Genomic DNA, 115,343 nt, shown 5'->3' with positions numbered 1-115,343 from the left:
TTGCTTTATTAAAAGAATTGTTTGGATTACCGGACGAGTTCCTCGGCTGCTTTGTTACCGGCGCCACCATGTCCAACTTTACAGGACTTGCTGTGGGGCGGCAATGGCTGGGACAGCAGCTGGGTGTGGATATTGCAGCTGATGGCATGGCGGCATTATCCGGATTGAAAGTATTGTCAGGTACTCCGCATTCCAGTATCAGCAAGGCCATGTCTATGCTGGGATTAGGCCGGAATAACCTGGTACGTATAGCCGTGCCCGAGCATCGTGAATGTGTGGACATACCGGCATTAAAAAAGTATTTGCAGGAAAATAAAGGCCCTTTTATTTATGTAGCCAATGCAGGCACCGTGAATACGGTAGATTTTGATGACATCGCCGAGTTGGTGAAACTGCGTGATGAGTATGGCTTCTGGCTGCATGTGGATGCTGCTTTTGGTGGCTTTGCTGCTTGCAGTGATCAATGGAAACATTTGTTGAATGGATGGGAGCAGGCAGACAGCATCACCATTGATGCACATAAATGGTTGAATGTTCCCTATGATGCTGCGATGATTTTTTGCAGACACCCGCAATTGCAAACGATGGTATTTCAGAATGCCGGTGCTGCCTATCTCGGTGACCCGTCGGCACAATTCAACTTCATTAATCACATCCCTGAAAACTCGCGGAGGCAGCGTGCCTTGCCTGCATGGTTTTCATTGATGGCCTACGGCAAAGAAGGCTATCGCTGGATGGTAGAAAATAATATTACGCTGGCCAAACAATTGGGCAGTTTGCTCGCAGACGATCCGAATTTTGTGTTACTGGCGCCGGTAAGACTCTGCGTAGTTTGTTTTACCCTGAATGTAGCAGCAACAGAAGAAGCAGCGGCAGTGGAAGAATACCTGGAGATCCTGAATGCCTCCGGGGTAGTATGTATGACGGCTACGGTATACGATGGGCGGCAAGCCATCCGGGCGGCGCTGGTGAACTGGAGAACCAGCGGGAAAGATGTGACCATGGTGTATGACGCCATGAAAGTGCTCGCAGAAAAAATAGTGAATAAATATACTTATGCGTAAACAAAACAAAAATGCTTACATCGCACTTGCCATTGTAAGTATTTTCTGGGGGACCACTTACCTGGCTTCCAGTGTAGGGGTGAGGCATATGCACGGCGTAATGCTGGCAGGCATAAGACAGGGAGTAGCCGGATTTTTGATTACAGGCTTCTTTTTACTGAAGGGATATAAGTTACCGGAGAAGATGGTGTTGTCGAAGTTGTTTATCATAGGCACGCTGATGCTTTGTGGTGGTAATGGCTTACTTACCTGGGCCATGAAATATATTCCCAGTGGATTAGGGGCGATCATTGCAGCCACCATTCCTATCTGGATCACCATTGCCAGCTATTTCCTGGTGCAGCGTACGCGGCTCAGCTTACAGCTGATCATTGGAATGATCCTCGGCTTTGGCGGCGTGGCGGGCATCTTCTATAATTATTTGTCCAGCCTGATGAATCCGGATTTCCAGTTTGGTATCCTCATCGCGTTTGGCTCCTGTATTTTCTGGGCACTGGGTTCTGTACTTACTGCCAAATGGGCACTGGGCGTAAATTACCTGTATGGTGCCGGCTTCCAGATGTTTTTTAGCGGCATCATTATGTTGATAGTAGCTACTTTCTTCCTGGGGCAGCATATAGAAGTAAGTACATTCACAACAGAGCTATGGGAAAGCCTGCTGTACCTGGTATTGGTAGGATCAGTATTTTCCTATTCTGCCTATGTATTTGCACTGAACAATCTGCCACCGGCACAGGTATCTATTTATGCTTACATCAATCCGGTGGTAGCAGTGCTGCTGGGCTGGTTGATTTTACATGAGCAACTTACGTGGCTGACAGGGATTTGTTCACTGATTACTATCGGCGGTGTATACCTGGTAAATAATGCCATCAATAAGAATAAGAAAAGTCTTGCCATGACTACAAAATAGTAATAGCTATATTTTTTAAGGTAGAAGTTAATAGTCAGATGTTCACCCCGGTTTTCACCGGACAGAGCATCTTTTCTTTTGTTGGGGAAATGCGTTAAATTGAGCAGGCATTCAATAAAATATTATCTTATGGAAGTTATTCAGGCAACGGAGTTACATACCAATGAAGTGGCGGTATTGTTTGATGCTTACCGCGGTTATTATGATCAGGCCCCGGATTTCAAAGGAGCGCTCGCTTTTATTACTGAGAGAATTGAAAAAAAAGACAGTGAAATATTTGTGGTGCTGGAAGGAGACGAAATTGTGGGCTTCACACAACTGTACCCGATATTTACTTCTTTGGGTATGAAAAGAGGTTGGTTATTGAATGATTTATATGTGCTGGAAGAACATCGTGGTAAAGGTGCTGGCAAAGCCCTGATAAATGCTGCTACCGCACACGGCAAAAAAACGAACGCCGCCTGGCTGATGTTGCAGACCTATATTGCCAACACAACTGCACAGGCACTTTATGAAAAAGTAGGGTTCATAAAGGATACAAATTCTTATTACTATTATAAATCACTCTAAAAGAATTACGAATTAAGAATTACGAATTACGGATTTGGGAGTTGATAACAGCAGATGATCAACATTTGACTATCTACCCACAAATCCGTCATTCGTAATGCTTAATTCGTAATTTTATTCTACATGGACACAACGAAGAACCCCTGGACGATTCATTCCAGGGAAACGAGATACGATAATAACTGGATCAGCGTATGGCATCATGAAGGACTGAATCCTGCGGGCGGTGCTGGCATTTATGGCGTGGTACATTTTAAAAACCAGGCCATAGGCGTGGTGGCGCTGGATGAGGAGATGAATATTTACCTGGTAGGGCAGTATCGTTTCCCATTAGAGCGGTTTAGCTGGGAAATCCCGGAAGGCGGCGGCCCATTGGGGGAAGATCCACTGGACAGTGCCAAAAGGGAATTGCTGGAGGAAACCGGGCTGGTGGCCACGCATTGGGAAGTGATTACGAGGATGGACCTGTCCAACTCCGTTTCTGACGAAGAAGGAGTGGTATTTCTGGCCAGAGGGCTGGAACAGCGGGAGGCGGAACCGGAAGATACGGAGCAGTTATTTGTTAAAAAAGTGCCTTTTGAAGAAGCCTATCGTATGGTAAAAGACTTTGAAATCACTGATTCCTTATCGGTAGCGGCTATACAAAAAGTGAAGCTCATGGGCTATGAAGGCTTATTAAACAAATAAACCCGTTACCTTTGCAGCACATGGAAAGGAAATTTAACGCTTTCAAAGGTGAAAGAAGAGAAGGGCAAAGCGGCCCTAAAAAATATGCAACGCAGCGGCCAAAGCAATCTACCATGATTATTGGCCGGCAGCCGATGCTGGAGGCTTTGAGCTCCGGCAAGTCCATTGAGCGCATTTTTATGCTGCGCACTGCCACGGGCGAAATCATCCCGCAAATACGGGAAATGGCCCTGGCGAATAATATTCCGGTCAATTATGTACCGGTAGAAAAGCTCAACGGGCTTACCCAGGCCAACCACCAGGGAGTGGTAGGCATTGCAGGGAATGTTACCTACCTGGATTTACAGGATGTAATATCTCATGTGATAGACCAGGGAGAAACACCCCTGTTCCTGATCCTGGATGGTATTACAGATGTACGTAATATAGGCGCCATTGCCCGCAGCGCAGTGTGTTGCGGCGCGCAGGCCATCATTATTCCCGATAAAGGCATCGCCGCACTGAATGAAGAAGCCGTAAAATCCTCCGCAGGCGCCCTGGAAAAGATTTCCGTTTGCCGCGTTAACAGCCTGAATAAAGCCATTGATACCCTGCACCTCAACGGTATTAAAGTACTGGCGAGTGAAATGGAAACCGACATCAAATTGTACGACTGTGATCTGAAAGAGCCGGTAGCCGTTATTATGGGATCGGAAGATAAAGGCGTATACCCCGCACTGATTAAAGCTTCCGATGTACTGTTTCGTATACCCATGGCCGGTAACTTTGAATCATTCAACGTATCGGTGGCCGCAGGAATTATTCTTTACGAAGCACTGAAACAAAGAACAGTAAATATATAGGGACTATGCGGAGTGTGTCTTTCCCAGGATTATACTGATTATACTGATTTCCATTTTTTATGATTTTTAAAGATGATCTGATCCTTAAAAATCTTACAAGACAAAATCAGTATAATCAGTATAATCCTGGGAAAGACAAACTCCGCATACCACAAATGGTTTGTTATGCTAAAATTAATTGAATGCCCGCGTGATGCGATGCAGGGATGGCACCGGATGATCAGCACTGATGAGAAGGTGAAGTACCTGGATGCTTTGTTAAAAGTTGGTTTTGATACGATTGATTTTGGAAGTTTTGTATCTCCCAAAGCCATTCCGCAAATGGCTGATACGAAAGACGTATTACCCCGGCTGCAGTTATCCGGCACTAAAAGCAAGTTGCTGGCAATTGTAGCAAATATGCGCGGTGCGGAAGAAGCCGTGGTATTTGATGAAATCAATTACCTGGGTTTTCCTTTCTCGATTTCAGAAACATTTCAGTTAAGAAATACGAATAAAACTATTGCAGAGTCACTGGAACAGGTACACTCCATGCAGGAACTCTGTATCAAAAACAGGAAAGAACTGGTAGTATACATTTCCATGGGCTTCGGTAATCCTTACGGAGACCCGTACAGCCATGAAATTGTATTGCAATGGGTAGAAGAAATGGTGAAGATGGAAATAGGCATTATCTCCCTCGCTGATACAGTAGGCGTAGCGGAACCCGCCACCATTACCGGTTTGTTTAAACACCTGATTCCCGCTTATCCGGATGTGGAATTTGGCGCACATTTTCACGCAGCGCCCTACAACTGGGAAGAAAAAGTACGGGCAGCCTACGAACAGGGTTGCAAACGCTTTGATAGCTCCATTAAAGGTATTGGCGGTTGTCCGATGGCGAAAGATGAACTGGTAGGTAACCTGGCTACTGAAAACCTGATTGCTTTCTGTCATCAGCGGAAAGAGCCGCTCACACTGGATATGACAGCATTACGCGGTGCACAGCGACTGGCAGATGCCGTTTTTAAAGATTAACTGTAATACATGCAATTTCATTTGAGTTTTCCGGTAGCTCCACTCTCTACTGCTATTCAATATAAGCAGGAGTTGTTGCTGATGGGTTCCTGTTTTGCGGAAGAAATAGGCGAAAAGTTGCAGGAACACCGGTTTAATACCCTTATTAATCCACACGGTATTTTATATAATCCACTGAGTATTACAGGTGCATTAACCAGTTACCTGGATGGGAAAGTATATACCCGGGAAGACTTATTTCAACATAACGATTCCTGGAACAGCTGGGATCATCATAGTCGTTTTTCTGGCCTTACGCCCGAAGCTGCCCTCGAAAACATCAATCGTATGCAGGCGGCAGCCGTGCAATCCATCGATCAGGCCGACTGGCTTATACTAACGCTGGGATCTGCACATGCCTATGTATTAAAAGAAAACAGCCGCCTGGTGGGTAACTGCCATAAAGTGCCGGCCGGAAATTTTTACAAACGCCTGCTGACGGTAGATGAAGTAGTGACGGCGCTGGACAACGTGATGCACCGTTTATTTTTCCGTAATAAGAAAATTAATATACTCTTCACCGTTAGCCCGGTACGATATATCCGGGATGGGGTAGTGGAAAATAATCTCAGCAAAGCGGTATTACTGCAGGCAGTGCACCATCTCGTTAATAAATTTAACCGCCTCTTTTATTTCCCGGCCTATGAGCTGGTGATAGATGATTTGCGCGATTATCGCTTTTATAAAGAAGACCTGGTACATCCGAATGAACTGGCCATCAATTATGTATGGCAACAGGTGATCAAAGCCTGTATCAGTGAAGGTAGTCAGGGGTTGCTGCACCAGATCGCAGACATTAACCGCGCCGCGCATCACCGGCCTTTTAACCCGGAAAGCAGTCAGCATAAACAGTTTTTGCATACGTATGCCGGAAGGGTGAAACAGTTGATGGCGGAGCATCCGGAGCTGAAGCTCGATGACTTACACGCGTGCTTTCTTGCGTAGGGTGGGATGAGTGCGATTTTTTGTCTTGGAGCAGGATTATACTGATTTTGATGATTTTCCTGAGTTTATTTTCTTGATTTTTACAGGAATTAAAAAAGATTAGCGAAGACAGATGCGATATTCGCTTCTATCTTCGCTAATCTTTTTTAATCATAAAAAACTCAGGAAAATCATCAAAATCAGTATAATCCTGCTCCAAGACAAAAAATCGCTTACAGCGGAATACCTCTTTTATCTTTCAGATAAATAATACCTACAATAAAGCAGATCACTGCGATACTGATCGGGTAGATCAGTCCTGCCAGGTGGTTACCGGTTTGGGTAACCAGGATGGTGGAAATGGTGGGCAACAAGCCACCAAATACGCCATTACCAATATGATAGGGGAGTGACATCGAAGTATACCGGATGCGTGTTGGAAACAGTTCCACCAGGAAAGCTGCGATAGGTGCATATACCATGGTTACAAAAAGTACCTGTATAAAGATGAGTAACACCAGGTAAGTGATGTTAAGCCGGCTTACGGTCAGTTCTTTTTTATCGCCGGTTTCTTTCAGGGTGCTGCCATCGGTGTAGCTGTGTACACGGGTGGTTTTGCTGACCATTTGTCCAGCATCGTTTTTAGCGAAGTTGCTTTCAATTTTGAACAGATCTGTTTGTTCCTGTTTCAGTTTAATATTGCCGATGTTATCCATCACCTGGTAGATCGGGTAGTAGGCCAGTGCCGCCAGCAGCATGCCGGTAAGCATGATTTTTTTACGCCCGATGCGATCAGACAGGGAGCCGAAGTAAATAAAGAAGGGCGTACCCAGGAGCAGTGCAATGGCAATGATAATATTGGATTGCACAAATTCTATGTTCATGGTTTTCTGCAGAAAGGAAAGCGCATAGAACTGACCGGTGTACCATACTACACCCTGTCCCATGGCGGCGCCAAACAATGCAATCAGCACGAGTTTCAGGTTTTCTTTATTGGCAAAGCTTTCTTTTATGGGATTGGTGGACGTTTTCCCTTCTTTCTTCATTTGTGCAAAGAGGGGTGATTCGTGCAGGCGTATCCGTATATAATACGACATGATCACCAACAGCACAGAGAGCAGGAAAGGAATACGCCAGCCGTAGTTGTTGAAATCTTCCGGTGTCATGAGCATGCGGGTAAGCAGGATCACACCCAGAGATACAAAGAGTCCCAGTGTAGCCGTTGTTTGTATAAAGCTGGTATAATAGCCACGGCGGTTGTCCGGCGAGTGTTCTGCCACATAGGTAGCCGCGCCGCCGTATTCACCACCGAGGGCAAGGCCCTGGGCCAACCGGAGTATCAGTACTAATATGGGGGCCAGTATACCAATAGTATGATAGCTGGGAATAAGGCCAATAGCAAAGGTGGATCCGCCCATAATGAGGAGTGTGAGGAGGAACGTGTATTTACGTCCTACCATATCTCCCAGGCGACCAAATACAATGGCGCCAAAGGGGCGTACAATAAATCCCACTGCAAAGGTGGCCAGCGTAGCAATGTAGGCCAGTTGCGGGTTGCTGGGAGGAAAGAACTTTTCCGCAATGATGGCGGATAAACTGCCAAAGATGTAGAAATCGTACCATTCAATGAGCGTGCCTGCTGACGAGGCCATGATTACCTGCCAGATGTTTTGCGAGGGGAGCGAGTTTTTCATAAATGTAGCGTTATAGCTGTTAGCTTTAAGCTGTTAGCTTTTAGACTGCGTTTTGTTTTTAAAGATTTTGGCTTTCGGCACGGAGCCTTGGCGCATTGATAATAACGTGTTTTTTATAGCTGTTAGCTTTAAGCTGTTAGCTTTTAGACTGCGTTTTGATTTTGGCTTTCGGCACTGAGCCTTAGCACATTGACAATAACATGTTTTTAGCTGTTTGCTTGTAGCCGGTAGGGTTTAGCCCGACGGATGCACCCCGCTTTTTGCGTTCTGCTTTCCGCCTTCCGCTTTTTAAGGGGAATAAGATAGCAAATATTTACAATGAGAACAAATGTCTGTCTAAAAATCTCCGGTGCCCCTAATCCTTTAATGTCGATAAAGCCTTATCTTTAATAAGGGCCAATTATTTAAAATGAAGCAGGGACTATCCGTATACATCAGCAGGGTTATAGGTTTATTGTTGTTAGCTACTATCATTTGCCACTATACAGTGGAGGCTCAGCAAACCATCAGTAACAGACCGAAAATAGGCGTGACGCTCAGCGGCGGCGGTGCACGCGGATTGGCGCATATTGGTATCCTGGAAGCTATTGATAGTGCGGGGCTCAAAGTAGACCTGGTTACCGGCACCAGTATGGGCAGCATTGTAGGCGGCCTGTATGCCATGGGGTATTCCGGTAAACAAATTGAAACCGCTGCCCGCAAACTCAACTGGAATAGTTTGTTTTCCAACCAGCCGGTGCTCACCGACATCTCCTACGAAGAAAAAAGAGAGTACAACAAATACATCATTGAAATTCCTTTCGAATACGGCAAGCCGAAACTGGCTTCCGGCGTTATTTCCGGCGAAGCGCTGTGGCTGGAGCTGGCCAATCTTTGCTGGCCGGTAAAGGATGTGAAAAACTTCCAGGACTTTAATATCCCTTTCAAATGTATTGCCACCGATGTGGCTACCGGCGAAATTGTAACGCTCGACAGCGGGGAGATTGTGACCAGTCTCCGCGCCAGTATGGCCATTCCATCTGTTTTTACGGCTGTAAAGATCGGTGACCGCAAACTGGTAGACGGTGGCGTAGTGCGTAACTTTCCCATAATCACGGCCAAAGATATGGGCGCCGACATTGTAATTGGCGCCAATGTGAGTGGTGGCCTGCGCAAGGCAGATCAGCTGCTGACGCCTTTCGATATTCTTTATCAGCTTGGCTTCTATAAGGATGCAGACGACTTTAAAAAAGCGATCAAACACTGTGATATTTATATACCGATGAATAAGGAGCTGGAAAACTATTCCGCTGCGAGCTTCGGAAGTGTGGATTCAATTATTGAAGCCGGACGGAGCAAGGGCAGGGAGTTGTATCCTGTTTTTAAACACCTGGCTGATTCACTGAACGCATTGTATCCTGAGGGCCCATTTGTGGTTAACCGATTACCATTTCCTACAGACATAGAACTTAGCAGCATACACGTAAGTGGGTTGGTGCATTCTGATCAGAAATTTTTTTTACAGCGATTACACTTGAAACCCAATGGATGCTATACACCTGCACAGTTAAGAAATGCTATCCTGAAGGTTTATGGTACCCGATTTTATAAACTGATTACTTACGACCTGGTGCCGGAAGGATATGGTAAAAGCAGGATGGATATTACGGTAGAAGAAAATCCGCTCACCTATGTGAAGGTGGCGCTGAACTATAACACTTTCACGGGCGCGAATGCGATTGTGAATTTGATGCAGCGGAATTTCATTGTTCCCAATTCCCGTTCGTTTGTAACAGTAGCCATCAGCGAAAACCCCCGCCTGGAAGCAGAATACTTCAAGTACCTGGGACGCAGCCGTAATTTCGGATTTGGATTAAGTACCTATTATGAAAATAACGGACTTACTTTTTATGACGATGATTTCAACAGACTGCAGCCCTATCGGAGCAAATATGCCAATGCGAATATGGATATGCAGTACACGATTAGCCGGAATATGTCTATTGGTGCGGGTACGCGCTGGGAGTATATCAAATTCAAACCGCAGTTTTCCAATTTCCAGGACGTACGCGGCAGTACCAATCAGTTGAATACTTATTTGTCTTACGGCATTAACTCCCTGAATCAGAAAATATATCCTACCAAGGGGTTGTTGCTGGATTTTGAGGCCGGATTAATTTACAACCAGCATTCAGGTATTAAAGTAAGTTTTGGCGGAGTAGAACAGAACCTGGATAGTTTAGGTGTTCGCTTCAATAACTATCAGCGGTTTATTCTGAACATGAAATATTATATCCCGATGGGGCGCAAATCGGCTTTGGAACTGGATGGTAATGTTGGCTACAATCTGCATTATAATGAGTCGGTTGTGAATGGTTATGTAGTTGGCGGTATGAGTAATGTGGCACGCAACCAGGTGCCTTTTGTGGGGTTGTATGAAGGAGAGGTGATCACGCCGAAAATAGGAGCGGTGCAGGTGGCGTGGCAATATGAGTTTATCAGGAATTTATTTGCGGTACCGCGAATAGGTGCTGCGATTTACGATGGTGAATTAACCGGGGGAAACCGTTACAAATACCTCAGCGGTTATGGTCTGGGAGCGGGTTACAGCAGCCGTTTAGGTCCTATTGAAGCTACCGTGATGTATAGTGATCAGTCGGGACAACTTAAGTTCTATGTAAATATGGGATTCAACTTTTAGCTTTTAGCTGTTAGCAGTTAGCTTTTAGCAAATGCAGCGAAGATTGATGTATGATGATCTTCGCTGCATTTGCTAAAAGCTAACTGCTAACTGCTAACAGCTGTATCAATGCATTCTGTCTCCGCGTACATCAATATTTTGTAGTATTTCCGCTTCCATCTTCAGCCATTCCTGCCAGCGGTTTCTTACTTTATCTTCCGGAAAATATTCGTTGGCGAGATCAATAAACAGTCGATAGTGACCTGCTTCCGAGATCATGAATTTGCGGTAGAATTCGCGCATGTATTCATCTTCCAAACCTTCACTCAACAGGCGAAAGCGTTCGCAGCTGCGGGCTTCAATCAATGCGAAAATGAGGAGCGCATCGAGGAAGCTATCATCTGCATGGCCACCTTTTACGCGGTTATCCATCAGGGCGTTTACGTATTCATCTTTTCGTTGCCGGCCGAGTGACAAGCCTCGCTTTTTCATTTCAGCAAGTACTTGCCGGAAGTGGCCCCATTCTTCCGTAACAATGGGTGCCAGTTCTTCTACCATTCTTGTTCTTTCCGGGTTGCGCTGAATCAGCGAAATGGCAGAAGATGCCGCCTTTTGCTCGCAATAGGCGTGGTCCGTGAGAATGTCCTGCAATGAAATAGCTGCCAGGTTAACCCATCGGGGGTCAGTAGGCAATTTTAGTCCGAGTATTGATACTTTGCTCATTTGAAAATAACAGTTAGCTGGTAGCTTTTTTGCGAAGATAACGGCAAAGTTTAAATTGTGCATCGCTAAAGACAGATCTATGATGCAGGACAGTACCTCTTTTTTAACGCGTTTGTTGGATGAACGCAGGGAGCAGCAGGCTTTCCGGGAATTACGTTTGCCGGGAGACAAAGTGGATTTTTGTTCCAACGACTACCTGGGACTCGCCAGGAATGCGGAAGTACGTGCCTATATTCATACCCTCATGGAAGAAAGGCATCCTGCCCATGGCAGCACCGGATCGAGGTTGCTGGCGGGTAACTATGAGTGGGTAATGTCTGTGGAAAAAGATCTGGCCAACTTCCACCAGGCAGATGCAGGGCTGATATATAATTCCGGCTATGATGCCAATCTCGGTGTATTTTCCTGTCTGGGCCGGAAAGGGGATACCATCATCTACGATCAGCTGATACATGCTTCTATCCGTGATGGGGTGCGGTTATCCGCGGCACAGTCTTTTTCTTTTCTGCACAGCGATATCACTGACCTGGAGAAAAAACTAAAAAATGCCACCGGGAATATATTTGTTGCCGTAGAATCAGTGTACTCTATGGATGGAGACCTGGCGCCGCTGGCGGCCATTGCAGCACTTTGTGGGCAATATGGCGCACACCTGATAGTAGATGAGGCCCATGCTACCGGTATCATCGGAAACAGGGGAGAAGGACTGGTACAGCAGCTGCAGTTGACCGGCGCATGCTTTGCGCGCATACATACTTTCGGAAAAGCAGTTGGTTGTCATGGTGCCGTGGTACTTGGATCGGAGACATTGCGCGACTACCTGATCAACTTCTCCCGATCCTTTATATACACAACAGCACTGCCGCCGGCGGCACTGGCAGCCATAGAGGCCGGCTATGCCGCATTTCCCTATATGCAGGCAGAAAGAGAAAAACTATCGGCACTGATCCGGCAATTCCAGACCGGCCTGCATCATGTTGAATTACTGGCAGGAAATACACCTATACAGGCCGTGCTCACGAGAGGGAATGACCATACCCGGAAAATAGCCGGCGCATTGCAGTCGGCAGGGCTGGATGTGCGGCCTATACTGCATCCTACGGTGCCTAAAGGATCGGAGCGGCTGCGTATTGTACTGCATAGTTTTAATACCGCAACAGAAGTAGACCGGCTGATAAAAGTATTGCAGGCATAGGCGGTTTTGAATCAAATTTGATGTATTTTACATATTACATCCGATACGTAATATGAGAATCATTCCCGCAATTGTTACCGCCGCAGTTACCTTATCACTTTCTTACGCTTTCAGCCATAAGCTGGGCCAAATACCACCACTGGGAAACCTGTTAAGCCCGCAGACGGGCTTCTGGCAGAATGCAGAGCCAATAGGTGAATTTCCCAAGGAGAAACTGGTATTGCCAGGATTAAGCGGCAAAACGGAAGTATGGTATGATGACCGCATGGTGCCGCATATTTTCGCGGAGAATGAGGCAGACGCATATTACGTACAGGGATATGTAACCGCCCGTGACCGGCTATGGCAGATGGAATTACAGACCTATGCCGCCGCTGGCCGTTTATCTGAAATACTGGGACCTAAACTGGTGCAGTATGACCGCAGACAACGCCGCCTGGGAATGGTATATGCCGCAGAAGGCACCGTTAAACAAATGATGGCCGACCCGGATACCAAAACAGCCGTAACTGCCTATGCTGCGGGCATCAACGCCTACATCGCCACACTTACGCCTGCCACCTACCCGGTAGAATATAAGATCCTGGACTATAAGCCAGAACGTTGGGATGTTATCAAATCCGCGCTGTTGCTGAAATACATGGCGCATGACCTGGCAGGATTCTGTGATGACCTGGAATATACCAATGCACGTCGCCTGTTTTCTATGGCCGACTTCAACCTGCTCTATCCTGACTTTCATGACGCTACCGACCCAATCATACCCAAAGGCACTGCCTTTGCCGCTGCTTCTGCAAAGGCCACCGCGCCGCCAGACAGTATAGTGGCTGCAGATGCTGCTTTCATGAAATTTAAAATGGATAAACCTGATCCGGCTAACGGCAGCAATAACTGGGCGGTAGCCGGCAGCAAAACCCGCTCAGGCGCTCCCATCCTATGCAGCGATCCACACCTGGGACTCTCACTGCCCTCTCTCTGGTATGAAGTACAGATACATACACCTGCCATGAATGTATACGGGGCCTCACTCCCCGGCGCTCCCGGCGTCATCATTGGTTTCAACGACCACATTGCCTGGGGTGTTACCAACGGAGAAGAAGATGTAAAAGATTTCTACCGTATGCAGTTCCGCAACGGCATCTCAGAATATTTGTATAACGGCAGCTATCGCAAGGCCGATCTGCGTGTGGAAGACATCAAAGTAAGAGGCGGTGCTACGATACATGATACCGTTGCCTACACCGTTTTTGGCCCGGTACTCTTTGACAACACTTTCCCCGATAAAACTGTGGGGCAAACGTTTCTGGCCATGCGCTGGAAAGCACTGGACCCTTCCAATGAACTGGCTGCCTTTAACAGGCTAAATAAGGCCAGTAATTACGAAGATTACCTGGCGGCCCTCTCTACGTATACCTGCCCGGCCCAGAACTTCGTATTTGCCGATAAAGCCGGCGATATCGCTATCTGGCATAACGGGCAATATCCACTCCGTTGGAAAAATCAGGGTAAATGGATCATGCCCGGTACAGACAGCACCTATGCCTGGCAGGGATTTATTCCTCATGAAGAGTTGCCGCATATCAAGAATCCGGCACGGGGCTTTGTCAGCTCCGCCAATCAACGGCCTACAGACAGCACTTATCCTTATGCGCTATATGGTGAATACGATCTTTACCGCGGTGCCCGCATCAACGAACGACTGGCGGCCATGAACGCCATTACCGCAGTGGATATGCAGCAGTTGCAGAATGATGATAAGAACCTGTTTGCCGCCGCGGCAATGCCTATGATCAGGCAACATATTGACACCGCATCGCTGACCGCAGAGCAACAACCCTACTGGCAACTGCTTTCTTCCTGGGACTTTATGGCTACGCCAGATAGTAAAGCTGCCACCATTTTCAATCAGCTGTGGAGTCACCTGGAAGATACGATCTGGCAAGATGAACTCCGTCCGAAAGACACGACCATTCTTACTTATCCGCAATCCATCACCACCCTGCAACTTTTACTACGCGACACTGCCTTTCATTTTATTGATAATATCAATACACCACAAAAAGAAACTTTGTCGCAGTTGCTGCAAGGCGTATTTACCGCTACTGTAAAAGAAATGTCAGAGCTTAATAAAGCTGGCAGACTGGAACTGGGCAAAGCGCGTGGCACAGATATTAACCACCTTTCCCGTGGTATTCCTGCATTCAGTGCATTGCACCTGAATACCGGCGGCGGACAACATATTGTCAATGCTACAAAGCAAACGCATGGCCCTTCCTGGCGTATGATCGTACAGCTTTCTGATAAAACAGAAGCGATCGGTATTTATCCCGGTGGACAGAGCGGAAATCCGGGTAGTCCGTTTTATGATAACAGCGTAAATGATTGGGCAGTGGGTAAGTATTACCAGCTGCATGTTTTCAATAAGGAAGAAAAAGATGACGCTGTAATCCGCTACAAGCTTGTGTTTACAGGGAAGTGATAAAAATAGTTTCAACAAAATTTGGCTGGAATTAAATAATTCCTATCTTTGCACTCCGTTACAGAAAACGGGGTATACGATTCCCTAGCTCAGTTGGTAGAGCAATACACTTTTAATGTATGGGTCTTGGGTTCGAGTCCCAAGGGGATCACTGGAAATGAAGAAGCCTTCAAGTCGCAAGATTTGAAGGCTTTTTTGTGTTCGAGATTTTTATAGAAAAGGTAGCTCTCATTTAAATTGTTTGTTTTCAATTGAGAAGGAGTTCGGGTGCCATAGGGCCAATTTCTTAGTCGTTAGGTCATACAGTTTCTCAGTTTAATATTCTTTTAATGGTTTACCTACCATTGATTTGTTAATACCACGCAATTATCAAACGATAAAGTATACAGTTTATGCTAACGACGATTTTTGCTCCACGAAAATCTATAGAAGAGTTTGAGAATTGGAGGACGCAATTTGCGTCCTCTAAAGAGGAGTTTGAGGGACTGCGCTATGTACCTTTTTGTTTTAGTGAGCAAGGTGTGACTATGCTTTCCTGTGTTTTGAACAATGAGAGGGCTATAGCTGTAAATATCCAGATAATACGGATATTTTATCGGATGCGGGAGATGATTTCAACTCACAAGGACATATTATTGAAGCTGGAGTAACTTGAGAATAAAGTTAGTAACCATGACGAAGATATAAGACTGATCTTCGATTATCTTAAACAGTTGCTTAGCCCTGTATCTGCCCTCGCGACATGATAGGATTTAAGGTGCATAAGGGTAGTATTCAATGAAGTATCAGCTTATTATATAAGTTTTTGAAGCCAATGAGCAGGAAGTTCGATTTCTGCCCCAAGGGGATCACAGCAAAAAAACAAACAGTATCAAAGGTTTATTATTCAAAACGAAGGTGAATGGTAACATAAAAGGTTACACGGGCAATACTTAAATTTAGTGTAACCTTTTCGCCGAGATGCTGCGAGAACTARGGGATCTATCTCTGGCAGCCATGCAAATGCCTACGTAACATTAAACAAGGACAAACTAAAAAACGCATCCTTAAAGTTTCTTTGCGCAACCATGATGCACAAATTTGTTCATGGTTACCTACTTTCCCATCCGCCCGATCCCACTGCGGTTGATAAAAATGGACGTGATCACAATCAGATGACCAAGGATTGGGTTAATATCATGGCAGGCGCATTAATGGAACTCTTTCCGGACCTTTCAACTACAGATGCAGCAGCATTAAGTTGGGGTGGCTTGGAAAATACGGATGCATATAAGGCCATGTCACAAGGCGCTAAAGACAGTATAGAAAACATTAATCTTTACAATCAAATGGGACTCAATGGTACAAAATGTAATCACTAAATCGATCTTACTACTTTTAATAATCCTTTTTACCTGCAAAATAGGATTTAGTCAAAAAGTAAAGACTGTAGATAATGCAACTACAGATAAATTTCTTTCCCAGGTAGAGAAAGAATACGTCTCACATGGAATTCCTGATAGTGATATTTGCAGTGACTATACCACTATTATTTTTCATGTAAGAGGAAATAAATTTGTTGATCCGATTGAATATACTAGAAGTCCTAAGGTTCTTAAAACTTCGTTTGCAGGCGCAGTCAAGTTTTACAAAAAAGCAAATTGGAAGAAGATTATCCCCGGATCAGGGGCAAATTTTGACCTGGTGCAACCAATGGTTTACGAATACGATCACCACAAACTCTGCCCTGATAGTATACCATTTGTTAAGATAAAAGATATGACGAATGAGGATTTAAATACTAGAAAGGATACGACAGTCTGTACTTTTGTATTAAAAGTTTTAAAGGCAAAGAAATTTGAAGAAGTTCATTAGATGATATCAGTTAGATTTATAACACCGGAGATAATCTAATAAGTAAAAACATAGGGACAGATGGAAGATTAGCTAATGGGAGTGTATTGAGTATTGTATAATATTCAAGGATAGTGCAGTGGGGATTTGACAATGGCAAACACGAGTGTATTGGCATTTAGAGAGTATTGAAAAAAGGTATTCACCAGGTTTTTAACTTGATCCCAAATAAGTGTTTTATTTTCATGTAGATAAAAGATTCGAGCCCCATAAGGTTGTAGTGTTTGTTAATACAAATTATTTATAAGTGAGCAGAATATAGGGTTTGGGCATCCTATTAATTTACAGCATATGATTCTTTGTGTTGTTCGGTAATAACCTAAGAACATTGGAAGTGTCTTCTTCAATATTTGTTACTTATGTAATGTGACGGTTTCTGAAGATTAGCTTCTTTATAGTGCAGTGTAGTGTAGTGAGAAGGGCTAATTCGGCAGTATCTGTATTTTTATTAGGCTCTTTAATAACAACTTTTGTTCACTGGTGCGGAGTTTTTTCATTTAAACGGGATTTGGGTAATAATCCCGATCCCCGCGGGCGGAAAGATCATTGATGCGGTCCGCCCGCAGGCATAAGGTTCTGTGGGTTAACAAAAAGAAAATTAAAACCCTTTGTCGAGGCACTTGTAAACTGTGAGTACCTCTTTATATCAAATACAAAAGGCAACTACGGGTATAAATCGGCGAACTATTTGAGATGATTAGTATTGATTTTTTCTTTAAAATCATCTAAGATAGATTGCCATTGCTCTTGATCACTCTCGTTTACGTAATAAAACATACCATCTAGTGCGCATAGGAAATAGCCATATCCACTTACTATAAATTTTTCTTTTTTGCCACTTTTAAACTCTACTACCAGTAGATATTGGTCCATCCATGTAGTAAGTGTTCTATTCTTACAAGTTGATCTTTGCAAAATAGAAGCGGCATTATTTAGTCTGACATGCTTAAGATGTTCAATCTCAGTCCACTGCATTCTTTCTGGAACTTTGCCTCTTGGTATTTCATAGAAATCAAAGTTTTTCGCAGTCGTCCAGTTGACACATGGTTTACTTTGAAGGGTACTAGAGAGCGCAAATAGTAGTGCAACAATAATATTCATAAGATTTGTTTTTGCTTATTTACAAGGGGCAGTATTGGGCGATGATTTGCCACCGGTTACGTTTTTATTCTTTATATCGTTTGACTTAAAAAGCCTTAAGTCCTGGCCTAAGTCGGCGGGGTCAGCTCCTTTCCCTAAGGGCCACTCCCCAATTGTTTTTGGAATATTTTTTCCGGCGGCATTTAGCGCATTAATGGCAATGGACGAACAATTATTCCAATTGAGGTTATAGTTAGACTTTGCCTGGCCGACAAAACTATCCATAATGGTTTTGAACTGAGCAGCAGTAACCTTCAATGTTACTGAAACATCATAATCATTATTTGAGTTATCAACTACAACACCTTTTGTATCGGGATTAATCGGAGTAACATTCGTGGAAGGATAAAACCCAATCGTCCTGCTAACAGGATTAACACCACCTCCATATTGACTAAAGCCGAGAAAAGTATGACCTACAGTTAATCGGGTGCTGAGGTCTAAAGAATTTGGGATGTAATTTCCATATTGATCAGATACCAGTATCCTCGTATCCGGAATTGGCTGTTTAACATATAAAGTAACTTCATAAGTTGAAGTTGTATTGATTGAAAAACAGCCCAAATATTTAGTGACATCGGTGATTGTTTTACCTATAGGTGGAGCGTAAACAAAGGGCACATACTTCAATTTATTGATAGCACCATAATTGAATCCAGATGATCCACCAGGATCATCACCCGATGAATTAGCAAGCGTACCTGATTCATCACCTGGTAGGATTAGGCATTGCACTGTTGTATAGTTATAAGTGCATCCTAAGTCAATTCCCGCATATCGACCACAGGTATACCAATCTGTTTCAGTACAATTAACAGCAAATCTTCTACTGGCAGGGGTCATAGTTTTAAAAAAGTCAACTTTCGCAAAATAAGTTTTTCTTCCATCAGATAGGTAACTGTTATTTAGGCGGCCACTTTCATCAAAAACAAATAATGAAAGGCCATTGTTAGGGTTGCCGTTTCCCCATATCGTTACCAGCTCAAAGTAAATTAAGCCGTGTTTATCTCTTCTGAAAATTAAATGCTGATCAATTCCAGGAGGGTATTTGTGGTCATAGATCTGAACCATTTTTCTTTCGCAAATGCCAAGGTTTACTATCAGGCATGATTCACCACTTATAGTCATTTCATAACTTTTTCCCCAATCAATGACCCCTGGTAAAGAGTCAACCAAATCATAGCTATTGTTGTTCTTAAATTCACTATACTTTTTTAAGTATAACTTTTTAGCTTCTGAAGGGGAGATTTTGTTGTCATAATCTGAACCAAATTTTTTGCATCCAAAAACGACGAGGACCAGAATAAGGTATGTAGTAATAGTTTTCATGAGGGAAATGATTTTATGGAATTAAATTAGATTTTTTCCCTGAGAAGAATATTCATATATGTTAAATATGTATATTCGCTTAACTATCAATGTGTTTAGAGCCTAATTTAGTAAGGAAACAAAACTGTCCTCAAAATGTCCAATCCACTGTTTCAAATTATAGCCGGGCTTGGTCCTATTTCACCGGAATTGGAATTGCATCTTAATAAAAAGCTTTTGTATAAAAGTTTTCCTAAAAAGCATATCATACTCAGTCAGGGGCAGGTTTGTAACTATCTTTATTTCGTGGCAAAAGGATTACTTAGAGCTTACTACGAAAGGAATGGTGAGGATACCTCCAATTGGTTTATGATGGAGAACGATTTCGTTATCTCAGTGAATTCTTTTTATAAACGGACTCCGAGTGCTGAGTCAATAGAAGTGTTGGAGGATTGCGAGCTTATTTGTATTCACTATGATGATTTAATGGAAATTTACGAGCTACATAAGGAGTTTAATATTATTGGTCGTAAGTTAACGGAGATTTACTATTGTAAAAGTGAGGAGCGGATACAGTCACTTCGAGGGCATCAGGCTGCTGAAAAATATGAGTTTCTATTGGTGAATTATCCGGAAATTGTTCATAGAGTCAACGTTGGATATCTTGCTTCCTATCTTGGTATAACATTACAAACGCTATCCAGGATTAGAGGAATAATGAGATAGGTCAGGAGCTTTTTGAAAACAGGTACTCCGTTTCTGTCGCAATAAGGTCTGCTACAGGGCTTCTATGGCATTGTTTACGACATTGTATACCTGCAGCCCTTTTATACATGAGTACCTGTCAGCGCCCGACAGATAGTTCATATTCCCCTGTTTGTCCCTGCTTTCCCTGAAATGCGACATTACATAGCCCTCTTCAGCACTGACGGCTTTCAGGGCTCCCAGGCTTTCTTTTTTAACGAAGTAAGCATTGTTGCCATAGGAATTTGAACCTACAAAATAATAACCTTTTTCTTTTGCCAGCATGCATAGTGCCTTTAGTGAAGCGCCAAAATAAAGATGACTGTAGTGCTCTCTTTCTCTTACAAAATCGGCCTTATAAGGCACCGTTAATGCCCGCTCTTTTCCCATAACGCTGTTGTATTCAACAATCACAATAACGGGTTGTACTACCTGGATGGCTTTCCAGATCCAGTAGTCATTGCCATCTATATCAATTGATAACAAACCAATCTCTCCCGACAATCCACCCCTGGTGATCAGCTCGTTGATATTTTCCGCTGTAATAAACGAGTGTACCACTTCCAGTTTTTGCTGATAGTAGATGTCATCGGCTTTGATGTAGTCAATACTTTTCTGGCCCCCATCAATCAGCAGACCGCTCCAGTTGTCATTTTTGAGCAGGAACCTGGTATTCGATTCCACATAATTTTCTACGCCAAATTCTATAAATGTTTTATTGGGGATCTCTACTTTATGAATCAGGTACTGAATAATACCATCATCTCCTGATTGGGAAAATACCTTAAACTCTGCGTCCGCAAGATTATCCAGGACAGGTAGTTGTTTGTTCTGCCTGGCAAGCAGTTTTCCCAGGAGCAGGATGTCCGTTTGTTGAGTTTTCCGGGTAGCGTATAAAGAATGGTATAAAACACTTAATAGTTTCCTTATTCGTTTCATCAGGACTGGTATGAATTAGTAGGTACTCGTTTTAATATTACCGGTTCTTTCTCACAACATAATAATATAAATATTGTTCATTTTTAGGCAATTTATAATATGTTGTTTATATTTAAGTATCCGATAAAATTCATCTTGAATTCTTTTCTGCTCTACTGTTAGTTCGGATACGACAAATATATGAGACCTGTTTGCTTGAGATATCCTAATAATCCGACCAATGAGCATATAAATATCAGATACGACTCATTTTTAATGCGGTGTGAAAATCAAATATAATATTTTGTTAACGCCGCGTTAATATTTGGTAAATACTGCTTAGATAACTTCGCTGCCTGAATTTAAACCATCTAAATCGATGAAGCGCTCCATCTGTCTCCTTTTTATTACGTTAGGTATGCTAATGTGTTCCGAGGTATTTGCACAATCCACCCTGGCTGATCTGAAGGGTCAGATCAAAGGGAAGGATGGCACAATGATTCCCGGTGCATCCATTACAGTGAGAAATGAATCGACTGGTTTTACCAACAGGACCCAGTCAAATACCAAAGGTTTATACACCTTTAAACAATTGCCACTCGGCGGCCCTTACACTATTACTGTATCGGCAATAGGTTTTGGTTCTCAGAAAAAGCAGGACTATAATCTTAACCAGGGGGATGCTCTCCAGGTAAACTTTGATCTGGAACAATCTGTTTCAAATCTTGATGCCGTTACCATCGTATCTACTTCCAACAAGAAAGCGATTGTGAATGCAGGTGCTGCTACCACCATTACCCCCACTGACATGAACAGGTTGCCTGTCAATGGAAGAAACTTCTCTAACCTGGCAGCGCTGTCGCCGCTTACCGGTAATGGTAACAGTATCAGTGGGCAGCTGGGATCTGGTACCAACTATACCATCGATGGTATGACTGCAAAGAACCCTACTTCTGCCGGTCCTACCACCTCCAGAAGCGGTGCTCCTTATTCTATCTCTATTGAAGCTGTTCGTGAGTTTAAAGTTGTTACAAACCAGTACGACGTTACACTCGGCAGATCAGGCGGTGGTACCGTGAGCGCTGTTACCAAATCAGGTACCAATACGGTTTCCGGTTCTGTATTCGGCTTTGGTCGTGCTAACTGGTTATCCAGCCCTTATGATATCCGTGGTAACAAAAGAAATAACGACTATTCCACCTATCAGTTTGGCGGGTCTATCGGCGGCCCCATCATCAAAGATAAGCTTCACTACTTCTTTGCATGGGATCACCAGACAGATAACCGCTCCCTGGTAATTGCAGACATACAATCTCCTTCCGATGAGCTGGTATATAACATCACCAGGAAAGTACTGGATACATTTGTAGATGTTGCCAGATCAAAGTACGGTGTTTCCAACCATGCGCAATATGGCTCTTTTGGGAAAACCCGTCAGTCGGATGCCGGCTTCCTGCGCTTAGATTGGCAGATTAACGATAAGAACCTGTTGACCATCAGAGATAACTATACCAATGATGTTAACAAACTGGGTTTGATTGATAATACGGCCATTGACCTGTATGAATCAACCGGTAATGACTTCAACAAGGATAACAGCCTGTTGGTGACACTGAGATCTACCATCAGTACTAAAGTTACCAACGAATTGAAGGTGCAGCATTTGTATACCTGGCAGGCCAGCAGACAAAATGATGAGTTACCCGGTGCGCTGCCCAGAGCGATTGTTGAAAACGTAACATCTGTAGTGTCCGACGGATCTACGAAGTCTACCAATGTTCAGATCGGTGGTCACCGTTTTGGTCAGGAAGGATTTACCAACAATGTAATTCAGTTGACAGATAACCTGTATTACAACACTGAAAAAGTTAACTATACCTTTGGTATTGACCTGATGTACACACATGCTAAATCACTGTATGGTAGTGAGGTAAACGGTAGATATGTGTACAGAGGTCTCGATGCTTTCCGTAATAATACGCCCTATGCATTCTATCGTGAAGTGCCATTGGTGGCTGATCCAAGCGTAACCTCCAGTATTTTCAATGGTGGTATCTATGGCCAGTTGCAAACAGACCTGGGTAGCGGAGTAAGTCTTACTGCCGGTATACGTTTCGATATGGCTACTTATCCTAAAGCGCCATTTAACCAGGATCTGCATAATGCACTGGGCTTAAACACCAACAACAGCATTAAGTCTTTTGTACCACAACCAAGAGTTCAACTGACATGGGATGTGAACCAAAAACATACAGATTATATCAAAGTGGGTGCAGGTGTGTTTAGCTCCGATATTAATAACTATATGCTCATCAACAACCTTACATTTGATGGCAAACATTTCGGAACCGCTAACCTGAACACCAGTTCTGTAAGTATACCTTCTCCTGATTTCGCCGCATACAGGAAAGACCTTTCTACAGTGCCTGCTTTTGCACAGTACCAGCTGCCGCTCATCAATTACACAGGTCCTGATGCTAAAATACCTGTCGTTTACAAGGCTAATATCAATTATACCAAATACATTACCAGCCGCCTGAGAATGGGTGTTTCTGCCTACCTGACCTACGGCCGTAATAACTACTTCTATATAGACAAAAACATGGTGGAAACTCCTTACTTCACTTTGTCTAATGAGGCTAACAGGGGAGTATACATTCCTTTAGATAAGATGAATACCAGCGGCGGTAGTGGTAACTACCTGGATGGTAGAATCAGTAAGGCGTTCGGCAGGGTATTGGAACTGACCAGCAAGGGTAAAAACAATACCTATACTTTTGTATATGACGTCAATTACCGTTATTATAAAGATGGTAGCGTCACCGCGAGCTATACCTGGAACGATTCCAAAGATAATACCTCCTACAATGGTAACGTTGCCAACAGTGCTACTTTAGGTTTACCAGTGGCATATGATCCACGTGATTTGAGTAAAATGACTTACTCTGATTTACAGTTCCGTCATAAGGTAGTATTCTATGGTACATCGCCCTCTTTTGCAGGATTTGTCTTCGGTGTACGCTTTTCTGGTATTGGTGGCACCCGTTACAGCCTGTTGTCTGGTGTAAACAGCAACCAGGATTTTGTAAGCGGTACCAACGACCTGGCTTATGTATTTAATCCAAGTGATCCGGCTACATCTGCAGCAGTTAGAGACGGTTTGAATAAGCTTTTGAATTCAGCAGCAGGTAGCAGTTTCAAAAAATATGTGGAGAAATCAGAAGGTAAGATTGCTGAAAGAAATGGAGGCATCAATGGTTTTTATGGTACAATAGATTTAAGACTGGCTAAATCATTCAAGGTTTCCAAAAAGAGCGGTTTTGAGCTTTCTGTAGATGTTTTCAACTTCGCGAATATGCTCAATAAGAAATGGGGTGCAAGCCATAACTTTGGTAATACTTCCCTGTACCGTGCTTCTGCATTCAGTAAAGAAACCAGTACGTATAACTATTCCGTTAACACCAGCGGAATTGCTAATCCAGGTGGAGATCCGTACCAGGTACAGATAGGAGCAAGATTCTTCTTCTAATATCTGGTAAGCAGGATGAACAGTTTATTGAAATCATCCGCGAAATATATATCGTCTGTCGCCAGGCTGAAGTTGAACTTCGGTCTGGCGACAGTCATTTAAAGGTTTTCTTCGTTCATCACTTTATTTCCGGCGGATAAATCATTTCCGCATCCTTCGGTAACTGCTGTACATGCACCATATAGGAGGTTACATTTTTATCCCAACTTTCCGGATACTCATAGCCTAACTGCGTTGCAACAAACCTGGCTGAATTTCTGAAGAGGTCCATCGTAACATACACTGCCTGCCATATATGTTGCAGGTTAGCATCTGAATAAGTGGCCAGCATTTTTTCGTACATCTCCGGCTCTAAGTAACGTTGGTAAAACTTTCCAAACTTACCCGGGTTTACTGTAAATCCATGACGGCAGCCGATGTACCAATCCATCATTTGTATCAATGCTCCACGGATAACCTGGTTTATTAATTCCTTGGCCAGTATCACTTCTTCACGCCATAATCCTTTTGCCAGGCCGGCATTAGTATACCAGAATTCGTTGCAGCAATCATTGAACGAACGTTGCGATGGCTTTTGTACAATATAACTTGCGTCACTGGCAGGAGGAAGAGGATTGGCATTTAATACCCCACTTTTATCCCATATAATTTTGCAAAGGCTATCACCGGTGAAGTGATCCAGTTTTTCCAATGGCACCATCACCAGATCAATACGGTTTCCATCCTTAAACTGCAACAGGTAGGAGAATGCTCCTGCCAGTTCCGGCGAGGGGGGATACAGTTCCATGTCTTCCGGCATCTGCAGTATCATTCTTTCGCCAAAAACGTCTACCCAACTATGGTCCTGCAGGAACGGATCGAGGTTTTCTACCACAAAGATGATATCGTAATCCTGGAATATATCTTTTGTTACATTAGGATTGGATCGCGATCCATCCTGCAATACAGCCAGTACCAGTGGCTCTCTCTCTGCCACTTCCAGTATTAACTGCATCATTTCTGTTTCACTCCTGCTAACCATATTACATGCTATAGTTTACCGTAATTTAATGATATAAGAGTTTGCCTGATCTTTTACAATCAATTTATTCGCTCTTCAGAACCGCCACCGGATTGCTCCTCGCTGCCTTTAACGTTTGCGACCCGATCATAATGAACGCAATCAGCAATACCGCCAGTAAGCCAGCAAATAGCTCGGTGATTTGCACCGGTGCATGATAAGGGAAATTGGGCAGCACAACGGTTTGGAAGAAGACGTAAGTTGCCGGCAGCGCAATGAGCGCTGATACTGACAGGAGGAATAGGAAACCGCGGCTTAGTAAGTATATAAGGTTGCCGGCGCTGGCGCCCATTACCTTCCGGATGCCGATCTCCTTTAGTCTTGTTTCGGTGGTGAATACCACCATTCCGAACAATCCCATGGATGCGATGGAAATGGCCAAAAAGGAAAGGAAGCCGATGATCTTGATCATGGTGGAAAATTCGCTGTATGCATCTTCTATTGCTTTGTCATAGAATTCAGCCATAAACGGATGTACACGATCGATCTTTTTCCATATGGACTCGATTTTGGCTACTGTGGCCGGTATGTCGGCGCTTTGTATTTTGGCACTGATGATAGCCCTGTCTTCGGGTGTCCAGAAGGTGAATGCTACCGGTCCGATGAGGTTCTCCACCTTGCCATAGTGAAAGTCCTGCATTACGCCAACAATGGTCATTTTACGTCCATTCAATGTGATCTGTTCCCCGATTGCTTTCTGGGGGTTGTTGGCACCTATGTTGAATCGTTTTAAAACCTGCTGGTTGACGATCACCTCTCCAACGGCCTGGGCTGTGGCAGGTCGGGCAATAAAGTTTCCGCCGGCAACAAGTTTATAGTCATGCAGCGGCAAATAGTTTTCGTCAATGTGATTGGTCATGACCAGCACAGAATCCCGCGAATCTTTGTATTTCATATTGCCGCCCCAGGCGTTTCCTACACCGGTGGTAATCAGCGACCGGGAAAGTGCAGTTACTTCCGGCATCTCACTGAGTTCCTTGAGCAGTACATCGGGTTTATTATCCTGCATATTAATGTTCAGGATGTTTGTTGTGCTGAACCCCAGGTCGAATGCAAGTATGTTTTTATACTGCACATAACCAACGGCGGTTGTTGTAATAAAAATCAGTGTAACCGTGTATTGAATCACCACCAGCGTACGCCTGAGTGTCAGGTGTTTGAACATTTTCACCGATGGAACATTTCCGAACGCATTGATGGGGCTGATTTTTGAAAAGTATATAGCGGGTATGAAGCCGGCAATAACACCTACGGTGACTGAAAAGATGATGAAGGCTGCCACCGTGGATGGCGTAAGATCGAGCTTCACCGTGCGCTGCATCTCCGGAGCCATGTTGATCAGCATTGGCCGCAATACGAGAAACAGGAGGAATGAAAGAAGAAGCGCTGCCAGGGAGATCATGACCGCCTCGGCCAGGAACTGTAACCGTACCTGGCTCTTTTCAGCGCCGATAGCTTTGCGAAGACCTATTTCCTTAATGCGGCGCATAGCGCGTGCTATCGAGAGATTGGTATAATTGAAACACGCAGACAATATCACAACTAATGCCAGCCCGCAGAGTATCCAAAGCACAATAGGGGGGATGTGAGGGCCAACGAAGCCGGGGCCGCCTTCGGATTGACGGAGGCTTTCTCCAACCACGATGTTGTATAAAGGAAGCAGTTCGAGTTGGATCTTAGTATTTTCGTCCGCGAGGTTTTCTTCCCTTGCAAGCGCATTGAGCTGCGACCGGATTGCCGCCATGTCCGCATTTTTCGAGGGCAGGAGATATACGGCGTTGGACCACATGTTTGTCCATGCCGCATAATTTTTATCGCCTTTATTGATTTGTTCAGCGGTAGACAATGATACCAGCGCTTCAAAGCTGATGTGTGAAAAGAAGGGAACGTCCTTCATGATACCGGTCACCTGGTAAACGAGTGTATCGATCTTGATTGCCTTGCCGAGTGCCGCCTGGTTACCGAACAGTTTCTTTGCTGCCGTTTCCGTGAGAACAACCGAATAAGGATCTTTCAGCGCTGTTTCGGGATTGCCTTCCACCATTGGAAATGTAAAGACCCTGAACAGCGATGGCTCTGCCCAGAAGCCTTTAATAGGGAGAGTATTGTCGCCCACCTTCGCGTCGCCCGAAAAGTTGTTGCGCATAGTAGTCACTTCTTCAATGCCGCTTACCTTCTCGCGGATAAGCTTTCCCGTCTTTACAGATGTAGACGCAAACTTGCCACTTTCTTCGCTGTTGGAGGCCATTATGTTGGTGATGCGATATATCCGCTCGCCATTTTTGTTGAACCTGTCGTAAGAACGGAGATCGAGTACAAACGCGATCAACAGTAACCCAACGGACATACTGATGGCAAGGCCAAGAATATTGATGAATGAGAACAGCTTGTTGCGCATGATGTTGCGCCCCGATGTTTTGACGTAGCTTCCAATCATGATCCGGTTCATAAAAAGGTTGACAAATATTGAACTTCGTACCGTATAACTTCTGAAGAATTTGAAGGCATCAATTATGTAGACCAGCTTTGCACGGCGGGGCCCGAGGGATTGTACATTCCGCTCGAAGCATTCGTTAAGATCCCCTGTAAGGTCCTCTACGAGTCCGGGTTTACAATACCATTCTACAAATCGCTGCGCCCAGGCGGGCGGATGGTGTTGGCGTTGTTCTTTCATGCTACATTTTTTGCCAGACAAGCGACGGTATCCTGGCCCACAGTTCATCACGCATTGACTTGGCGTTGACCAATGCCGACTTTCCCTGCATAGTGAGTTGATAGAACCTTTTGCGTTTACCGCCACGAGCCTTCGTTGCTTCACCCAGCTCACTTTTCACAAGTCCCTTTTCTTCGAGACGGTTGAGCACTGCATGCACCACGCCGAGTTTCGCCGAACGGCCGGTATGGTTCGAGAGTTCGTCGCATATCGCTACGCTATATGCTTCGTTCATCAACGCTGCAACGGTGAGTAGCACCAGTTCTTCGAATTCTCCGAGGTTTGTACCTTTCATTTCTGCTATTAATTACGTAAATGTATGTAAAAAGACTTTATTATACATACAAAAGGTGAATAATTAATTTGTTCAATTATTCGGGTTCGGGCAGGTGCGTCATTTGCGCATTAAAAAAGCCGCTATTATAGCGGCTTTTATTGTATAGCTTGTTAAAACACCCGAACTTTTTTGCTGAGTAATTGCTTTATTGGTAACCGGCTTCGCGCTATTTATTTAATCCTATAGCCATTTTGTAGGCGGACGCAGCTTCGGGAAGCGGTGTCATTGCATCTAATAAAATATTGGAGGTTCCCTGTTCAGATAATTCGTCGGCCACTTTTTTAATTAAGGCTAAAGTAGCTTTCATCAAACTGGAACCCAGGCTTAAACGGGCAACGCCTAAATCCTGTAATTCACGGACAGAGGGCGATAGTCCCGCCGCAATTGTAGGATTGGAAAGGATATTAATCGGAGCATTAATTTCTTTAACTAATGTCGCAATAGTTTCTTTTTCCCATACGGGCTGAATAAATATGCAGTCTGCACCGGCTTCACGGTATTTATTCCCTCGCTTTATTGATTCCGATAATTTCTCCTGTGATGAGCCTGATGAAGTATAAAATGAATCGGTTCTTGCATTAATTACTAAATGAAAACCCAGTGAATCTGACAAAGCGCGAATAGCTGATATTCTTTCACAAAATTCCATCTCGTCAATTAATACCGGATTTAAATCAATGCTGTCTTCAATATTTATTCCTGCAATTCCTGTAGCAATTATCTTTTTAACCGAATCGATTATTTCATTTAGATTGTTTCCATAGCCGGCTTCTATGTCCACCGTTACGGGAACTTGAACGCTCTTTACAATCCTCGTAATAACTTCAATCATCTCCGGCAATTGTATTACCTGGCAGTCAGGATAACCTAAAGAGGCGGCTATTCCCATACTTGTTGTGGCGATCGCTTTATAGCCACATGCTTCTATTAATTTGGAGCTTCCGCTATCCCACGAATTTAACAGCACCAAAATTTCTTCGTCATGGTGATATTTTAGAAACATTTCGGCTTTTTCTTTTTGAGTATTTGAAACCATAATGGGAGCGTTTTATAAGAAATGTAGTCTCTTATTGAATTGCTATTAATGTGTGGGTATAGTAAGTTAAATATATTTTACTGGTATTTAAAAACTATTACCGGTACAGATGTACTTACCCGTGGGATGTTTTTTTGATGAGGTTGTCCTTTTGGCTTTGAACGATTGAAATTAACTTTTGAGGAAGAGCCATCGTTTGGCACACAAATGCGGGGAGCAGCACGGCTATTGGTTGATTAATATTATTTACTAAATGAATAATATAGTGGAAGCTTAGTCGTAGTGTTAGTAGTAACTTGCCTCGGTTTACAATAAATAATAGCATTAGTGCTAAAATTCCACAAGATCAATTACAGTATAATGAATCATCTTTCGTTGTAATCTGTGTAGCTGCCTGCTTAATTAGGGGCAATCAGGTGCTACTATGCGGCGAAAGATGATTTTTTTACCTGCACAGGTCTGTGCCCGGAATGATAATATTTACATCTCCTGAATTGCAGTTGCCGGCTTGGTTATACCAATACCCCGTTAATCCCCGTTTGCGTCTTACTTCAGGCAATACTGGTGGTGCGGTTAATTTGCTGGACTGCACTGTTACTGTCAGCAGCCATGGAGAACTTTTTCCTGTATTGAGAGGGTGTTGTTCCGGTAACGATTAAAAACCGGTTGTTGAAATTAGCCAAGGTACTGAAACCACTTTCGTAACAAATAGCCGCCACATGTTGATGTGTGTCTTTAAGCAGTTTGCAGGCATGCCCGATCCGTATTTCATTCAGATAACCAACATAGGTCTTTTTTGTACTCCGCCGGAAATAGCTACAGAAGGCGGGGACGCTCATGTTGACCAGTTTTGCTACATCAGTTAACTGGATGGGAGCATGGAAATTTTGATGGGTGAAGTGAAAGATCGCATCAAGGCGTTCTTTACTTTTAATGTCCTGTTCTTTTATTTCCTGTGTGGATAGTATTTCATATTCCTCTCTTTGTGCGATTAGTTCAAGGCATTCACAGAGGCGTATGATACGGGAAAATCCAGTGAGATATTCCAGCTCCCTGATAAGCGGGGCAAGACGCTCCCGACATTCGGACCGGATTTTCAGCCCACCGGCTGATAGCTGAAGCAGTCGATAGATGTCCCGGCATTCGGGAAGAAGCAGAAATGCGGGTCCCCAGAAGTCTTCCTTGAACTGTACTACTACTGCACTCGTAATAAGATTGCTTTGGGCTTTTTGAAAGGTGTGCGGAAGATTACTGCCAAGAAGAAAAACGTCATCGGTCTGAAATTCACCGATATAATTACCAATAAAGCTTTTTCCTTCTCCCTCTGTAAACAGGATTAATTCATACTCGATATGCTGGTGCCAGGGAACTTCAAACAAAGGTGTACGATAGGTTCTGGCTACAAAAGAGTTGTTTTCAGCCAGCGTTAGTTTCTCTATAAGTGGCTTCATACGGGTGTTTTTCTAATTTTCCTGATCAAAGGTATTGAATTTATTAAGATAGTTGAACCATTCCCGAACAAAGAGATGGCTAGTCATGGCACAATGAAAACAGACAACAATTTATGGGTGGCTGGATATAACGGCTTCAGGAGGTTGGGCGTGGAAATGGCCGATCAGAATAGGTTTATACATGGGGGGATGAGGTCGCACCAATATTTTCAGCAGATTACCACTCCTTTATCATTAAAACAAACAGGGTGATGTGGTGTGTAAATTCGTATGGTGAGTTTGGGGATAGGAGATGAAGCACAAATCAACTCGCTTTACAAAATACCCCCAAACTATTATAGCTATTTCTGCGCTATATAGTGTTAGCTTTTCTGTTTATCTTCGTAGGTGGGGCCATACAAACCAGGCACTTTATTTCCTGTAGCACGAAGGTAAACGATCAATTCACCGCGGTGGTGATAAATATGATTAAAAAGAAGTCCACGCGATACAATGCCTCTCGGCATGGGCCCAAGGATAACTTTTTCACCCACTTTCATTGTCCAGTTGTCTTTCAGTTTTTCCTCTGTGAGCGATTTTAATGCAGCTCTGGCTTTTTCGACATTGTTTTCAAAAAGGGCCAGGGTAGCCTTGATATCATTGGTATCTCCCCTTTCAAGATGATCAGCGGCAAGGTCGTACACATCTTTGGTAAGCGCACCCACATACCAATAGTAAATGGTAGCAATATGCTGTGCAAGTTCCCCCATTGTCCACGAAATCTCTGAAGGTTTATAACGGAGATCTTTTTCAGGTATCGCCTGTAATAATTTACGCGTGTTCTCTACTTCATGTTCGAATTCTCCTGTCAGGTATTGAAGTATCATAGAATAGTTTTGAATGAAGTTAAATAATTTAATAACAAAAATTGGCTACGTCAGATTGATTATTGTTAAGGTTTGATCTTACAGTTTAAGCCATAAAGCGGGTCGAATACCGCCGCCGTCTTTGGGTCTGCCATAGACGCCGTTGCCACGGACGTAAACATAGCCGTTGTAGCTCACGCTTGCGCCTGTGCGGCCATAATAGCCGGGCGAACGAAGCCGCCACCAGTGATAATCATTGCCATATTTTGCTTGTCTTTTTGCATTGTTTTCGTCATCTGTAAACCATGTCTGACTGCCTTTATGCTGCAATTTTTCTTTGCTGTCGCCGAAGTACTCGCAAACCTCCTCAAGACTTAGCAAAAATATGCTGTCAACAGTATCTTTACCGCCTTTTGTTTTAAACCATTGGTTGTCGGTATTTTTGTTTGTAACGGTACTGATTTTTTCCTTTTCATCCTGGCTGAATTCATTATAAAATTCATTGTTAAGATATTTTCTTAAATCACAATCCGCCCAGGTGATGTCTGTAAACTTTGTGTGATACCAACGCAGCGCTATGATATGTTCTGTAATAATCAGCGCCCTGTTGTCTTTAACACTAAGCACCTGCCAGTTATATTTGCCGAAAGCTATTATGTCGTCTTTGATCATTTTTATATAATCTTTCTACGATTTAAAGATGCTGGCTTCCAATTTATCCGCTTTGAGGTTTTGTCAGCAGCAGTTAAATCCAGTATCTGAATAAATATAGGCTATTTAGTCATCTGCCTTACGCCAATTGTATATACCTGAAAACAGGTATATTTGCTTCCCTTTATTCGGGTATATACTGAGCCTGTTGAATTACCTATTTTTGTATTGTCAGATAAACTATCAGAACCATGTTTTCTCAATTTCGTAAATCGATCCTGATCTCTTCCGCTTCAGTTCTCCTGGCCGCCATTGGAGGCGAGAGCCAGGCCCAGGAAAAATTCGACAGCAAACTGCTGAAGAACGGTAAATATACCCTTGCCTGTTATGCCGTGAATGGCAGTGACGAATCGGCGATCGGCACCTTTACCATTGGTATTAATGCCTCCAATGATAAACTGGCATTAACTACTATCACTGCTCTTGCCGGACTGGAAGAGTGGAAAGATACTTCCATATCTAACCTGAGCAACTTCAAGCCTATTTACCGCGCATCGCACAGCACCCTGAAAGATATGGTGCTGCACTTCGGGAATAATGTTACAGGGTATCATATTGATAAGAAAACAGGTAAAAAGACCCTGATCAAGGAAGCAGGCGATAAGTATTTCATAGACAGTTATACCTATCCGTTTATCCTGTCGCTGCTGCCATTGACTTCCGGCTACAGCACTGATTTACCCGTATATGAATACAAACCCGCAAATGGTGATAACCTGAAAAAAGCCGTTGTGGAAGAAGTGAAGAACAGCACCTGGGTTAGTAAATACACCGGTAAACACGATGTATGGGAAGTAACGGTGGTGGAACCATCTACTGATGAAAAATCTATTTCTTACATCGATAAGAAGACCCGTCGGCTGTGGCAGATAGACAGCTGGGCCAATGGCCAACAGATCAGGATGGTGGATATAGAAACAGATTTCAACTCTGTGAAGGCCCCTTTCGATAAAGATGAAACTATGAAAATGGTGAAAGGCGGCAACTCCATTATAAGCGGACAGGTGTTTGCCCGCGATTTCAATGACAACGGTACTATCTTCGCCAAAATGCAGGTGATGAATATCCAGGCCAAGCAGGTGGCGCCCCGTGGTACAAAGGTGGTCCTCATCCCTTACAACGATTATTTCAAAGAATGGATCAAAACAAACGAATCCCAGCGTAAAAAAGGCCGGGAAGGTATTGCACTGCTGGACGAAGCAGCCCAGTGTATCAAAACTACCCAGGTGTATGATGATCAAGGGCATTTCGAATTTGTAAACCTCATGCCCGGAGAGTATCTGTTATATACGGAGTTCGGATACGACCATTCTTACAGTGTGGCAGAAGTGGTAGGTTATACCGACCACTATATCAATGGCATGTTCCAGAGTACCAGCACAAATACGGTTAACAGGGACTACAGTACCGGCGCTGGTGCTGTAGTGAAAAAGGTGGTAAGGGTAAGCAAACCCGGTGAAAAAGTGGAAGTAAAACTCAAGAAAACCCGCGCCTGAGTATAAATAATTAAATGAGGCCGCATACAGGAATGTATGCGGCTTTTTTTATAGATTCTTCTCCATACATAACTACTATATGCTATGAGCATAAAAAACCTGCGCACTGCGCAGGTTTTTTATTGGAGTCTATTGTAAGATGGATGTTATGTTAGTTAAATATATAATATTTACCAGCCGTATGCTACCTGTAGTTGTTGAATACAACTACAAGTTGTGGAATTACAACTAAGAGTGCTGGCTTCTTTGCTGATTCCAGGAATGAATGTGAATATCTTTGTAGTGTCAAAAAAAAACAGTGACTTATGTTAAATACGAAGACGATCGGTAACAAAATAGCCGAAGCACGAAAGAAAATAGATATTTCCCAGGCCCAGCTCGCCCAGCGTTTATTTATTAGTTCCCAGGCAGTCGGAAAGTGGGAGCGGGGAGAATCAATGCCAGACATCACTACTTTTAACCGTCTCGCGGAAATTCTGGGTGTTGATCTTAATTATTTTTCAGAAAGCTTCCCATCAGAGACCACTGAAGTGGCATCTGTTGAGCCTTTGGTTAAACAATCCGTGGAATTGCCATCCGGAAAGCCGGAGAAAAAGCTTAACTGGAATATGTCAGGCGGAAGCTGGGTAGACGCAGACTTTTCAGGTTTGAAAAATCTCCATGAAAAGTTCAGCGGCGCCAATATGCAGCGTTGCCTGTTTGTTGGTTCAGATATGTCAGGGCTTCTTCTAAAAGGTAATAATGTAGAAAACTGTGACTTCTCCGGTTCTGACATCAGCGGCAGCCACATGCAGAATTCCCACTTAATTAATAATATGTACAAGGACTGTTCCCTGCAGGAAACCGAATTTTCAGGGAGCTACTTTAAAGGTTGTGATTTCTCCGGGGCAGATTTTTCCGGCGCGGTGTTTAAAACCTGTGCGCTCATGAAAGGCAGCATGGTAAATGCCGTGTTGAGTCGCACTTCTTTTAATGACACGTCGATTGATGATATGGTTTTCGATGGCACATTGGAGGACTGCTCATTTGAAAATTGTGCATTTACCAGGGTAACATTTCAGCATGTAACACTTACGAATACATTCTTCAAGGGTAGGAGTAAAAGTCTGAAGGGACTTCGGTTTATTGACTGCAAGGCAGATAATCTGACCTATGCTTTTTTGAAAAACGGAAAAGCGGATTTAACTGGTATCACATTATTAACATCATGAAGGAGGAAATAGAAATGACACATCATGATATCGCCATCTCGGTGCAGGGACTCGAAAAATCCTATAAAAACATACCGGTGCTGACAGGAGTAGATTTTCAGGTAGAGGCAGGTAGCATTTTCGCCCTGCTCGGCTCCAATGGTGCAGGTAAGACAACGATTGTTAAAATCCTCAGTACGCTGCTGAAACAAGACAGCGGAACGGTTTCCGTAAACGGATTCGATGTGGCATCAAAGCCAGGCAATGTGCGGGCATCGATCAGTCTGACCGGGCAGTTTGCCGCGGTGGACGAGATTTTAACCGGGCGTGAAAATCTTATCATGATTGCTAAGCTGCGACACCTGAAAGATTCGCACACAGTTGCGGACGATTTACTGAAACGCTTCGGTTTAACCGATGCCGCCGATCGCAGGGCATCTACTTACTCGGGAGGTATGCGCCGCAGGCTCGACATCGCCATGAGTCTTGTTGGAAACCCACAGCTCATTTTCCTGGACGAACCGACCACCGGGCTTGACCCGGAGGCACGGATCGAGGTGTGGAATATTGTCAGGGAACTTGCTGATAACGGCACAACGGTTTTTCTGACTACGCAGTATCTGGATGAGGCGGAACAGCTGGCCGACAGAATAGCTATTCTTCATAAGGGTAGAATTATAGTAAGTGGCACGCTGGCAGAGCTGAAAGAACTGTTCCCGCCCGCGAAAGTGGAATATATTGAAAAACAGCCGACGTTGGAAGAGATATTTCTTGCCATCATCGGCGAAAAAATGGAAAAATAAATGGAAACGATAAAACACTATTTTTTCAGGGATATGGGTGTTATGCTTGGACGTTCCATGCGCCATATTCTTCGCAGCATGGATACCATCATTACGGTAACAATTATGCCAATAGCAATGCTGTTGTTGTTCGTATATGTGTTTGGCGGCGCCATTCAAACCGGCACAGATAAATACGTGAATTACCTGCTACCGGGCATTCTGCTGATTACCATTGGAAGTGGTATATCCTATACGGCTTACCGCCTGTTTCTTGATCTGCAACGGGGGATATTAGAGCGATTCCACTCTATGCCGATTGCACGTTCAACTGTGCTGTGGGGGCATGTGCTGACTTCACTGGTATCCAACGCCATTTCTGTTGTGGTAATTATTCTCGTAGCGCTGCTCATGGGCTTTCGTTCATCGGCGGGAGTGCTGTCATGGCTTGCCGTTGCCGGTGTACTGGCATTGTTTACGCTGGCTTTAACCTGGATTGCGGTGATTGCCGGACTATCCGCCAAATCAGTGGACGGTGTAAGCGCCTTTTCCTATCCCATCATCTTCCTGCCATTTATCAGTTCGGCGTTTGTGCCTACGAAGTCCATGCCGGGGCCCGTTCGCGCCTTTGCAGAGAATCAACCCGTAACCTCTATCGTGGAAACCCTCCGCGCGCTACTTTCCAATCAGCCCGTAGGCAATGAAATATGGGTTGCGCTTGCCTGGTGCATTGGAATTATGCTCGTGGCTTATATGCTTGCGATGAGCGTGTATAAAAAACGGGTGTAAGCAATTGTCTTTGCTGCATTGGTATAAAATGTCAGCAAGCTTCCCCGGTATAATCAACACAGAATTTAAGGAATTTAACTACAAAAGATGAAAACAGCTATCCTACTGCTGTTACTGGCTATCTATGCCCGTACAGCAGGCGGGCAATCTATGCCCGGAAATAACAATAGCCAGCCGTGGACAATCGGGAAGTGCCTGGAATATACTACCACGCATAATCACGATCTACTGTCAAAGAACCAGTTGCTGCAGGCAGCCACACAAAGCAGCAAAGCAGCGGCTTCCAGCCTGGCGCCCTCCTTCACTGTGAAAGCGGAAATAAATCATTACTGGAAAATTCCGGTGCAGATCTTTCCCGGACAACTACTGAACCCATCTTCCAGTGGCTCTGTTCCGATAAGAATGGGTACTCCCTGGATGGGCAACTATGGCGTGGATGCCGATCTTCCTCTTATTGATGTACAAACCTGGCAACAGATTAAACTGGCGCGGCTACAACAACAGGCGGAAAAAAATGAATACAACTCCCTCTTGCAAACATTACTGAAAAATACGCGCATCGCTTATTACAGCGTACAGCAACAGCAGGAATACGTGGCCGTTACTGCCAAACTATACGGGAACTACGAGCATATCCATCAGCTCATTATGCTTCAGTACGAAAAAGGGCTCACCGATAAAATAACACTCAACCAATCGGCTACCCTGCTGAAAAACCGCGAAACAGACGCAATCAAAGCGGCTACCGATTTGCAACAGGGTTACCTGGACCTGAAGTTCTGGATGGGGTATCCGTTGGAGGATTCCCTGCCACTGGCGCCCAGCGGGGAATTGCCTGCACTGGTTGTCACCGGTTTCAATAACGCCCTTCTCCCTGGCTACGAGGCGGAACAATCAAAAGTGACTCTCGCCAAACAGGAGTACCAGCTTTCCCGGGCAGAAGGGAATCCCAGCCTGCATTTGAAAAGTAGCTGGGAACAACTGGGCTTTGGAGAAAAAAGTGATTTCATCACCCGCTCGCCCTGGTTCAGCGTAGGTTTCGTGGGTATACAACTTTCCATGCCGCTATCACTAAGCAGGATCGCATATAAGCCCCGTGCACAGAAAGCCCGCTGGCAGGCCGCTGATCAACAGTTCAAAAGCTACACTGCTGAACAGGAGAAAAAATACCAGCAGGAAAAAGCAGCACTGGAACAGTCAGCTCAAAACATTCGTCTGCAACAGGATAATATCCGGCTCTCAGAAGAAAACGAGATACTCAGCACAAAAAAAATCGATAAGGGCATCATTGATATGATCCAGCTGAAAGACGTGCAGAAAGACCTGTATGAAGCACAGGAAAAGCTGAATGAAGCCAGGATGGACTTCTTCAGACATTATACGGAAATAAATTACTTACAAAATAAATAGCCTGCATGAAAAAGCTTTTAATCATAGCAACAATAGCTTCTCTGGCTATTGCCTGTAAGAAAAAAAATATCACCTGGACTGTACAGTCACGTAATATGAACGAGGCCGTATATGCCTCCGGTGCAGTGATGCCACAAGCTTACTATTTCCTGAAATCCAACAGCACAGACCTTCTCCTGCAACTGAAAGTAAAAGAAGGAGATACCGTCAGCAAAAATCAAGTACTGGCCGTTCTCGGTACACCTGGTCAGCTAACGGAGCTGGATATACGCCACAGCCAGGTGGCACTCGCCGGCAGCAATGCGGCCGATGGATCGGCCACGCTGAATGAACTGAAGGAAAAGATTGCACAGGCACAACAGCAATATGAACAGGATGCCGTAAATGCAGCGCGGTATACCGACCTCGCCAAAGACAAAGCCGTGTCTGAAAAAGATGCCGAGCAAAAAAGACTGGATGCTGCTAATAGTCTTCGTAACTACCAATCCTTGCAACAACGATACCTCGCACAAAAAAATGAACTGACAGATAAGCTCCTGCAAAGCCGCCAGCAGTTTGCTGCCAGTCAGCAGGTCAGAGAAGGGAAAGTACTAAAAAGTCCCGTGGATGGCAGCGTGTTTAAAGTGTATCCAAAAGAAGGGGAACTGGTCGAGCTCAATAGTCCTGTTCTCCTGGTAGGTCTCCCTGGAAAATTTAAACTGGAATTACTGGTAGATGAACGCGATATCAGTAAAATCAATATCGGGCAGAAGGTATACTTTGAAACAGATGTATATGCCGGCAAACAATTCACCGCTACGATCAACAAAATTGTACCGCTACTACAGAAAGAAAGCAGAAGCTTCCAGGTAGAAGCCGCCGTCACCGACAACCATACCTTTTATCCACAGTCTTCCGTGGAAGCCAATATCATTATCCGGGAAAATGTAAGCGCCCTGATGATCCCTTCTGACTTCCTGCTGAAAGGCGATAGTGTGTACCTGCAGCAAGGCAGGGAGTTGCAGAAGACAGGCATTGTTAGCGGCGCTAAAAATGGCAACTGGATTGAAGTAAAATCCGGTTTACATGCCGGAGATATCATCGCTAAAAAAGAATAAGCCATGAAAATATTCACCAACATACAGCTGGCGGCATCCATTGCGTTAACGCATATGCGCACCCGCCTCAAACAAACCATTATTGCTACAGTAGGGGTTACCTTCGGCATTACCATGTTTGTATTTATGGTGAGCATGATCCAGGGCATCAACGATTTCCTGAGAAATATTGCCTTCGAACAATCGCCACACCTGCGATTGTACAACGAAATGCAGGCCGCCTCCGGGACCATACTGGATAAAGTACAATCCAGGGCCGTTAACATGGTGGACCACACCAAGCCTAAAGATGTTTCACTCAACCTGAAAGACGGCAAAGAGGTGATTCAGTTGCTGCAGGACGATCCACGCGTGCTGGCCGTATCAGGCTCCATCAAATCCCAGGTATTTTACCGGCTGGGATCGAGTACTATCAACGGCACTATTAACGGGATTGTATTTGAAAATGAAAATGCCCTGTTTAATCTTCAGGCCAAACTGTTGGAAGGCAGTTTTCAGGAACTCGCCACTACGCCCAATAGTATTGTAATGGGTGTTAATCTTGCTAAAAGACTAAACGTCAAAACAGGGGATCAACTATTACTCACCACCGAAAAAGGCAACAACTTTTATGTCACCGTTGCGGGCATTTTCAAAACCGGTATGTCGGACATCGACAAACAGGAAAGCTATGCCAGTATCAATACCGTACAGCGTTTCATGGAAGTACCCGCCGCGTATATCACAGACATCAAAATTAAACTGCATGATATGGAGCTGGCGCCAGCCTTCTGCCAGGAGCTGCAAACGAAATACGGATTTCAGGGGTCCGACTGGAGGCAGGATAACGCGGCAATTGTTGACGGAGAAGGGTTCCGCAACTTTATGGTATATGGTGTTTCCATCACCATATTGCTGGTCGCCGGGTTTGGCATCTTCAATATCCTCACCATGATGATCTATGAGAAGATGAAAGATATTGCCATCCTCAAAGCTATGGGTTTTTCCAACGGAGATATCCGCCGGGTTTTCCTGATCCAGGCAGTCATTATTGGCACTATTGGTGCATTGCTGGGACTTGTATGCGGCTTTCTGGCAACGTATGCCATCTCGCAAATGCCTTATAAGAGTGATGTGATGATCACGATGGATCATTTCCCGGTGAACTATTCTATCGTTTACTACATTAGCGGTTTTTCTTTCGGGATCATCACCACTACACTCGCCGGCTACCTGCCCTCCCGCAAGGCATCCCGCCTGGATCCTATCACCATTTTAAGAGGCTAAACCATGAACCTGATAGAAGTAAGAAATATTAATAAATACTTTCAGCAACCGGCAAAAATGCAGGTACTGGACGATGTAAGTTTTGATATTGAAAAAGGAAAACTTATTACCATCACCGGCAAATCGGGCAGTGGGAAATCTACCTTACTATACCTGTTATCTACTATGGATACAGATTTTGAAGGAAGTATCCGGATTAACCAGGATGAGATGCGTGGAAAAAGTAATCCCTGGCTTGCCGATTTCAGGAACCACCATATCGGCTTTGTATTCCAGTTTCATTACCTGTTGCCTGAGTTTACCGTACTAAAGAATGTGATGCTTCCGGCGCTTAAACTCGCTAAATACAGCCGGGAGGAAGCCGCACATCATGCCAATGATTTGCTGAAGCTGTTGGGTGTAGCAGATCAGGCAAACAAACGGGCATCGCTGCTCTCTGGCGGCCAGCAGCAAAGGGTAGCCATTGCCCGGGCGCTCATCAATGAACCGCTGATCATTATGGGTGATGAGCCTACCGGGAACCTTGACAGCTATAATTCGGCCGTGGTATTTGACTTATTTAAAAAACTGTCGGCAGAGAAAGGACAAACCGTCCTGATGGTAACACACGATGAAGATATTGCCGGCAGATCTGACCAGATCATTCACCTGGTGGATGGGAAGATAGATCATGTGGACTAGGTGGCGCTATCAAACCAATTTTCGGGATGTTGGTAAATAGTATTGGGAGAGATGATCACGATAAATAATATTCAGGAAAACAAAAAACATCCCGTGGTGGCTGATATGCCTGCCGCGGGATGTTTTTTGGCTATCGTTCACATGGGGTGTGCAAAAGCGATTGCAGGAAATTTTTTAGTTTTCCACTTTCTCATATTCAAGTGTACCTGTTTTGTCGTGGCTGATGATTCTTCTTTTGGCATCAAAATAATCTACTTTAAAAGTTAAAGAGATAATACTGATCTTGATCGTAAGCTCTTTGTTATCATCAGAGAGTTTCCATTTTCCATTGCGCGACTTATCACCATTAACTCCTTTAAACACGCCATCTTCCATGAATATTTGATAAGTATCTTTTGGTGTTTTTTCAACACCATCTTTTGTTTCTTTGATCAGTTTCCATTTTCCGATCAGTTCTTTTGAGGTTTGAGCACTGCTCGCCAAACTAATCAAACAAAAGGAAAGCAAAATTAATAGTCTCATATTTTAAGGTTTATGTACAAGTGAATATTTCTAAAAAAAACATCGGCACTACACCTTTAGCCAGCCACGGAAGCCTCTGGCAGCATAGTAAGATTCTGCACCGTTGTGATACACAAAAACGTGATCATAGCGGCGATCTGAGAACAGGGCGCCGCCGAGTTTTCTAATGGCAGGAGGGGTTATTATCCAGCTGGACGTTTTTGTATCGAATTTCCCTAATTGCTGCAATTCCTGGTATTGTGCTTCAGTTAAAAGTTCAATGCCCATATCAGCAGCCATCTGAATGGCACTATTTTCCGGTTTATGCTCTTTTCTTGACTCCAGCGCTTCATGGTCGTAACAAACACTTCTGCGGCCTTTAGGACTTTCGGCGGAACAATCATAAAAAATGTATTCATCCGTCTTTTTATCATAACCCACTACATCCGGTTCACCACCGGTTATTTCCATTTCATCGAGTGACCATAGTTTTTCAGGATGTGCTTCCAGCTTAGCCTGTACTTTAGACCAGTCAATACCTTTATGACGATTGGTGTTTTTCTCAAAGCGGGTCTTCAACACGTTGAGTAGTCCTTGACTTTGTTCAGGTGACAACTTCTTTTTATTGCTTTTCATGTTGTTGATACTTTTATATTGAATCTGGTTAAATTTTTTACAAAAGAAAGGAATAAAAGGGACTTATTTACCTGGGGATTATACAAAAATGAAGCAGCCTTCAGATCGAAGACCTGAAGGCTGTTCTAAATTTACATTATTTTATGGAAGGCCATAAGATGCAGCTCCGTACCGGATAAATCATCATTCCGTTCTCAGGCTCTTTATAGGATTAACAATCGCTGCTTTTACAGATTCATAACTAACAGTAAGCCACGCAATACTCAAAGCCGCCAGGGATGCCACGAAGAATACGAGCCAGCTAACCTGTATATGATAGGCAAAGTTAGCCAGCCAACTGTTCACCGCGTACCAGGAAAGCGGTACGGCAATCGCTATGGCAATGAGGATGAGCCACGTAATATTAATGGACAATAAATAAACCAGGTTAAGAACGGATGCTCCCAATACTTTGCGTACACCAATTTCTTTGGTACGTTGCTCCGCCATGAAAGCTGATAAGCCATATAGTCCCAGGCAGGAAATAAAGAGGCCCAGGATAGCAAAAAGATTGAAAATGTTGCCCATCTGTTGTTCTCCTTTATAGAGGTTGGCTATATCCTGATCAAGAAATTCAAATTTGAAAGGATAGGCAGGGTTGAGCTCTTTGCTTATTGTTGCCAATGCCTGTATGGTTGCGTTGGTTTTACCGGGTAGTGTTCTTATCACCACATACCCACCAAACTTATTATAGAACAGTACCAATGGTTCTATGGCCTGATGAATCGTTTTAAAGTTAAAATCTTTTACAACACCAATAATTGTTCCTTTGCTATCCCATAGCGTTAATGGCTTACCTACGGCTGTACTGGCATTTAAGCCCATTAAACTCAGCATTTTTTCGTTCACTATATAGTTGCTGGAATCAGTTTTAAATGCCCTTGAGAAACTTCGGCCTGCCAATAGTGGCATCCTGAATGTATGGATAAAATCTTCATTGACAGCCATTACCGGGATAGCCATTTGTGAGTGAGGATCTTTGCCCTGCCACTCTACGTCAAGTGTCCAGCCCCCCGGGTTGGCAGGCAGGTCAGAGGTAATGGCAAAATCGCTGGTAAGCGGGTTTTGTTTTAATTCATTTTTAAAGGCCTCCTGCTTGCTCCATATATCCCCTTTCATCTGCACATATAAGAGATTGGCCTTCTCGAAGCCGGGGTTCCGGTCTTTGATGAATTTAAGCTGATTATAAATGACGACAGTACCTACCAGCAAAACGATAGAAACGGTGAATTGAGTTACTACCAAAGCATTGCGGAATAACAGATTGCTGCCCATTGATTTTACATTTCCCTTGAGTACTTTAATAGGATTAAAGCCGGAAAGAAATAAAGCAGGATAGCTGCCGGAGATTAATCCGGTCAACAATGCGATGCCAAAAAGGCTTAACCAGAATTTAGTACTCACCGCCGCAATGGCCAGTTTTCTATCGGCTATTTCATTAAATACCGGCAGGAATAAGAAGACGATCCCGAGTGCAATAGCCAGTGAAATAAGCGAGATTAAGACAGACTCACTTAAGAACTGAAGGATCAGTTGTCCACGTACGGCGCCTGCCACTTTGCGTAAACCAATTTCTTTGGCCCTCCGGGCAGAACGTGCGGTAGCCAGATTCATAAAATTGATACAGGCTACCACCAATATTAAAATAGCGATAATGAAGAATATGTTTACATATTGCGCATTACCGTGTCCGGGCAAATCCCCCAGTCGTTCGGGGGCCAAATGGATGGCGGTGAAGGGTTGTAGCTGAAAAGAGGCTTTTACGTCGGGACTATGCTGCAACGCAATTTGATCAATTTGTTTTTCCAGTCTTAATAAATTGGCAGCAGAAGGGTCGAAACTTTTATCTAATTGAACATAGTCGTAAAAGCTGTAGTTGTTCCAGGTATTATTTTTTAAATCATCATTTGTTCTGGCTAAAGCTGCCATTGGAAAAATAAAATCAAACTGTAGGTCCGAGTTAGCAGGAATATTAGCCAGCACGCCCGTTACTACTACGTTTTCTTTATTATCTTTTCGTATTACTTTACCAACGGGATCTTCGTTTCCAAAGTATTTGGTTGCCATTTCCTGCGTGATTAAAACGCCATCTACCTGATTTAACGCTGTGGTACGATCGCCTTGCACCAGTGGAAAGGAAAATATATCCATGAAACTGGGGTCGGCGTAAAACACACGTTTTTCTTCAAATTTTTTGTCTTTTGTTTCCAATAAGGTAGCAGAGATGGTAGGGGCTAAGCGAACCGTATTTTTAACGACCGGCATTACTGCTTTCAATCCGGCGGGCATGGCTGCCGAACTTGCCGCACTTTTGGAACCATCAAAATCACAGGTGATGCGATATGTCTGGTTGACATTTTTATGGAACCGGTCATAGCTTAATTCATTTTGTACCCAAAGTAAAATGAGGATACTTGATGCCAGGCCAATCGCTAAACCTGTTATGTTAATAGCAGAATAGGCTTTATCCTTTATTATATTTCTGTAAGCCAGTTTAAAATATGTTTTTAACACGTTTTGCTATTTTTATTGAAGATGCTAGCATATGATTTAAAAGTCATGCCATATAAATTAGTTACTGATAATTAATGTATTATGGTTTTATTATTTATATATACTGTACGGAAACGTTACAACCGGTGTGCGATTTTATGATGCCTGTGGGAAATGAAGCAGCCTTCAAATCCTGCGATTGGAAGGCTACTTCATTGATATATCTATTGATCTATTTCCAGGTTAACTCAGTTAAACGACTGCCGGAATTCCAACGGAGATTGGCTGGTTTTTATTTTAAATAATTTACTGAAAGATTGCGGATGCTCAAAGCCCAGCTCATAAGCGATCTGACTTACAGGTAAACTAGTTGTGGAAAGCATTTCCTTCGCTTTTTCAATTAGTTTTTCATGGATGTGTTGCTGCGCATTCTGACCTGTAAGTGAGCGGAGCATATCACTTAAGTAACGGGGAGAAAGATGCAGTTGTTCCGCAAGATATTCCACTGTGGGAAGCCCTTTTTTTAACGCATGGGCTGTTTCAAAATAATTATTCAGCAAATCTTCCATTTTTGCCAGCAAATCGCTGTTCACGGCTTTCCTGGTAATAAATTGTCGCTTGTAAAAACGATTGCTGTAATTGAGCAACACCTCAATATAAGATATGATGACGTCCTGGCTAAAATCATCAATCGGATTTTCGAGTTCCGCGGAGATATGCTCAAGTATAGCAAGGATGGAGGCTTTCTCCTTTTCAGAAAGGTGAAGGGCTTCGTTGGCTTCGTAGGAAAAGAAGCCATAGTTTTTGATATTCTTTCCTAATGGATAATTACGGATAAAGTCGGGATGGATGAGCAGCGTAGCACCATAAAATTCGGTGTCATTTATAATAGAAATAACCTGGTGAGGGGCGGTGAACACCAGACCGCCCTCATCATAGTCATAATAACCTTGTCCATACCCGATTCTGCCCTTCAGTAATTTTTTAAATGATATTTTGAAAAAGCTGAGTAAAAATGTTTCCGGCAGCTGTTGTTTCTCCACGGCTATTTTTGTATTGTCAACGATACTAATCAACGGATGCAGCGGGCCGGGTAAACCCAGCATCCGGTGTAGTGTGCTGATAGCATCAATTTTGAATGGGGGAGGTGTGGCTTTTTTCATCTTCCGGATTTATCTGTTTACAAACCTAATACATTTTGACCCATCTCTATTCTGAAGGCTTCACTTCCTACTTCGAGTCGTCTTGCATACAAGGATTTAGCGTCTTCACCGGCTACATAGCGCACCTGGTTTTTACCATCAGTGGCGGCTTCGTACACTACGGCTGCTATTTGTGCTGCGGATGAAAATTCCTCTGGTTTGAAAACTGCCCAAAGCTTCTTATTTGCATCTTCATACGCTGGATGGGAAGGCGCATCAATAGATCTGCTCATGAAATCGGTCGCAATGCCTCCTGGCGCAACCGTTTTTACCGCAACATTAAACAGTCCCATTTCATAGGAGAGGCTTTCACTCCAGCCTTCCAGCGCAAACTTTGTGGCGTGATATACTGAACCGAGCGGGAAGGTAAATAAGCCGCCCATGGATGTGGTGGTAATAAACATACCGCTTTTTCTTTGTCTGAAATAAGGGATGAACGCCTGGGTTACCCGAAGTACTCCCAGTAGGTTAGTATTTAATTGCTTTACAAGTTGTTCATCATTAATGGCTTCCATAGCTCCCACCAAACCATAACCGGCATTATTGAAAACTACATCCACGCCCTGCTGTATAGCTTGCTGCACGGTGGTGCTGATCTGCTCGGGATTGGTAACATCCAATGGTAACAGAGTGACGTTCTTCAGTTGCGAGAGTTCCGTTTCTTTTTCAGGATTACGCATAGTGGCAATGACTGCCCAACCTTTTTCCTGGAATAATTTAGCGGTGGCTTTGCCTAAACCGGTAGAGGCACCGGTAATAAAAATTGTCTTCATATTGTTTCTTGTTTTACAATACAAAAGTCGGCTGGATATAACTATGCCACGTTGCCATAATGCAGATAGTTGTAGCCAAAATGACGGAGACAATTCTCCCGGCTAAATACTAGCTCTTTTGTAAGATTTTATCGAATGATATCATTGACTACCTGTTTGCAGGTATAAAAAATAACCTGTTTCAGGGTATTGATACAATGGGGAACAATTCATTATTTTGTAATCAGTGTAACCCGGCAGTGTATTGGTCAGTTTGAAAGTGTTTCCTGGTCGTTAGATGTTTACTGATGTGGTGCTGATGTATGGCAGTAGCATAAGTTAATTTCATCATCCACGTCAATGAAACAGGGGCAGGTACTGCTCTTTTGATAACCCAATATTACTATTTATGAAAAAGAGAGTTCCCAAAAAATTAAACCTTTCCGCCATTAGAATTGCCACCCTGCAACAGCCAGCACAACTGGAGGTGAAAGGAGCGATGGCTACTTTGTTGTGTACAAAACAAATTACGGCTTGTAACATCAGCGGGTGCTGTTAGCCTACCTGTTTTTTAAAATGAAAACGTTATAATCTGTATCTCATCTAAAACTCCTCATTATGAAAAGAAAAAAAATCAATTTAGACAAAAAGCTCTTCCTTCAAAAATCTTCTATCGTTGAGTTAAATGGAATGGAGCAACACCAATTAAGAGGTGGTGCCGGCGGTGCTACCGGAACAAATTGCCCCGGAGGAACACGGCTGATCACAGACTGCCTGGCCACCAGCCCGTCTCCACGCCAGCCTTGCAATATTTGCGGTTAAATCGATTCTGTACATCAGAGATATGCTTTATGTTCTCACAGGCAAGCACATACGCCGCACACTTCAGTGCAGCGTATGTGCTTGTTTTTATATTATTGAGCCAGTGAGAAAGATTCATACAACACGATAGGCTTCTGCATAGGCCTTAAATGTATTCGCGTTCTCTTACCAATCTTCCATAATTTGCTGCAACAACAGTTGCCACTGCTTTAAACCTTCTTTCGGTCATTGCTGCACTTACTGCGTAACCACCACCGCCACAAATACCTAACGCGCTTATTTTTTCTTCGTCAACATAAGGCAGTGTAGTCAGATAATCTGCAGCGCAACGGAAGTCCTCTACTCGCAGATGGGTCTTCCCGGAATCTGTGGTCACCTCCGCTTTCTCCTGGTGGGATGCGTCGAATGCTAAGGTTATGAAACCAACTGCTGCAAGTGCCTGACCGTAAACATTTCCATCTGTTTGATCTTTGCAGCTATTGATAGTATGTGCACAGAAAATGGCGGATTATTCCAGATTCAGGCCAAGCCAGACTATCGAAAGTCATGTGTTCAGAGCTCTCCAATAGTATTTAATATTATAAAACAATATAATTTAACAGAGAATTTATTTTCTGTTAAGGAAATATTATTTCTTTTAAATACCTTTAAATTTCCTATAAAGAAATATTAGTTTCGTTTAAGGAAATTTAATAGCCATATTTATGGAAGGAAAACGAATAGATACGGATATCAAAGGAGAAGTACTTAAAGGGCAACTGGCTTTATTTAACGGCCCGGGCCAGGCATTCGAGCTGAGGGAGTTTAGGGTGAGGCCATTGCAACCCGGAGAGTTGTTGGTAAAGAATGTGTATACCACTATTTGTGGTAGCGACCTGCATACCTTTTGCGGTTTAAGAAAGGAGCCTTCTCCTACTGTACTCGGACATGAAATAGTGGGGGAGGTAATAGCACTGCATCCGACGCATGCCGGCTTTGACCTGTGTGGTCAACAAATACAGCAGGGCGATCGTATTACCTGGACTGTTTTCTCAAGTAATCCTCAATCTACCAACTCGTTACGGGGGATCCCGCAAAAAGGGGATGATCTTTTCAAATACGGACATGTACTGGTGGAAGAACCGGAAGTATTCCATGGAGGATTAGGAACCTACTGTATCATCAAGGCCAATACCGGTATTATTAAGTTACCGGAGAATATTCCGTTGTCAATTGCCGCCACATTGAATTGTTCTGTGTCTACAGTGGCTGGCGCATTGAGAATGGCCGGCGATATCAAGGATAAACATGTACTGATTACCGGCATGGGGCATCTGGGTATTACCTGCGCTGCCATGTGTCGTGAGGCAGGAGCAGAATGGATTGGCGCTGCCGATATTGATCCAAGACGACTGGATGAAGCATTGGGTTTTGGCGCCGATGAAGTGTTTAATATGAACGGCGATAATTCAAAGCTGTTGTCAGTATTGCAGGAAAGAACAAACGGGAAAGGTATTGATGTGGTATTCGACATGAGTGGCTCTCCGGATGCCATGGAGTTTGGTATTAAGAGTCTTGGAATAGGCGGGTTTGCCATATTAATAGGCGCGGTATTTAATACCAGGTCTTTACTCATTGATCCGGAAAGAGTGATCCGGAATCTGCTCACGATTAGAGGACTGCATAATTATAACTTTGCCGATTTCAAATACGCTTTTGATTTTATGAAATGTAACTGGGAAAAATATCCTTTCAGTACAGTCGTGGAAAAAGAGTTTTCCCTTGAACAGGTGGAAGAGGCATTTGAATATGCGATTGTACAAAAGCCCTTAAGGGTAGGTATTAAATTATAGTATAGTGGTAATTACAAAAAGCTTCTCCGGATTATATTATTCATCATCTGAAAGAAGGAATGCCTGTCATCAACTCTCAATCTATTCCATGAAAAAAGCCGCTGGCCTGTAAACAGGCCACGCGGCTTATACCTGAATCGTCATTATTTAAAAATCTCCGTAACAGGTTTGCCGATCCATACCTGCGGAATAGCGAGTCCGAATAAACGTGCAATAGTGGCTGCTGTATCGAATGTCATAATGCTGCTCTTTACTTCATGGTTTTGCCGGATGCCCGGGCCTTTCACGATCCAGGGGATCTCCATTTCATTCATCGATATGGAGCCGTGCCCTTTATTAATGCCTCCATGGTCAGCAGTAAAGATCACTATGGTGTTCTTTTCCATACCTGCTTCCCGGATGCTTTCCAGGATTTCTGCCACATGTGCATCTGTACGTTCTATAGCTGCGTAATAGGCGGGTGTGCCATGCCCCACGGTATGGCCTACACTGTCTACGTCATGAAGGTGGATAAACAAAAAGTTGGGTTTTGCCTGTTTGATATAGGAAGTGGCAGCAGCGCTTACGGCGGAATCTCCATCGCAGTTTTGATCTTTGTTTACCGCTGCTTTAGGAAAAAGGTAGCCGATACCCTCCCATTCGTAGATCACGCCTATTTCACTTTGAGGTTGGGCTTTTCTTAAAAGGCTGTAAACACTGGGAAACATATTGTATTCATCGAGTACGCGTGCGGGCAAGTCGGGTTTTTTACTACCCCAGGTGGTGTAACCATGTAATTCAGGTCCCGCGCCCATCACCATAGAGGCCCAGTTAGGCGCGCTGGAGGATGGTAATACGGTTCGGGCATGTAAACTCCAGGATCCTTGCTGCATCAGGGCCCTGAGTGTTGGTACTTTAGCTTGTTGAAAGGCATAGGCGCCAAATCCGTCTGTGCCGATCAAAATGATGTGCTGCGGCTTTTTCTGTGCCTGTGCATACTGGATAAAGAGTAAAGCACATAAAAGCATCATTGTTTTACTGATACGAAGAAGAGACATCTGTAGAATTTTTTCAAATATATTTACTTTAAGGAAATTATTTTTCCTTAAAGTAAATATATTTGAAATTATTTCCGGAGTTCTCCAAAGAAGTACATCACCAGCAATCTGCAGGTAATATTTTGCTGATTGATGGGAACGTGTGCTATACTACCGTCAAAAAACAGGGCATCTCCTTCGGAAAGGTCAAACATTTTATCTTCCAGCTGGTACTGCAGCGGCCCGTTGAGTACATATACAAACTCGTAGGCTGCGGTAGTTACCTGGCCGCGCTGGGAGCCTGGACTTAAAGTGAGCAATGAAATTTGAAAAGCACCACCTTCAAAGGTCGATTCCAATACCGACTGGTACTGAAATCCAATGGCGCCTTCCTCTTTTTCATAAGAAGAGAAACCATCCTTCGGCAGGTATAGGTATCCGGGAAAATCACTCTCTGCACTCAGCTCGGAAAAGAATATTTCCGGGGTAATGCCGAGCTTCTGGATGATCGTAAACAGGGTAGGGATGGTTGGCAGCATACGGCCATTCTCGATTTTGGACAACAATGCCGATTTTATGCCAGTAACACCGGAAAGGTCCAGTAATTTCAAGCCTTTTTCCTTGCGATACTTTCTGATAAGGCCTCCGATTCTGTGGTAAACCAACTGGCCGCCACTAACTGGTTCCTGGTTCATGAACTTAACGATTTATTAAAACGAAATACTGTAAATTAACTAATAAGAAATTTAATTTCGTTTAAGGAAATAAATCATTCCCTACACAAACGAAAAACGAAAGTTAGATAATTCCTCATTAAGCCCGCTTAAATTGTAGGGGGTGTTTTAAATCTACTTAGATAATGATTACAGGTGTTGCTCAGGAAATAAAAAGACAGCGTTGGAAGATGTTGCTGGTTACCATGTTCTGCTACCTTTTCTTTTATACTGGCCGGCACAATTTCGGCTGGGCAGCCCACCAGCTCGCGGATACCCTCCATATTTCCTATGAAAGGGTAGGTTGGATCAGTTTCGCCATGTTGGTCAGCTATGCGCTGGGCCAACTAATAAACGGCAACCTGGCCGACCGGTTTAGTCCAAAACATATGATTACTGCCGGAGGATTATTGTCTGTAGCCGCCAATGTAATGATCAGCTGGTCGAACTCTTTTGTGATGATCCTGATTTTATGGAGCCTGAACGGATATTTTCAGTCTATGGCCTGGGCTTCCGGCAGCAGGATTATTTCAAACTGGTGGAATAGTGGTAACAGGGGCCTCGCGTTTGGTCTTTACACCATGGCAGCAGGACTATCTTCCGTGCTCACTTATTTGATGTCCATTTTACTGGTACACGAAAGTTGGCGTAACCTGTTCCGTATCCCGGTACTTTTTCTGGCAGTAGCCGTGGTCATATTTTTTCTGATAGTAAAAAATGGACCTGATACCGTAAGTTCTCCCGGAAACGCATCAACGCAAAAGCCCGGCTGGAAAGAAGCTTACCGCAAAGTATTGAGTAACCGGCGATTCCTGGTAGTATGTCTGGCGCTCGGATTTCAAAGCATGGCCAGGTATGCACTTATTTTCTGGTTACCGCTTTACTTCCTGGGCACCGGAGTTGAAACTGCAAATTCCCAGGTTTGGATAAGCCTGTTATTGCCTATTGGCATGGCCACCGGTGCTATTTCATTTGGCTTCCTGTCTGATTGGTTGTTCCGGTCCAACCGTGTTGTTTCCATCAGTTTTGGTATGGCCATCTGCAGTGTGTTGTCTGCCGCTATTTATTTCATCAATGTAAAAAGTGGCATCACAATGGCGCTGCTGGTGTTTCTGGCAGGCTTTTTTGCATATGGTCCGCAGGCTAATTTCTGGCCGCTTGCGCCGGAGTTGCTGGGCCAGGCATATGTAGGCACCGGTACAGGTATCATGAATATGGTAGCATATGTATTTGCTGCAGTCGGAGAGCCTCTTATGGGGAAATTTATTGACGCAACAGGTAACAAAGCAGTGATTTTTATCATCGTCACCATTATTGCTTTGCTGAGTGCATTAACGATATTATTTACCGCCGCCTTTGCACCAACAAAGGTGGAAGAAGACCAAGTGGCAATTTAGCCTTCATTTAATACTTCTTTTAATTCCACATCTTCCTCTGTCAGTAAATCAAAAACTGTTACTCCATCACCGTTTGGAATCCTTTTGTCTGCACCGGATTTTAGTAAGATGTTGACGCATTCCAAAGTGGCAGGCATACTATTGGATCCGCCATTCTTTAGTCCATGAACAGCCCAGAATAGAGGTGTCGATTTAAAGTCTATACATTTCTTATTAATTTCTGCATCTGCGCCGTGGTCAATTAATTTCCTGACAACTTTATTTCTTCCGCACCATGCCGCCCAATGTAATGCAGTGCCTCCATGACAGCCAGCATGATGTATACTGGCCCCTTTGTCTATATAAAAAATAGCCAGCTGGTCTGCATTCAGGCTCGCTGCAGCAGTAAGAGGGGTATCCTTTTTTTCTATGAGTCCATCACCATTAATGTTTGCGCCATATTTTAAAAAGATTTTAGCCATCTCAACGGCTTCTTCGTCTGAAAATTTTCCGGAAAAAACGCCGTCACAAAGCCGGTGCAAAGGATGAGCTTTTGTGGTGTTCACCTCATCATATGGAATACCTTCATTGGCAAGCTGTGGATTGTTTGACAATGCGGCTTCAATGCCTTTGTAGTCTTTATTGTCTATGAGATTTTTCATTTTTGGGTTTCAATTTTCAGGTAAAATAAAGGTATGTAATTTTCATTTCCTGATAAAGATATGGTAAGTATATTGATGATGTCTGCGGAGTTGTTTTAGTATATTTGAATGAGACAAATTTATACCTTTACATCTTCACACGGAGATTTCTTAAGAAATATCCCAAATCTTAGTAAATGATTTTAAGAAAGGCAGACATTTCAGAGGTTCCTGTTATCTGGGACATTTTACAGCAGGCAATAGCGCAAAGAAAAGAAGATGGCAGTAAGCAATGGCAGGACGGTTACCCTAATGAACAAACTGTAAGAGATGATATAGAAAATGGCTATGGTTATGTGGTTGCTGATAATAACTCGATTCTCGCTTACGCAGCTGTTATTTTTGATATAGAACCCGCCTACCAGGATATTGAAGGGAAATGGCTCACAGACGCTGATTATGTTGTAGTACACCGGGTAGCTACATCCGGTTTGGCAAAAGGAAGAGGCATTGCTACAAAGCTATTTGAAATGATAGAAACTTTGAGCATGGAGCACAATGTGTATAGTATTAAAGTAGATACCAATTTTGATAATGTCCCCATGCTACGAATACTGGACAAGCTGAATTACACCTATTGTGGTGAAGTATATTTCAGGGGTGCTGCCCGAAGGGCTTATGAGAAAGTGTTAGGCTAGCCTGGCACGCTGTCTTAAACCGGGCGTGTCATCATTTCCGGTATTGCCCATTTTGGTTTGGGAACGTTCATCGTAATTTGGGTATCTGTTGTTGGGTCATAGCTTAATACTTCGGGGTACTCTTTAGCGTCTACTTTTTCGATAATTTCTGTGAGCAGATCGCTTGTTTCATGCCACATGTAGGCGTAGGTCATCAGTTTCCAAAAAAGCATTACGGCAATTCCTTTGTCACATAGCTGGCTGTTAAGTATTAATTTTGCTTTGTCAGGAATTTTAATGAATGATGCGATATTGAAAAGTTCTAAAGCATTGTCGCAGCGTTTAATCTTATTTTCCAACTGCGGAAGAAACCAACCATCTACTTCCTTCTTCTCGAAATAAATATAAGTTTCTTCGCCTTTAGTCGCCAGCCTCATGAATGCAGGTACCTGAAGTGGAGGAAATCCATTGACCGTTACCGGGTCAAAATGAATATCAGTCTTCTTGTAAACACCCTTTGTGAAATTTTCGAGGATGGTTTTGATTAATTGGAACACCTGGTTTTCGTGTATATTTCCAAACGTGAACGTTAATTTATATTTGATAAACTCGCGGGGCTGTGCCAACCAGAAAAGCATTAAGGCAGTTGCTTCGCTGCATTGCTCGCTTTCAACTACCCATTGCAGCACATCTACGCCATCGTCCCAGTTATGCTGCTCCGCTAAATAGTGAAGCTCTTGCGGTGTTGTAAGCTGGTTGAATTTTTCTTTCCTGATTAGATTCCCAAATCCCTCATAGAAATTTTCGTCAATAAATTGTTTCTGGGTTGGTGATAAGCTACTCATACCAGTTTGATTGGATTAGCGGTACATGAATGTGCGAATATACGTATATGCGTTACATTGATGGGAAGATAAGATGACGCAGGGGGCAAATCAATCCCGCTTATTTTTCATAAATAAGCTGTACCACGCCGGACTTAAATACATTTGTTGCTGTTAATTTCAGCTGAAGCCGATCTTGTAGATTTTCAAATAAAGGCTTCCCTTTTCCCAGGGCAACAGGATGTACAGATATCCTGTAAATGTCAATCAGATCAAAATGGATGAATGTTTCAATAAGCCTGGCACCGCCATACAGCCAGATATCTTTTCCTGCCTGTTGCCGGATGTTAAGGATGCTATTGATAATATCTGTACTGATGAATTCAGCATTGTTATCCTGTCTGTGCTGGCTGGAAAAAACAATTTTTCGCTTTGAATGAACACCTTTCCAAATCGCTTTTTCTGTTTTACCTGCGCCTGCATCCGGCTGGAAATTGCCCCATGCATCGTAGCTTATTCTCCCGTAGAATATAGTATCAATTGTTTCAATGAAACCTTCCAGGTCCATATCATCATCCATGATGCACCAATCAATTTCGCCGTTTGGTCCTTCGATAAATCCGTCAAGGGTGGTGGCCAGGTCTAAAATTATTCGTCTCATATCCAGGTTTTATAAAAGTAAAGATATCTTTCGCTGATCAGATTATTTAGAAAAAATCAAAGCATTTTCACCAGGTTGCCAAGTTGTTTTAATTTCGACTTTATTTCTGCTGACCAGGGTAGGCCGATGCAAAGTCGCATACAATTTTCAAATTGATTTTGCAGGGTAAACATTCGTCCGGGTGAAATGCTGATACGTTGTTTAATGGCCAGATCATACAGTTCTGCGGTATCAATTCCCTTGTTAAATTCCACCCAAATAGAAAGGCCTCCCTGAGGCCTGCTTGTTTTGGTTCCTTCCGGAAAATACTGGGCTATTGCATGAACATAATTTTGATAATTATCCTGTAAAGTTCGCCGAAGGTGACGGAGATGATTGTCGTACTTACCTGTCGCCAGGAAATTGGCCACTGCTTCCTGCATAATAGAAGGAGACGATATGGAATGCATCAGTTTTAGTTTCAACAGTTTATCCTTGTATTTGCCGGGAGCGACCCATCCTACACGATAGCCTGGTGCCAGTGTTTTGGAGATAGAACTGCACCATAGAACATTTCCTTCTTCGTCAAATGATTTACAGCATTTGGGACGTAGCGGACCGAAATAGAGGTCGCCATATATATCATCTTCAATGAGCGGAATATGATGTTTCGACAAAAGCGCAACGATCTCTTTTTTACTTTCGTCTGGAATACATCCACCCAGCGGAGTATTGAAGTTAGGAACCAACAGGCAAAGATTGATTTTGGGAATCGCTTTTTTTAAGGCATCTATTTCTATGCCTGTAATCGGGTGTGTGGGTAATTCCATTACTTTAAATCCGAGGCTTAGGGCCAGTCGGAGTGTGCCGGGATAGGCAGGACTTTCTACTGCAATGGTATCTCCCGGCTTGCCCACTGCCATCAGACAAAAAGAGAGTGCATTCATTCCTCCGTTGGTAGTAACCAGATCGTTTTCATGGAGGTTGCCGCCCCATGTCAGGGAGCGGACAGCAATCATTCTCCGCAATTTTGCATTGCCCTGCAAGGGTTCATACGCGGTGCCACCATCTCTGAGCTCCCGTGTTGCCTGTATGATTTCTTTTTTCAATTTTGCCAGGGGGAGTAAATTTCCGGAGGCAACTCCAACGGAAAAAAGGGTGAGGTCATTGTTTCCCATATTGGCATACACTTTACTGATTAGTTCGTCTGGTTCATTGTTGTTAGCTGACGCTGATGGCCGGCTGACTTCCGGGAGGGGTAGCTTCAGGTAAGGTAGCCGGCTTACAAAATAGCCCGACTGCGGTTTTGCGTCAATGAGTGATTGCGCTTCCAGTTCCTGGAATACTCTTTTGGCGGTGTTCATGCTGATAGCATGTTTGTCACATAGCATTCTTACGGAAGGCAGCCTGTCACCGGATTTTAAAACACCTCTTCTGATCTGGCCGGCAATTCCGTTTGCTATTTCATTATACAGAAAATCTTTACCCATGTTGCAAATATAACTGTGTCCATCAAAATACATAAAACTGGGACTGTGCTTATTGGGTCTTTTGAACTTCTTTTGTATAAAATTAAAGGCATCACAACATAATGGGCAGGCATCAATTATTCCCGGATAAATCAACGGGAAGCAGTCGTAGTGGTTGGATAAATGGATTCATAGGGGTACTGATATTCAGTGGCTCCCTACCTGCCACAAGGGTGGCGGTACTGGAGCTCTCCCCGGTATTTGTAACAGTGGCCCGGGCCACTATTGCCGGCTTGATTGCGCTGTGCATGCTGTTGATTTTAAAAGAAAAGCGACCAGGCAGGGCACAAATTTTTCCCTTAGTTATTGTGGCGATAGGCGTGGTGGTTGGATTTCCGCTACTGACGGCGCTGGCCCTTCGGTATGTGACTTCTGCACATTCCATTGTATTCCTGGGGATGTTACCACTCACCACTGCTATATTCGGGGTACTACGCGGAGGAGAACATCCCCGTCCGGCATTCTGGTTGTTTTCAATTTCAGGAAGTTTACTTGTTATTGGTTTTGCGATTGCCCAGGGGCTCTCGGCATCGCCTGTTGGTGATATCCTGATGTTGACGGCTGTTATTTTGTGTGGACTTGGTTACGCTGAAGGAGCAAAGCTTTCAAAAACACTGGGAGGGTGGCAGGTGATCTGCTGGGCATTGGTACTGTCGTTGCCTTTTATGGCTCCATTAACGTACTGCTTTCTTCCATTGTCATTCGCAGGAATTGGAGCACCGGCCTGGATTGGCCTGGGATATGTTGCCATATTCAGTATGCTGATTGGTTTTATATTCTGGTATCGGGGGCTGTCTCAGGGAGGCATTGCTGCCGTAGGGCAGATACAACTATTGCAACCTTTTTTTGGATTAACGCTAGCTGCAACTTTACTTCATGAACAGGTAAGTATTGGGATGCTGGGTGTTACGGTGGGTGTTATTCTATGTGTGGCCGGATCAAAGAAATTTGCAAGGTAATGGGAATAATAGTGCTTTTGCCGGTGCCTGGCAGCGCTTTCGCGCTGCTGGCTCCGGGGAGAGAAGTACAAAGAAACAATGGAGCATTAATTATTTATCGTGATCATACGAGTTGAATTTCTAAGGTTTCTCCTTCCTGTAAACGTATAGGTTGGGAGAAGATAACGCTGATGTCTTTGCCGGATGATTGTAGTGAGGCTTTAAGCTTCTTTCCGGCAAGCGTGGCGGTGAGGCTAGTACCCACGGCAGCGAGACTCAGCGTCTTAAGCTGTAATGACCCATAACGCAGTGTAATACTACAACGGGTACCGTCTTTATCTGCTTGTTGTTGAAAGGTGCCCCATCCTTCAGCAGCAGTGAAAGGTGCTTTGAACTGCGTTCTTCCCCAGGCGGGAGCAAATCGCAGATAACCTTTTGGACCATGATATTCGAAACCACATGCAGTGATAAATGTGCCGTAACTGGCCATAGCACGTGCATAGTGGTCACTGCATTCTATTTCATTAAACGGATTACGTTTACTGGCATGGTAGCGGTCGTGAATGGCACGGGTGAGTACCAGCGCTTCATCTGTCATTTCTTCTGCCATCATATGACTGGCCACCTGGTGTTCGAACCCTGACATGCACTCATGGAAATATCCCAACTGCCAGGAGGCATTCTCTCCATATGGCTTTGGTTCGTTGTGTGGGTTGGTATTCATGATCATACCTCCTTCTCCTTCCAAGGCATAAGGACGACCGCCAAGATGCGTTTTGATATACGGTCCTACATCTGTAGCAAAGTTATATTTCCATAAGGAGCGCAGTGCTGTGCGTGTTTGCTCCTTGTCCCATAGTCTGCCGAGTCCTGCCTGGAATGCCCAGCTTTGTCCATATACCTGGTCAATATGGCAAGTGTTGTACGAGCCCAGTTTTGTGCGACCCTGTATCTGATCGGGACGGTGAATAAAATATTCGCCATTGAAAAGATGTTTTGACATACTGCCGCATCCCTTTGCTACATATTCCTTACAGCGTGTGGCGAAGTCGTTATCTTTCATTTCCCTGGCCATATATTCTCCGGCACGTGCGGCAGCGATACAAAGGCCAACGATCCAGGCAATCTCTCCTTCCCATACCGCATCGAGTGTATTTTCCATCGGGGTATCAGTCATGCCATCACCATTTTTATCCTGTGCCAGCATAAAGCTGACGGCTTTTTTTATTTGCACCCAGTTTTGGCGAAGAAACTGATCGTTCGCGCTCATCTGGTGTTCGCGGTAGATCCGGAGGATAGTGCCGGCCTGCCCGTCAATGGCGGGGCGGGATTCATATTCGGCGCGGAAAATGATGCCGCCATCTTCCTGCATGGCGATACCGAGATCGGTGTGCTGTCGCGTATCGCTTTCCAGTGAAGGGAATATACGGCCCATAGCCTGTGCATATTGCCACACATGTGTGCAGGTACCTTCACAGGCATTCACACCTTCCCATCCCCAGAAACGGCCGTTTGCAAAACGGTAGGTATTGGCGGTAGCGAGTGTGCCGATATTCAGGAACGTACGCTCCAGGAACCAATAGGGAAGGGAAGCGTCATAGTAGGTTTCATGCCAGCTCAGGGTATGTCCCCAGAGTGTTTTAAATTGGGGCGCAATGTAATCAGCTACCGCCGCAGCATCGGTGAAGCGGCTGGCATAGTGGTAGCCGGCGGCAGCTTCTTTTACTCTTCCTACTCTCTTTAGCGGATGGTTAAAATGCCAGGTCAATACAAATTGCGCCTGCAATGTTTCGCCTGCAGCCAGTTGTTGTTGAGGACTTGCCAGGGAAGCGACCAGTTTTTCTTCTGCCTTCGCTGTTGCCTTTTCGTTATGTGTAGTAAAGAATCCCTCCTGTACCGGCCAGGGGCTTGCGTTGGTATTGGCGACGGCACCGTTGCCAAGGTATAATATACAAGTGCTGCCATGGTCCGGGTGGTCAACTTTTTCATCAACAGGTTGGAAGGAGGAAAGAATCTTCGTATAACCTACACCGTTATATGCGGTATTCAACTTTTCGCCTACACCTTTTTTTGCGGTGATTTTCCTGGCGCCGTTTTCCAACCAACCGGCAACGGCGGCAACAACTGGTTGTCCGGAAATATTTTTTATACTGATATCGAATACCGTGGCAGGCATACCGCTGTTATCCGCATCCAGTGGAATGAAAATGCCGCCTGCCCGCAGCGTTACTTCCACTGGAAAGCTGTGGTGTTGGTAACGTACAGTGGCTACCGGATAGGTGGCCTCAAAGCTTACTTCTTCCCAATCATCTTCCTTCAGCTGAAGTACCTGCGTTTTACCCCCGGTTTCCACGAGTATGGCAAAGCCCTGGTCCAGCACCCGGTGATTGGCTGCCAGTGCAGGCTCTACATAGCTGGCGCCATCTCTGTTGTGAATTTGTCTTTCAGAAACACCATCATTCCAGAGAACTGTTTTCGGATCAATGCCTTCCCGTTCATCGTTGAAGATGCTCCAGAGCCATAAGCGGCCGTCGCCGCCGAGGTACACCGTACCGGTATGCAATCCGCCTGCGGGCATGCCGATATAGCGCAGCTCATTCTTCGCCTTGGTATATAACGTAGGCTGGCCGCGCTCATAAAGGGTCCGGACCCAGGAGGGATCGAGTTGCTTGTCTGCCGGAATATTGTGTTGTGGCAGCAGTACACCGGAATACGTTTTCTTGTCCCCGGCCAGCCCGGATAACCGCAGACTGAATATGCCCGCGGCCACCAGACCTGTTTGGCGAATAAATTGCCTCCTTTCCATAATGTATAAATATTAGCGGAATCCATGTTGGCTTCCGTCATTCGTAATTAATCTTTAGGTAGCCAGTAATTAAATCCTTTGCTCTTTACCTGGGCCCAGCTAAGCGGAGAGAATTGTCCGCCACGTACTACGTCCAGTGTGAAATCAGCGCTTTCAAAGGTTAGTACATCTGTATAGTCCTGGCCGATTACATTTTTATAATGGACCGTCAGCGTTTTGAGCCGGGGATCATAAAAATTATCATCACTTGCCTGTTGCACTGTTGAATACGCAAATGTTTGTGAAGGGAAGTTGGTATTACCAGAGAGGACAGGTTCCACCCTGTAAATTCCGAAATCCTTGTCAACAAGACTAAGCACATTATACATCCAGCCGGCACCGTGCAAGCCGAATACCTCAAAGCTCCAGGCACTTGTGCCCCAGATGATGTATTTATCTTTCAGCAGGGGATCATCCGTGATGCTCATTGGCGTAATGAATTTATATTTCCTGGTTCTTCCATCCGGATTGTTCTCCGCTACATTACCGGCCAGCTGTACAGAGAAGTATCTACCCATAGGGATTTTGGGAATTGGAAATCCTGACCAGTTAACGGTTTTGTCTTGTGTAACCAGGAGACCTGCAATCATGAACTGTGTATATTGTCTGCTCAGTGGTATCTTGTCGGCGCGCACTATCTTCAGCGGAAAAGCAAAGTCTTCATAGTCTTTCATTTTCGCTCTTTCAATAGGTACATCAAAAATCAGGGAAGCAGAAGAAGTTCCTTTTTTGATGTCGACTACAAAGCCTTTTTCTTTTTCGTTATAAAGAACATTGGACGTGTAGGCGGAAGGATCCGGAATTTTCTTGGTTGTATTTTTCAGGATATTATAGTCTTCCAATATTTCCTGGTCAAAATCAACCACAATCTGGTAGTCCTGGGAGGCAGGCAATGATCCGCCAATGCCCACTTTAAATTTTACCTGTGCAATAAAAGTTTTTGTATCAATGATGGTATCTGAATCATACTGGGCATTTTTATATTTTAAGGTATCTACGAAGGTATGTGCCGGCAGATCGGATATTTCCCTTTCTGTAGCGGAGGTGGATGCAGCAGAAATGATGTAGGCTTCCTGCCGGTAGAACTCTTTGTTTTCGTAGTCTGGTTTACCACAGCTGCCCAATGCTGTAATAGCAAGCGTGATGAAAAATATACTATAAGTGCGTTTCATGATATCTGATTTTAAATGACCTACCATCCCGGATTTTGTGAAAGTGTACCCCAATAGTTTGCCACCTCCTGAAAAGGAATGGGTAAAAAATAGTTTTTGGGTCTGAAGACATATCCATCGATTACTGCCCTGTCGTAGAAGCTGCCATCCGCGGCCATAAAATTGCATCCGTAAACAAGTCCGCTCATACCCAAACTATTGCCCCAGGAGTCTCGGGTAGTTTTGCCTGCATCTTTCCAACGGCGTGAATCAAAATACCGTTTCGCTTCAAATGCAAGTTCTACATACCTTTCGCGCTTAATCCGCTCCCGCATTACTTCGCGGCTGGCAGGAGCATATCCCGGCAATCCGGCGCGGAACCTCACCAGGTTCAGGTATTTTATTACATCTGCATCTCCGGGAGTGAATTCGTTCAGTGCTTCTGCGTAGGAAAGATAGATTTCAGCCAGACGTACTACATGATAAGGTTTGTCATAGCTGCCACCGGCTTTCTGGTCATCGTCCGATACCCATTTTACGATAGGATAACCGGATCTGGTAGAAGGCCTGTCTGATTGCAGAAAGCCATCCAGTGCATTGGCTTTGTAATCGGCGTAGTATAAGGTGCCATTATTCTGTTGGTATCCGCGTCCGATAAATCCGATGGTAGCATAAAACCGTGCTTCCCGGTTGAGGCATCGGTTAGGGACTTTTGCATTTGTGTTTGACAGATTAAATCCTGTAATGATGGGGGTATTGGCATCTTTGCCAGACCCGGTGATATACAAGTTATCACCGCTGTCAGCTATGCCGATGTCGTTATACAGTTTCCTGTTTTCCTCATCAATAGTAGCACCGTTGTTCATGAAGAAGGCATCTACCAGTTTCTGTGTAGCGGATACCCTGGCTGTGTACTGTGCACCTTCACCATTGTTATAATTCCTGGGGAATCCAAGAATAGAAAGATTGAAAGTCTGGTCGGGTAAGTTAACCATCCAGATAGCTTCTTTATTCCAGTATGATTTGCCGCCGCTAAACAGTCCTTTAAAGGAGCGATAGGGATCAATACCTGCAGGTCCATTAGGCCATGCTACATTGTTTCCGGGGAAGTTGCCAAGAGGAACGGTAATATTACCGCTGTTGGCAGGAACGGTGTACAGCTCGAATTTTCCCAGATCAATAATTGCTTTGGCGGCATCAGCTGCTTTCTTCCATTTCAGTGGATCAGTAGTAGCAGAGAAGTATGCTTTCCCTTTTGGATCCTTGAAGTTGCTGTAATCCGGGTTACCATTGACGAGCGGACTGGCATCCCATAACAATACCCTGGCTTTGATGGCCATGGCTGCTTCACGGGAAGGGCGGCCCATTTCAGAAATCAGCACATCTTCTTTCACCGGCAACAGTTTAATACAGGAGTCCAGTTCTGACACAATGAAGTTGACACATTCATCTTCGGTATTTCTGTTAGTGGGCAACTGTTCTGTGTTGGAGTAATCCACTGTTTTGCTGACAATGGGAAAAGGGCCATACAACTCCAGCATTTGCGAGTAGTAAAATGCCCGGAGGAACCTGGCATCGGCAGCATATCCTTCCACTTCGCCTGTTACCAGCAGTTTGTCGCTTGCTTTGTGGTAATTCTCCAGGAAAAGATTACAGGTTCGGATCGCTCTGTAATAGCTTCCCCAGAAGCCATAAATAGGATTGTCGGAACTGAATTTGCCCTGGGCGAAAATGAGATTGGAGTAATTATCCAGTCCCGCGTGGCCTTCATCGTAGTTGGTGTTAAACGGCCACGAATTAATCATATCGGTATAGTTGGGGATATTGCCATAACAGGCAGCCCATGCTTTACGGATATCTATTCGCTGCGTCCAGATATTGTTGAGATTATTCACTTCGTGCAGATATTCATCTGCTTCCAGGTAATGACAGCTGAAAGATGGAAGAAGAAATAACAGGACTACAAGTAATTTTGATATACTATTTTTCATGAACGTCTTTTTAAAGGTCAAATCCAATTTCCAATCCCAGTGATATGGTTCTTTTTAAGGGATAGGCATACGATGAATATTGCTCGGGATTCCAGTCCTTAAATTTGGAGAAGGTGATCACATTGTCGCATCTTCCATAGTAGTAAATACTTCTGAACGGTGATTTTTTCGATCTGGGTGTCCAGTTGTAACCTAATTCTGCATCTGCGATTCTGAGGTAAGATGCTTCCCTTAACCAGAAGGTGGAAGTTTGGGCGTTGTTCTGGTTGTCGGTACCGAAACCCAGTCGTGGATAGGTGGCATCAAAATTTTCAGTAGCGGGGTTGCCGGAATAAGAAGCCGGTGTCCAGTGGTTTTTGACAGCTGCCATGTAAACGGCGCCATTTTCATTCCCTCCGGAGTTATACGGATTGAATGGAATTCTTCCTCCGCTGATGCTTCTGTACATGTTTAACTTGCCAATGACGCGGGTGGCAAACGTCCATTTTTTGTATCGCAGGTCAATGGCCAGTGAGTAGCTCCATTTCGGATATATATTCCCGGTCCAGATTCTGTCGTTAGGTGTGATCACACCATCACCATCGATATCTTTGTATTTGATGTCGCCGGGCATCACCTTGTTCCAGGTTTGCACCGGACTGTTATCAATATCTTTCTGGTCTTTAAACAGTCCTAAAGCGATATAATTCAGGTCGCGTCCCCAGTCGAGACCTATACCGCTCTGGTAGGCTACTTTAGGATCCAGTTGTCCGTTTTCCAGGATGGTATTTGTATTGTAGCTGATGATTCCTTTGATATAATTAATCTTGAAATTATTCCATGATTTGGTGTAGGTAAGATCGAAGTCTATACCTCTTGATTTTGTTCTGCCCAGGTTGGCCTTGGGGGCTGCGGGGAGGCCGAGTGTTGCAGGCAACCTGTTAAGATCGATGAGCTGGTCATTGTTCACATATTGGTAGGCATCGATCACCAGCTTTACTTCTCTGAAAAAACCTATCTCTGCACCTAAATTCAGTTTTTGGTTACGTTCCCAGGTGAGGTTCAATTGTTCCAGCCTTGATTCTCCCACACCAGGGATGTAAGTGCCGCTGCCAGCCGCCTGTCCGAATCCGAAAGTGTAACCACGAACAGGACCCGTGGTAGCCATGTAACCGAAGCGGGTGGCGGCGCCGGGAGCGCCTACTGTACCATATGATACCCTGAACTTGAGGAAATCCACCACTTCTGAAATGCTACCCCAGAATTTTTCCGATGAAGGTACCCAGCCAAATCCGATGGAAGGAAAAGTAGACCATCGCTTATCCGGTGTAAACATCTGTGATCCGGAGGCACCGAAGTTGACATCTGTGAAATATTTGTTGGCCCAGCCTAATGTTAATCTTCCTGCAACAGATTGCTCACGTGCAGGCAGTGCATTGATCAGCAATGTAGCGCCGCTTCCGTCAGGAGCATCCGTGAGAAATTCGCGTTGTTTGTATAATAATAATCCCGTTACAGACAGGTCTTTAAAAAATGTTTGAACATAATTCAGGCTACCCTGCAGTTCTATCACCCGGTTGCCGGTGGGAGATATGTAATTGAAGCGCATTTTATCATCGAGATCCGGCGTTTTGTTGATGGTGACGAGGTTACCTTTTTCGTCTCTGCCGGAACCCATGTAGCTGTTCGCAAAATCAGGCGCGTTACGCTGATAGTCTTTGATATATTGATGAGCATAGAAATTGCTTTTTGTAAAAGAAGCAATGCCGTTGAGAAATAGTCCTTTGGTAATCCAGTCCAGTTTCTGTGTCAGGTTTAAGTTGGTAGACATGTAGTTGGCGTACCGCTTAATGAAACCGGTTTTGTTCAGCAATGAATATGGATTAACAATCCCGATCGGTTCTTCCGGTGCAGTACCATTGGAATATTCTGCGGGGAATAATGTGGGGTTAATCATATTCATGATGTCGAGCAACCTGTCTACACCCTGGCCGGGTTCCGTGGTGGTGTTGTACCGGCCATCGAATCCAATCCCGAGCGTTGTGGTGGAAGTAAGATCCGCTTTCAGATTAGAACGGAAGTTGAACTGGTTGTAGTTGGCATTAGATGCACTTGTACTGTTGAACATGCCTTTCTCGTTGTAAAAGCCACCAGACATATAATACGTTACGGCATTGCCACCACCGCTGATGTTAAAGTTGGCTTTGGTGGAAGGGTTGTTCTGCTTCACCATGGTTTTATACCAGTCTACATTCGGATAGAAATCCATATCACTGTCAGAAAATTTTGCAATGTCTGCATCCGTGTAATAGGGGCGTTTGCCCCGTACTACAAGTGCTTCGTTCTTCATCCGGGCATAGGTAGGTGCATCTATCCATTGTGGCTTGTATGATGCGTTGTTGATAGAGTGCGAAGCGGAAACACGGATAGTTGGCCGTGAGGCGATTTTACCGGTTTTAGTAGTGATGACAATGATACCGTTGGATCCTTCCAGTCCATACACTGCTGTAGCGGATGCATCTTTCAATATCGAAAAGGTGGCAATGTCGTTTGGATCTACGTCATCAATATTTCTCCTAAGGCCATCAATCAATACCAGTGGCGCCGTATTACCAGTAACGGAGTTGATGCCCCTGATGATGAATGAGGCGCCGTCTTGCCCCGGCTGGCCGGACTGTTGTACAAATGTGACACCTGCTACTCTGCCCGCGAGTTGGGTGGTAAGAGAACGGGTAGGTCCTTTTAATTCGCTGGGATTGACAGTCGTAATCGCACCAACTACGCTGACTTTCTTTTGTACGCCCATGGCTGTTACCACGACTTCGTCTTTGGTAAGACTTTCGGATTCCATTAAGATGGGGAATTTGCGCAGACTACCATTCGGGATTGTTTTGATATCAATCTCCTGGGATTTATATCCCACAGATGATACTACCAGTGTGGAATACCGGGGTATATTACTGAGGATAAAATACCCATTCTTATCGGAAACCGTTCCTACCAGCGGATTTGCTTTCAGGTAAATACTGACGCTGTATAATGGTTGTTGCTGAAGATTGCCAATGGTACCTGAAATTGTAATGTTTGCTCCTGTGGTATCCCTTGCAGCCAGGAGTGCAGAACGTGGTGTGTGGAGCGTTACCAGTTTATTTGAATTGACGCGGAAGGAGATATCTGTTTCTTTTAGAATGGCAGCTAACACGGTGGAGATGTCGGTTGCTTTACCGTCATAGTTTGCAGCGAGCCGGTCAAACATCGGATCTTCCGTATAAAGAAATCTGTATGGTGTGGTTTTTTCAATGTATTCAAGTACTTCCCTGATCGGTTTTTTACCCGCAGGAATGCTCACCTGTTGTGAATAAGCCCCAAGGCATGGACTCAGGCATAGTATGATGGTAAGATACAGCAGTAGCTTGCAGCATTTTTTCACGTTCATGTAAATTTTGGTTTATAAAATGAAGATTCCAGGCAAAAGCAGGTACCAGCGGACGTTATGACGTCCACAATATCTCTTTTATGAAAAGTAGTTGCAGTTTAAATGTTAGTCTTTGCGCTGTGTGATTACCTACACAGCAGTGATCTATTGGCTGATATAAATTTTATTACCCGAACTTGTATAATGAAATGGAATAGCTTGTTGTAATGCAGGAACAATCTCCTGAATCGATTCATCTGAGAATGTTCCGTTGATGCGTATATTCTGGAATACGGTATCACTAAAATAAATGGACACGTTAAATTTTCTTTGCAGCTCATTGGCAACATCCTGGAATCTGGCGGAGCGGAACACCAGTTTGTTCTTCAGCCAGGCCATTTCATCAAAGCTGCTGTCGATGCGATTGAAGGTCATGTGTTGTAAGGATACGGTTTCACTGTGTATTTCTTTTGCCGTAGCGGGTGCGGTGTACCCGTTTTGTTTTTGATTGATGATTACTTTTTCCCGTGGCCGGAGAAGGATCACTCTTTCCGGATCTTTTTCCGTGGTCAGCTGAATGGTGCCGGTAAATAGCGAAGCTTCCACTATGGAATCTTCTGCATAGGCTTTTACGTTAAAGGTTGTTCCCAGTACCTTGACTTCAACTGCTGCAGTAGCAACAATCATCGGCATAGACGGGTTTTTGCTGACGTCAAAATATGCTTCCCCTTCCAGGTTGATGAGCCTGTTTTTTACACCAAAATCTTTGTCGTAGCTAAGCCGGCTGCCTGAGTTTAAGATAACAACAGAACCATCCGGTAAATGAACCGTAGTTTTAGCGCCACGTTCTGTATTGATTTTGTTACGGAAGGTGCTGCCGGTATCGTGACTTAGTACCAGGTAGAGGAAGGTGACGGCTGCCAGGTTTAGCGTAGCGGCTACGTACATCTTCGAATAGCGCCTGATATGCTTTTGTATGCTCAGGGTCCGGGGGGCCGCAGCTGCATCGTCAGACAAGGATTCATTGAGGGCACTTCGCAGGCGCATCTCGCTTCGCTCAACCATAGAAGGATCTTCTCCCGTAATGATTTCCAGGTTGAAAACAGCGTTCAGGACCTCGCTTTGCTGGAATTCCTGCTGATGTTTCTTTAGCAGTTCCTCCAGTTCTTTCATCTCCTGATCAGAGATTTCGTGATTAGATTTTTTAGCGAGTAATTCCCAAATTCTGTCCATGTAAATGGCGGTCGTTTATTAGAAGGAGTGGTAAAACTGCCATTTACCCTTAAAGGGAATAAAAAAAATTATGTGGTGGAGAAAGTAAAGGCCTTACTTAGTTTCTTTAAGGCAATGCCCATCTGGGTTTCCACCGTTTTAGGGGAGATATTTAATATCTCAGCTACATCGCGGTACTTGAATGACTGCTCTTTGACCAGCATAAAAATGAGCTTGCATTTGGGAGGGAGCTGGTTGATGGCGGCATTAATCCTGTTAAGCATTTCCGAAGAAATAAGTAGTTCTTCCGGGGATCGGGCTACTTCCAGCCGGAAATCTTCGATATTTTCCAGTGGCTCGGTGAGGTTTAGTTGCTGTTTTAGAAAGGTGAAGGCTTTATTCCGGGCAATGACATATAAATACACTTCCGGATTGATGACTTCAGACAATTTTTCCCGGCGTTGCCATAATTGTACAAATACGTCGCTGGCCAATTCCTCAGCGGATTCGCGTTGTTTTACCAATGAGTGAATCAGTTTGAATATCCTGCCAAAGTACAGGTTGTGCAGTTTCACGAGAACAATCTCCCCACCGGTGTTTTGTAATTGCTGGAATAAAAGTCTGGCTTCGGATCCTCCTTTCATAACGTTTTGGTCACTGCTTTACAGGCAAAAGGTTGAATAAAAAATAAAGCATATGGAATAGTAAGAAATAACGTGAGCATCTTCCCAAAAGCGCTTAGCCGGACTATTTCATCAGAATTAAATTAAGGCCATAGCCATTGATTTACCAAGATTTGAGCAAAATCCGGGAAGCAAAAGTCAAAATAATACCAGCATAGAATACTTGTTTCCGGATGATGAGATACATTTTTAGTTGTCGTATTGCAGTTGTATTAACATTAAGTTAATACAGCCGGATTACCTTTGCCGCTTCAATCAGTTTTACTGCAGTACCTATGTTTCTACCTGATGCACTGTTATCTTTAACGGACGAAGAATTACTACACTTAATGCGGTCGGGTAGTGAAAGTGCATTTGCCGTCCTCTATGAACGATATTGGGAACCTTTGTATGAAGGTGCTGGTAAGCGTTTGGGGAATGTAGCAGAAGTGCAGGATATCGTGCAGGACATTATGGAAAGCATCTGGATAAAAAAGCAGCGGCTGTCTACTAAAAATGGTTCGCTGGAACCTTATCTCTTTACCCTGCTTAAATACAGGATCATTGATGTGCTGGCCTTTACCCGGAAGCAGGAGATCTGTTACCATGCACTGGGTCAGTTCCTTACTTTGCAGGAACATCATGTGTTGGAAGGATTAATTTCAAAAGAACTACAAGCCGCTATCGACCGTGAAATTGCTTCCATGCCGGTGAATATGCAAAAAGTGATTCAGTTAAGTCGTCAGCAGGATCATTCTGTTGCTGAAATAGCCCGGCATTTGTCGTTGTCGGAGCAAACCGTACGTAATCTGTTGTCACAGGCGATCCGCCGGCTTAAAAGTTGCGTCACCCACTTTTACAATGATGCTTCCCCTGATACGCATTCCATCTTTATGGCAGCAGCGATCGCAGTGTTGGGGTTATAAAAAGTGTTTACAATTTGGTAACACGAATCAGAAGTATAAACCTTCCTTTTTGCCAGTAATAGTACAAGAGGTGTACTATTATGAATTTCTTTCAGCAAATTTTCAGACGTTATCAGCAACATCAGTCGGGTGAACAGGAACAGGAGCTGGTGAACCGTTGGTATGATGCCACCGGCAATACCCGCCGTCCCTTTTGGATGAACCAAAAACATGTCCGGAAAACTAAAGCCGACACCTGGAAAAAAATGGTGACGGGTTTAGGATTGGAGCAATCCCCGGAATGGAATGTACCTGCACCCGGTGTAAATCCTTTGTGGCTTGTAATCCGGTACAGTGCAGCGGCAATCGTGGTGGGGCTGAGCCTTTGGGCCACACTGCAATGGTTGGTGCCCTTGCGAAACGACAGACAATTGTCTGTGGAGATGGATACTTATTCCACGGGGCGGGGCGTACGCAAGTACCTGCAACTTCCGGATGGCACAGAAGTATGGTTGAATAATGGCTCTGTTCTGAGCATTAGAAAGATGGGCAAGAGAGACCACCTGCGTGAAGTATGGCTGGCGGAAGGAGAAGCCTATTTTAAAGTCGCAAAAGATCCTTCGACCCCTTTTATTATCCATGTTGATTCCCTGCAGACCAGGGTACTTGGTACTGCATTCAATATCCGCGCTTATCGGGAACTGCAACAGGTACAAATAGCTGTAACAGAAGGGAAAGTGCAGGTAGGACTTTCCGGCAATATACTGGATACGCTTACCCGTAACATGCAGTTGGACTATCACTCTGTCAATGGTAGTTTTTCCACTACTGAAAAAAATGTATCCGCCCAAAATGGCTGGTGGGATAACCGTTTTGTGCTTGATAATGCAGCCTTCGATGAACTGGTTCTGCGCATGAGATTACAGTATAATATCATTATCAGCAGCAACAACAAACGAATACAGCAAGCCGCTTTTACTGCCAATTTTCCGCAGAATGCCTCGAAGGAGCGTGTACTGGAAACTTTATGCACCTTATACAATACACACTATACGATTAAAGAAGATACCGTTATCATTCATTAAAAAAGCTGTCCCGTTAGAGCGGGACAGCAAAACAGCCATTGGGAGATGGCTATTATTCCATTTAAACAATTGTAAAAGTATGCAAAAAAAAGACAGGCACCGTCATGGCGAACGAAGGGCGGGATGCATCTCAACAAAACTATTGCTGGTAAGTATGTTACTGTTGCTCACCTGCCTGCAAAGCTATGCCCAGGGAGTATTGGATAAGAAAAGCACTATCAGTTTTCCTGCATCCTCATTAACACAAAGATTAAAGGAAATACAACATCAAACCGGTATTACCATTGCTTTTGATGAAAATGAAACAGGTGAAATGAAAGTGCCGGCGGCGAATTTTTCTAACGCCACTTTGAAAGAGGTGTTGCAAAAAACATTAACAGGCGTGCCTTTTAGCTGGAAGCTGACCGGAGAATCAGTGGTTATTATTGCGCAACCTCAGGCCCCCCTCCCTAAAAAAGCACCAGGAAAAGTAAGCGGGAGAATCATTGATGCAGAAAACGGACAGCCCATCGAAGGTGTCACTATTCGTATTGGTGATCAAGGTACTTTTACAGACATCAATGGTGCGTTCCTGGTTGTTCTTCCAAAAGGAACTTATACCGCTAACATCAGTTATATGGGCTATGGTGCAAAAGAAGTGAGTGGAATTGATGTAAATGATCATCAGACCTTTGAACTTAATGCCACCATGAAAAGACAGAAGGGACAGCTATCTGCAGTAGTAGTAAAGGCTTCTGCAAAAAAAGAAAGTATAGCTTCTCTTTTCACCCGCCAGAAAAATGCGGCCTCGCTTTCAGATGGTATCAGTGCAGAGCAGATAGCCGCCACTCCCGATAAACATATTGGAGAAACGTTAAAACGCATCACGGGTGTGAGCACTACAGACAACAGAAAGGTGGTGGTACGTGGCATTGCAGAAAGATACAATGTGGCTTTACTGGATGGAAGTACTTTGCCCAGCACAGATGTGCAGGAACGTGATTTTGAATTTAACCTGATTCCCAGTAACCTGGTAGATAATATAGTAGTGGCTAAATCCATTACACCGGATATGCTATACGGATTTGCCGGTGGCCTGGTACAAATCACCACCAAGTCTATTCCTGTATCCAACTTCATCTCTGTAAGTGGTGGACTATCGTTCAATTCCCGCACCACCGGAAAAGATTTTTACGGTTACCAACGTGGCAAATACGATTACCTGGGGTATAATGACGGCAGCAGAAATCACTTTCCGGATGGATTGTTCGATCTGAGTGATAAATATGATCCACGTGTACCGGAATCTCAAAATCAAATAAAACCCCCGCAGATAGGTGAACAAAACAAACGTATTGGTGGCACTGAAAGACTAGGTACCCGCACCTATAAAGCAATGCCTTCACAAAATTACCAGTTCAGCCTGGGCAGAGCTTATTCATTGAGCAAGACCAAAGAACGCAACCTGGGTTTCGTAGGTTCCCTTAGTTACCGGAACACGCAAACCAATGATTACATTGCTGATATGAGAAGAGGTAGCTGGAGCCGCCGACCGACCATCGTTGGGGATGTATCGGACGTTAATACCGGCAATATGTCTGGTTTTAATACTACGATAGGTACTTTGCTGAATGGAGGATTTAAAACAGGAAAGCATCAGATCAGCACCTACAATTTATACACACATATATTCGATGACAGGTTTAGCCGCATAAAAGGCTGGAGCTACGAAGAGCCTAAAAATGAAGATAGCAATAAGTTCCCCTTCATACAGGAAGATGACAGGCCCAAGTTCAGCGATCTGTTACAAAACAAACTAAGTGGCAGCCACCAGGCAGGCCGCGTAAAAATAACATGGAATATTTCCCGTACCCATTTAAAAACGTTAGAACAGGACGCTGTTTCCGCTGCATTGGGGGGAAGAGAACTTGCTAATAAAACCCCGTTGTTTCAATACGCACCAGGTCAGGCTTCCGATCCGGGATGGGGAACACTGCACCGGGATCAATATAGTTACAGAGAACGAAACCTGGCAGGCGACATTAGTGCAGCGATAGATGTAAAGTTTGGAAAAACTACACATACAATTAAAACAGGCTTCAATTACCTGGATAAACACGCCTGGTACAACTGGACAGTATTGCCTATAGTCACTAAATACGGACTTGATAATCCGTATTCCACCATCCCAATACAGCAATGGGGAGATTATATGAGCATGGAACATCCTGCAAAAGATTTGTTTTATTTCCCCGGAGATTATTCACTGAACTCCTTTGAAGGAAAAAGTATCAACAAAGGTGCATTTGTGATGTTCGACAGTAAACTGTTACCTAACCTGCGGATAGTATGGGGTGTACGGGCAGATTATTTCAAGTTGGATACTATGAAAAATGGTGCCAGCAGGGCGGAAGACAGGAACTTTAAATTGTACCTGGATGACTCTGTAAGAACCTACTTCCTCCCTTCAGTTAATATTACCTACACTCCGGTTAAGAACCTGAATGTGCGGGCTTCTTATGCAGAGAGTGTGGTACGACCCGGCTTAATGGAAAACTCAAGGTTTTCCCGTTATAATCCTTCTTATGGCACTATTTTGAGAAGCAGGGGCGTGATAAGCACCGTTATTAAAAACTATGATGTCAAAGTGGAATGGTTTCCCGGATCAGGAGAAATAATATCTGCCGGATATTTTTACAAATACTTCGATAAGCCAGCAGAATATTACACATATGACCAGGCGAATACCGGGAAGCCTGATATTCTTATTACTAACTCTGACTGGGCAAAAGTAAGAGGGTGGGAATTTGAACTGAGGAAGAATCTAGGGTTTATTTATGCAGGTTCAGATTTTCTTGAAAATATTTACCTGAGTGGCAACCTTACTTTGCAAAAATCGCAGGTAAGAGCCAGGAACAAAGAGATATTTTCAGATGCTAACGGAAAGGATTCTGTTGTCTACTCTTATCTTAAGTATCCCCGCGCCTTATACGGACAGGTGCCCGTACTGTATAATGCAGGTATACAATATACCGGCAAACGCCTTGGCCTAAATCTGGTATATAATTACATGGGATATAAAACTTTTGTTACCGGCAGTGATCCTGATTTTATAGAGTATGAAAGACCCCGGGGGCAGATGGATGCCCAGGTAAGTTACAAATTACTGAAAGGTAGAATGGAAGCTAAGCTCAATATGAGTAATCTGATGGATGCTCCCCACCGCTTCTTTATCAATGATAATTCAACCTTTGAATACAAACCAAACAGACCTCCTGTGTTTGCAGAATGGAACGATGCATATCAGTATAAGGAAGGCTTCTCTGAAAAGTTTGAGGAAGGGTATGTAGATGAAAAAACAAATAAACAGATTGGAGATCGCAAAACTTTGACGCGGTATGTAGGCCGCACTTTCAGCTTCTCCCTTTCATACAATTTTTAGGTCTCTAAAACAAAAGAATTATGAAAAAAAGATTGAACATATTTTACCTGATAATACCATTATTTCTATTCACTGCCTGTGCAAAGGAAGGTGAGCTAGTCGTAAAACCTGTACTGGAATTCAAACCACTTAGCATGGATGGATTTATATTGGGAGATGCCCTTGAACAGTATTTTGATGGCGTAAAAGTGCGTGAGTTATATGGGAGTGTGAGTTTGAGCAATGAGGTAAGTAAAATTGCCTTCGAGAAAAATGAGGTTACCATGGAGCTAAGAAGGAAAAGTAATGGTGAAACCGTCTATCAACAAAAATTCAACATCAGCAATGACACCAGTAAGGTCGCCAGATTCTATTTTGATGGCACAAAAATGAATAACACTTATACTTATCCCGCTCCTTCGGGAAGTACATACCTGGCCAATTTTTATTTCGACTTTCCTAAGGATGCCGCTGCAGTAGACGTTGTGATCGAGCTCGTGGAATATTATTTTGACGAGAGCCTTGCCAACCCGTTAGTATTGGTGGATACCACTTTCATCCCGCTGGCAACCAATGTTAAGCAGGGGAAGTGGTCTGATTATGTAGAAATAAAGCAAATCCCGGAATTACCCAGGCATCATCCGGCATCCGAATTTCAGCCTTTTGTACGCATCAGAAAGGCCGGTAGTACTGCTTATTATTTACCTGCGAGAGGGGAGGATAACGAAATTACGATGGAATTACCTAATGCCTGGACAACAGAAGGGAAGGTACAGAGCATATTTGTGGGCTGGATGACGAGAGGGGCGGCTATACAGTTGGGACCGCAGCAGAACCTGGTAGATATTTTCAGTCATTAAGGTAGAAATTACAGGAAAGCCTTTAAATCACTGTATTTAAAGGCTTTTTTGTAATTTTCAATTATGTTATACGAACAACGGATGAAAGTGGAACTGGAGATCTGGCAGCATAAAATGCAGCGGCAGCCATCTTTGGTGGACAGACTGTCTACCTCAGTACAGTCACGTATGAACCGCATTATTCCGCAGAAGGTGCATCATGCTATTACCGTTGCTATCAAACAAATGGTACGTGGTGTACTGTTCGGCGCTACCTACACGGTACCTAACCAGCCTGTTTTTGCTTCGTTGTATGATATGGAAGAAGCAGTACTTCGCCGGGTGGATTTTTACCGCAAAACGGCAGCTGCTGAAGGAGGCATTACCGGCGCCGGTGGAATCTTACTGGGACTGGCGGACTTTCCTATACTGCTTGGCATGAAACTAAAACTGCTTTTTGATATCGCTACTTTTTATGGTTTTGATGTAAAAGATTATAAAGAGCGGCTGTACATCCTCTATATTTTCCAGTTAGCCTTCAGCAGCCAGGAGCATCGCCGTAATGTGTATGAAAATGTGGCGGACTGGAAAGAAAAAAGCAGCCAGCTGCCGGAGGATATTCATCGTTTTGACTGGCAGCGTTTCCAGATGGAGTACCGCGACCATATAGACCTTGCCAAGCTGGGTCAGTTACTCCCCTTTGTGGGTGCAGCTGTAGGCGTGGTGGTGAATTACCGGCTCATCACGAAGCTCGGCATTACCGCCATGAACGCCTACAGGATGCGGATTTTAGATTGACGATACTATTCAGCCCGCAATCTATCTATTGGATTTGCACTGGCAGCCTGGAATACCCTCGTTCCAATGATAGCACTGCAGCAAAGCAACACAATCAGGAATGTACCGATGTAGGGCCATGGACCCGCAGCAGGATGATATTGATAAATAACCTGGAAAATAAATTTGTTGGTAAACAAATAACCCAAAGCAGCACCCACCACAAAAGCAATCAGGAGTATGCGTATGAACTCCCGGTTCACCAGCCCGATGATTTGCAGGATCGATGCACCAAGCACTTTACGAATACCAATTTCTTTGCTTCGCTTATCAATGTTCAAAGAGATTTGTGCAAACAAACCTGACGCTGATAAAAGTAAGGTAACAATAGCCAGGAAAAATGCAATTGACTTGAAGGCTTGTGTCATACGGATTTCTTTTTCAATTAAATCCGATTGCAAATAGCCCCGGTATGGTATGTTGGGTACTAACTGGTGCCAGGTAGACTGTAAGTATTTGGTTACCTGCGGTAGTTTACCTTTATCTGCGCGAACAACCATAAACTTATATTCATCAGGTTTAGCCATGCGTAGCACGCAAGGTGGTACAAGACTGTGTAAGCCATATTCTTTGTAGTCGTTCACCACTCCAACAATCGTGTATTGGGTACTATCCAGGGTCACACGCTGGCCGAGTGGCTGCGTGAGCTGTAACCGTTGCAGAAAGGTTTCATTGACCAGGATAGACTCCTCCGCATCAGCGCCGGTATTGTAAAAATGCCGTCCCTGCATGATATGGAGCCCCATACTATGGAGGTAGGCTTCGCCTCCAATCCGTGCCACCTGTGTTTGTATTTCATTCTTTTCAGTTTTGGCAGTTTGGGTGTAGGTGCCATCACCAATTTGTTGAACACATCCAGCCACGCTTTTAATTTCCGGATTCTGTTGAACGGCCTGGCTTAAAACGCGGTACTCCTGAGAGTTATTGATTTCTACTACAGCGATCTCATTGATAGCATAACCAAAGTCAACTTTCTGCTGAAAGGAAGCATTCTGGGACATTACAATGCCTACCACCAGTGCGAAACAGGATAAGCTAAATTGTGAAATCAGCAGGAAACGTGTAAAACGGCTGGAAGCACCGAGGGCCGTTTTACCTTTAAGAATCTGTAGTGGCTGAAAGGAACTCACATATACTGCCGGGTATAAACCAGAGAAGATAGCACTGACAGCAGGAATGAATAACAGGAAAAGCCAGAACCCGTAATCCCTGCCATAGTCTGGTGAAAGATCAACGTTCGTAAGCTGATTGACAGCCGGTAAGAGTAAGTGGACAAACAGCAATGCTAATACAGCAGCCAGCAGACATAGCACGATGTTCTCGGTCAGAAATTGCCAGATTAACTGGCGTTTGAAACCTCCCATTACTTTTCGGATACCGATTTCCTTTAACCTATTACTGGCAAATGCGATGGAAATATTGGTAAAATTAAAGCAGGTGATCAGTAAAATAAACAATGACATGATGGCCGGCACTATCACAAGTACACCACGTGGATTGGCTGTCAGCTGGCTGCCATACACGTATCCCGGCATATCAATATCCGAGCTCGCCGCCAATGTAGAAAAAGGCTGGAGGGTAAAATTTTCTATCGGCCAATCGGTGTGGTTGCGATTATGCAACGCTATATAGGGATTCAGGTTCGTTGTTACAAAGCGGGCCGCATTCTTATTTTTTAATTCAACAAATGTGGTAACCAGGTTTGGGTTCGCCCAATCTTCAGGAGCTAACTTCCCATGAACAAATCCATTTTCAAATGAGGTGATGATATCGAATTGAATACTTGAATTAGCCGGGATTTGCTGCGTTACTGCAGTAACCGTATATACCTCAGGGTTACCTGCTGATCCGATGATCGTCAGCGATTGACCTATGGGCATTTGTTTGGGAAAGTATTTGTCCGCAAAAGCCGTGCTGATGATGACTTGCTTCGATTGATCAAACCCGGATAAGTTCCCGTATTTCAGCGGGAAAGAAAAAAAATCAAATAACGTCTTGTCGGCATAATGGATATGCTCATCAAAAGTATGCTCTTTAATTTTTACCACCACGGACGCACTACTGAGGCGGGCAATCCGGTCAGCCCCGGCATGTTCTTTCTGCATTGCCTGCGCTAATGGTAACGGTACAACTGCCCATGGCTGTTTACTTCCATCCACCACACGCGTACTGTTCAACCGGTAGATATGTTCCGCATGAGCGTGATTCCGGTCGAAATTCTCCCTGTAGTTATAGTTGAGATAAGCAAGTATACAACAGGCAATGGCAAAGCCCAGGCCTACAATGTTGAGGACTACATAAATCTTGTTGCGCCAGAGAACACGGAAAGCGATCTTCAAGTAGTTCGGAAACATAAGGTTAATTTAAAAAATACTTTTAAACTGTTAAGTGATGGCGCTATACGAGCTGTTTTAAAGTCAGCGCAGGCATTTAATTAGTCCGTGACAACTACCATACCACTTGTTCGGATATCGCTTTGTGCCCTGTGGTGGCTATGTTTGCATCCATTTTACGACCATCTTTACAAGTTTGCTGTGCGGATACGGACACGTGTGTTCGGTTTTAAGTGACAGAGGAGGCGATTAAAAGGTTGGGCAGGCCTGATTATTTTTATACCTTACCATCGACCGGTATTTGTTGAATGATTTTGTCATATTGAATATATTTCCAATGATAAACTACCTGAAGCTTCCACTCCTCATTTATACTTTTGCGCTGCTCCTGTGCCGGCAGGTATGTTTTTCTGCTGCCGGTACAGATCCATCTATCATCAATAACCCTAAAAGTAAAACAATTACCATTGCGGTTCCGGATAAAACATTGGTGATAGTAATAGATTACGCCACTGGCTGTGCCATCAAACAGTTAAATATAAAAGGGAAAAATGTTTTATCACCTGCGGGTGTCTTTACGGGTATACGGACAAAAGGCGGTGTTTTTTCGGCTGATAAAAGCCTGGGTAAAGTTACAGTTGCAGCACACGGTGATGAGGTAATCGTGAGCGGTATCAGTTATGGCAATGAGGAGATAACAGTGGAAGAGAAGTGGTATTTCAAAGTGGCTGGGCAGACAATATTATGGCGTATTGAGAGGGAGTATAGCCAGGATGCGGAATTGGAAGACATGGCTTTTCCCGGATGGCATTTTGCCGATCTCTCCGTATGGAAAGGCGGCATTTTGGATAATGGCGGTATGGTATGGTGCAAATACCTGAAACAAGCAGGTGATACCTATGGGGTGCATACAGGAGGGGTGACCTTCTGGAATGCGGTGTCGGGAGATGCGCTGCGCATCAGCATCCGGTCGGATAGCAACAAAACCGTGGCGTCAAAGTATACGCACGATAACAATAAAGCATTTGTAAGTACCCAGTTGGTTACTGACAGGCCACTGAAGCAACGGTACCAGTTGAGCCGTTTTGTGTCGGGGAAAGAAGATGTATTTGCCCCTTTTAAGGTTCGAAAGGGACGCACAACAGTGACCTGCAAGCTGCAGTATGCAGACTATTTTAAAACATATTCACGGGGTACGTTACCGGGCATAGATGTAGACGCCGTGCGTGAGTTGCTGAATACTACCGGTCGTTACGGAGTGGTAGATAATAATATTATCGGGGGCAACGGCTGGCTGACTAACTGGAAATGCCTGCACGAACCCTTTTTTGCGCAGATAGGGATGGCCCTGAACGATGAGGGCTATACGAAAAACTTTTCCGCAACGCTGGATCAGGAACGTGACCAGGCGATGTTAGCGGATGGGCGTGTGTTGTCCCGCTGGCATAATGCGGCCGGTGACGAGATTCCCGGAACGTACAATCCGGAGACAGGATACTATGAGGCGATGTGGGGATATACGATTGACTCACAAACAGGGTATGTTATCAATACGAGTGAGCAGTTTGATCTGAACGGAGATCTCACCTGGCTGCGATCTCATCAGGCTTCCTGCGAAAAGGCACTCAACTGGCTGATAAAGCGCGATGAAAATCACAATGGTATTTTTGAGATGTTGAATAACAATATCTCAGAAAAGAAATGCAGCGATTGGCTGGATATTGTTTGGGCAGGTTATGAAAATGCATTTGTGAATGCCCAGTTGTACGAGGCACTGACGCTTTGGGCCAACTGCGAAAAAGTACTGGGTAATCCGCAACAGGCGGCATATTATTCCGCAACAGCGCTGCGACTTAAAACCTCCTTCAATAAGCCATTGGAAGCGGGTGGATTCTGGTCGCAGGAGAAAAATCAATACGTTTACTGGCGTGATAAAGATGGCTCAGTTCATGGAGATAACCTGGTTACCCCCGTGAATTTTGCGGCCATCGCATTCGGACTATGTGATGATCCGCAAAGAATCGCCCGCATCCTGGATCAGATAGAACAACGGACTACAGCGGAACATTTGTTTCACTGGCCTTTGTGTTTTGATTCCTTTAAACAGGGAGAAGTTTCCGGAGGAAACTGGCCATTTCCCAAATATGAAAATGGTGATATTTTTCCCACCTGGGGATATCTGGGTATCAGGGCCTACGCAAATTATGACAAAGCCATCGCGCTTAAATTTATAGATAATATCCTGCAGCAATATAAGAAGGATGGACTATCTTCTCAAAGGTATAGCAGAACCACGCAGGAGGGATTGGGTGATGACATTTTAGCAGGTATTTGTACCAGTATCACCGCATTGTACAGGGATATCTACGGAGTCCGCCCGAAATGGAACAGGATGGGCATTGAGCCCAACATGATGCCTGCACTGAATGGTACCTCTTTTTCCTATACGCTTCGTGATACGGTATATCAGCTGAAACTAAGCGTGGACGATTATTCTATGAGTACCATGGGGTTTTCAGTTAAAAGCAAAAATGCATTCGGCGCCAATAAAACGGGGAATATATTTACCTATTATCCCAATAATGAAGACAGTGTTACACTCGTGCTACACGCGGGATCAGGCCGTCCGGTTAGCATAACCATGGAGAAATGGGAGACGGGTGAATTATCGTGGACGATTAATTCAAAGGATAGCTATGAGTGTACAGTGAAAGGGCTACGTGCGGGAGCCGTTTACCAGGTGGGTATAAACAATATTTTTCGTACAGTGAAAGCAACAGGTAATGGAAGTCTTGCTATGAAGCAGCTGTGTAAATCGGCTACCAGGTTCATTGTTAGGGAACATATCTGATCTGTCGTTATGAAAAATAAATAAGCCTTCCTGTCTTGCAACGGGAAGGCTTATTTATGTTCGATATTATTCTCTGTCTCACAATGAATATACTATCTGTTGCAATCTGCTGTCCAGGCTTTGTTATCTCTTGTAAAACCTATCACAAGTTTGTCCTTATTGATAGTGATTAAACCGGTACCGGAAGATCCCACACTGACTAATGTATTATCATCTTTCTTTTCAAACTCTACACCAGTAAGGTCTGGAATGGCATCGGAGAATCTAAAATCATATCGGGTACCTACTTTTGTAACGAAAACACTGCCACTTGCCTGGCTGATGTTTTTGTTGGCGTCAATATATCCCACTTTTCCTTTGAAGGTACCAGCAAAGATATCTACATCTGCAGGGTCGGTGCTTTTACTACAAGCGGCAAACAGCACAACTGAAAATAATAATACGCCAATAATTTTAAGCATCGATTTCATAAATTACTTTTTTGGTTATTCAATATAGATCTGACAGTGAAAATGCAATTAGCATACCAGAAGGCCATATAGGCTATATCAGGGATGTGTTGTTATATAATATAGTATACAGATTCATACCTGCGGTATTTTGGCAGGTTTTTGTGTGGAGTTATACCCATAATGGGTAAGTATGTAGCTGCCGGGAAGCAATACAGGCGGATTTAGCGTACATTTAGTGCATAAAATAGCAGTGGTCGCTGTTATGAGGACACTTAAATAACATTTGAATGCATTCACCTGATCATCTTCCGCTTATTAGAGGAGAAATAGCAGATTATTATTACGATAGTACCGGTATTTTATATTCCTACTCTAAAAGTGTTTTAAGAACAGTTGAGAATATTTCAGGCAATATCGCATTGGTAAAACAAATTACCGGGAATAAAAAAGTACCGCTATTAATTTATCTTACTGATTCTCCTGTGCCGGATAGGGAGACAAGAAAATTTTCAACAGAACAATTGCCGCATGTATATACGGCAATGGCGATGGTGTCAAAGCCAGGTTTAACAAAGCTGATCATGAATATCTTATTTAAGATGAAAGCACCACCTATCCCAATGAAGTCATTTACAAATGATGCAGAAGCAAAGGAATGGCTGCAACAGTATCTTTAGATCGGCCGCGCGTTCCGGAGAATAAATTTAAAATGAAGATATTTGCAATCAGAAAGATTGAACTATGCATATTATTTATCAGAGTAATACCATCATCATCCGTGAGTTTTTACCGGCAGAAATATCATTATTTACGACACTTTTTGAAGATGAAAAAGTTACCAGTTATTTGCCTTATCGTTCTCCTGAGCAATATATAGAGATGTTTCATATCGCATTGGACGATTACAAGAGGGGATTGTTTAGCCGCTGGGGAATATTCAACGCGGCGAACAACGACTTTATGGGCATGGGCCTGGCGCGAAATTTTGTAGATGTACCGGGGCAGTTGGAAATAGGTTATACGTTAAGTCCGAAATACTGGGGTAAAGGTATTGGTACAGAAGTGAGCAGGGCTTTAGTGGATTACTGTTTCACCAATACGAGCGCGGACGAGGTGGTAGCCGTTACTGACCCTGATAATATTGGTTCTCAAAAGGTGTTGGAAAAGACGGGATTTAAACGGTTGAGTAATTTAGTACGGGAGTATGGTGAGGTAACCTATTTTGTGATTCAACGGTTTGTTTAGTTCGCAAACAAAAAAGGGGATACTCTTGCAGTATCCCCCCGGGTATGAATATTTAGTTGAATTTAAAAACTGCCAGAATAATAATCACAAAGAATATTCCCATCTGTACCAGGTAAAATATGTTGAGATTCCGCATGGCACCTTTAACCGGTTCAGAAAGATATAAGGTACTTCCATTGATGTTCTTTTTTAAGGTTGATTCCTGCCGGGCCTTTACTAAAAAGCCATTCAGAATAAGAACAAGAATAAGTGTCAATTTTATTTTAAACCAGATCATGTGGGCGAAAACGCCGCCGGTACAGAACATTAAGCCCACACCTGAAGTGATCAGCAGTGCTGCTCCTATCCCTAACAGAACACCAAGTTTTGTCATTAACTCCAATAAATTCAAGGGTGCTTCTTTTTCCAGTTCCATGCGTTTGGAAAAGTTTTTGAAAGTAACAAAATCTGCCACTGTAGTGCCGGCCATTAAAGTTAATCCTGTCAGATGGGCGATCAGAGAAATTTGTAATAGAATCAGTGTGTTCATATTCGGGTAATTGTTTAACAGCACAAAAATCTATCATAATTATTTCCTGTTCATGCACCCAGGTTAACTAATTTGTGGTGGTGATACCAGTGGAAAGATTTTTTATTTTACCTTTTTTTTTGATGATTTTGTTAATCAGTTATAAATTATCCAAAAATCCCCTATTTTTATAGACGACCTCACAGATTGTATATAGAATGTAATCGCATACGACTGACGAAAACTCAAATTTTTATTCCTCATTATAACTAGTAAACTATGATCACCCTGCATATTTCTTCAGACAGGTAACAGACTGTTTTTTTATTGTCTTGTGATGGGCAACTCCCTGCTGGCAAAGCCATGGACTTGCGGTGTCTTGTTGTTGGCTAGGAACGCTCCTTCCTGCCTTTTAGTTTTCCACGCTTTCATATAAAACCCAAAATATCTATTCACTTATGAGTTATTTACAGAGTCCCCGTTTGCAGTTTTCGGGAAAATTCCAGGCCGATCCTTCCACGGTAAACAATGATCCGCAACACTTCAACACCGATCAGTTTCAAACCAGTTACGACATACCTGGCCCGGGTGCCAGCAATGGCTGGTGGAATCCTCATGGTACCGGCGCCTGGCGCTTTTATAATTGCTCCGTAAAACGGGTATATTACCTGGATGGTACTTTTTGTGATGACCCTGCCGAGGATCCCGTTGTTGGTTTGGCGGTAACCGGTGCTGATGGCCGCGCAGAAGGAAAAATTGTTGACCTTGACCCTGAGCAGCAGATGGTATCTGAGCTATGGGGCTTCCAGGTAATTGTGGGGGAAGATAATAAAACCGGCTTCCGGGGCGACTTTAAAGAAGCACCCTTCGGTGATATTTGGGTGCGCTATCCACCGGGACAACCAGATTCTTTCTTTGGTGCCTACTATCAGAGTGTGCTGAATATCACCAAATGGGCTAACCTGGGAGAATCCCGCTTTCTGAAAGAGTTGGCCTCTGTAACACCTAAAGGAGTGATACCGGAAAAACTCAGTATTAAATTCAACGTAGATGGTTTCCAGGATAACTCCTCACAGGAGGATTTTACCCTGGGCCGCGTGGTGGGTACCATTGGTCAGCAGGGCGTGCAGGAGCCTGATTATTTTACAGCAGGAAGGATGCTGAGTGCTGTTCCCGGCGCGGGCTTCAACCTGAATACCGCATATTGCATAGTAGATAACAATGTGCTGAATATTGACCTCGGTAACAGTTGTCCTACCAAGAGTGTGGGTGGCCCCGTTGCCGACAACGGCAAGCTTTACCTGGGGGTAACCCCTTCAAATGGTACTCCGGTGTCGCTGGGTGAAATCAGGTATCTCGATCCCGCCTGGTATACACTCACAGGAGGGATTGTTTCCATCACCTTAAGCGCTGAACAGGCTACGCTGGTGGCTTTCAATCCTCTGGCGGTTTTTGCAGGCTTCCCCGGTCCCCTTACCCCGATGGTATTATCAGAGAATAGTGCCGGTACTTTCCTACGGGCCGATAAATTTGTGTTCAGGATGAACCCCGGCGAAAAACAGGTGACTAAATTTTACGCCACTGCTTTCGGAAAACCATTACCCAATGCACCTATTACGCTGATATATGATCCTACTACGATCGAAGGACAAATAAAGCAAGGGCCGGTATCGGGACCAACAAATGTTGGGCAACCCCAATCTGCCTTTACGTTTCCGCTTACCGTTACCACCGGCGCTGATGGCACCGTGGAACTCCCGTTGACAGCCGCCAATCCGGGTAACCCGAGGAGGTATATAGATGGACAGGTATATGGAGTGGCCTATCAGCTGGGGACAACACCACCAATAGTAGGTGCCATACAAAACGGTAATCAGCTGTTAAATGCCCTGATATACACCGAATATGAGATACCGGATGAACCTAACTGGGTAGAACACGTACAGCCTATCTTCCAGCAGTATGCTGATCTGTATCCGGTCATGAAACCAATTGTAGATCTGTCGGATTATGCGCAGGTAAGACAACGGATTAATATCCTGAAGAATGTTTTTCATACACCTATTACCAGCCCCAATTATATGYCGGTAACCCGTGATCTTTCCGGAGGTAAACTGCATATGATCCGCAAATGGCTGGATAATCCTGTTTATATGAACCTGGACTCAGTAGAGGACCTGGTTCGGGCGTTACAAACAGCTATTGAACTGGAACATTCCACCATTCCGCCATACCTCTGCGCATTATATAGCATTAAGCCCAACTGTAATGTGGAAGTATCCGGGTTGATCCGCAGTGTGGTGATAGAGGAAATGTTGCATATGGCACTGGTATCAAACATCATGATTTCTATAGGCGGCAGTCCAAATATCTCCCATTCGCGTTTTGTGCCTAAGTACCCGGGTTCCTTACCGGGTGGATTACGTGCTGGTCTCACGGTTCGTTTAAGGCGTTGTTCTATAGACCAGATACGCGACTGCTTTATGTCGATCGAAGAACCCGAAGAAATTATTCAGCAGCGTTTCAGGTCATTGCGTCCTGCACTGATGGGAGAAGAAAGCCTGTACACCATTGCCTGGTTTTACAATCAAATCAAAAAAGCGCTGATAGATTTGAACGAGGTTGGGAAAATTACCTTCGGTCATGCTGAAAAACAGGTATCTGACTGGAGTGGTATGGGGAAACTCTATGTCATCACTTCCCTGGAGGACGCCCTGAATGCCATTGATGAAATCATGGACCAGGGAGAAGGCACCAAAGCAACCAATCCTTATGACGGACAAGGAGAACTGTCGCACTATTATAAATATGCAGAGATAGTGGCTGGTCATCACCTGGTGAGTAACGGGGAGACTTATACGTATACCGGGACAGCCATTCCTTTTGATGATGCAGGCGTGTATCCGATGGCTGATGATCCACAACCGGTTAATTATCCGAAGGGGTCTACTGCTCATATTTTGGCCACGCAGTTTGCTCAGCAGTATCAGGCATTGTTAAATGGTCTGCACCGGACGTTTAACGGGGAGCCTCATTTTTTAAGGGAAGCCATCGGGTCGATGTATTCACTGGATCTGTTGGCGCGTAAGCTCATGCAAACGCCTTCAGGATTGAATGATGGTACTACTGCCGGACCGGCATTTCAGTTGCCTTACAAAGTATGATCGATTCACATTAAATGCACACAGGCCAGCCCGTTAAGGCTGGCCTGTTGCGTTTTTCGTTTGCATTTAAACAAAAGTTTGGAAAGAATCCTTCCGAATTGTTGAAGGCCGCGGTAAAATAAGATCAATGCTTTTTACATTGACTGGTATTGAATTTCTCTTTCGATGATATACCGGGCTTTGTTGTTGACAAACTGCACTTTCTTAACCCAGTTATTTTGCCCATCATATTCATATGTATAAGTATAGGTAGCGTCTGCGCTTCCATCGGAATTGAATGCCTGCTCCTCTATCATATTATTGTGTTGGTCATACTTATAATGACTCATCCTGTTTAATACGTCTGTTTCCTTAAAATTTTTATACACTATTTCATTGCCGGTATCATCATGGGTATAATGATGTATCAGATCAATGGTGTCATCAGCTTTCCTGTCAATTCTTTCTATCATCTGTCCTTTTTCATTGTACTGATAGGTGGTTTTGCCGCCGGGTCTGTCTTTTTTATAAAATGATTGGTCTGTTATCTTGTTGCCGGCTGCATCATATGTGCTTAAAACTTTAGCGGTAATACCTTTTCCTTTCTCACTCATTTGCCATTCTATTTCCTGCCCCAGTGTATTGAAGAGGGAAACAAATTTCCTATATACGGTACCATCTGCAGCTACTTCTTTTTCTTCTTTCAAATTTTTTATGGTATCGTATTTGAAAATTCGTTTGGTGTCTGATTTTCCATTATCGTTCCATCGGCCTTTCTCTGATAAATCTCCTTTGTCGTTAAATATCACGGCAAAGGTGTTTTCATCTCTATATACGGGCTCGCCTTTCACTATTCCTTCTGCTGTAGTATCGGCGCCGAATTTAATGGAGGTGATACTGGAAATCTTTCCGTTTAAATGCATGGTTTATCGGATTGTTGGGTTCAATTTTATCATGTTAATGCCAGGGATGTGCTGGCAGGGTATTCGTGAATGTACTAAATCAAGCTGAAAAATTCTGCGGGATAAATATTAATTTGCTGCACGTTTGTCAACAGTATTCTTTTCATATGGAAATAGTCAAATGGGGTATTATTGGTTGCGGTGACGTAACAGAAGTGAAAAGCGGCCCCGCTTTCAATAAAGTGCCCAACTCTTCGCTGGTAGCGGTGATGCGCAGAGATGCAGCCAAAGCAAAGGATTACGCTATGCGTCATGGCGTGCCTAAATGGTATGACGATGCCGCACAACTTATCTATGATCCGGAAGTAAATGCGATATACATAGCTACGCCACCATTGCAGCATGAGGAGTATACACTGATGGCTATCGCTGCAGGTAAACCGGTGTATGTGGAAAAACCCATGACCCTGAATGCTGCTGCCGCCATTCGTATGAATGAAGCAGCTTTGAGCAGTAATATTAAGTTAAGCGTAGCGCATTACCGCAGGGCACAGCCAGTGTTTTTAAAAGTAAAAGAGCTATTGGCGGACAATGCCATCGGCGCTGTACGTTTTGTATCCTTACAAATGTTGCAGCCACCGGCTTCTAAGCTGATTGCGGGTTCCACTACTAACTGGCGCCTGGATCCAGCGATTTCGGGTGGTGGCTTATTCCATGATCTGGCCCCGCATCAGCTGGATTTAATGATTTACTTTTTTGGAGAAGTAGCGCATGCGGCTGGAATCGCGGTGAATCAGGCAGATCTGTCGCCGGCAGACGACCTGGTAACCGGGCATATTTTATTTAAGAATGGTGTTGTTTTCAATGGCACCTGGTGTTTTACGGTGTCAAAAGAGGATCAGCAAGATGTGTGTGAAATAACTGGTTCAGCAGGCACGATCAGTTTCCCGGTGTTTGGAAGTAAGATCACCCTGCGTAAAGACGGGCTATCAGAAACATTTACTTTTGACGCATTACCACATGTGCAACAGCCGATGATAGAACAGGTAACGAATTATTTTTTAGGGAAAGGGCCAAATCCTTGTTCCGCGAAGCAGGCGATACTATCTATGCAACTAATGGATAGCTTTACGCAGCAACGGTAAACATCTTACGAAATAAAAAAAACTGGAACTACTACTTGTTCCGGTTTTTTGATTTCGTAATGAAAGCATTATTTTTCATCGTTTCAAATCCTCAGGATATCTTTATCCGGGTGTTATTTTTTCTTCTTTGCCGCTGATTTTTTCTCATTTTCCTTTACCCGGAATTTTACAATTTTCCCTATCAGGGTCAATGGCATTGGCTCATCGAGCGGAAACTGAACAGATCCTTTCCCGGTCTTATATCCGGCCAGTTCGGCTTTGAATTGCTCCATTCCCGATGGGATGGGATAAAAGCCGATATGGTTTTTGAAGGCGGCAAAATATACCAGGTGGCCGTTTTGCTTAAAGGCCGGCATGCCATAGCTGATGGTTTCTTCCGCTTTGGGGGCCGATTTTTTAACAGTGGCTCGTACTTGTTCCAATATCTCCTGAATGTCTGGCGGAAAGCCGGCGATGTATTCATCTATGGTGCTGATAGTTGTACTTTTCATGGCGATCAGTAATTTGAGTAACCCTACAAATTTACGGTTTCGCTTTCGGTGATATGTGGTGCAAAGGCGACAATAACCGGTGCTGTATGCGACAAAAAAGAGGCGGCCTCAAAAGTACCGGGAATAAAATAAAATTATTACGGTTTATAATTACCTTTATTACCGCTACTTTCCTTCATGTGAAAAGCGTTCATTCATAGCGAACAGGCCAAATCATTTATGACATATCCAACAGCGTCCGCCGAACCCAAAAAGTTAATAGGACTTGACCACTTGCGGGCTTTAGCCATTATTATGGTATTGTTTTATCACTACCGCATGTTTGCGCATCCGGAATGGGTGGATACAGTAATGGGCTTCGGCTGGACAGGGGTCGACTTATTCTTTGTATTAAGTGGGTTCCTGATTTCTTCGCAACTGTTTGAAAGAATGGCCAGGGGGAAAGCCATTTCCTTGCCGGAATTTTTCATTAAACGTTTCTTCAGGATCATCCCACCTTACCTGGTGGTATTGGCTATTTATTTTTTGATTCCTGCATTCCGGGAAAGGGAAAGCTTGCCGCCACTGTGGAAGTTTCTGACATTTACACAAAACCTGGGGTTAGATCTTAAAACCAGCGGCACCTTTTCGCATGCATGGTCGTTGTGTGTGGAGGAACACTTTTATTTGTTTTTTCCATTGGTGCTGGCGGCTTTGATCGCTTTTAAAGCGGAAAAGAAGGGCTGGGTGTTGTTGGTGGCGTTGTTTCTTTTTGGTTTCGGGGTCCGGTTATATAGCTGGCATTACCTGATTGTGCCTACAGCAGCAGCAGATAATGCATGGAAATACTGGTACATGTATATGTACTATCCTACTTACAACCGGTTAGATGGTTTATTGGCCGGGGTGTCTATTGCCGCATTGTTTGCCTTCAAGCCATCAGTAAAGGAAAGGATTACAAAGCATGGCAATGCGATTTTAGGCATCAGTATATTGGTGTTGGCGGGTGCCTGGTTTTTGTGTGAAGACCAGAGCGGTTTTGCGGCTTCTATCTTCGGATATCCATTGATATCTGTGGGGTATGGATTAATGGTCATTGCGGCAGTGAGTCCCTCCGGCTTTCTATACCGGGTGAGCAGCCGTGCTACAGCTTTGATAGCGAAACTCTCTTTTGTTCTTTATTTATCGCATAAGGGTGTGATACACCTGGTGCAGCCACTCTTTGAAAAAGCGGGGATGGTACCCAAAGGCAACCTGATGTTGGTGGCGAGTTTGCTGGCAGCACTGGCGGGGGCTTTTGTACTGAATAAAATAGTGGAGGTACCCTTCCTGAGGCTCAGACAGCGGGTGTTGGATAAACGAAAATTGGACGGGGCACCAGTAGCAGTGGAAACCGTGACGGTTTAACAAACAGGCTGTTTAAAATACGCTGCTAATCTTTGCCGGGTGACGATATCCGTTTTCCGGGTCCATATTTCATGGCTCAGGGAAGTAATAGTATCCAGTTCACAGAATCCCATTCGTTCAATGGTTCTCCCGGTTTCAATCACATCTACAATGGCGTCTGCAATATGAAGGAAGAGAGCTGCTTCATGGGAGCCTTCCATCGGAATGATGCGGGCTGTCATATGATGCGCCGTGATATAGTTTTGTGAGATGGCGCTGAATTTTGTGCAGATCGTTTTGATATGCGATAAGGGGACGGGCCGCGGTGCTATCAGCGACAGGCGGCATTGTTGCAGCGGTAGTGGCTGCAGGCAGCTCAGGCCGGGAAAGCCGTATTCATGAAACCATATGGAGCTGGCGATGCCGACGTCTATATGTCCCTGTTCCAATAGCCAGCACATATCTTTACTACGTACAGTCAGCAATGTTATGTTGCGGGCGCTGTCGTGGTACACCGGAACGTCTCCTTTTCTGAAGCTGTGAAAGGACGGAGAGGTGGACATCTCTATAAATGATAAAGACTCATGGAAGCCCCTCCCTTTGCCGATTGCTATCCTAAGGGGTGTTGCATCTATGTGGCGTGAATCGGAATGATATAGTTGCATATGTTATAAATTAGTTGCCCATGTCAGCAATTGAGCGAGGCATGCTTCCTGGCTATGCTGATCTGTTCTGAGAATATTGGCGCCGAAAGCTTTTCCTAAACTTAAATATTGTTCCATGTAGCCGGTGTGATAGTCTATATCGAACGTTTCTTCTGTTCTTATGGCCAGTCGTTGCAGGGTGGTGCTGATCCCAGCATAGCAAAGTGTAGTGGGAGGAACCGGGAGCCAGTCCTGCCGATATGCTGCGGGTATCAGGGTAAAGATGGTCATCCAGTGTCGGTCGAATACCAGTATGTCCTGATCGTTTTCCTGTAAGAGGGTATTGATGGCTGCTCTTCCCAGGTCAGCCACCTGCTGGTATTCTTTTTTTGCTGCATGCGCAATCAGGGCGGCGCCTGTTTTTCCACCAAAGGGGCGGAGGTAGGTGCCTCCGGTAGCCTGTGCCAGCAGGGTAGCCATGGTGGTTTTACCGGCGCCGTCATGTCCGTCTATTGCCAGTATTAAGGGGCGTTGTTGTTGATCCATGCGTTTGTTGCGGCTATCTTAATGATGAGGATAGAGCTGTACATTGCCTTCTCTTTCATCCAGCTTTACCTGGTATTTGCCGGCGCCTTTATGCCCGCTTTTAAGGATGGCGCCTGCAGCCTGGTTCAGCTTCATCAGTCCGCGTGCGGATACTGCTTTGAAAGGTCGTTTATCCGTTGCCGTTGGATAAATCACCACCTTGTCTTTTTCTACGGTGATGCCTACACGCTTGCCCTGTCCCTTTTCAAATTTGAGCAGCTGACGGGCAGCAGGAGGGAGGGTAATAATACCTGCAGGAGAAATGGTCCTGCTGCTGAGATTTTCTTTGAATGAAGTAGCCATTTTTTTATTTTTTTAGTGAGATATATCACCGGGAATAGCCTGCTATTCCTGGTTTATATTGAACATGGAAGAATAAGCTTTTTCATAATTTTCATATAATTTTTCCGGGGCAGCTCCTTTTCGCCACAGGTCTTTATCCATGGATTCAGCTTGTTCAGGATGGAGGCTGTTCCAGCGGATGCGCATACAATCGGGACTGATTTCTCCATAGATAAGTTTGCCGGTACGGTCAATGAAAATGCACATATCAATTAAGGTGATCCCGGATTGAAAGAACATTTTTTCCAGCCAGAGGAAAGTTTCCAGCGCCATCTTTTTGGCAAAAGGTAGGTCCAGTATCCATAGTGCGGCGTAATCATCCGAAATAGGTTCATCTGCCAGCCGGTTATTTTTTTCATCTGTAAGCGGATGACGCCAGTCGAAACATACCACTGGGGTGTCAAAGCGGGTCCAGGTCGTAATGGGCGCCTGATCCTTGCGGGTAGATGGATACTTTGCGGTATACAGGTATCGGTGTACGGGTGAGCCGATATGATATCTTTTGATTCTTGTTTCTATGTTACAGGTATCTACCAGGTGCTGTACAATGAACAGGCCCTGTTCATTTTCTATTTCGGCCAGGAATGCGCTGGCAGGGGCATATGGGCGACCTTTGCCGTAAGCTGTCATTTTACGGTATATGGCAGTGGTGAATTTAATGCGGATGGCATCGGTACCATCTACCAGTCCATAACGATTATGTGTATACGAATATACTGTAGGCTTGAATTTTTCAATCACCACTTTCGGCGTCCAGTATTTAATGATTTTGCTTTCTCCTTCCACTAAAAGCGATAGCTGTTCAAAATCAAAGGGTAGCTTTTGCAGGATACGTTCTATAATGCTTTCTGTTTGCACTGCCGTGTTAATGGTGATCGTATGGGGATCAGGCGCCTGCTCCGGGGTATCTTTCAATAGGAGGCATATATCATATTTCTCCGACAGCGAGGGATCAATAAGGGTAATGGGAAACTCCAGCTCCTGCAGTTGTTGTACTGCGTAAGCAACCCGGCTACCGGTCAGGGCGCTGCAATGATTTATTATTCCGATGTTCTTCATATTTGACATGCTTTATCTTTTAGCGTAAAAATTCCGGTACCTCCCATTCATCGTATGCAAAGGCGTGGTAGGTATCATTGAGTACATACAGTAATTTCAGGGTAGCTGCGTAGGCATTGGAAATAGCTTTCCAGGGGCGGCCATTTTCGCAAAACGCTACCTGTTCTTCTATGGCGTAATTGAGTGTCACTTTCGTCCACTGATTGATCAGTTCTTTATTATTGGGGGCGTGCATCGCCGCCCGCATGCCTTTTGCAATATGCATGGGGATTTTAATAAAATACTGATAGAGGTTCGCTTTGCCTTCCAGTCCGGAGTGGGTACCTTCTTTGGCCAGGAATCCCGCCATGCCCAGCAGCTGGCGCATGCGTACATACCCGAAGCTGAAGTTGCGGTATAACAGATCAGCAGCCGATTTCACTGGTATCACAGCTTCTCCGTAAAGGCACAGCACATGCTGATCGAGATTGTCGCCGGACAAGGATTGAAAACCGTAAAAGTCCCCTTCATCATATACACTGATGTTAATATCCACTCCTTTATAGGTGGGGTTTTGTCCGCTTAGTTTGCGTAATGCTGCATCGGCATCTTTTACATATAAGATGACGTCATAGTCTGCGAAGCTTTCACTGGTAACAGAGGAACCGTATACAAATATGGCGAGCAGGTTTTCGGTTAGCATGCTGTGGAGGTCAGCTGCAAAGCCAAAGCGTTCCTGCTGTGCAGGCGTCAACGGGCTTTCTTTCACCAGCAGCGGGGTAGTGGCCACGCCACTGCTTAACGCCGTCAGTAAGCGGCCGTACATCTTTTTGATGGCACTGATCCGGTCAAAGGAAGGACTGTCCGTAGCATAGCCGCATTGCAGCACAAATTGCTGCAGTGCTTCCCTGGTGATCGTATCTATCTCCAGGGACTCCAGGTAAAAAGATACCTGCCATAGGCGGTCGAGTTTACTTTGTATGGTGGCTTCTGTAAAGCGGTTTTGGATGATGGCCGCGCTGAGGGTGCAGCCGGCGAGAAACAGCAACGACTGCAGGTAATACCGGTTGGTGCCCATACCCGTGTCTGCATTTACGGACAGCAGCGGGTGATATGTTTTCAATGACTGTATAAATTGACTATATGCTTCATCCGCCGGATCGGTAGCGGCTTCCTGCCGGAACCGTTCAAAGAACAGTGGGTGGAAAAGGGAAGAGAGCTCCAGCAGGTTTCTGCTGACAGGTCTGGGATTAATAAGTTGCTGCGCGGTGGCGATAGTGAAAAAATCGCGCAGCTCGGAAGGGGTAAGCTCTTCATTAAAAAGCACAAAGGTAAAATCGCTTTCTTCCTTTTCCCGCCATCCGGGCGGCATGGTGACGATACGATAGCCGGCATATTTATTTTTAAATATGGAGCGGAAGGGGTTCATATCTACCGTGGCTGGTATAGACAGTTGATCTTTCAAAGTAGCTGCTTTGAGAAAATGAGATAGTAATGCCTGCTAACTCCTGCAAAAAGCCTATTTATGATGAAGGATGTTTATTGCCCTGGGGGAGGCGATCATTCAGGATAAATCAGATAATTCCGGTCTAAGGGGTTTAATTAAAACAAATCACTTTGAGGTTCAGAAACAAATTTTTATTCTTAATATGTTAACGTGTTATAGCTTCATAAACTATGTATTTAAAGTTATGTCATTTCTTTCAAAATTCAAATTTTATAATCGTGTACAGGCAGGAAAGAAGCCGCCGGATCGGGATGATCCGGCGGGTGTATGTATAAATAAATGTTATCCGAAATTGGACTCACGGTGCCTGGTAAGGTCCGCCGGGTTCTCCCCATCCCCATTTGGGCATAGGTTCATCGGGATTCATCTGGACTTCTTTTTCATTGGAGTTGATCACTGCTATCCGGGTACCCCATTCTATATATGCTACAAAGGCAGAGCGGAACTCCGGGTCTGCCGGCAAATCCATTTCATCTGCGGTAGCGAGTAAAAGCTGCACCCATTTTTGCCGGTGTGCTTCCGTGAGGTGTTTCCCCAGGTGTTTCTGGATCATGGCCGCATGTGATCCTTCTCCTCCGCTATATAGTTTTGGTCCGCCAAAAACTTCGGCGATAAAATGGGCTACATGCAACTGGTGCTCGGGCGACATATGTTTAAATACCGGGCCTAATAATTCATCCAGTACCACTTTGTCGTAAAATGCACGGATCAGTTTTTCAAATACCGGCATACCGCCGGCCCATTCGTACAATGTTGGGATACTTTTGTTGGTCATTTTTTAAGTAAAGCTAAAAAGGTTAAACATGGTAATCAAGAGCCTACCAAAAAGTAAGTGCGGTGAACTTGTTGGCCCTGGCGCATTTGCGGCATCACTGAACAAGATGTTTACACTACCAGAAGGAAAAGCTATTTCAAGTTATGCTTTTTTCTGCCGGAGGCAAATTTTGTGTGTACACTATTTCATAAGAAGGGATTGTTATTTTATACGTTCCCTCTTTTACAACAAATTGTATGTTGTATCTTGAGGGTAAAAATTTATGAAATGAAACACCTCGTGTTATCTCTCCTATACACCATTTCAATCACCGCAACAGCACAACAAACCAGACCCGTAGATGCTATCCTTGATGAGTTTTATCATCATCCGGAACATGTCATGGTGGCGGCACACCGTGCTGCCCATACCAAATATCCGGAAAACTCACTGGCCGCCGTACAGGAAGCCATTGATCAGGGAATCGACATCGCAGAAATTGATGTGCAGGAAACAAAAGATCATATCCTCATCATCATGCATGACGATAACATTACCCGCGCTACCGGTAAAACAGGTAAAATAATAGACTATACCTACGCGGAATTATTGCAATTCCCACTATTATACAATGGGCTGCCTACGAAAGAAAAGATTCCCACGTTTGAAGAACTGCTGCAGCTGACTAAAGGGAAAATTATGGTGGATGTAGACTTTAAAGCAGACAGTAAGGACGCTGCAAAACAGGCGGTATCGCTGATTGCTACCCACAAAATGGAAGACCAGGTATTATTCTTTATTTACGAACATCCGTTTGCGACGCAGCTGCTGGAGTGGAATCCAAAATTACCCATCATGCCGAGAGCGCATAACATAACTGAGATAGGAGAGATCCTTAAAATGGGTAAATTCCCGGTGATCCATATAGACGATACTTTTTATGCTGATTCATTGATGCAACGTATTACCCACAGTGGAACAAGGATCTGGATCAATGCACTGGGGAAATATGATAAACTGGAGGAGCAACAGGCAGATAGCGGGTTTGATCAGCGGATCAGAGACGCAAAGTATGCCAATGCTATCCAGACGAACTTTCCGGAAAAACTATTGGCATACCTGCGTAAGAAAGGCCTGCACAAATAATTATTGAGCAGGATAATATTGTTTTAACCAGGTAATCATTTTTGTAAATACATCCATAGAAGCTGTTAACCCTACTCCATGTTTTTCTGTTGGATACAACTCAAATTGTGTAGGAATGTTCAGCGAAGTTAATTTCCTGTGTAACTTCTCCGCCTGACTTACATGCACCAATGGATCTTCTCCGCCATGGAACAGGATGGTAGGTACTCCACTTGCTTTGGTAAGTTGATAATACGGGCTGGCATCAAAAGCGATTTTTGCCGCCGGATCAGGTTCGCCCAGCAGGCGCGCTACTTTTTCATCTGCATCTTTATTTTCCTGCCGCACTTTTTTGTCAGTGAGATCTGTTGGTCCCCACAAATCCACTACTGTTTTTACCTGGTGCATACTATCACAGGCATATGCATATTGCAGGGCAAGATAAGCGCCTGCACTACCACCTATCAATGCAAACTGGCTACCATCGAATTTCAGTTTTTTAGATTTGGAAGAAATGAAAGCCAATGCTTTCCGTACGTCATCCAGCTGAGCAGGATAAATATTTTTGTTATCCCTGATCAGGCGATAGTTCATAGATACTACGCCGTAATGCAGTCTGCCGGCCAGTTCTTCGATGAGTTGTTTAGGGAATTCTTTTTTGTCACCACCTGTCCAGCCACCGCCATGCAGGTATACAATTATTTTAGTATTCGCGTTATGGTCTTCCGGCATGTAAGCATCCAGCATATTATCTTCACCTGCATCACCATAAGGGACGTTGCGCAGCGTAATATAAGTGGGTGCGGCGGTAGTCACAGCAGGGAGTATCGCAGTGCCGGTGATGCCATCGCGGAGATTGTTTTTAACGAGGTAGCTGACTAGTGCTTCAGGATGATCGCTCTGTATGCCTTGTACTCCTTTGCGCATCGCAGCGTTCCAGTCGGCCGGGCCTTCAGTAGGTGTTTGTGCGTCGAGCCACACGGCCACATTGTGTTTTCGGGCAACGGCCAGCATCGCACTGTCGGTAACATTATCCAGTACTGCTAATGCAATGTTGTCGAGGAAATAATTCAACTGTTCAGGACTGTTCATTTCATCGGGTACACTGCTCATCAGGGGCACTTGTGGTGCGATTTTTCTCCAGGGTTTATATTGTTCTTTTTTATTGAGATAAACAATTACCTGTTTCTCCATTCCTGCTGCCTGGATCTGCTTCCAGGTTTCGGCTACATCGGCGTCTTTAAAGTCCAGGTAAATATTCACCTTACCTTTGCAGGCCTGTAGCGCTTCTGCAAAGGTAGGCACGCGGTAGTCTTTGCCATCTTTACTATTTACCTTTAGCTGTTTGATGGCAGCAAGGGTAAGGTCGGCTACATTGCCTTTGCCATTGGTCATTCGGTCAACGGTGCCATCATGCATCAGTACCAGTTGTCCGTCTTTGGTGGTGCGTAGATCCAGTTCTGCATAGTCAGCGCCGCATTGAATCGTAGCTGCTATCGCTGCTACTGTATTTTCCGGCATATCTACATGGTTGCCGCGATGTGCTACTACCACAAATTTATTTTTGGTAACAGGCAGCGGTGAGGCTGCCTGTTGCGCGATAGCGGAATAAATAAAAAGAAAGGTGCCGGCGAATATGAGGAGTCTTTTCATGTGCATTTTTGATTATAGAATCTTTTTGGTATCGGTCACGAATACACGGGTACTTACGGTATAGGTGCCGCCGGTGGGGTTGCTGTATTGCAGGTCCACATAAAAGGCGCGATAGCCGCTTGCCGGCAGTGGAGTGCTTACTTTTACGGTAGACTGATGTGCTTTACCCAGACTTTGTGATGCCCACTTGTCATTACGGAAGTCAAGATCGGGAGAATAGGCCGACCACAATATTACGTCTACCAGTTTGTCGGCGCTGGATTTTGCCGTGAGCTGGATTTTGCCGTGACGGGTTTTGGTGCTCCAGCTGCATTCAGGATATGTCTGCTGATTCAGTGTGGTACCAAAGAAAGCGCTCAGGCCTTCGAACGCATGTTTTTTGTCGCCCAGGTTATGCCCGGCGTTAGGGGTGTAGTTGAGCATGTTTTTGCCCGGGATACTATCCAGGTAATTTTTGACATTATCTACTACCCAGTATTCGTCATTGGTGCCCATGAATATCATCTTGGGCATGGTGAGTTGCTTACGGTAAGAATAGGGATCAATCATGGTGTTAATAGCCAGTCCGCCTTCGGTGTGTGCCGTTTGGGGAATACCCAGTTTTACATAATCTTCGATTTGTATGCTGTATTCATGCCATGTTTTAATCTGGTAATCCAGACTTACCGGCATATTTAATACATCAATGACCATAGGAGCAATGGCCGCTACGCGGGCATCATTTGCGCCGGTAAGCCAGGTGGTCCAGCCGCGCTTGGATGCGCCGGAAACCAGGAAACGGTTAATATTATGCAAGCCTTTTTCTTTTGTAAATGCCTGTACTACGTCCATAGCACGCACGGCACTTTTTACCATCGGGAAGAGGAGCGGCCAGGTATAGTCACCATCTTCTTTGAAGTTGTGAAGGGTAAAAGATATCAGGGCATCTTCCGTCAGGTTTTTAAAGAGCGGCTGATTGGGTGTTTGTCTGAGCACTGCCGTTACCGCATTGTTGGTGCCGGCTACTACCGCCATCTGCTGATACAGTTCATCCGTAGGTCCGTTCCAGTTAGGGAGGCCTTCTTTCACAGAACCGCCGGTGATAAATAGCAGGGCCCCATCATAGTTCACCGCAGGAGGAACAAAAACGGTGAGCTGATGCGTCCAGGTGTATTCCCGCCACTTTTGGGAAGTGAGCAGGATGCTATAAGCTTTAACATTATTGACCGTAAATGAATCTTTGAGCTCCCAGTGAAAGGAATTGTCTCCGTTATTCAGATAGCTTTTCAGGGCGGTGGCCGGCGTAACGGTTTGCTGGGCGGATGCTGCCGCCAGTAAAAGCAGGTTGACAAATAATGCGGTCGAGGTCTTTAAAAATAGTTGCTTCATATGCGGATGAGTGATTTAGCGTAATAAAAATAATACTTACCATGGTTTTCCGGTGCCCTGAATAATCCACGGCTTGGACCAGGGACTATTTTGAGGACCATTAGCGCCAAAGGAGGAATAGGTAGTTACTTCCAGCCGTTTCATGGCTTCGGCGATATTGGTTTTATTCAGGTTTCTTTCTTCCAGCATATAATACAGGCGCACGGGTACAACGGGACCTTTGGCATAAGGGCCTGCATGTAATGCCGGGTAACCTGTTCTTCTGTAGTCAGCCCATGCTTCTGTGGCGGCTGTCCAGCTGGCAATCCATTTTTGTTCAATGATCTGTTGCTGGGTATGATTGAATTTTACATTGGCCTGTGCAAGATAAGCTGCTGCACTGCTGCCAATACCCCAGGTATTAAAAGAGGCCTGTATGGCAGCTTTATAATGGGTTTCCCCGTCACCGGCAGCCCAACCTTTTACAGCGTTGGCTTCTGCTAAAATGAAATGTACTTCTGCAGCAGATATTAACCGGGCTTTCAGCAAGGGGCCTTTGGCCTGTTTGTAAATATCGTTCAGCCAGGATACATGCGGGTTCCTGGAACCCTGCGCAGCATCCGGACTTAAATTATATACGGCAGGGCCGGGGATGGCCGGTGGCAATCCAACATAGTTTACATCCTGGTTAATATCGTTTATGGTTAGCCCTTTAGAGGCGAGTACGTCCGGAGAAATATATCTTACTTTCCTGTTTTCGCCGGCGACTACCGTATCTGTCGGTTTATAAACGTTGCCGGTGCCGGGAGGTTTGGTATCATCTACCAGGAGGAAGCATTGTACTTTGTTAGCCCATACAGCCAGTCTCGGATCATGCAATGACTGTAAGGAAGTCACCAGCGTGTTACACATTTTCAGCCTGCGGTAGTTGCTGCTATCGGTATCATATACTACGTTGGCCGGCCAGGAGTCCGCGTTGCTGTTGCCGGGGAAAGACATGGTGGCATCATCTGCTGCATCGGTGATGATAGGAAACTGTGCAGGATCAGCCACTATTTTTTCAATACCAGCTTTTGCGATGTTGGGCAGCTTTTCTGACAAACGCATATAGTAGCGTAAGGCGAGGGAATTGGCCATTTTGCGCCATTTTACCGGGTCGCCCTGGTAATACACATCTACGGCATCAATCAGGGCAGGATAAGCGCTTTTAGGTTTAGAAAGCAGGGTATTGGCTTTTTCCAGGTCAGCCAGTATGCCGGTATAAATCGCCTGTTGAGGATCATATACCGGTGTAGTAGCACCAGCGCCCTGTTCACCTTTTAATGCCTGGGAATAAGGTGCATCACCCCACAGGTCGGTGATCAGTCCAAACATCATCGATTTCATGACCAGCGCAACGCCTTGCTGTAACTCGTTTTGCAAGGTAACGGCCCGGTCATATACCAGCTGATTATTTCTCAGGATATCGTAATAGGCGGTCCAGCTGTTGCTGCCTCCCCAGTCGTATTCATTGTGGGTGGTGGTCCAGCCATCTTTCTGTGTGTGTTGCATCACACCAGCCATATCCTGGTAGCCCAGTGTCACGATTTCTATGCCGGCCTGCGTTAATACGGTAGATAATACCAGGTTAGGATTGATGGTGGCGGGATTGGAGCCGTTGGGGTTCTCATTCAACTTCATCAGGTCCTTTTTACAGGACGACATAGAAGCACCTAACAACCCAAGGCAAAGTATAAATGATTTAGTAACTGTTTTCATGTTGCAGTAGTTAAATGAGCTCTTAAAAAGTAACATTCAGTTTAGCGCCCATTGGTATAGACCAGGGGGTGACATTATATCTTTCGATGCCCTGCATAAACTGCATACCGGAGCCCTGTACACTGGTAGACGGCTGGTAGGCGTTTTCCGGATCGATGCCGATTTTTGCAGCTGTCCACAGGATAATATTTCTGCTGTAAACAGCAATGCTGGCATTTTGTATTTTGGCAGAAGAGATCAGCTTCTTAGGTAACTCATAAGAAAATGATACTTCTCTCAGCTTCAGGTAAGAAGCCGGGAAGAGGAAAGCCCTGGCAAACGACCAGGCGGTGCTGCCAGCATAAGGAAGCGTAAGCGTACCTGTACCACCCAGGTTTTCCGTATAGCCGGTAGGGTTACCATTGGCATCATAGCCTTTGGCTCTCACCCCCGGAATAAATACACCACCATAAGGCAATACATAGGGCCCATATGCAAACGGATAGCCATTGTATTCCGGTGTAGGGCCACCCACTAAAGGAAATTTGTTACCGCTGGGTATGATCAGTTCATCCTGGTGGCTCACCAGGTAATCCCTGAGTTCCTGTCCTTTCATATTGCCAGGGTTGGTGAGTTTGTCGAGGAAAAGTTGCGAGTTCCCTTTTTCTTCTCCATAGCGGTAAGTCTGGGATACAAAATCACCTCCGTTTCTCCAGTCGAACGTCATGCTCAGCGTAAAGTTTTTATAGGTAATGGACGTTTGCAATCCCATGATAAAGTTAGGATTGAAGTTGCCGATTTTGTTGCGGGTATTGATGGCATCTATACTTTGCCATTTACCGGTATTGTCCAGCAATGGATAGCCATAATAGGGAGATGATTTATCGGTAACGGTCACCACCTGCGCATCGTAAATATCGCCGATGTCTTCTCCTACATACGTCCATGCGCCGCCTTTACCTTCTTCCCAGAGTGTATAGTAGGGGAGATCATTGGGCAGGGAAATAATTTTGGTCCTGTTCCGTGTGAAGTTGGCGTTGATATCCCATCTCCAGTTTTTCCGCTGCACCGGGGTGCCGCCAAGGGTTAATTCTATGCCCCTGCTTCTTAACAAACCAGCGTTGATGTTGCGGGAAGAATAGCCGGAAGAAGGTGCTGTTTTAGGACTGAAGATCTGGTTCTTATTTTCTACCATGTAATAGGTAGCGGCCATGCGTAAACGGTTTTTAAACAGGTTTACGTCCACTCCGCCTTCAAAGGAAGTGGCTATTTCCGGTTTCAGAAAAGGATTGAGCAGGTTGCCGGAAGTAGAGAGCCGGGGAATGTTGCCCCAGGCGCCTGCATTATATAAAGTACCTAACAGCTGATAAGGAGCGGCATCATTACCCACCTGGGCGGCGCCACCTCTTACTTTGATCATGTTAATATTATCGGAGGTAATGCCTGCCATTTCATTCACCAACAAGCTAAGAGACGCAGAAGGATAAAAATAGGCGGCTGCTTCAGGTAAAGTACTGGACCAGTCAGTACGGCCGGTTACGTCCAGGTAGGCCATGCCCTTATATCCCAGATTGATCATGCTGTAGATGCTGTTTACACCTTTTTCATACATGCTGCTGCTGTAGTTCAGATTTTGCGGGGCAATGTTCTGGATGGTATATACACCTGGTGTATTCAATCCGGTGCCGTCTTTAGTAGAGGTAGTAATATTTTTACCTGTCTGATAGCGTTTGTTTCCTCCCACAGAAATGGAGAAGTCAAAATCGCGGATATCTTTTTTGTAGGTTAACAGCAGGTCGATGTTGCGTTCATAGTTATTGATATTGATAATACCGTATGCGCCACCGGGATTGTTCAGGTAGCTGTTGGAAATTTTCGTTTCTCTTTTTTCACCATATGTATCAAGGGCATATCTGGCCATGAAGCTGAGGGAGGGCAGGATTTTCCAGTCGGCTCTGATGTTACCGAATACACGGTCTCTTACAAATCCGTTCTTCACTTCATTGGCGAGGAAGTACGGGTTGTTGAATACGCCGTTGGCTTGTGTGCGCTGTTGCAGCCCTTCCTGGCCGGGCATCCAGTAGTCTCTGAGATCACGTACGTCGATGTGGGGAGAAATACTGTATACTGCCTGCAGTGGATTGGCGCCTCTGTCGCCGGCCGGGCGGTTATTGGAATTGGTGCGACTGAAATCTATGTTGGTACTGAGGCTTAATTTTTTGTTTACCTGTAAGCTGGAGTTTAGGTTCAGCGCATTTTTAAACAGGTCAGTATTAGGGATAATGCCTTTGTTGGTCATGTTGGCATATCCCACACGATAAGCAATTTTGTCGTTGTTGTTAGCGAGGGAAACGCTGGTGGTGGTCGTCATGCCGGTGTTGACAAAATTTTTCACATTGTCTTTGTGTGATACCAAAGGCATTGGTATCGGTTTGCCATTTTTATCTTTAGGACTGTTCCATTGTACTTCTTCATAACCCATATCCAGCTCCGCACCGAAGGTGCCATCAATATTTTCTGATATCACGGTGCCAAAAGGGTTGGTGAGTAAATTACCACTACGGGAAACCGGGATGCCGGAGAATTGTCCGGAGCCAAATTTGGTTTGCCATTTCAGGAATTTATAAGGAATGTCAAATACTGTGTTGATAGATGCATTCACTGTGGCGCGGTTCACTTTTTTACCGGTTTTGGTGGTGATCAGTACTACACCGTTACCCGCGCGGGAGCCATACAAAGCAGCCGCACTGGGGCCTTTCAGTATGGTGACGCTTTCGATGTTGTCCATGTTAATATCGGAAATGGCGTTGCCATAATCCACCATATTATCTTTACCAATCTGGCTGATGTTATTAACGGTGTTGGCAAGGGGTACACCATCCACTACAAACAGGGGTTGGTTATCACTGCTCAGGGAGGTGGCGCCACGTATGATCATGCTCACAGAGGAGCCGGTACCACCTGTAGCATTAATTGTGACACCAGCTACTTTACCGGACATCGCATTTAACAGGTTTTCCTGGGTGACACGGTTAAATTCTTTGCCGCCCAGTTCTTCTACGGAGTAGCCCAATGCTTTCTTTTCTCTTTTAATGCCCAGCGCGGTGACCAGTACCTGTTCTAACTCTTCTACTTTTTTTTTCAGGACTACGGACAACGACAACTTGCTGGAGTCATTGATCGTATAGCCTTTGAGGGTATCTGTTACGTAACCGATATGCGTGAAGATGAAGCGATAGGGGCCGCCGGCGGGTAGTTTCGCAAACGTAAAAATACCTTTTTCGTTGGTAGTGGTGTTGGCCAATACATTGTTATCTGCATTTTCTACTCTTACCATCACATGGGCAAGGATTTCAGTATTGTCACTTTTAATAATTCCGATGGCAGCAGGATGTGTGTTTTGCGCCAGCAGGCTACCTATACATAAGTGCGATAATAGGAGCAACCAAATCGTTTTGGTGGGACGATCTTTTCGGGATGGTCGGATGTTTACACGCATAATATTTCATTTTTAGGCAAAAGGAATCACTGGCAGCCTTTTCAGGCCGCAATAGCTATAGTATGGACTGTTATGTTCTGCTTATTGTGTTATGTAAATAACATTGTTTGTCTGCTTAATGGTAAGGTTGTTTAACGTGGCGATGGTAGACAGAAAATCGGTTAGCGACTCTTTGCTACTATCGAAAACTCCTGTAAAGCTCATGTCTGTCAGCGTACTTTCCTGGCACTGAATAGTGATCTTATATTTTTCCGACATTAACCTGAAAATATTTGCCAGCGGCTCATTGCTGAAAGTAAATATTTCTTTTTCGGGCTTCACCGTTATTTTTTTGTTGGCGGCCACCAGTGTTTTATTCACCTGGTTGACAACAGCGACCATTTTAACCGGATCAAAGGACAGGTCCTGGCCGGGTAACAGGTAGGTGGTTTTTATCCCTCTACTGCCCGATGCGCTGTCTGGTTTGATCATTACCTTGCCGCTGATCAGTTGCACCCTGATAGGGCCTTTACCGGCGCCCCAGGCGGTTACTTTAAATACGGTGCCCAAAGCGGTAGTACCCAGGTTGCCGGCATACACGGTAAATGGTTTTTCTTTGTCGGGAGCAACTTTGAATAATGCTTCTCCCGTTAAAAAAATTTCCCTGCCGGTAACTGCAAATGATGGCAGGTATTTTATCCGGCTGCCTGGCGCCAGTTCCACCACACTACCATCTTTTAAACGGAGCGGCATTATTTTCCGGGTATTATTCACCTGTTGCTGATACACGGTGGGTGCAACAGCCGGCTGTGCTACCGGAATAGTGGCGGCTACTGTTTTTGCGGGCGCTTTATCATAACGGCTCCATAAGAAGCCGGTGAAGGCAAGACCCAGCACGGCGGCAGCGATCCATTTATAGTAGATTGTTTTTACCTTTTTTTGTTGATACGTACGACTTTCAATGACGGCCAGCATTTTGTCGGAAACGGCTGTTGGTAAAGCATTATCCGGATGAAATGAATGCCAGCTTTCTTCTGTTAACCAGGGTTGTAAAGCTTCCGGGTGCTCCGCGAAATATGCGGTGACTGCCTGCTTTTCTGATTCATTGCACTCGCCCCGAAAAAACTTTTCAAGTAATGTTGCTGGATGCTTCATATCTATGTATTCGTTTGAAAACAGTAAATCCCTCACTGCTTAACAATTAGTAAATATTGGAAGAAGAAAAAAAGGTCAGAGGAGATGGGATACCATCGCGATGAGTAATAACAACAGGGAGTCTTTTAACTGCCGGATAGCCCGTACAATGTGATTTTCAACTGTTTTTGGGGAGATGGACAACTGTTTGGCTATCTCTTTATGTGGAAGTCCTTCAAAGCGGCTTAGTTTAAACACATTTTTCCTGATGGGAGATAATTGTTCAATACTGTTATATACCCGCTTTAATTCTTCTTTCACGGTAAGGTCTGTTTCCATATGCCAGTCCGGTGTTTCGCGGACCATCGACTCGGTATGCCTGTTCCTGACCTGCTGCTTCCGCAGGAGGTCTGTCATCACGCTTTTGGCTATACGGAATAGCTGTGCAGAGATATTAAAATTTGTTGATAGTTTTTCCCTTCTTTCCCAAAGTAGTATGAAAGATAACTGTACAGTTTCTTCAGACAGGTAAACAGAGTGTGTACATTTCAATACGTAGAAATAAAGTTTTGAATGATATTGTTGATATATCATTTTAAAACTTTCGATATTTCCATTCTTTATATCCTGTACGATACTTTCCATAATGATCGCAAATATCTAATGGACCTAAACAAGATACAAGGAATTACTGATTATATTATTGTTATTTTAACCCTTCCTTACTTCTTCAGTTTCAATACCAACGGTGCAGTGGCTACTCCTGGAATAGTCACTGTAATTGACAGATCGAGGGTAGAGTCGCTGACATTTTMCATCCAGTGCGGATCGTTATCACCCTTTTGGGAAGTCAGTAAAAATACCGCGTCATGTACATCCAGTTTCCAGGTGCCTGCGTTGCCGGCAGTGGGTAGTATCAGTTGCGTACAACCAGTAATGGCAAAGTTGCCGTCGGCGCTAAACTGGTAGCTGTTTGTTTTGGTGCAGGTAAATAAAGCACCTGCGGGACCCAGCAGTGGCGCTAATGCAATAATGCTGGTACCTGCAGGAATATTTTGTCCGCCCAGCTTTACGGGCACTGCAAAAACAATATCCTTTTGTTGCCAGTTACCCGCAATCTGTCGGTATTTCTGCGATTTTTCAGGAGTAGCATCTTTATTTTTTTTACAGGACACTACCAGCAGATGTCCTGCTGCCAACAGTATGAGTGCTTTTACAGGTATAAAATTGCGCATAACTTTTTTAAGTTAAATGATAGGGATGATGAATTGGTGTGGAAGCTTCCTGTTATGTATTCGTTTGGAAATGGGAAATCCCTCACGGGGTAACAATTAGTTCATAAAGGAATTACGAATTAGGAATTACGAATTACGGGATTATATAGGAGATGTACGCGTTTACAATCTCTTATATAATCCCGTAATTCGTAATTCCTAATTCGTAATTCCCTTTATTCGTATAACCATACTCTTAATAACGAAATCAACTGATCCACATCTACCGGTTTGGTAATATAATCAGAGGCACCCGCATTGATGCATTTCTCCCGGTCACCTGTCATGGCTTTGGCGGTAACGGCAATGATCGGCAGGGTTTTATACTGCGGTATCTCGCGGATACGGCTGGTGGACTCATAGCCATCCATTTCCGGCATCATCATATCCATGAGTACAAGATCTACCTTGGGCCCTTCTATGAGCTGATTAAGGGCCTCTTTTCCATCTATGGCAGACAATACTTTCAGTCCGTGGGCTTCCAGTGATTTTGTCAGTGAAAAGATATTACGTACATCATCGTCTGCCACCAGCACCGTTTTATCTTTCAGTATTTCACTGAGTTCGTTCATTTTTTTGTACGGGGAAGTGCCTGTTTCTTTTTTAGTGTTTTCTACCAGGTGCAGGAACAGGGATACCTCATCCAATATGCGCTGATAAGAATGTGCCGTTTTAATCACAATAGAATCCGCATACTGCTTGATGCGGAATTCTTCTACGTGAGATAAATTTTTCCCGGTAAAAATGATGATAGGCAAATTCTCAAAACCAGGTGTCTTTTTCACTTCTTCCAGCACATCATAAGACCCCTGGGTAGGGATGCCCATATCTAGGATCACACAGTCCACTTCATTACTGTTCAGTGCTTTTAATCCTTCGCCCACGGTGTTCTTTATTTCCGTGGAAATATTGAAGCTTTCGAGGAAATAGGCTAAGCCCTGTGCATGCTTTTTATTTTCTTCAATGATCAGTACTTTTTTAGGATGTCTGCTAAGTGCCTGTTCAATTTTCTGGAATACTTCGCCGAGCTTTTCTATGGCTACCGGCTTATTGATGAAGTCAACAGCGCCCCGGGAAAGACTCCTGTTTTTTACCTCATGGGATGACATAATATGAACGGGAATAGGTCGGGTAGCGGAATTTGTCTTCAATTCTTCCATGACTTCCCAGCCACTTTTTACAGGTAATTCAATATCCAGTAAAATGCCCAGCGGGAGGAATTGTTTGGCCAGTTCTACGCCTTCATCACCACGTACTGCTACAATGCCTTTGTAGCCGTTTTGCCGGGTGTAGTTGAGCAGGGAGAGGGCAAAGCCGGTATCATCTTCTATGATCAGGATGATTTTATCACCCGGACTGATCTGATCTCTGTCATCCGGAATGGCCGCAGGAATGCGGGATGAAATATATCGTGGTTCTTTAAGAGCTGGTGTCGGTACCTTTTCCGGTGTTGAATTTAATGGGGTGAACGCGACCGGTGCTGTTAGCGCAACATCTTTTTCCAGCGGGATGTTCAGCGTAAAAGTGCTGCCTTTCCCTTCTTCGCTTTCCAGGTAAATTTCGCCACCCAATAGTTTCGCCAGTTCCCGGCTAATGGAAAGTCCCAGACCGGTGCCACCGTATTTTCTGCGGGTAGATCCGTCTGCCTGCTGGAAGGCTTCAAATACGGTGCGCTGTTTATCTTTGATGATACCAATACCGGTATCTTTTACGGCAAAGGAAATGCCTTGAGCGGTTGGGGTAATCTGTAAGGTAACGGTGCCCTGGGCGGTAAACTTCAGCGCATTTGAAATTAAGTTGCGAAGGATCTGCTGCAGTCGTAAATGATCTGTTTCTATCATTTTGGGCAGCTCACTATCCATTTCCACTAAAAATGAAATGCCTTTATCTCTGGCTAATGGTTCAAAGAGGGACTTCATTTCTTCGCCGATTTCTTCCAGCGTTACAAAGTTGTATTCCAGCTCCATTTTTCCTGACTCAATTTTGGAGAGGTCGAGGATTTCATCAATGAGGGTAAGCAAACCGTTGCCGGAGCTCTGAATAACATGCGCATATTCTATCTGCTCGCCGGTGAGGTTGGCGCCATGGTTTTCAGATAAGAGGCGGGAGAGGAGCAGGATAGAATTCAGGGGCGTACGCAGTTCATGCGACATATTTGCCAGGAATTCGGATTTATATTTTGTGCTCAGTGCAAGTTCTTCCGCTTTAGTCTGTATTTCCATGTTGCGTTCCAGTATCAGCACATTGTTGTCTGCCAGCAGGCGGCTTCTCTGTTCCAGCTCCTGGTTGGCTTCCTGCAGTTCTTCCTGTTGTACGCGCAGCTCTTCATCAGATGCCTGTAGTCGCTGTGCCTGCGTTTCCAGTTCGGCATTGATATTTTCCAGCTCATTGTGCTGCGATTGTAACTCTTCCGATTGCGCCTGTGTTTCTTCCAGTAATACCTGTAAACGCTGATGATCCCGGGCACTGTTGACCGCAATGCCGATATTGAACATGGCGGCTTTCAGGAACTCCACAGTAATAGGACTGTAGGGTTGCAGGGAAGCGATTTCAATCACCCCTTTTAAAATTCTTTCATGAAAAACAGGCAGGGCGATGATACTATCGGGTTGCAGGTTGCCGCCGGTGTATTTAACCACCATGGTGTTGGCTGACACTTTTTCCAACAGGATTTCCCTCCCGGATAATCCACTCTGTCCTGCTATGCCTTCGCCTAATAACAGGTTCGTTTTGACGTTACTCTTATTGAGCCCTATGCTGGCGGAGAGGGATAATTCATTTTCTGTTTCCAGCAGGTAAAAAGCACCTACGGGAGAGTTGGTATAGGCAGTGAGATAGTCAATGACCTGGTGTGTGAGTATGCCCAGTTCTTTTTCCCCGATCATTTTTTCATTCAGGGCAGCAATGCCGGCCTGTAGCCATTCTTTATCGGACAAACTGGTAAAAGAAAAATCCAGGGAGGCAGCCATTTTATTGAGTGCGCCGGATAATGCCCCCAGCACGTCTTTGCCTTCATCACTTACACGGATCTTATAATCACCGGCAGAAACTTTGTCCGCAATATTTTGGATGATATTGATGCGATGTGTTGTTTCTTCATCTTTCTGTTGCAGTTCCTGTTGTAATTTTACCCTTCTGTCGAAATCACTGTTCACTCTTAAGAAGGAAACGATCGTTACGAGGATAGACAACAGCGAGGCCAGTAATATAAGGATGGAGGTATAAGACGCGAACTTGCTCACGGTGCCGGTGCGGTTATTCAGGAGAACTTGTTCGCAGTCCTGCATTTGCTGTACCAGTTTCCTGGACTCATCCATCTGGGCTTTACCTGATCTTAAATCTTCCAGTGAAGGTGCGATGCCTGCTTTTTTATCATCGATCAAACGTTGAAGCTGTACCAGTCTTTTCGTGGAAATATCCCGCAGTTGTTCTAATGACTGTTGCTGAACAGGGTTATCAAGCGTCATTTCCTTGACTTCATCCATGAGCTGATTGGCTTTTTGAGCCGCATTGTTGTAAGGCTCCAGGAATTCTACCTGACCAGTCAGCAAATAGCCTCGTTGCCCGGTTTCTCCGTCTTTCAGCACGGAGAGGACATTGCCCAGTTTAGTAATAACTGAGTTCGTATGATTGACCCAGTTCTGGCTTTCGAGCAAATTGCTGATGCTCATGAAAGACGCAATGGAACTGATGATCAATAAAAAGAGGGAAATACCGTAGCTAACCAGTAAATTTCTTTTAAAAGCAGTGTTCATCTAAATGTAGTTTGTCTCAATAATAATGGCTGGTGAAATTTTACAGTTGTAGATATTCATGGTGGTTACAAAATAACAAGCACCGGCCTGCTTCTTCAGATGGTGTCAGGAATAGGAGTGTATCTTTCATAAATTTAAAAGTAGTAAAATTAATTTACCAATCCCAAAAACGCTGCTACCTGTAAATCCTTGTCAGGCGGGCTGAGCCTGCTTATTGTCTTAGTTCCCTTTTACGCGAGTATAACGGAAACGGATCATCGCATTTTCTGTTTCTGAAGAAGACACTTTTAATTCATAACGTTTATCGCTCGTTAAAATAATCATTTTGGCAGTATTGGGAGGAATATCGCCTAAGTTGTTGGCGTGCAGTATGAGCTCCTGTACTTCTCTGCCGGGGTCGGCCATCAGTTGCAGACGTAGCGATTTGGCGGTTAGTTCCTGCCGGTCTGCTACTTTGACGCCGTTAAAATAAACAGTGACTGTATCGTGATCGATAGTACCGTAATCGTATAGGCTGATGTCAATCGCGGGATCACTGATCTGGTAAGATCCCTGTAAGCTGTTCCTGCGCTTGCTGACAGCACTGCTGTCGGTCGGCGTTGTATGTGGTCCGATGGTTGGTTTGTCGCTGTCGGCAGCCGTCAGTGTTGGTCTTTTAGTGTTAGCGGGTGTGTTTTTGGAGGTTGTCAATGCAGTGCTCACCGGCTGTGTGGTATCCGTTGGCAGGTTTTTTTTATCCGTCAACGCCTGGCTGATGGACTTACCACTGCCAGGTAATTTCAGTTGCGCTATTTCCGTGTCTGTAAGTTTGGATAGCCGGATGAATCTTTTGCTATGTACTTTTCCTGTGTATTTTGAATAGGAGGTAATGTTGCCCTGCAACACTATTTCCCCGTCAATGTCAAACCATTTCAGGCTGAGATCCGCGAGGCGGGCACTATATTTTTGGGGGATGGTGAGTTGATTGAATGTTGTTTCTTTAAAAAGCCAGTTGTCCGCGCTATTATTCCGCAGGCCTGCAATGGTCAATTCTCCATAAAGGGTGGGCGTTTCATAAAACCAGGAAGTGCCGGTATACTGTCCGGTGTTTGTTTCCTGTAACTGCATGATGTAGATGCCATCCATGCCAGCCCAGCCATCGTAATCAGTGGCGGTATAGCCTTTCCATACACCCTGCAGGTTTTGTGCATGAGTGAGGAATGAAAGGAAAACAAAAAGACCGGTAATCAATAAAGTTTTGTAGCTGGTTAACATATGGACAAATATAATCCATTCAGGAATTGACTGGTACTTGGAGGGGTTGTTCCATATGCAGTCGCCTGAACAGCAACCCACCTATGCCGATGGTGATAACACCCTGCAACAGAACTGTGTTGGGAGTACCAATCAGTTGAGACATTGCGCCTACGAGGAGTCCGCCGAGTGGTTGCATACCAAAAAATGCCATCGCATAAAAGCTGATCACACGTCCGCGCATGGAAGGATCTACTGTAGTTTGGATGAGGGTGTTGCTGATAGTGATCTGTGACATCATACCGAAACCTGCAAGGGTAGCAAATACCAGCGCAATGGGATAATAGGTGGAGTGAGAAAATAATACGAGGCCGGCGCCGAAAATCAGCGTGTTGATGGCCAGTATTTTTCTCAGGTTTTTTCCCGGTTTCAGCGACGCCAGGAAAATGGCGCCACAGAAGGCGCCCAGCCCGATGGCGCTGTCTATCACCCCGAAGGTAGAAGCGGTACCTTTAAAAATATCTTTGGCATATACCGGCATCAGTGTGGTATAAGGCAATACCAGCAGGCTAATGGAGGCCAGTGTTAATAATATTAAAGAGATGGCAGGCGTTTCCCGGATATAGGTAAACCCTTCTTTCAGCTCACCTGCTATATTTTTGGTGCGTATTTTAGGCGTATAGGCAGGTAGCTTCATTTGCAGGAGTGAGCCTATTACCGCAATAAAACTGATGGCATTCAGACCGAAGCAAATGTCTTCCCCAAACTTTTCCAATGCCAGTCCGGCTATGCCCGGACCTATCAGCCGGGAAAGATTTACCATGGAAGAATTCAGTGCCAGCGCATTTGGGAGATCTGCTTTATTGTCTACCATTTCATATACGAGTGACTGCCGGGCGGGTACATCGAATGCGTTGATCACGCCGAGGAAGGCGCTCAGGCCAATGATTTCCCACACGGAATAACGCTGAAAGTAAATTAAAACCGTTAGTAAAATAGCTTGTACCATAGAGGCTACCTGTGTGAGCAGCAATAGCTTGTAACGGTTGTACCGGTCAGATGCGACACCACCCAGAAAAGAAAAAACAAAGGAGGGGAACATGCTCGCAAAGAGGGTGAGCCCCAGCATAAATTTAGAATGGGTTTGAGAATAGATCACCCAGCTGACAGCGGTTTTCTGCATCCAGGTACCAATGAGGGAAATGGATTGACCGCTGAAATATAGCCTGTAATTGCGGCTTTTAAATGCACTGAAGGTACTGATGTTCATTTTTTATCGGCGCTTTTACTCATAATCCACCAGCCTGGCCAAAGGAGCCAATGCTGCCTGCAGGATCGCCTGCTCTTCTTTTGTACATACGTTGGCAATGGCTTTGCTCAACCACTCATCGCGTTCCCGTCTTACTTTCTGAATCCGTTCTTTGCCGGCAGCCGACAACGAAATATGTATTTTCCGTTTGTCGCTGTCAGACGGTGTTCTGGTAATTAAATGCAGGGCAGCAAGATGCTGGAGTAATTGGCCCATAGATTGGGGCGTCATTTTTTCCATGACCGCCAGTTCTGCTGAAAGCAGCTGTTGGTGCTGGTCCAGCAACACCAGCACAGAGCGCTCACTTTGCGACAGCTGTTCGTTGGCCGGTGAAAGCTTTCGCAGCTTGCGGATGAGTCTTGCCAGCAGGGGACGAAGCTGGGCCGCCAGCAAATCCTGATTTTTAGATGGCATGATTTGTAAGGTAAAGTTATAAGTTTACCTTACAAATATAGGATATTCAGTTGAGGTTTATACAATAGGGAAGATGGATATTTATTAAGCTATTTTAATGAAGGCGATAAGGGATGCGCCTATTGAGTGTATGATCTGGTTACTTACTTCCCCGAAAAACGACTCAGCGTTTCCCTCGATACCCCCAGGTAAGCTGCAATCAAAGATTTGGGTACCCGCTGAAACAATAAGGGATACTGGGCCAGCAGTAGTTCATAGCGCGACTGTGCATCGTTATTTAAAAGTGTTAGGATTCTTTGCTGAAGCGCCACAAACCCGGAGGTGGTTTTCATCCTGGAAAAATGTTCTACTTTATGCGATTCCGCGCATAGCTTTTTTTTGTTTTCGGCAGAAAAGCATAGCAGCGTGGTTTCTTCCAGGCAATCAATATTGAGCGTGGCCTTTGTCTGATTTACATATGCCTGGTAATCCGTGATCCACCAGTCTTCCATCGCAAACTGTAAAATATGTTCCTTCCCCGTTTCATTGGTATAAGAGGCCTTTAGCAAACCTTTGACTACAAAATATTCATGTAATACCTCATTGCCTTCCTGTACCAGAAACTGGTGCTTCTTTAACTTTTTAGTGGTGAAGTAAGACAGGATATGATCAAACTCTGCATCCGTTAAGGGTACAATGGCTTCCATATGCCGTCTTAATGCGATACTCATAGTGATGCTGTTTTCGGCCGCAAAATAATGTTTAAAGTGATCTGGATCACTATTTAATAGTGACCTGCCTCCTTTTTCAGGCAGAGATTATGTGTCAATTTTGGTGAAAATTAAACAAATGAAAAAAGGTATATGGCTGCTGCTTTGCTCCTTTATTGGTTTTCAGGGATACAGTCAAAGTAAAACAACTCATATGAAAAAGAAAATATTAATCGTAGTAACATCTTTCGATGAAGTAAAAAGTACCGGCAATAAAACCGGCACCTGGATAGAAGAACTGGCAACGCCGTATTACCAGTTAACAGACCTGGGATATACCGTGACCATTGCATCTCCCAAAGGAGGCAAAGGCCCCGTTGATCCCAAAAGTATCCGGCCGGAATTCAGTACAGAGGCGGTAAAGCGTTTCTATAATGATGTTGCTGCTCAGCAACAACTGGATCATACGGTGCGCTTAAATGAAGTGCAGGAAAAGGACTATGATGCGATTTTTTATCCTGGTGGTCATGGTCCTATGTGGGATCTGCCGGAGAACGCATTATCCATTAAATTGATTGCGGATTTTTATGAAGCCGGCAAACCGGTAGCATTGGTATGTCATGCACCGGCCGCATTGAAAAACGTAAAAGATAAAAGCGGAGCGGCCCTGATCAAAGGAAAGCAGGTAGCAGGGTTTACCAATAGCGAAGAAATAGCAGGACAAACTACGCATGAA

The 115,343-nt window shown here is 44.5% G+C and carries 94 protein-coding genes and 1 tRNA gene (2 of these 95 running past the window's edge); 42 read left to right on the top strand and 53 right to left on the bottom strand.

Annotation, left to right across the window (positions count from 1 at the left end):
* The 7 genes from AB4Z08_RS19235 to AB4Z08_RS19205 form a co-directional block, all read left to right on the top strand.
* Positions 1-1,064, top strand: the 3' portion of a protein-coding gene (locus AB4Z08_RS19235; protein WP_441575391.1) for a pyridoxal phosphate-dependent decarboxylase family protein. It extends 352 nt beyond the left edge of the window; only the last 1,064 of its 1,416 coding nucleotides appear in the window; the start codon falls outside the window, past its left edge; it ends in the stop codon at positions 1,062-1,064.
* Entirely contained in the window at positions 1,057-1,977 is a 921-nt protein-coding gene (locus tag AB4Z08_RS19230; protein WP_441575390.1) for an EamA family transporter, read from the top strand. Before AB4Z08_RS19235 ends, AB4Z08_RS19230 begins: the two co-directional genes overlap by 8 nt.
* Positions 1,978-2,106: 129 nt before the next feature.
* Positions 2,107-2,547: a GNAT family N-acetyltransferase gene (locus tag AB4Z08_RS19225; RefSeq protein WP_441575389.1), complete on the top strand. Its 441-nt coding sequence runs from the start codon at positions 2,107-2,109 to the stop codon at positions 2,545-2,547.
* 123 nt (positions 2,548-2,670) lie between these two features.
* Positions 2,671-3,234, top strand: coding sequence for an NUDIX domain-containing protein (locus tag AB4Z08_RS19220; protein WP_441575388.1), 564 nt, complete (start codon positions 2,671-2,673; stop codon positions 3,232-3,234).
* A 20-nt stretch (positions 3,235-3,254) separates the two neighbouring features.
* The gene (gene rlmB, locus AB4Z08_RS19215) at positions 3,255-4,076 is read left to right on the top strand and encodes a 23S rRNA (guanosine(2251)-2'-O)-methyltransferase RlmB (RefSeq protein ID WP_441575387.1); all 822 of its coding nucleotides are present in this window, start codon (positions 3,255-3,257) and stop codon (positions 4,074-4,076) included.
* A 165-nt stretch (positions 4,077-4,241) separates the two neighbouring features.
* Entirely contained in the window at positions 4,242-5,093 is an 852-nt protein-coding gene (locus AB4Z08_RS19210) for a hydroxymethylglutaryl-CoA lyase (protein ID WP_441575386.1), read from the top strand.
* Positions 5,094-5,102: 9 nt separating this feature from the next.
* A complete protein-coding gene (locus AB4Z08_RS19205; protein ID WP_441575385.1) occupies positions 5,103-6,077 on the top strand; it encodes a GSCFA domain-containing protein in 975 nt (324 codons plus the stop codon).
* 212 nt (positions 6,078-6,289) lie between these two features.
* On the opposite strand, the gene AB4Z08_RS19200 is transcribed toward AB4Z08_RS19205, so the two are convergent.
* A complete protein-coding gene (locus AB4Z08_RS19200) occupies positions 6,290-7,750 on the bottom strand; it encodes an MFS transporter (RefSeq protein WP_441575384.1) in 1,461 nt (486 codons plus the stop codon).
* 409 nt (positions 7,751-8,159) lie between these two features.
* Between AB4Z08_RS19200 and AB4Z08_RS19195 the strand changes: the two genes are divergently transcribed.
* On the top strand, positions 8,160-10,430 hold the full coding sequence (locus AB4Z08_RS19195; RefSeq protein ID WP_441575383.1) for a patatin-like phospholipase family protein: 2,271 nt from the start codon (positions 8,160-8,162) through the stop codon (positions 10,428-10,430).
* Positions 10,431-10,535: 105 nt separating this feature from the next.
* Here the strand turns inward: AB4Z08_RS19195 and AB4Z08_RS19190 are convergent, their stop codons facing one another.
* Positions 10,536-11,132 (bottom strand): tRNA-(ms[2]io[6]A)-hydroxylase, encoded by a 597-nt coding sequence (locus AB4Z08_RS19190; RefSeq protein WP_134643393.1) that lies wholly within the window; start codon positions 11,130-11,132, stop codon positions 10,536-10,538.
* Between the two features lie 79 nt (positions 11,133-11,211).
* Between AB4Z08_RS19190 and AB4Z08_RS19185 the strand changes: the two genes are divergently transcribed.
* The 5 genes from AB4Z08_RS19185 to AB4Z08_RS19165 all read left to right on the top strand — a co-directional run bounded on the left by AB4Z08_RS19185 (position 11,212) and on the right by AB4Z08_RS19165 (position 16,660).
* Entirely contained in the window at positions 11,212-12,327 is a 1,116-nt protein-coding gene (locus AB4Z08_RS19185) for an aminotransferase class I/II-fold pyridoxal phosphate-dependent enzyme (RefSeq protein WP_441575382.1), read from the top strand.
* A gap of 52 nt (positions 12,328-12,379) precedes the next feature.
* The gene (locus tag AB4Z08_RS19180) at positions 12,380-14,806 is read left to right on the top strand and encodes a penicillin acylase family protein (protein WP_441575381.1); all 2,427 of its coding nucleotides are present in this window, start codon (positions 12,380-12,382) and stop codon (positions 14,804-14,806) included.
* Between the two features lie 78 nt (positions 14,807-14,884).
* Positions 14,885-14,957 (top strand) — tRNA-Lys (locus tag AB4Z08_RS19175).
* A gap of 916 nt (positions 14,958-15,873) precedes the next feature.
* Positions 15,874-16,167, top strand: a complete 294-nt coding sequence (locus AB4Z08_RS19170; RefSeq protein ID WP_441575380.1) for a hypothetical protein — start codon at positions 15,874-15,876, stop codon at positions 16,165-16,167.
* Positions 16,145-16,660, top strand: coding sequence for a hypothetical protein (locus AB4Z08_RS19165; protein ID WP_441575379.1), 516 nt, complete (start codon positions 16,145-16,147; stop codon positions 16,658-16,660). The genes AB4Z08_RS19170 and AB4Z08_RS19165 overlap by 23 nt, the downstream gene beginning before the upstream one ends.
* 723 nt (positions 16,661-17,383) lie before the next feature.
* Here the strand turns inward: AB4Z08_RS19165 and AB4Z08_RS19160 are convergent.
* Positions 17,384-17,800 (bottom strand): hypothetical protein, encoded by a 417-nt coding sequence (locus AB4Z08_RS19160; RefSeq protein ID WP_441575378.1) that lies wholly within the window; start codon positions 17,798-17,800, stop codon positions 17,384-17,386.
* A 15-nt stretch (positions 17,801-17,815) separates the two neighbouring features.
* On the bottom strand, positions 17,816-19,168 hold the full coding sequence (locus AB4Z08_RS19155) for a hypothetical protein (protein WP_441575377.1): 1,353 nt from the start codon (positions 19,166-19,168) through the stop codon (positions 17,816-17,818).
* Positions 19,169-19,303: 135 nt separating this feature from the next.
* Between AB4Z08_RS19155 and AB4Z08_RS19150 the strand changes: the two genes are divergently transcribed.
* Positions 19,304-19,873 carry a Crp/Fnr family transcriptional regulator gene (locus tag AB4Z08_RS19150; protein WP_441575376.1) on the top strand — a complete coding sequence of 190 codons (570 nt, stop codon included), beginning with the start codon at positions 19,304-19,306 and terminating at the stop codon, positions 19,871-19,873.
* Positions 19,874-19,924: 51 nt separating this feature from the next.
* Here AB4Z08_RS19150 and AB4Z08_RS19145 read toward each other — a convergent pair whose 3' ends face one another.
* Positions 19,925-20,830: a hypothetical protein gene (locus AB4Z08_RS19145; RefSeq protein ID WP_441575375.1), complete on the bottom strand. Its 906-nt coding sequence runs from the start codon at positions 20,828-20,830 to the stop codon at positions 19,925-19,927.
* A gap of 397 nt (positions 20,831-21,227) precedes the next feature.
* Between AB4Z08_RS19145 and AB4Z08_RS19140 the strand changes: the two genes are divergently transcribed.
* Positions 21,228-24,338, top strand: coding sequence for a carboxypeptidase regulatory-like domain-containing protein (locus AB4Z08_RS19140; protein ID WP_441575374.1), 3,111 nt, complete (start codon positions 21,228-21,230; stop codon positions 24,336-24,338).
* Positions 24,339-24,456: 118 nt separating this feature from the next.
* On the opposite strand, the gene AB4Z08_RS19135 is transcribed toward AB4Z08_RS19140, so the two are convergent.
* The 7 genes from AB4Z08_RS19135 to AB4Z08_RS19105 all read right to left on the bottom strand — a co-directional run bounded on the left by AB4Z08_RS19135 (position 24,457) and on the right by AB4Z08_RS19105 (position 32,452).
* Entirely contained in the window at positions 24,457-25,359 is a 903-nt protein-coding gene (locus AB4Z08_RS19135) for an aminoglycoside 6-adenylyltransferase (protein WP_441575373.1), read from the bottom strand.
* Positions 25,360-25,423: 64 nt separating this feature from the next.
* Entirely contained in the window at positions 25,424-28,072 is a 2,649-nt protein-coding gene (locus tag AB4Z08_RS19130) for an ABC transporter permease (RefSeq protein ID WP_441575372.1), read from the bottom strand.
* Between the two features lies 1 nt (position 28,073).
* Positions 28,074-28,406, bottom strand: coding sequence for a PadR family transcriptional regulator (locus tag AB4Z08_RS19125; RefSeq protein ID WP_441575371.1), 333 nt, complete (start codon positions 28,404-28,406; stop codon positions 28,074-28,076).
* 208 nt (positions 28,407-28,614) lie between these two features.
* Positions 28,615-29,484, bottom strand: coding sequence for an isocitrate lyase/PEP mutase family protein (locus AB4Z08_RS19120; protein WP_441575370.1), 870 nt, complete (start codon positions 29,482-29,484; stop codon positions 28,615-28,617).
* Between the two features lie 551 nt (positions 29,485-30,035).
* Positions 30,036-30,935, bottom strand: coding sequence for an AraC family transcriptional regulator (locus tag AB4Z08_RS19115; RefSeq protein WP_441575369.1), 900 nt, complete (start codon positions 30,933-30,935; stop codon positions 30,036-30,038).
* Positions 30,936-31,297: 362 nt separating this feature from the next.
* Positions 31,298-31,801 carry a DinB family protein gene (locus AB4Z08_RS19110; protein WP_441575368.1) on the bottom strand — a complete coding sequence of 168 codons (504 nt, stop codon included), beginning with the start codon at positions 31,799-31,801 and terminating at the stop codon, positions 31,298-31,300.
* 78 nt (positions 31,802-31,879) lie between these two features.
* The gene (locus tag AB4Z08_RS19105) at positions 31,880-32,452 is read right to left on the bottom strand and encodes a DUF6273 domain-containing protein (RefSeq protein ID WP_441575367.1); all 573 of its coding nucleotides are present in this window, start codon (positions 32,450-32,452) and stop codon (positions 31,880-31,882) included.
* Between the two features lie 230 nt (positions 32,453-32,682).
* On the opposite strand from AB4Z08_RS19105, the gene AB4Z08_RS19100 reads away from it, so the two are divergent.
* The 8 genes from AB4Z08_RS19100 to AB4Z08_RS19065 all read left to right on the top strand — a co-directional run bounded on the left by AB4Z08_RS19100 (position 32,683) and on the right by AB4Z08_RS19065 (position 41,202).
* A complete protein-coding gene (locus tag AB4Z08_RS19100; RefSeq protein ID WP_441575366.1) occupies positions 32,683-33,987 on the top strand; it encodes a DUF3108 domain-containing protein in 1,305 nt (434 codons plus the stop codon).
* A gap of 305 nt (positions 33,988-34,292) precedes the next feature.
* Positions 34,293-35,198 carry a pentapeptide repeat-containing protein gene (locus AB4Z08_RS19095; protein WP_441575365.1) on the top strand — a complete coding sequence of 302 codons (906 nt, stop codon included), beginning with the start codon at positions 34,293-34,295 and terminating at the stop codon, positions 35,196-35,198.
* Positions 35,195-35,980 carry an ABC transporter ATP-binding protein gene (locus AB4Z08_RS19090; RefSeq protein ID WP_441575364.1) on the top strand — a complete coding sequence of 262 codons (786 nt, stop codon included), beginning with the start codon at positions 35,195-35,197 and terminating at the stop codon, positions 35,978-35,980. The genes AB4Z08_RS19095 and AB4Z08_RS19090 overlap by 4 nt, the downstream gene beginning before the upstream one ends.
* Positions 35,981-36,748 carry an ABC transporter permease gene (locus AB4Z08_RS19085; protein WP_441575363.1) on the top strand — a complete coding sequence of 256 codons (768 nt, stop codon included), beginning with the start codon at positions 35,981-35,983 and terminating at the stop codon, positions 36,746-36,748.
* Between the two features lie 87 nt (positions 36,749-36,835).
* Positions 36,836-38,158: a TolC family protein gene (locus AB4Z08_RS19080; RefSeq protein ID WP_441575362.1), complete on the top strand. Its 1,323-nt coding sequence runs from the start codon at positions 36,836-36,838 to the stop codon at positions 38,156-38,158.
* Positions 38,159-38,163: 5 nt separating this feature from the next.
* Complete coding sequence (locus AB4Z08_RS19075) at positions 38,164-39,255, top strand: efflux RND transporter periplasmic adaptor subunit (protein ID WP_441575361.1); 1,092 nt, start codon at positions 38,164-38,166, stop codon at positions 39,253-39,255.
* A gap of 3 nt (positions 39,256-39,258) precedes the next feature.
* A complete protein-coding gene (locus tag AB4Z08_RS19070) occupies positions 39,259-40,521 on the top strand; it encodes an ABC transporter permease (protein WP_441575360.1) in 1,263 nt (420 codons plus the stop codon).
* Positions 40,522-40,524: 3 nt separating this feature from the next.
* Positions 40,525-41,202 (top strand): ABC transporter ATP-binding protein, encoded by a 678-nt coding sequence (locus tag AB4Z08_RS19065; protein ID WP_441575359.1) that lies wholly within the window; start codon positions 40,525-40,527, stop codon positions 41,200-41,202.
* Positions 41,203-41,376: 174 nt separating this feature from the next.
* Here AB4Z08_RS19065 and AB4Z08_RS19060 read toward each other — a convergent pair whose 3' ends face one another.
* From AB4Z08_RS19060 to AB4Z08_RS19040, 5 genes are all read right to left on the bottom strand, one after another.
* Positions 41,377-41,724 carry a lipocalin-like domain-containing protein gene (locus AB4Z08_RS19060; RefSeq protein ID WP_441575358.1) on the bottom strand — a complete coding sequence of 116 codons (348 nt, stop codon included), beginning with the start codon at positions 41,722-41,724 and terminating at the stop codon, positions 41,377-41,379.
* A 48-nt stretch (positions 41,725-41,772) separates the two neighbouring features.
* Positions 41,773-42,339 (bottom strand): DUF4256 domain-containing protein, encoded by a 567-nt coding sequence (locus AB4Z08_RS19055; RefSeq protein WP_441575357.1) that lies wholly within the window; start codon positions 42,337-42,339, stop codon positions 41,773-41,775.
* 183 nt (positions 42,340-42,522) lie between these two features.
* Complete coding sequence (locus AB4Z08_RS19050; RefSeq protein WP_441575356.1) at positions 42,523-44,892, bottom strand: ABC transporter permease; 2,370 nt, start codon at positions 44,890-44,892, stop codon at positions 42,523-42,525.
* Between the two features lie 227 nt (positions 44,893-45,119).
* Positions 45,120-46,034 carry a helix-turn-helix domain-containing protein gene (locus tag AB4Z08_RS19045; protein WP_441575355.1) on the bottom strand — a complete coding sequence of 305 codons (915 nt, stop codon included), beginning with the start codon at positions 46,032-46,034 and terminating at the stop codon, positions 45,120-45,122.
* A 17-nt stretch (positions 46,035-46,051) separates the two neighbouring features.
* The gene (locus tag AB4Z08_RS19040) at positions 46,052-46,846 is read right to left on the bottom strand and encodes an SDR family oxidoreductase (protein WP_441575354.1); all 795 of its coding nucleotides are present in this window, start codon (positions 46,844-46,846) and stop codon (positions 46,052-46,054) included.
* Positions 46,847-47,234: 388 nt separating this feature from the next.
* On the opposite strand from AB4Z08_RS19040, the gene AB4Z08_RS19035 reads away from it, so the two are divergent.
* Together AB4Z08_RS19035 and AB4Z08_RS19030 are read left to right on the top strand one after the other, a co-directional pair.
* Entirely contained in the window at positions 47,235-47,384 is a 150-nt protein-coding gene (locus AB4Z08_RS19035) for a hypothetical protein (protein WP_441575353.1), read from the top strand.
* Positions 47,385-47,443: 59 nt separating this feature from the next.
* Entirely contained in the window at positions 47,444-47,647 is a 204-nt protein-coding gene (locus AB4Z08_RS19030) for a class I lanthipeptide (protein WP_441575352.1), read from the top strand.
* 145 nt (positions 47,648-47,792) lie between these two features.
* Here AB4Z08_RS19030 and AB4Z08_RS19025 read toward each other — a convergent pair whose 3' ends face one another.
* Positions 47,793-48,023: an alpha/beta hydrolase gene (locus tag AB4Z08_RS19025; protein WP_441575351.1), complete on the bottom strand. Its 231-nt coding sequence runs from the start codon at positions 48,021-48,023 to the stop codon at positions 47,793-47,795.
* 328 nt (positions 48,024-48,351) lie between these two features.
* Here AB4Z08_RS19025 and AB4Z08_RS19020 point away from each other — a divergent pair, with 328 nt between their 5' ends.
* Entirely contained in the window at positions 48,352-49,479 is a 1,128-nt protein-coding gene (locus AB4Z08_RS19020) for a zinc-binding dehydrogenase (RefSeq protein ID WP_441575350.1), read from the top strand.
* A 143-nt stretch (positions 49,480-49,622) separates the two neighbouring features.
* Here AB4Z08_RS19020 and AB4Z08_RS19015 read toward each other — a convergent pair whose 3' ends face one another.
* Together AB4Z08_RS19015 and AB4Z08_RS19010 are read right to left on the bottom strand one after the other, a co-directional pair.
* Positions 49,623-50,516 carry an alkaline phosphatase gene (locus AB4Z08_RS19015; protein WP_441575349.1) on the bottom strand — a complete coding sequence of 298 codons (894 nt, stop codon included), beginning with the start codon at positions 50,514-50,516 and terminating at the stop codon, positions 49,623-49,625.
* A 68-nt stretch (positions 50,517-50,584) separates the two neighbouring features.
* Entirely contained in the window at positions 50,585-51,190 is a 606-nt protein-coding gene (locus tag AB4Z08_RS19010; RefSeq protein WP_441575348.1) for a helix-turn-helix domain-containing protein, read from the bottom strand.
* Positions 51,191-51,354: 164 nt separating this feature from the next.
* Between AB4Z08_RS19010 and AB4Z08_RS19005 the strand changes: the two genes are divergently transcribed.
* Positions 51,355-52,605, top strand: a complete 1,251-nt coding sequence (locus AB4Z08_RS19005) for an MFS transporter (RefSeq protein ID WP_441575347.1) — start codon at positions 51,355-51,357, stop codon at positions 52,603-52,605.
* Here the strand turns inward: AB4Z08_RS19005 and AB4Z08_RS19000 are convergent.
* A complete protein-coding gene (locus tag AB4Z08_RS19000) occupies positions 52,602-53,246 on the bottom strand; it encodes an ankyrin repeat domain-containing protein (RefSeq protein WP_441575346.1) in 645 nt (214 codons plus the stop codon). The two genes, AB4Z08_RS19005 and AB4Z08_RS19000, sit on opposite strands and share 4 nt — an antisense overlap.
* Positions 53,247-53,422: 176 nt before the next feature.
* On the opposite strand from AB4Z08_RS19000, the gene AB4Z08_RS18995 reads away from it, so the two are divergent.
* Complete coding sequence (locus AB4Z08_RS18995; RefSeq protein WP_441575345.1) at positions 53,423-53,923, top strand: GNAT family N-acetyltransferase; 501 nt, start codon at positions 53,423-53,425, stop codon at positions 53,921-53,923.
* Positions 53,924-53,937: 14 nt separating this feature from the next.
* Here the strand turns inward: AB4Z08_RS18995 and AB4Z08_RS18990 are convergent, their stop codons facing one another.
* From AB4Z08_RS18990 to AB4Z08_RS18980, 3 genes are all read right to left on the bottom strand, one after another.
* A complete protein-coding gene (locus AB4Z08_RS18990; RefSeq protein WP_441575344.1) occupies positions 53,938-54,747 on the bottom strand; it encodes a DUF4274 domain-containing protein in 810 nt (269 codons plus the stop codon).
* 100 nt (positions 54,748-54,847) lie between these two features.
* Positions 54,848-55,387 (bottom strand): dihydrofolate reductase family protein, encoded by a 540-nt coding sequence (locus tag AB4Z08_RS18985; protein WP_441575343.1) that lies wholly within the window; start codon positions 55,385-55,387, stop codon positions 54,848-54,850.
* Positions 55,388-55,443: 56 nt separating this feature from the next.
* Positions 55,444-56,856, bottom strand: coding sequence for an aminotransferase-like domain-containing protein (locus AB4Z08_RS18980; protein WP_441575342.1), 1,413 nt, complete (start codon positions 56,854-56,856; stop codon positions 55,444-55,446).
* Positions 56,857-56,957: 101 nt separating this feature from the next.
* Here AB4Z08_RS18980 and AB4Z08_RS18975 point away from each other — a divergent pair, with 101 nt between their 5' ends.
* Positions 56,958-57,854: a DMT family transporter gene (locus AB4Z08_RS18975; protein ID WP_441575341.1), complete on the top strand. Its 897-nt coding sequence runs from the start codon at positions 56,958-56,960 to the stop codon at positions 57,852-57,854.
* Positions 57,855-57,957: 103 nt separating this feature from the next.
* Here AB4Z08_RS18975 and AB4Z08_RS18970 read toward each other — a convergent pair whose 3' ends face one another.
* The 6 genes from AB4Z08_RS18970 to AB4Z08_RS18945 form a co-directional block, all read right to left on the bottom strand.
* Positions 57,958-60,639 (bottom strand): GH116 family glycosyl-hydrolase, encoded by a 2,682-nt coding sequence (locus AB4Z08_RS18970; RefSeq protein WP_441575340.1) that lies wholly within the window; start codon positions 60,637-60,639, stop codon positions 57,958-57,960.
* Positions 60,640-60,686: 47 nt separating this feature from the next.
* Positions 60,687-61,850, bottom strand: a complete 1,164-nt coding sequence (locus tag AB4Z08_RS18965) for a DUF1735 domain-containing protein (protein ID WP_441575339.1) — start codon at positions 61,848-61,850, stop codon at positions 60,687-60,689.
* Between the two features lie 20 nt (positions 61,851-61,870).
* Positions 61,871-63,820 carry a RagB/SusD family nutrient uptake outer membrane protein gene (locus AB4Z08_RS18960; RefSeq protein ID WP_441575338.1) on the bottom strand — a complete coding sequence of 650 codons (1,950 nt, stop codon included), beginning with the start codon at positions 63,818-63,820 and terminating at the stop codon, positions 61,871-61,873.
* Between the two features lie 10 nt (positions 63,821-63,830).
* Entirely contained in the window at positions 63,831-67,235 is a 3,405-nt protein-coding gene (locus AB4Z08_RS18955; RefSeq protein ID WP_441575337.1) for a SusC/RagA family TonB-linked outer membrane protein, read from the bottom strand.
* Positions 67,236-67,379: 144 nt separating this feature from the next.
* On the bottom strand, positions 67,380-68,447 hold the full coding sequence (locus AB4Z08_RS18950) for a FecR family protein (RefSeq protein WP_441575336.1): 1,068 nt from the start codon (positions 68,445-68,447) through the stop codon (positions 67,380-67,382).
* A gap of 68 nt (positions 68,448-68,515) precedes the next feature.
* Positions 68,516-69,070 (bottom strand): RNA polymerase sigma factor, encoded by a 555-nt coding sequence (locus tag AB4Z08_RS18945; protein WP_441575335.1) that lies wholly within the window; start codon positions 69,068-69,070, stop codon positions 68,516-68,518.
* 314 nt (positions 69,071-69,384) lie between these two features.
* Between AB4Z08_RS18945 and AB4Z08_RS18940 the strand changes: the two genes are divergently transcribed.
* From AB4Z08_RS18940 to AB4Z08_RS18920, 5 genes are all read left to right on the top strand, one after another.
* Positions 69,385-70,014, top strand: coding sequence for an RNA polymerase sigma factor (locus AB4Z08_RS18940; protein ID WP_441575334.1), 630 nt, complete (start codon positions 69,385-69,387; stop codon positions 70,012-70,014).
* An 80-nt stretch (positions 70,015-70,094) separates the two neighbouring features.
* A complete protein-coding gene (locus tag AB4Z08_RS18935; protein ID WP_441575333.1) occupies positions 70,095-71,078 on the top strand; it encodes a FecR family protein in 984 nt (327 codons plus the stop codon).
* A 79-nt stretch (positions 71,079-71,157) separates the two neighbouring features.
* The gene (locus AB4Z08_RS18930) at positions 71,158-74,499 is read left to right on the top strand and encodes a TonB-dependent receptor domain-containing protein (RefSeq protein WP_441575332.1); all 3,342 of its coding nucleotides are present in this window, start codon (positions 71,158-71,160) and stop codon (positions 74,497-74,499) included.
* A gap of 20 nt (positions 74,500-74,519) precedes the next feature.
* Complete coding sequence (locus AB4Z08_RS18925) at positions 74,520-75,338, top strand: hypothetical protein (RefSeq protein ID WP_441575331.1); 819 nt, start codon at positions 74,520-74,522, stop codon at positions 75,336-75,338.
* 63 nt (positions 75,339-75,401) lie between these two features.
* The gene (locus AB4Z08_RS18920) at positions 75,402-76,115 is read left to right on the top strand and encodes an EcsC family protein (RefSeq protein ID WP_441575330.1); all 714 of its coding nucleotides are present in this window, start codon (positions 75,402-75,404) and stop codon (positions 76,113-76,115) included.
* A gap of 5 nt (positions 76,116-76,120) precedes the next feature.
* Here the strand turns inward: AB4Z08_RS18920 and AB4Z08_RS18915 are convergent, their stop codons facing one another.
* A complete protein-coding gene (locus AB4Z08_RS18915; RefSeq protein ID WP_441575329.1) occupies positions 76,121-78,508 on the bottom strand; it encodes an FtsX-like permease family protein in 2,388 nt (795 codons plus the stop codon).
* A gap of 316 nt (positions 78,509-78,824) precedes the next feature.
* Here AB4Z08_RS18915 and AB4Z08_RS18910 point away from each other — a divergent pair, with 316 nt between their 5' ends.
* Positions 78,825-81,338, top strand: a complete 2,514-nt coding sequence (locus AB4Z08_RS18910) for an alpha-L-rhamnosidase-related protein (RefSeq protein WP_441575328.1) — start codon at positions 78,825-78,827, stop codon at positions 81,336-81,338.
* A gap of 92 nt (positions 81,339-81,430) precedes the next feature.
* Here the strand turns inward: AB4Z08_RS18910 and AB4Z08_RS18905 are convergent, their stop codons facing one another.
* Positions 81,431-81,808 (bottom strand): hypothetical protein, encoded by a 378-nt coding sequence (locus AB4Z08_RS18905; RefSeq protein ID WP_441575327.1) that lies wholly within the window; start codon positions 81,806-81,808, stop codon positions 81,431-81,433.
* A 269-nt stretch (positions 81,809-82,077) separates the two neighbouring features.
* Between AB4Z08_RS18905 and AB4Z08_RS18900 the strand changes: the two genes are divergently transcribed.
* Positions 82,078-82,467 carry an STAS/SEC14 domain-containing protein gene (locus AB4Z08_RS18900; RefSeq protein ID WP_441575326.1) on the top strand — a complete coding sequence of 130 codons (390 nt, stop codon included), beginning with the start codon at positions 82,078-82,080 and terminating at the stop codon, positions 82,465-82,467.
* 64 nt (positions 82,468-82,531) lie between these two features.
* Positions 82,532-83,035 (top strand): GNAT family N-acetyltransferase, encoded by a 504-nt coding sequence (locus tag AB4Z08_RS18895; RefSeq protein WP_441575325.1) that lies wholly within the window; start codon positions 82,532-82,534, stop codon positions 83,033-83,035.
* Positions 83,036-83,087: 52 nt separating this feature from the next.
* On the opposite strand, the gene AB4Z08_RS18890 is transcribed toward AB4Z08_RS18895, so the two are convergent.
* Entirely contained in the window at positions 83,088-83,564 is a 477-nt protein-coding gene (locus AB4Z08_RS18890) for a hypothetical protein (protein ID WP_441575324.1), read from the bottom strand.
* Positions 83,565-84,001: 437 nt separating this feature from the next.
* Between AB4Z08_RS18890 and AB4Z08_RS18885 the strand changes: the two genes are divergently transcribed.
* The gene (locus AB4Z08_RS18885; protein WP_441575323.1) at positions 84,002-86,707 is read left to right on the top strand and encodes a ferritin-like domain-containing protein; all 2,706 of its coding nucleotides are present in this window, start codon (positions 84,002-84,004) and stop codon (positions 86,705-86,707) included.
* Positions 86,708-86,841: 134 nt separating this feature from the next.
* Here the strand turns inward: AB4Z08_RS18885 and AB4Z08_RS18880 are convergent, their stop codons facing one another.
* Positions 86,842-87,609: a hypothetical protein gene (locus tag AB4Z08_RS18880; protein ID WP_441575322.1), complete on the bottom strand. Its 768-nt coding sequence runs from the start codon at positions 87,607-87,609 to the stop codon at positions 86,842-86,844.
* 146 nt (positions 87,610-87,755) lie between these two features.
* Between AB4Z08_RS18880 and AB4Z08_RS18875 the strand changes: the two genes are divergently transcribed.
* The gene (locus tag AB4Z08_RS18875) at positions 87,756-88,733 is read left to right on the top strand and encodes a Gfo/Idh/MocA family protein (RefSeq protein WP_441575321.1); all 978 of its coding nucleotides are present in this window, start codon (positions 87,756-87,758) and stop codon (positions 88,731-88,733) included.
* Between the two features lie 113 nt (positions 88,734-88,846).
* Here the strand turns inward: AB4Z08_RS18875 and AB4Z08_RS18870 are convergent, their stop codons facing one another.
* A complete protein-coding gene (locus AB4Z08_RS18870; RefSeq protein WP_441575320.1) occupies positions 88,847-89,224 on the bottom strand; it encodes an iron chaperone in 378 nt (125 codons plus the stop codon).
* Positions 89,225-89,443: 219 nt separating this feature from the next.
* Here AB4Z08_RS18870 and AB4Z08_RS18865 point away from each other — a divergent pair, with 219 nt between their 5' ends.
* Positions 89,444-90,610 (top strand): acyltransferase family protein, encoded by a 1,167-nt coding sequence (locus tag AB4Z08_RS18865; protein WP_441575319.1) that lies wholly within the window; start codon positions 89,444-89,446, stop codon positions 90,608-90,610.
* Here the strand turns inward: AB4Z08_RS18865 and hisG are convergent.
* The 6 genes from hisG to AB4Z08_RS18835 form a co-directional block, all read right to left on the bottom strand.
* Positions 90,607-91,254 carry an ATP phosphoribosyltransferase gene (gene hisG / locus AB4Z08_RS18860; RefSeq protein WP_441575318.1) on the bottom strand — a complete coding sequence of 216 codons (648 nt, stop codon included), beginning with the start codon at positions 91,252-91,254 and terminating at the stop codon, positions 90,607-90,609. The genes AB4Z08_RS18865 and hisG overlap by 4 nt on opposite strands.
* 3 nt (positions 91,255-91,257) lie before the next feature.
* A complete protein-coding gene (locus AB4Z08_RS18855) occupies positions 91,258-91,779 on the bottom strand; it encodes a hypothetical protein (RefSeq protein ID WP_441575317.1) in 522 nt (173 codons plus the stop codon).
* Positions 91,780-91,797: 18 nt separating this feature from the next.
* A complete protein-coding gene (locus AB4Z08_RS18850) occupies positions 91,798-92,121 on the bottom strand; it encodes an AbrB/MazE/SpoVT family DNA-binding domain-containing protein (RefSeq protein WP_441575316.1) in 324 nt (107 codons plus the stop codon).
* A 42-nt stretch (positions 92,122-92,163) separates the two neighbouring features.
* Positions 92,164-93,219: a phosphoribosylaminoimidazolesuccinocarboxamide synthase gene (locus AB4Z08_RS18845; RefSeq protein ID WP_441575315.1), complete on the bottom strand. Its 1,056-nt coding sequence runs from the start codon at positions 93,217-93,219 to the stop codon at positions 92,164-92,166.
* 19 nt (positions 93,220-93,238) lie between these two features.
* The gene (locus tag AB4Z08_RS18840) at positions 93,239-94,663 is read right to left on the bottom strand and encodes a hypothetical protein (protein ID WP_441575314.1); all 1,425 of its coding nucleotides are present in this window, start codon (positions 94,661-94,663) and stop codon (positions 93,239-93,241) included.
* Positions 94,664-95,003: 340 nt separating this feature from the next.
* Complete coding sequence (locus AB4Z08_RS18835; RefSeq protein ID WP_441575313.1) at positions 95,004-95,480, bottom strand: group II truncated hemoglobin; 477 nt, start codon at positions 95,478-95,480, stop codon at positions 95,004-95,006.
* 267 nt (positions 95,481-95,747) lie between these two features.
* On the opposite strand from AB4Z08_RS18835, the gene AB4Z08_RS18830 reads away from it, so the two are divergent.
* Positions 95,748-96,605 (top strand): glycerophosphodiester phosphodiesterase family protein, encoded by an 858-nt coding sequence (locus AB4Z08_RS18830; RefSeq protein ID WP_441575312.1) that lies wholly within the window; start codon positions 95,748-95,750, stop codon positions 96,603-96,605.
* Here AB4Z08_RS18830 and AB4Z08_RS18825 read toward each other — a convergent pair whose 3' ends face one another.
* The 12 genes from AB4Z08_RS18825 to AB4Z08_RS18770 all read right to left on the bottom strand — a co-directional run bounded on the left by AB4Z08_RS18825 (position 96,606) and on the right by AB4Z08_RS18770 (position 114,628).
* Entirely contained in the window at positions 96,606-98,237 is a 1,632-nt protein-coding gene (locus AB4Z08_RS18825; RefSeq protein ID WP_441575311.1) for a glycerophosphodiester phosphodiesterase family protein, read from the bottom strand. It lies immediately after the preceding gene.
* 12 nt (positions 98,238-98,249) lie between these two features.
* Positions 98,250-99,605, bottom strand: a complete 1,356-nt coding sequence (locus tag AB4Z08_RS18820) for a PhoPQ-activated pathogenicity-related family protein (protein ID WP_441575310.1) — start codon at positions 99,603-99,605, stop codon at positions 98,250-98,252.
* A 36-nt stretch (positions 99,606-99,641) separates the two neighbouring features.
* Positions 99,642-101,342, bottom strand: coding sequence for a SusD/RagB family nutrient-binding outer membrane lipoprotein (locus tag AB4Z08_RS18815; protein WP_441575309.1), 1,701 nt, complete (start codon positions 101,340-101,342; stop codon positions 99,642-99,644).
* Positions 101,343-101,364: 22 nt separating this feature from the next.
* Positions 101,365-104,820: a SusC/RagA family TonB-linked outer membrane protein gene (locus AB4Z08_RS18810; protein WP_441575308.1), complete on the bottom strand. Its 3,456-nt coding sequence runs from the start codon at positions 104,818-104,820 to the stop codon at positions 101,365-101,367.
* 81 nt (positions 104,821-104,901) lie between these two features.
* Entirely contained in the window at positions 104,902-105,954 is a 1,053-nt protein-coding gene (locus AB4Z08_RS18805; protein ID WP_441575307.1) for a FecR family protein, read from the bottom strand.
* A 75-nt stretch (positions 105,955-106,029) separates the two neighbouring features.
* Positions 106,030-106,578: an RNA polymerase sigma factor gene (locus AB4Z08_RS18800; protein ID WP_441575306.1), complete on the bottom strand. Its 549-nt coding sequence runs from the start codon at positions 106,576-106,578 to the stop codon at positions 106,030-106,032.
* A 77-nt stretch (positions 106,579-106,655) separates the two neighbouring features.
* Positions 106,656-107,168 carry a hypothetical protein gene (locus AB4Z08_RS18795; RefSeq protein ID WP_441575476.1) on the bottom strand — a complete coding sequence of 171 codons (513 nt, stop codon included), beginning with the start codon at positions 107,166-107,168 and terminating at the stop codon, positions 106,656-106,658.
* Between the two features lie 215 nt (positions 107,169-107,383).
* Positions 107,384-110,962 (bottom strand): response regulator, encoded by a 3,579-nt coding sequence (locus AB4Z08_RS18790; RefSeq protein ID WP_441575305.1) that lies wholly within the window; start codon positions 110,960-110,962, stop codon positions 107,384-107,386.
* Positions 110,963-111,181: 219 nt separating this feature from the next.
* Positions 111,182-112,216 carry a hypothetical protein gene (locus tag AB4Z08_RS18785; protein WP_441575304.1) on the bottom strand — a complete coding sequence of 345 codons (1,035 nt, stop codon included), beginning with the start codon at positions 112,214-112,216 and terminating at the stop codon, positions 111,182-111,184.
* Positions 112,217-112,235: 19 nt separating this feature from the next.
* The gene (locus AB4Z08_RS18780; RefSeq protein ID WP_441575303.1) at positions 112,236-113,465 is read right to left on the bottom strand and encodes an MFS transporter; all 1,230 of its coding nucleotides are present in this window, start codon (positions 113,463-113,465) and stop codon (positions 112,236-112,238) included.
* A 15-nt stretch (positions 113,466-113,480) separates the two neighbouring features.
* Entirely contained in the window at positions 113,481-113,918 is a 438-nt protein-coding gene (locus AB4Z08_RS18775; RefSeq protein ID WP_441575302.1) for a MarR family winged helix-turn-helix transcriptional regulator, read from the bottom strand.
* Between the two features lie 143 nt (positions 113,919-114,061).
* Positions 114,062-114,628, bottom strand: coding sequence for a Crp/Fnr family transcriptional regulator (locus tag AB4Z08_RS18770; RefSeq protein WP_441575301.1), 567 nt, complete (start codon positions 114,626-114,628; stop codon positions 114,062-114,064).
* A gap of 193 nt (positions 114,629-114,821) precedes the next feature.
* On the opposite strand from AB4Z08_RS18770, the gene AB4Z08_RS18765 reads away from it, so the two are divergent.
* On the top strand, positions 114,822-115,343 hold the 5' portion of the coding sequence (locus AB4Z08_RS18765; protein WP_441575300.1) for a type 1 glutamine amidotransferase domain-containing protein. The gene runs 168 nt beyond the window's last position; 522 of the gene's 690 nt are visible here — the first part of the coding sequence; the start codon lies at positions 114,822-114,824; its stop codon lies off the right edge, out of view.

The sequence above is a fragment of the Chitinophaga sp. RAB17 genome, from assembly GCF_052114225.1.
In the GTDB taxonomy this organism is placed as follows: Bacteria; Bacteroidota; Bacteroidia; order Chitinophagales; family Chitinophagaceae; genus Chitinophaga.
This window is presented reverse-complemented; position numbering and strand designations above follow the sequence as displayed.

Coding starts and splice junctions, on each gene's coding strand:
- AB4Z08_RS18805 (WP_441575307.1), bottom strand. CDS start 105,954: ATGAAGCATCCAGCAACATTACTTGAAAAGTTTTTTCGGGGCGAGTGC.
- AB4Z08_RS19195 (WP_441575383.1), top strand. CDS start 8,160: ATGAAGCAGGGACTATCCGTATACATCAGCAGGGTTATAGGTTTATTG.
- AB4Z08_RS19010 (WP_441575348.1), bottom strand. CDS start 51,190: ATGAACCAGGAACCAGTTAGTGGCGGCCAGTTGGTTTACCACAGAATC.
- AB4Z08_RS19070 (WP_441575360.1), top strand. CDS start 39,259: ATGAAAATATTCACCAACATACAGCTGGCGGCATCCATTGCGTTAACG.
- AB4Z08_RS18870 (WP_441575320.1), bottom strand. CDS start 89,224: ATGAAAAGTACAACTATCAGCACCATAGATGAATACATCGCCGGCTTT.
- AB4Z08_RS19135 (WP_441575373.1), bottom strand. CDS start 25,359: ATGGTTAGCAGGAGTGAAACAGAAATGATGCAGTTAATACTGGAAGTG.
- AB4Z08_RS18945 (WP_441575335.1), bottom strand. CDS start 69,070: ATGAAAGGAGGATCCGAAGCCAGACTTTTATTCCAGCAATTACAAAAC.
- AB4Z08_RS18815 (WP_441575309.1), bottom strand. CDS start 101,342: ATGAAAACAGTTACTAAATCATTTATACTTTGCCTTGGGTTGTTAGGT.
- AB4Z08_RS19145 (WP_441575375.1), bottom strand. CDS start 20,830: ATGAAACGAATAAGGAAACTATTAAGTGTTTTATACCATTCTTTATAC.
- AB4Z08_RS19130 (WP_441575372.1), bottom strand. CDS start 28,072: ATGAAAGAACAACGCCAACACCATCCGCCCGCCTGGGCGCAGCGATTT.
- AB4Z08_RS18935 (WP_441575333.1), top strand. CDS start 70,095: ATGAATTTCTTTCAGCAAATTTTCAGACGTTATCAGCAACATCAGTCG.
- AB4Z08_RS18980 (WP_441575342.1), bottom strand. CDS start 56,856: ATGGGTAAAGATTTTCTGTATAATGAAATAGCAAACGGAATTGCCGGC.
- AB4Z08_RS19015 (WP_441575349.1), bottom strand. CDS start 50,516: ATGTCTCTTCTTCGTATCAGTAAAACAATGATGCTTTTATGTGCTTTA.
- AB4Z08_RS18810 (WP_441575308.1), bottom strand. CDS start 104,820: ATGCGTGTAAACATCCGACCATCCCGAAAAGATCGTCCCACCAAAACG.
- AB4Z08_RS19125 (WP_441575371.1), bottom strand. CDS start 28,406: ATGAAAGGTACAAACCTCGGAGAATTCGAAGAACTGGTGCTACTCACC.
- AB4Z08_RS18850 (WP_441575316.1), bottom strand. CDS start 92,121: ATGGCTACTTCATTCAAAGAAAATCTCAGCAGCAGGACCATTTCTCCT.
- AB4Z08_RS19065 (WP_441575359.1), top strand. CDS start 40,525: ATGAACCTGATAGAAGTAAGAAATATTAATAAATACTTTCAGCAACCG.
- AB4Z08_RS18835 (WP_441575313.1), bottom strand. CDS start 95,480: ATGACCAACAAAAGTATCCCAACATTGTACGAATGGGCCGGCGGTATG.
- AB4Z08_RS19155 (WP_441575377.1), bottom strand. CDS start 19,168: ATGAAAACTATTACTACATACCTTATTCTGGTCCTCGTCGTTTTTGGA.
- AB4Z08_RS18855 (WP_441575317.1), bottom strand. CDS start 91,779: ATGGATCAACAACAACGCCCCTTAATACTGGCAATAGACGGACATGAC.
- AB4Z08_RS19035 (WP_441575353.1), top strand. CDS start 47,235: ATGAAAAAGAGAGTTCCCAAAAAATTAAACCTTTCCGCCATTAGAATT.
- AB4Z08_RS19210 (WP_441575386.1), top strand. CDS start 4,242: ATGCTAAAATTAATTGAATGCCCGCGTGATGCGATGCAGGGATGGCAC.
- AB4Z08_RS19220 (WP_441575388.1), top strand. CDS start 2,671: ATGGACACAACGAAGAACCCCTGGACGATTCATTCCAGGGAAACGAGA.
- AB4Z08_RS18800 (WP_441575306.1), bottom strand. CDS start 106,578: ATGGAAAGTATCGTACAGGATATAAAGAATGGAAATATCGAAAGTTTT.
- AB4Z08_RS18985 (WP_441575343.1), bottom strand. CDS start 55,387: ATGAGACGAATAATTTTAGACCTGGCCACCACCCTTGACGGATTTATC.
- AB4Z08_RS18770 (WP_441575301.1), bottom strand. CDS start 114,628: ATGAGTATCGCATTAAGACGGCATATGGAAGCCATTGTACCCTTAACG.
- AB4Z08_RS18975 (WP_441575341.1), top strand. CDS start 56,958: ATGGGCAGGCATCAATTATTCCCGGATAAATCAACGGGAAGCAGTCGT.
- AB4Z08_RS18825 (WP_441575311.1), bottom strand. CDS start 98,237: ATGAAAAGACTCCTCATATTCGCCGGCACCTTTCTTTTTATTTATTCC.
- AB4Z08_RS19000 (WP_441575346.1), bottom strand. CDS start 53,246: ATGAAAAATCTCATAGACAATAAAGACTACAAAGGCATTGAAGCCGCA.
- AB4Z08_RS19225 (WP_441575389.1), top strand. CDS start 2,107: ATGGAAGTTATTCAGGCAACGGAGTTACATACCAATGAAGTGGCGGTA.
- AB4Z08_RS19020 (WP_441575350.1), top strand. CDS start 48,352: ATGGAAGGAAAACGAATAGATACGGATATCAAAGGAGAAGTACTTAAA.
- AB4Z08_RS19185 (WP_441575382.1), top strand. CDS start 11,212: ATGATGCAGGACAGTACCTCTTTTTTAACGCGTTTGTTGGATGAACGC.
- AB4Z08_RS18780 (WP_441575303.1), bottom strand. CDS start 113,465: ATGAACATCAGTACCTTCAGTGCATTTAAAAGCCGCAATTACAGGCTA.
- AB4Z08_RS18785 (WP_441575304.1), bottom strand. CDS start 112,216: ATGTTAACCAGCTACAAAACTTTATTGATTACCGGTCTTTTTGTTTTC.
- AB4Z08_RS19080 (WP_441575362.1), top strand. CDS start 36,836: ATGAAAACAGCTATCCTACTGCTGTTACTGGCTATCTATGCCCGTACA.
- AB4Z08_RS19100 (WP_441575366.1), top strand. CDS start 32,683: ATGTTTTCTCAATTTCGTAAATCGATCCTGATCTCTTCCGCTTCAGTT.
- AB4Z08_RS18950 (WP_441575336.1), bottom strand. CDS start 68,447: ATGGACAGAATTTGGGAATTACTCGCTAAAAAATCTAATCACGAAATC.
- AB4Z08_RS19160 (WP_441575378.1), bottom strand. CDS start 17,800: ATGAATATTATTGTTGCACTACTATTTGCGCTCTCTAGTACCCTTCAA.
- AB4Z08_RS19110 (WP_441575368.1), bottom strand. CDS start 31,801: ATGATACTTCAATACCTGACAGGAGAATTCGAACATGAAGTAGAGAAC.
- AB4Z08_RS19150 (WP_441575376.1), top strand. CDS start 19,304: ATGTCCAATCCACTGTTTCAAATTATAGCCGGGCTTGGTCCTATTTCA.
- AB4Z08_RS18775 (WP_441575302.1), bottom strand. CDS start 113,918: ATGCCATCTAAAAATCAGGATTTGCTGGCGGCCCAGCTTCGTCCCCTG.
- AB4Z08_RS19030 (WP_441575352.1), top strand. CDS start 47,444: ATGAAAAGAAAAAAAATCAATTTAGACAAAAAGCTCTTCCTTCAAAAA.
- rlmB (WP_441575387.1), top strand. CDS start 3,255: ATGGAAAGGAAATTTAACGCTTTCAAAGGTGAAAGAAGAGAAGGGCAA.
- AB4Z08_RS19140 (WP_441575374.1), top strand. CDS start 21,228: ATGCTAATGTGTTCCGAGGTATTTGCACAATCCACCCTGGCTGATCTG.
- AB4Z08_RS19170 (WP_441575380.1), top strand. CDS start 15,874: ATGATGCACAAATTTGTTCATGGTTACCTACTTTCCCATCCGCCCGAT.
- AB4Z08_RS18820 (WP_441575310.1), bottom strand. CDS start 99,605: ATGAAGCAACTATTTTTAAAGACCTCGACCGCATTATTTGTCAACCTG.
- AB4Z08_RS18970 (WP_441575340.1), bottom strand. CDS start 60,639: ATGGAAAGGAGGCAATTTATTCGCCAAACAGGTCTGGTGGCCGCGGGC.
- AB4Z08_RS18900 (WP_441575326.1), top strand. CDS start 82,078: ATGCATTCACCTGATCATCTTCCGCTTATTAGAGGAGAAATAGCAGAT.
- AB4Z08_RS19075 (WP_441575361.1), top strand. CDS start 38,164: ATGAAAAAGCTTTTAATCATAGCAACAATAGCTTCTCTGGCTATTGCC.
- AB4Z08_RS19190 (WP_134643393.1), bottom strand. CDS start 11,132: ATGAGCAAAGTATCAATACTCGGACTAAAATTGCCTACTGACCCCCGA.
- AB4Z08_RS18990 (WP_441575344.1), bottom strand. CDS start 54,747: ATGAGTAGCTTATCACCAACCCAGAAACAATTTATTGACGAAAATTTC.
- AB4Z08_RS18895 (WP_441575325.1), top strand. CDS start 82,532: ATGCATATTATTTATCAGAGTAATACCATCATCATCCGTGAGTTTTTA.
- AB4Z08_RS19085 (WP_441575363.1), top strand. CDS start 35,981: ATGGAAACGATAAAACACTATTTTTTCAGGGATATGGGTGTTATGCTT.
- AB4Z08_RS18925 (WP_441575331.1), top strand. CDS start 74,520: ATGAAAAAAAGATTGAACATATTTTACCTGATAATACCATTATTTCTA.
- AB4Z08_RS19230 (WP_441575390.1), top strand. CDS start 1,057: ATGCGTAAACAAAACAAAAATGCTTACATCGCACTTGCCATTGTAAGT.
- AB4Z08_RS19090 (WP_441575364.1), top strand. CDS start 35,195: ATGAAGGAGGAAATAGAAATGACACATCATGATATCGCCATCTCGGTG.
- AB4Z08_RS18940 (WP_441575334.1), top strand. CDS start 69,385: ATGTTTCTACCTGATGCACTGTTATCTTTAACGGACGAAGAATTACTA.
- AB4Z08_RS19120 (WP_441575370.1), bottom strand. CDS start 29,484: ATGGTTTCAAATACTCAAAAAGAAAAAGCCGAAATGTTTCTAAAATAT.
- AB4Z08_RS18955 (WP_441575337.1), bottom strand. CDS start 67,235: ATGAACGTGAAAAAATGCTGCAAGCTACTGCTGTATCTTACCATCATA.
- AB4Z08_RS18790 (WP_441575305.1), bottom strand. CDS start 110,962: ATGAACACTGCTTTTAAAAGAAATTTACTGGTTAGCTACGGTATTTCC.
- AB4Z08_RS19045 (WP_441575355.1), bottom strand. CDS start 46,034: ATGAAAAAAGCCACACCTCCCCCATTCAAAATTGATGCTATCAGCACA.
- AB4Z08_RS18880 (WP_441575322.1), bottom strand. CDS start 87,609: ATGCATTTAAACGGAAAGATTTCCAGTATCACCTCCATTAAATTCGGC.
- AB4Z08_RS19115 (WP_441575369.1), bottom strand. CDS start 30,935: ATGAAGCCACTTATAGAGAAACTAACGCTGGCTGAAAACAACTCTTTT.
- AB4Z08_RS18875 (WP_441575321.1), top strand. CDS start 87,756: ATGGAAATAGTCAAATGGGGTATTATTGGTTGCGGTGACGTAACAGAA.
- AB4Z08_RS19165 (WP_441575379.1), top strand. CDS start 16,145: ATGGTACAAAATGTAATCACTAAATCGATCTTACTACTTTTAATAATC.
- AB4Z08_RS18890 (WP_441575324.1), bottom strand. CDS start 83,564: ATGAACACACTGATTCTATTACAAATTTCTCTGATCGCCCATCTGACA.
- AB4Z08_RS18965 (WP_441575339.1), bottom strand. CDS start 61,850: ATGAAACGCACTTATAGTATATTTTTCATCACGCTTGCTATTACAGCA.
- AB4Z08_RS19205 (WP_441575385.1), top strand. CDS start 5,103: ATGCAATTTCATTTGAGTTTTCCGGTAGCTCCACTCTCTACTGCTATT.
- AB4Z08_RS18930 (WP_441575332.1), top strand. CDS start 71,158: ATGCAAAAAAAAGACAGGCACCGTCATGGCGAACGAAGGGCGGGATGC.
- AB4Z08_RS18845 (WP_441575315.1), bottom strand. CDS start 93,219: ATGAAGAACATCGGAATAATAAATCATTGCAGCGCCCTGACCGGTAGC.
- AB4Z08_RS19060 (WP_441575358.1), bottom strand. CDS start 41,724: ATGAGACTATTAATTTTGCTTTCCTTTTGTTTGATTAGTTTGGCGAGC.
- AB4Z08_RS19105 (WP_441575367.1), bottom strand. CDS start 32,452: ATGATCAAAGACGACATAATAGCTTTCGGCAAATATAACTGGCAGGTG.
- AB4Z08_RS18915 (WP_441575329.1), bottom strand. CDS start 78,508: ATGTTTCCGAACTACTTGAAGATCGCTTTCCGTGTTCTCTGGCGCAAC.
- AB4Z08_RS18920 (WP_441575330.1), top strand. CDS start 75,402: ATGTTATACGAACAACGGATGAAAGTGGAACTGGAGATCTGGCAGCAT.
- AB4Z08_RS19040 (WP_441575354.1), bottom strand. CDS start 46,846: ATGAAGACAATTTTTATTACCGGTGCCTCTACCGGTTTAGGCAAAGCC.
- AB4Z08_RS18905 (WP_441575327.1), bottom strand. CDS start 81,808: ATGAAATCGATGCTTAAAATTATTGGCGTATTATTATTTTCAGTTGTG.
- AB4Z08_RS19005 (WP_441575347.1), top strand. CDS start 51,355: ATGATTACAGGTGTTGCTCAGGAAATAAAAAGACAGCGTTGGAAGATG.
- AB4Z08_RS18995 (WP_441575345.1), top strand. CDS start 53,423: ATGATTTTAAGAAAGGCAGACATTTCAGAGGTTCCTGTTATCTGGGAC.
- hisG (WP_441575318.1), bottom strand. CDS start 91,254: ATGCAACTATATCATTCCGATTCACGCCACATAGATGCAACACCCCTT.
- AB4Z08_RS18830 (WP_441575312.1), top strand. CDS start 95,748: ATGAAACACCTCGTGTTATCTCTCCTATACACCATTTCAATCACCGCA.
- AB4Z08_RS19180 (WP_441575381.1), top strand. CDS start 12,380: ATGAGAATCATTCCCGCAATTGTTACCGCCGCAGTTACCTTATCACTT.
- AB4Z08_RS18910 (WP_441575328.1), top strand. CDS start 78,825: ATGATAAACTACCTGAAGCTTCCACTCCTCATTTATACTTTTGCGCTG.
- AB4Z08_RS19095 (WP_441575365.1), top strand. CDS start 34,293: ATGTTAAATACGAAGACGATCGGTAACAAAATAGCCGAAGCACGAAAG.
- AB4Z08_RS18865 (WP_441575319.1), top strand. CDS start 89,444: ATGACATATCCAACAGCGTCCGCCGAACCCAAAAAGTTAATAGGACTT.
- AB4Z08_RS19200 (WP_441575384.1), bottom strand. CDS start 7,750: ATGAAAAACTCGCTCCCCTCGCAAAACATCTGGCAGGTAATCATGGCC.
- AB4Z08_RS18960 (WP_441575338.1), bottom strand. CDS start 63,820: ATGAAAAATAGTATATCAAAATTACTTGTAGTCCTGTTATTTCTTCTT.
- AB4Z08_RS19055 (WP_441575357.1), bottom strand. CDS start 42,339: ATGAAAAGCAATAAAAAGAAGTTGTCACCTGAACAAAGTCAAGGACTA.